General features: G+C 64.7%; 89 protein-coding genes and 1 tRNA gene. 35 read left to right on the top strand and 55 right to left on the bottom strand.

From position 1 onward, the window contains the following. The first annotated feature begins 21 nt into the window (after positions 1 to 21). From ACNPP0_RS19015 to ACNPP0_RS19030, 4 genes are read left to right on the top strand one after another with little or no spacing between them, the layout of a single operon-like run. A complete protein-coding gene (locus ACNPP0_RS19015; RefSeq protein WP_332610977.1) occupies positions 22 to 942 on the top strand; it encodes a branched-chain amino acid ABC transporter permease in 921 nt (306 codons plus the stop codon). Positions 943 to 952: 10 nt separating this feature from the next. Further along, a complete protein-coding gene (locus ACNPP0_RS19020; RefSeq protein WP_448706712.1) occupies positions 953 to 1939 on the top strand; it encodes a branched-chain amino acid ABC transporter permease in 987 nt (328 codons plus the stop codon). Beyond that, positions 1936 to 2712, top strand: a complete 777-nt coding sequence (locus ACNPP0_RS19025; RefSeq protein WP_448706713.1) for an ABC transporter ATP-binding protein — start codon at positions 1936 to 1938, stop codon at positions 2710 to 2712. Before ACNPP0_RS19020 ends, ACNPP0_RS19025 begins: the two co-directional genes overlap by 4 nt. Then, entirely contained in the window at positions 2709 to 3419 is a 711-nt protein-coding gene (locus ACNPP0_RS19030) for an ABC transporter ATP-binding protein (RefSeq protein ID WP_448706714.1), read from the top strand. The genes ACNPP0_RS19025 and ACNPP0_RS19030 overlap by 4 nt, the downstream gene beginning before the upstream one ends. A gap of 10 nt (positions 3420 to 3429) precedes the next feature. Here the strand turns inward: ACNPP0_RS19030 and ACNPP0_RS19035 are convergent, their stop codons facing one another. From ACNPP0_RS19035 to ACNPP0_RS19075, 9 genes are all read right to left on the bottom strand, one after another. Then, a complete protein-coding gene (locus ACNPP0_RS19035) occupies positions 3430 to 4482 on the bottom strand; it encodes an Ldh family oxidoreductase (protein ID WP_448706715.1) in 1053 nt (350 codons plus the stop codon). Positions 4483 to 4494: 12 nt separating this feature from the next. Next, complete coding sequence (locus ACNPP0_RS19040; RefSeq protein ID WP_448706716.1) at positions 4495 to 6015, bottom strand: mannitol dehydrogenase family protein; 1521 nt, start codon at positions 6013 to 6015, stop codon at positions 4495 to 4497. A 164-nt stretch (positions 6016 to 6179) separates the two neighbouring features. Continuing rightward, positions 6180 to 7715, bottom strand: a complete 1536-nt coding sequence (locus tag ACNPP0_RS19045; protein WP_448706717.1) for a D-arabinonate dehydratase — start codon at positions 7713 to 7715, stop codon at positions 6180 to 6182. A gap of 40 nt (positions 7716 to 7755) precedes the next feature. Beyond that, entirely contained in the window at positions 7756 to 8622 is an 867-nt protein-coding gene (locus ACNPP0_RS19050; RefSeq protein WP_448706718.1) for a fumarylacetoacetate hydrolase family protein, read from the bottom strand. Positions 8623 to 8709: 87 nt separating this feature from the next. Continuing rightward, the gene (locus ACNPP0_RS19055) at positions 8710 to 9456 is read right to left on the bottom strand and encodes an SDR family oxidoreductase (RefSeq protein WP_332610967.1); all 747 of its coding nucleotides are present in this window, start codon (positions 9454 to 9456) and stop codon (positions 8710 to 8712) included. Positions 9457 to 9470: 14 nt separating this feature from the next. After that, positions 9471 to 10880 (bottom strand): TRAP transporter large permease, encoded by a 1410-nt coding sequence (locus tag ACNPP0_RS19060; protein WP_332610965.1) that lies wholly within the window; start codon positions 10878 to 10880, stop codon positions 9471 to 9473. Between the two features lie 57 nt (positions 10881 to 10937). After that, positions 10938 to 11582: a TRAP transporter small permease gene (locus ACNPP0_RS19065; protein WP_332610964.1), complete on the bottom strand. Its 645-nt coding sequence runs from the start codon at positions 11580 to 11582 to the stop codon at positions 10938 to 10940. A gap of 74 nt (positions 11583 to 11656) precedes the next feature. Beyond that, on the bottom strand, positions 11657 to 12631 hold the full coding sequence (locus ACNPP0_RS19070) for a sialic acid TRAP transporter substrate-binding protein SiaP (RefSeq protein ID WP_332610963.1): 975 nt from the start codon (positions 12629 to 12631) through the stop codon (positions 11657 to 11659). A gap of 134 nt (positions 12632 to 12765) precedes the next feature. Next, the gene (locus tag ACNPP0_RS19075; protein WP_332610962.1) at positions 12766 to 13500 is read right to left on the bottom strand and encodes a FadR/GntR family transcriptional regulator; all 735 of its coding nucleotides are present in this window, start codon (positions 13498 to 13500) and stop codon (positions 12766 to 12768) included. A gap of 167 nt (positions 13501 to 13667) precedes the next feature. On the opposite strand from ACNPP0_RS19075, the gene ACNPP0_RS19080 reads away from it, so the two are divergent. From ACNPP0_RS19080 to pyrF, 3 genes are read left to right on the top strand one after another with little or no spacing between them, the layout of a single operon-like run. Next, the gene (locus ACNPP0_RS19080) at positions 13668 to 14066 is read left to right on the top strand and encodes a diacylglycerol kinase (protein WP_006221640.1); all 399 of its coding nucleotides are present in this window, start codon (positions 13668 to 13670) and stop codon (positions 14064 to 14066) included. Positions 14067 to 14114: 48 nt separating this feature from the next. After that, complete coding sequence (locus ACNPP0_RS19085; protein ID WP_332610961.1) at positions 14115 to 15434, top strand: NAD(P)/FAD-dependent oxidoreductase; 1320 nt, start codon at positions 14115 to 14117, stop codon at positions 15432 to 15434. A gap of 7 nt (positions 15435 to 15441) precedes the next feature. Then, entirely contained in the window at positions 15442 to 16260 is an 819-nt protein-coding gene (gene pyrF, locus ACNPP0_RS19090; RefSeq protein ID WP_332610960.1) for an orotidine-5'-phosphate decarboxylase, read from the top strand. On the opposite strand, the gene ACNPP0_RS19095 is transcribed toward pyrF, so the two are convergent. From ACNPP0_RS19095 to ribBA, 6 genes are all read right to left on the bottom strand, one after another. Then, positions 16244 to 16819: a CinA family protein gene (locus ACNPP0_RS19095; RefSeq protein ID WP_332610959.1), complete on the bottom strand. Its 576-nt coding sequence runs from the start codon at positions 16817 to 16819 to the stop codon at positions 16244 to 16246. The genes pyrF and ACNPP0_RS19095 overlap by 17 nt on opposite strands. After that, positions 16816 to 17352 carry a phosphatidylglycerophosphatase A family protein gene (locus ACNPP0_RS19100; RefSeq protein ID WP_332610958.1) on the bottom strand — a complete coding sequence of 179 codons (537 nt, stop codon included), beginning with the start codon at positions 17350 to 17352 and terminating at the stop codon, positions 16816 to 16818. Before ACNPP0_RS19100 ends, ACNPP0_RS19095 begins: the two co-directional genes overlap by 4 nt. A 243-nt stretch (positions 17353 to 17595) precedes the next feature. Next, positions 17596 to 18561: a thiamine-phosphate kinase gene (gene thiL, locus ACNPP0_RS19105; RefSeq protein ID WP_448706719.1), complete on the bottom strand. Its 966-nt coding sequence runs from the start codon at positions 18559 to 18561 to the stop codon at positions 17596 to 17598. Between the two features lie 134 nt (positions 18562 to 18695). Continuing rightward, positions 18696 to 19205, bottom strand: a complete 510-nt coding sequence (gene nusB, locus ACNPP0_RS19110; RefSeq protein ID WP_006227614.1) for a transcription antitermination factor NusB — start codon at positions 19203 to 19205, stop codon at positions 18696 to 18698. Beyond that, positions 19174 to 19704 (bottom strand): 6,7-dimethyl-8-ribityllumazine synthase, encoded by a 531-nt coding sequence (gene ribH, locus ACNPP0_RS19115; RefSeq protein ID WP_046803770.1) that lies wholly within the window; start codon positions 19702 to 19704, stop codon positions 19174 to 19176. The genes nusB and ribH overlap by 32 nt, the downstream gene beginning before the upstream one ends. A 10-nt stretch (positions 19705 to 19714) precedes the next feature. Further along, positions 19715 to 20893, bottom strand: coding sequence for a bifunctional 3,4-dihydroxy-2-butanone-4-phosphate synthase/GTP cyclohydrolase II (gene ribBA, locus ACNPP0_RS19120; RefSeq protein ID WP_332610955.1), 1179 nt, complete (start codon positions 20891 to 20893; stop codon positions 19715 to 19717). A gap of 148 nt (positions 20894 to 21041) precedes the next feature. Between ribBA and ACNPP0_RS19125 the strand changes: the two genes are divergently transcribed. The 9 genes from ACNPP0_RS19125 to ACNPP0_RS19165 all read left to right on the top strand — a co-directional run bounded on the left by ACNPP0_RS19125 (position 21042) and on the right by ACNPP0_RS19165 (position 31011). Next, positions 21042 to 21878, top strand: a complete 837-nt coding sequence (locus ACNPP0_RS19125; RefSeq protein ID WP_332610954.1) for an HAD-IIB family hydrolase — start codon at positions 21042 to 21044, stop codon at positions 21876 to 21878. 13 nt (positions 21879 to 21891) lie between these two features. After that, positions 21892 to 22707 carry an IclR family transcriptional regulator gene (locus ACNPP0_RS19130; RefSeq protein WP_448706720.1) on the top strand — a complete coding sequence of 272 codons (816 nt, stop codon included), beginning with the start codon at positions 21892 to 21894 and terminating at the stop codon, positions 22705 to 22707. A gap of 154 nt (positions 22708 to 22861) precedes the next feature. Further along, positions 22862 to 23860, top strand: coding sequence for a phosphate/phosphite/phosphonate ABC transporter substrate-binding protein (gene phnD / locus ACNPP0_RS19135; protein WP_332610952.1), 999 nt, complete (start codon positions 22862 to 22864; stop codon positions 23858 to 23860). A gap of 6 nt (positions 23861 to 23866) precedes the next feature. Beyond that, on the top strand, positions 23867 to 24637 hold the full coding sequence (phnC, locus tag ACNPP0_RS19140; protein WP_332610951.1) for a phosphonate ABC transporter ATP-binding protein: 771 nt from the start codon (positions 23867 to 23869) through the stop codon (positions 24635 to 24637). Beyond that, positions 24634 to 25518, top strand: a complete 885-nt coding sequence (gene phnE, locus ACNPP0_RS19145) for a phosphonate ABC transporter, permease protein PhnE (RefSeq protein WP_448706721.1) — start codon at positions 24634 to 24636, stop codon at positions 25516 to 25518. Before phnC ends, phnE (ACNPP0_RS19145) begins: the two co-directional genes overlap by 4 nt. After that, positions 25515 to 26339 (top strand): phosphonate ABC transporter, permease protein PhnE, encoded by an 825-nt coding sequence (gene phnE / locus ACNPP0_RS19150; protein ID WP_448706722.1) that lies wholly within the window; start codon positions 25515 to 25517, stop codon positions 26337 to 26339. The genes phnE (ACNPP0_RS19145) and phnE (ACNPP0_RS19150) overlap by 4 nt, the downstream gene beginning before the upstream one ends. Positions 26340 to 26555: 216 nt before the next feature. Then, the gene (locus ACNPP0_RS19155) at positions 26556 to 28214 is read left to right on the top strand and encodes a CYTH and CHAD domain-containing protein (protein ID WP_448706723.1); all 1659 of its coding nucleotides are present in this window, start codon (positions 26556 to 26558) and stop codon (positions 28212 to 28214) included. Between the two features lie 367 nt (positions 28215 to 28581). Continuing rightward, positions 28582 to 28776, top strand: a complete 195-nt coding sequence (locus ACNPP0_RS19160) for a hypothetical protein (protein ID WP_104141982.1) — start codon at positions 28582 to 28584, stop codon at positions 28774 to 28776. 36 nt (positions 28777 to 28812) lie between these two features. Beyond that, positions 28813 to 31011, top strand: coding sequence for a phosphocholine-specific phospholipase C (locus ACNPP0_RS19165; RefSeq protein WP_448706724.1), 2199 nt, complete (start codon positions 28813 to 28815; stop codon positions 31009 to 31011). An 83-nt stretch (positions 31012 to 31094) separates the two neighbouring features. Here ACNPP0_RS19165 and ftsY read toward each other — a convergent pair whose 3' ends face one another. Then, positions 31095 to 32270: a signal recognition particle-docking protein FtsY gene (gene ftsY / locus ACNPP0_RS19170; RefSeq protein WP_448706772.1), complete on the bottom strand. Its 1176-nt coding sequence runs from the start codon at positions 32268 to 32270 to the stop codon at positions 31095 to 31097. A gap of 373 nt (positions 32271 to 32643) precedes the next feature. Between ftsY and rsmD the strand changes: the two genes are divergently transcribed. The 4 genes from rsmD to ACNPP0_RS19190 all read left to right on the top strand — a co-directional run bounded on the left by rsmD (position 32644) and on the right by ACNPP0_RS19190 (position 35341). Further along, positions 32644 to 33210, top strand: a complete 567-nt coding sequence (gene rsmD / locus ACNPP0_RS19175) for a 16S rRNA (guanine(966)-N(2))-methyltransferase RsmD (protein ID WP_046807919.1) — start codon at positions 32644 to 32646, stop codon at positions 33208 to 33210. 58 nt (positions 33211 to 33268) lie between these two features. Then, a complete protein-coding gene (gene coaD / locus ACNPP0_RS19180; RefSeq protein WP_046807920.1) occupies positions 33269 to 33772 on the top strand; it encodes a pantetheine-phosphate adenylyltransferase in 504 nt (167 codons plus the stop codon). Positions 33773 to 33878: 106 nt separating this feature from the next. Beyond that, a complete protein-coding gene (locus ACNPP0_RS19185; RefSeq protein ID WP_006221659.1) occupies positions 33879 to 34130 on the top strand; it encodes a YfhL family 4Fe-4S dicluster ferredoxin in 252 nt (83 codons plus the stop codon). Beyond that, on the top strand, positions 34127 to 35341 hold the full coding sequence (locus ACNPP0_RS19190) for a benzoate/H(+) symporter BenE family transporter (RefSeq protein ID WP_332610944.1): 1215 nt from the start codon (positions 34127 to 34129) through the stop codon (positions 35339 to 35341). The genes ACNPP0_RS19185 and ACNPP0_RS19190 overlap by 4 nt, the downstream gene beginning before the upstream one ends. Before the next feature lie 13 nt (positions 35342 to 35354). Here ACNPP0_RS19190 and ACNPP0_RS19195 read toward each other — a convergent pair whose 3' ends face one another. Beyond that, positions 35355 to 35741, bottom strand: coding sequence for an MOSC N-terminal beta barrel domain-containing protein (locus ACNPP0_RS19195; protein ID WP_046807922.1), 387 nt, complete (start codon positions 35739 to 35741; stop codon positions 35355 to 35357). Continuing rightward, on the bottom strand, positions 35738 to 38242 hold the full coding sequence (locus tag ACNPP0_RS19200) for an AsmA family protein (protein ID WP_332610941.1): 2505 nt from the start codon (positions 38240 to 38242) through the stop codon (positions 35738 to 35740). The genes ACNPP0_RS19195 and ACNPP0_RS19200 overlap by 4 nt, the downstream gene beginning before the upstream one ends. A 418-nt stretch (positions 38243 to 38660) precedes the next feature. On the opposite strand from ACNPP0_RS19200, the gene ACNPP0_RS19205 reads away from it, so the two are divergent. Both ACNPP0_RS19205 and ACNPP0_RS19210 read left to right on the top strand, forming a co-directional pair. Next, positions 38661 to 40259, top strand: coding sequence for an MDR family MFS transporter (locus ACNPP0_RS19205; protein WP_332610940.1), 1599 nt, complete (start codon positions 38661 to 38663; stop codon positions 40257 to 40259). Between the two features lie 3 nt (positions 40260 to 40262). Beyond that, entirely contained in the window at positions 40263 to 40703 is a 441-nt protein-coding gene (locus ACNPP0_RS19210; RefSeq protein ID WP_314355582.1) for a MarR family winged helix-turn-helix transcriptional regulator, read from the top strand. Between the two features lie 33 nt (positions 40704 to 40736). On the opposite strand, the gene ACNPP0_RS19215 is transcribed toward ACNPP0_RS19210, so the two are convergent. Both ACNPP0_RS19215 and ACNPP0_RS19220 read right to left on the bottom strand, forming a co-directional pair. Further along, positions 40737 to 44249 (bottom strand): hybrid sensor histidine kinase/response regulator, encoded by a 3513-nt coding sequence (locus ACNPP0_RS19215; protein WP_448706725.1) that lies wholly within the window; start codon positions 44247 to 44249, stop codon positions 40737 to 40739. A 77-nt stretch (positions 44250 to 44326) separates the two neighbouring features. Continuing rightward, the gene (locus tag ACNPP0_RS19220; RefSeq protein ID WP_448706726.1) at positions 44327 to 47047 is read right to left on the bottom strand and encodes a hybrid sensor histidine kinase/response regulator; all 2721 of its coding nucleotides are present in this window, start codon (positions 47045 to 47047) and stop codon (positions 44327 to 44329) included. A 197-nt stretch (positions 47048 to 47244) separates the two neighbouring features. Between ACNPP0_RS19220 and ACNPP0_RS19225 the strand changes: the two genes are divergently transcribed. Continuing rightward, entirely contained in the window at positions 47245 to 47919 is a 675-nt protein-coding gene (locus ACNPP0_RS19225; protein WP_448706727.1) for a response regulator, read from the top strand. Here the strand turns inward: ACNPP0_RS19225 and ACNPP0_RS19230 are convergent. The 26 genes from ACNPP0_RS19230 to betI all read right to left on the bottom strand — a co-directional run bounded on the left by ACNPP0_RS19230 (position 47916) and on the right by betI (position 75036). After that, on the bottom strand, positions 47916 to 49175 hold the full coding sequence (locus ACNPP0_RS19230; RefSeq protein WP_448706728.1) for an EAL domain-containing protein: 1260 nt from the start codon (positions 49173 to 49175) through the stop codon (positions 47916 to 47918). The two genes, ACNPP0_RS19225 and ACNPP0_RS19230, sit on opposite strands and share 4 nt — an antisense overlap. Positions 49176 to 49241: 66 nt before the next feature. Beyond that, positions 49242 to 49940 carry a response regulator gene (locus ACNPP0_RS19235; protein WP_448706729.1) on the bottom strand — a complete coding sequence of 233 codons (699 nt, stop codon included), beginning with the start codon at positions 49938 to 49940 and terminating at the stop codon, positions 49242 to 49244. Between the two features lie 137 nt (positions 49941 to 50077). After that, positions 50078 to 51559, bottom strand: a complete 1482-nt coding sequence (locus ACNPP0_RS19240) for a metal-dependent hydrolase family protein (protein ID WP_448706730.1) — start codon at positions 51557 to 51559, stop codon at positions 50078 to 50080. A 79-nt stretch (positions 51560 to 51638) separates the two neighbouring features. Further along, positions 51639 to 53246 carry a Na+/H+ antiporter gene (locus ACNPP0_RS19245; protein ID WP_448706731.1) on the bottom strand — a complete coding sequence of 536 codons (1608 nt, stop codon included), beginning with the start codon at positions 53244 to 53246 and terminating at the stop codon, positions 51639 to 51641. Between the two features lie 147 nt (positions 53247 to 53393). Further along, positions 53394 to 54620 (bottom strand): beta-ketoacyl-[acyl-carrier-protein] synthase family protein, encoded by a 1227-nt coding sequence (locus ACNPP0_RS19250; RefSeq protein ID WP_448706732.1) that lies wholly within the window; start codon positions 54618 to 54620, stop codon positions 53394 to 53396. Beyond that, positions 54610 to 55023, bottom strand: a complete 414-nt coding sequence (locus ACNPP0_RS19255) for an acyl carrier protein (protein ID WP_448706733.1) — start codon at positions 55021 to 55023, stop codon at positions 54610 to 54612. The genes ACNPP0_RS19250 and ACNPP0_RS19255 overlap by 11 nt, the downstream gene beginning before the upstream one ends. Before the next feature lie 166 nt (positions 55024 to 55189). Continuing rightward, positions 55190 to 56380, bottom strand: a complete 1191-nt coding sequence (locus ACNPP0_RS19260) for a fimbrial protein (protein WP_448706734.1) — start codon at positions 56378 to 56380, stop codon at positions 55190 to 55192. After that, complete coding sequence (locus ACNPP0_RS19265; RefSeq protein WP_448706735.1) at positions 56371 to 58884, bottom strand: fimbria/pilus outer membrane usher protein; 2514 nt, start codon at positions 58882 to 58884, stop codon at positions 56371 to 56373. Before ACNPP0_RS19265 ends, ACNPP0_RS19260 begins: the two co-directional genes overlap by 10 nt. Beyond that, complete coding sequence (locus ACNPP0_RS19270; RefSeq protein ID WP_448706736.1) at positions 58881 to 59633, bottom strand: fimbrial biogenesis chaperone; 753 nt, start codon at positions 59631 to 59633, stop codon at positions 58881 to 58883. Before ACNPP0_RS19270 ends, ACNPP0_RS19265 begins: the two co-directional genes overlap by 4 nt. A 90-nt stretch (positions 59634 to 59723) precedes the next feature. Then, on the bottom strand, positions 59724 to 60260 hold the full coding sequence (locus ACNPP0_RS19275; protein WP_448706737.1) for a fimbrial protein: 537 nt from the start codon (positions 60258 to 60260) through the stop codon (positions 59724 to 59726). 234 nt (positions 60261 to 60494) lie between these two features. Next, on the bottom strand, positions 60495 to 61028 hold the full coding sequence (locus ACNPP0_RS19280; RefSeq protein ID WP_448706738.1) for a fimbrial protein: 534 nt from the start codon (positions 61026 to 61028) through the stop codon (positions 60495 to 60497). Positions 61029 to 61082: 54 nt separating this feature from the next. Further along, positions 61083 to 61490 (bottom strand): hypothetical protein, encoded by a 408-nt coding sequence (locus ACNPP0_RS19285; protein WP_448706739.1) that lies wholly within the window; start codon positions 61488 to 61490, stop codon positions 61083 to 61085. 187 nt (positions 61491 to 61677) lie between these two features. Beyond that, entirely contained in the window at positions 61678 to 63066 is a 1389-nt protein-coding gene (locus tag ACNPP0_RS19290) for an amino acid permease (RefSeq protein ID WP_448706740.1), read from the bottom strand. Positions 63067 to 63224: 158 nt separating this feature from the next. Continuing rightward, positions 63225 to 63767, bottom strand: coding sequence for a fimbrial protein (locus ACNPP0_RS19295; protein WP_448706741.1), 543 nt, complete (start codon positions 63765 to 63767; stop codon positions 63225 to 63227). A gap of 260 nt (positions 63768 to 64027) precedes the next feature. After that, complete coding sequence (locus tag ACNPP0_RS19300) at positions 64028 to 64366, bottom strand: hypothetical protein (protein WP_448706742.1); 339 nt, start codon at positions 64364 to 64366, stop codon at positions 64028 to 64030. 162 nt (positions 64367 to 64528) lie between these two features. Next, positions 64529 to 65176 (bottom strand): response regulator, encoded by a 648-nt coding sequence (locus tag ACNPP0_RS19305; RefSeq protein WP_448706743.1) that lies wholly within the window; start codon positions 65174 to 65176, stop codon positions 64529 to 64531. 478 nt (positions 65177 to 65654) lie between these two features. Further along, positions 65655 to 66746: a redox-regulated ATPase YchF gene (gene ychF, locus ACNPP0_RS19310; protein ID WP_332610938.1), complete on the bottom strand. Its 1092-nt coding sequence runs from the start codon at positions 66744 to 66746 to the stop codon at positions 65655 to 65657. Positions 66747 to 66841: 95 nt separating this feature from the next. Beyond that, positions 66842 to 67621 carry a CPBP family glutamic-type intramembrane protease gene (locus ACNPP0_RS19315; protein WP_448706744.1) on the bottom strand — a complete coding sequence of 260 codons (780 nt, stop codon included), beginning with the start codon at positions 67619 to 67621 and terminating at the stop codon, positions 66842 to 66844. Beyond that, complete coding sequence (gene pth, locus ACNPP0_RS19320; RefSeq protein WP_332610934.1) at positions 67618 to 68217, bottom strand: aminoacyl-tRNA hydrolase; 600 nt, start codon at positions 68215 to 68217, stop codon at positions 67618 to 67620. Before pth ends, ACNPP0_RS19315 begins: the two co-directional genes overlap by 4 nt. A 97-nt stretch (positions 68218 to 68314) precedes the next feature. Further along, complete coding sequence (locus ACNPP0_RS19325) at positions 68315 to 68926, bottom strand: 50S ribosomal protein L25/general stress protein Ctc (RefSeq protein WP_046805051.1); 612 nt, start codon at positions 68924 to 68926, stop codon at positions 68315 to 68317. A gap of 148 nt (positions 68927 to 69074) precedes the next feature. Then, positions 69075 to 70025: a ribose-phosphate pyrophosphokinase gene (locus ACNPP0_RS19330; protein WP_006227587.1), complete on the bottom strand. Its 951-nt coding sequence runs from the start codon at positions 70023 to 70025 to the stop codon at positions 69075 to 69077. A gap of 141 nt (positions 70026 to 70166) precedes the next feature. Further along, positions 70167 to 70243, bottom strand: a tRNA-Gln gene (locus tag ACNPP0_RS19335). 1 nt (position 70244) lies between these two features. Then, positions 70245 to 71144 (bottom strand): 4-(cytidine 5'-diphospho)-2-C-methyl-D-erythritol kinase, encoded by a 900-nt coding sequence (gene ispE, locus ACNPP0_RS19340; protein ID WP_332610932.1) that lies wholly within the window; start codon positions 71142 to 71144, stop codon positions 70245 to 70247. Between the two features lie 32 nt (positions 71145 to 71176). Further along, on the bottom strand, positions 71177 to 72850 hold the full coding sequence (gene betA / locus ACNPP0_RS19345) for a choline dehydrogenase (protein ID WP_448706745.1): 1674 nt from the start codon (positions 72848 to 72850) through the stop codon (positions 71177 to 71179). A gap of 78 nt (positions 72851 to 72928) precedes the next feature. Then, the gene (betB, locus tag ACNPP0_RS19350) at positions 72929 to 74395 is read right to left on the bottom strand and encodes a betaine-aldehyde dehydrogenase (protein WP_448706746.1); all 1467 of its coding nucleotides are present in this window, start codon (positions 74393 to 74395) and stop codon (positions 72929 to 72931) included. Positions 74396 to 74412: 17 nt separating this feature from the next. Next, on the bottom strand, positions 74413 to 75036 hold the full coding sequence (betI, locus tag ACNPP0_RS19355; protein ID WP_332610928.1) for a transcriptional regulator BetI: 624 nt from the start codon (positions 75034 to 75036) through the stop codon (positions 74413 to 74415). A 231-nt stretch (positions 75037 to 75267) separates the two neighbouring features. On the opposite strand from betI, the gene ACNPP0_RS19360 reads away from it, so the two are divergent. Continuing rightward, on the top strand, positions 75268 to 76854 hold the full coding sequence (locus ACNPP0_RS19360) for a BCCT family transporter (RefSeq protein WP_448706747.1): 1587 nt from the start codon (positions 75268 to 75270) through the stop codon (positions 76852 to 76854). A 50-nt stretch (positions 76855 to 76904) separates the two neighbouring features. Here the strand turns inward: ACNPP0_RS19360 and lolB are convergent, their stop codons facing one another. Both lolB and ACNPP0_RS19370 read right to left on the bottom strand, forming a co-directional pair. Continuing rightward, on the bottom strand, positions 76905 to 77507 hold the full coding sequence (gene lolB, locus ACNPP0_RS19365; RefSeq protein WP_448706748.1) for a lipoprotein insertase outer membrane protein LolB: 603 nt from the start codon (positions 77505 to 77507) through the stop codon (positions 76905 to 76907). Then, positions 77507 to 79393 carry a tetratricopeptide repeat protein gene (locus tag ACNPP0_RS19370; RefSeq protein ID WP_448706749.1) on the bottom strand — a complete coding sequence of 629 codons (1887 nt, stop codon included), beginning with the start codon at positions 79391 to 79393 and terminating at the stop codon, positions 77507 to 77509. Before ACNPP0_RS19370 ends, lolB begins: the two co-directional genes overlap by 1 nt. Between ACNPP0_RS19370 and mutM the strand changes: the two genes are divergently transcribed. The 4 genes from mutM (at position 79392) to ACNPP0_RS19390 (ending at position 83327) form a co-directional block, all read left to right on the top strand. Next, on the top strand, positions 79392 to 80219 hold the full coding sequence (gene mutM / locus ACNPP0_RS19375; RefSeq protein WP_448706750.1) for a bifunctional DNA-formamidopyrimidine glycosylase/DNA-(apurinic or apyrimidinic site) lyase: 828 nt from the start codon (positions 79392 to 79394) through the stop codon (positions 80217 to 80219). The two genes, ACNPP0_RS19370 and mutM, sit on opposite strands and share 2 nt — an antisense overlap. Before the next feature lie 136 nt (positions 80220 to 80355). Continuing rightward, entirely contained in the window at positions 80356 to 81309 is a 954-nt protein-coding gene (locus ACNPP0_RS19380) for an MBL fold metallo-hydrolase (RefSeq protein WP_046805058.1), read from the top strand. Between the two features lie 118 nt (positions 81310 to 81427). Then, positions 81428 to 83107, top strand: a complete 1680-nt coding sequence (locus tag ACNPP0_RS19385; RefSeq protein ID WP_332610921.1) for an FAD-dependent oxidoreductase — start codon at positions 81428 to 81430, stop codon at positions 83105 to 83107. A gap of 19 nt (positions 83108 to 83126) precedes the next feature. Beyond that, positions 83127 to 83327 (top strand): DUF2783 domain-containing protein, encoded by a 201-nt coding sequence (locus ACNPP0_RS19390; protein ID WP_442880329.1) that lies wholly within the window; start codon positions 83127 to 83129, stop codon positions 83325 to 83327. A gap of 18 nt (positions 83328 to 83345) precedes the next feature. On the opposite strand, the gene ACNPP0_RS19395 is transcribed toward ACNPP0_RS19390, so the two are convergent. After that, entirely contained in the window at positions 83346 to 84260 is a 915-nt protein-coding gene (locus tag ACNPP0_RS19395) for a LysR family transcriptional regulator (RefSeq protein ID WP_448706751.1), read from the bottom strand. A gap of 162 nt (positions 84261 to 84422) precedes the next feature. Here ACNPP0_RS19395 and hmgA point away from each other — a divergent pair, with 162 nt between their 5' ends. Together hmgA and fahA are read left to right on the top strand one after the other, a co-directional pair. After that, positions 84423 to 85721, top strand: coding sequence for a homogentisate 1,2-dioxygenase (gene hmgA, locus ACNPP0_RS19400; protein WP_448706752.1), 1299 nt, complete (start codon positions 84423 to 84425; stop codon positions 85719 to 85721). A gap of 196 nt (positions 85722 to 85917) precedes the next feature. After that, positions 85918 to 87237: a fumarylacetoacetase gene (gene fahA, locus ACNPP0_RS19405; RefSeq protein ID WP_448706753.1), complete on the top strand. Its 1320-nt coding sequence runs from the start codon at positions 85918 to 85920 to the stop codon at positions 87235 to 87237. Between the two features lie 159 nt (positions 87238 to 87396). Here fahA and ACNPP0_RS19410 read toward each other — a convergent pair whose 3' ends face one another. Next, a complete protein-coding gene (locus ACNPP0_RS19410; protein ID WP_448706754.1) occupies positions 87397 to 89292 on the bottom strand; it encodes an LTA synthase family protein in 1896 nt (631 codons plus the stop codon). A gap of 265 nt (positions 89293 to 89557) precedes the next feature. Further along, the gene (locus ACNPP0_RS19415) at positions 89558 to 90286 is read right to left on the bottom strand and encodes a FadR/GntR family transcriptional regulator (RefSeq protein WP_046805065.1); all 729 of its coding nucleotides are present in this window, start codon (positions 90284 to 90286) and stop codon (positions 89558 to 89560) included. Positions 90287 to 90413: 127 nt separating this feature from the next. On the opposite strand from ACNPP0_RS19415, the gene ACNPP0_RS19420 reads away from it, so the two are divergent. The 5 genes from ACNPP0_RS19420 (at position 90414) to ACNPP0_RS19440 (ending at position 95089) form a co-directional block, all read left to right on the top strand. After that, positions 90414 to 91262 (top strand): NAD-dependent epimerase/dehydratase family protein, encoded by an 849-nt coding sequence (locus ACNPP0_RS19420; protein ID WP_448706755.1) that lies wholly within the window; start codon positions 90414 to 90416, stop codon positions 91260 to 91262. Between the two features lie 8 nt (positions 91263 to 91270). Further along, positions 91271 to 92155: an SMP-30/gluconolactonase/LRE family protein gene (locus tag ACNPP0_RS19425; RefSeq protein ID WP_332610916.1), complete on the top strand. Its 885-nt coding sequence runs from the start codon at positions 91271 to 91273 to the stop codon at positions 92153 to 92155. A gap of 111 nt (positions 92156 to 92266) precedes the next feature. Beyond that, complete coding sequence (locus ACNPP0_RS19430; RefSeq protein WP_448706756.1) at positions 92267 to 93244, top strand: TRAP transporter substrate-binding protein; 978 nt, start codon at positions 92267 to 92269, stop codon at positions 93242 to 93244. 7 nt (positions 93245 to 93251) lie between these two features. Then, positions 93252 to 93815, top strand: a complete 564-nt coding sequence (locus tag ACNPP0_RS19435) for a TRAP transporter small permease (RefSeq protein ID WP_332610914.1) — start codon at positions 93252 to 93254, stop codon at positions 93813 to 93815. Next, positions 93806 to 95089, top strand: coding sequence for a TRAP transporter large permease (locus ACNPP0_RS19440; protein WP_448706757.1), 1284 nt, complete (start codon positions 93806 to 93808; stop codon positions 95087 to 95089). Before ACNPP0_RS19435 ends, ACNPP0_RS19440 begins: the two co-directional genes overlap by 10 nt. On the opposite strand, the gene ACNPP0_RS19445 is transcribed toward ACNPP0_RS19440, so the two are convergent. The 4 genes from ACNPP0_RS19445 to ACNPP0_RS19460 all read right to left on the bottom strand — a co-directional run bounded on the left by ACNPP0_RS19445 (position 95041) and on the right by ACNPP0_RS19460 (position 99453). Continuing rightward, positions 95041 to 95862, bottom strand: a complete 822-nt coding sequence (locus ACNPP0_RS19445; RefSeq protein ID WP_448706758.1) for a phosphatase PAP2 family protein — start codon at positions 95860 to 95862, stop codon at positions 95041 to 95043. The two genes, ACNPP0_RS19440 and ACNPP0_RS19445, sit on opposite strands and share 49 nt — an antisense overlap. Positions 95863 to 95928: 66 nt before the next feature. Then, positions 95929 to 97278, bottom strand: coding sequence for a sensor histidine kinase (locus ACNPP0_RS19450; RefSeq protein ID WP_332610909.1), 1350 nt, complete (start codon positions 97276 to 97278; stop codon positions 95929 to 95931). Next, the gene (locus tag ACNPP0_RS19455) at positions 97275 to 97988 is read right to left on the bottom strand and encodes a response regulator transcription factor (RefSeq protein ID WP_448706759.1); all 714 of its coding nucleotides are present in this window, start codon (positions 97986 to 97988) and stop codon (positions 97275 to 97277) included. The genes ACNPP0_RS19450 and ACNPP0_RS19455 overlap by 4 nt, the downstream gene beginning before the upstream one ends. 49 nt (positions 97989 to 98037) lie before the next feature. Beyond that, a complete protein-coding gene (locus tag ACNPP0_RS19460) occupies positions 98038 to 99453 on the bottom strand; it encodes an FAD-binding oxidoreductase (protein ID WP_332610905.1) in 1416 nt (471 codons plus the stop codon). Positions 99454 to 99487 lie beyond the last annotated feature (34 nt).

A 99487-nucleotide genomic window follows, 5' to 3' on the forward strand; every position in this document is an offset into this window, starting at 1 on the left:
CCCCCGCCAAAGGTGACGACCATGTCCGCGACGCTGCTGCTTGTGCAGGCCTTGAACGGCTTGCAGCTTGGCATTCTGTTGTTTTTGCTGGCCGCCGGCCTGACGCTGGTGTTCGGCATTATGAACTTCATCAACCTGGCGCACGGATCGCTGTACATGATGGGCGCGTTCATCGCGGCCACCGTGTTCCGCCACACCGGATCGTTTCTGTTGGCCGGCGCCGCCGTCATCGTGGGCATGGCGGCGCTGGGCCTGCTGCTGGACCGCATTGCGCTGGCACGGCTGTATCCGCGCGACCACCTTGACCAGGTGCTGGCCACCTTCGGCTTCATCCTGTTCTTCAATGAGCTGACCCGCATCATCTGGGGCCCGGCGCCCATCAGCATGGGGCTGCCGTCGTGGCTGTCGGGCACCATCGACATCCTGGGGGTGACGTATCCGCTGTACCGCTTCCTGATCATCGTGGTGGGCCTGCTGGTGGCCGGTGGCTGCTATGTGCTGATCCACCGCACGCGGCTGGGCATGCTGATCCGCGCCGGTTCCACCGACCGCATGATGGTGGGTGCGCTGGGCGTGAACATTGCGCGGCTGAACACCTTGCTGTTTGTGCTGGGCGCGGTGCTGGCCGGCTTGGCGGGGCTGATGGCCGGCCCGATCCTGTCGGCGCAGACGGGCATGGGCGAACCCATCCTGATCCTGACGCTGGTGGTGATCGTGATCGGCGGCATCGGTTCGGTGCGCGGCGCGTTTCTGGCGGCGTTGATGGTGGGGCTGATCGACACGCTGGGCCGCGCGCTGCTGCCCACCTTGTTGCGCGCCACGCTGCCGCCCGCGGCGGCCAATGCCGCCGGGCCGGCCATTGCATCCATGCTGATCTACGTGGTGATGGCGCTGGTGCTGGCCATGCGGCCGCAGGGCCTGTTTCCCGTCAAGCATGGATAAGGGGAATCGCATGTACCTGCCCTCCGCGCGCTTTCTCGTCGCCACCGTGTTGCTGGTGCTGCTGGCCTTGGTGCCCGTGTATGCCCACTGGCAGGGCGAACCTTTCCTGTTGGCCCTGTTCGGCCGCGTGCTGGTGTACGGCGTGGCAGCGCTGGCCTTGAACCTGTTGCTGGGCTTTGGTGGCATGGTCAGCTTTGGGCATGCGTTGTATCTGGGCTTGGGCGCGTATTCGGTGGGCGTGATGTCGCACTACGGTATCGAAAGCGGCTGGATGCATCTGGCGGGCGCGTTGGGCGCCTGCGCCGTGGTGGGCTTGATCAGCGGCTACGTGGTGATGCGCACATCAGGCATCGCCTTCATCATGATTACGCTGGCGTTCGCGCAAATGTTCTATTTTCTGGCCACGGGTCTGGACGGCTTTGGCGGCGACGACGGCATGTCCTTGTTTGCCGGCAGTGACTTTGGCGCGTTCCGGCTGGATACGCCGCTGGCGTTGTATTACGCGGCCTTCGGCATGTTGCTGGCGGTGCTGGCGTTGATGCATCGGCTGATTCACGCGCCGTTCGGCATGGCGTTGCGCGGCTGCCAGGCCAACGAACGGCGCATGCGCGCGCTGGGCTTTCCCACGTTGCGCTACCGGCTTGCCGCCTATGTGATATCGGCCATGATCTGCGGCGTGGCGGGCGTGCTGCTGGCCAACCTGACGATGTACGTATCGCCGTCGTATCTGGCCTGGACCACATCCGGCGAACTGATTGTGATGGTGGTGCTGGGCGGCATCGGCACGCTGTTTGGCCCCGTGGTCGGCGCGCTGGCATTCCTGCTGTTGGAAGAAGGGCTGAAGCTGTTGACCGGGCATTGGATGCTGGTCATGGGCCTGTTGATCGTGGGCGTGGTGCTGGTGTCGCGGCGGGGCGTGTATGGCAGTTTGCCCGACACGCCCTGGCGGCGTCGCGCGGCCACGCCGCTGGGCCAACCTTCCGGAGAGCCGCAATGAGCGCATTGCGTGTTGAAAACCTGGTCAAGCGTTATGGCGGATTGACGGTCACGGACAATTTGTCGCTGGACGTGCAGGCCGGCGAACTGCACGCGGTGATCGGCCCGAACGGTGCGGGCAAGACCACGCTGATCGGCCAACTTAGCGGAGAGCTCCGGCCCGACGCCGGCCGCGTGCTGCTGGATAACCGCGACATCACCCGCATGCCGGTGCACACGCGGGTGCGTCACGGCCTGGCACGCTCATATCAGATCACGTCGGTGTTCAAGCCGTTCACCGCCCTGGAGAACGTGGCGATGGCGGTGCAGGCGCGGCGCGGACATAGCTTTCGGTTCTTCAAACCCGTGCTATCCACGCCGGCGCTGACGGAGCCGGCCCGCGATGCGCTGGCGCTGGCTGGCTTATCGGCCCGCGCCAATACGCCGGCAAACGAGCTTGCGCATGGCGAACTGCGGCAACTGGAGTTGGCGATGGTGCTGGCTTGCCGGCCGTCGCTGCTGTTGCTGGACGAGCCCATGGCGGGCATGAGCCAACACGAATCCGAGGCCATGACGCGCCTGCTGTTGCAGCTGCGCGGCCGCTACACGATCTTGCTGGTGGAACACGACATGCAAGCCGTCTTCGCGCTGTCAGACCGCATTACGGTACTGGTCTACGGCAGCGCGCTGGCATGCGGCACGGCGGACCAGATCCGCAACAACCCGCAGGTGCGCGAATGCTATCTGGGCAGCGAACGCGCCAGCGCCCGCCGCAAGCAGGAGGCCGCCGCATGAGCCCCCTGCTATCGCTGCGTGGCGTGACGGCGCACTATGGCGCCAGTCAGGCACTGTTCGGCATCGACCTGGACATCGGCCCGGGCGAATTCGTGACGCTGCTGGGCCGCAACGGCATGGGCAAGTCCACCACGGTGAAAACCGTGATGGGGCTGACGCGCGCCACCACGGGCAGCATTGTTTTTGATGGGCGGGACATCAGCCGGCTGCCGTCTTACAAGGTGGCGCAATGCGGCATCGGGCTGGTGCCCGAAGGGCGGCATATTTTCCCGAACCTGTCCGTGCGCGAAAACCTGGTCGCCACCGCGCACAACCGCCAGGGCCTGGCGCAGCCGTGGTCGCTGGACCGCGTGTACGCGCTGTTTCCGCGCTTGGCCGAACGCGCGCGGCATCTGGGCAGCCATCTATCTGGCGGCGAACAGCAGATGCTGGCAATCGGGCGTGCACTGTTGACCAACCCACGCTTGCTGATTCTGGATGAAGCCACCGAAGGGCTGGCGCCCGTGGTGCGGGAAGAAATCTGGCAGGCGCTGGACAGTCTGAAGCAGACCGGGCTGGCCGTGCTGTGCATCGACAAGAACCTGGAACCGCTGCTGGCCACGGCCGACCATCACGCCATCGTCGAAAAGGGACGCGTGGCCTGGACGGGTTCATCGCAAGCGTTTCTGGATGATGAGCCCCGGCTGTTGCAGTACCTGGGGGTATAGGTCCGGTTGCTCAGACACGTTGCGCGGGCAGCGGCACGCCCAGGCGCAGGCTCCAATCCTGCATCTCCGCCCACAAGGCGGGCGGCACGGGAATGCCGTCTTGCCGGCGCGCGGCTTCGGCCGCCGCTTCGGGGTCGCCCGGCATGCGCGGCGCACCGGGTTGCCCCGATAGTTCCATCGCCATCGCAGCCACCACACCCGCCAGCGCCGCGCCGCCCGCGAAGCGAGCCGGGTCGATCACGATAAAGAACGCGCCCAGCTCGCGCGGGCGCTGCAATTGTTCATACATGGGCGAGATATGCGGGCCGTAGGGGTTGCCGTTCAACGGTCCGCACAGCAGCTCGATCATCATGGCCAGCCCGTAGCCTTTGTAGCCGTATTCTTCACCGCCCAACGGGCGCAGCGCGCGCACGGCGTCAGCGTCCGTGCAATCCCGCCCCCGCGCATCAAGCGCCACGCCCGGCGGCAACGCCACGCCATCGCGACGCGCGTTCATGACGCGGTTCCACGGAATGGCGGTGGTAGCCATGTCCAGGCACAAGGGCTGCGCGCCCGCGCGCGGAAACGCCAGCGATATCGGGTTGGTGCCAAAGAACGGCTGATGGCCGCCATGCGGCGCGGCAATCGAATCCGAATGGGTGAACGCAATGCCGATCAAGCCTTGCCGTGCCGCCGCCCGGCTATACAAGCCGACCGCGCCGCAATGCGAGGAATCGCTGACGCCCACGGCGGCGATGCCCGCTTCGCGCGCCAGCTCAATGGCCAGCGCGTTGGCCTGGTGCGCCACGATGATGCCCTGCCCTTGCCCGCCGTGCAGCTGGGCCGTGCCGGGCCCCGTCCGTTCGATGCGAATGGCGGGGCGCGGCGCGATCGAGCCATGCGCGACGCGGTTCAGGTAGTGCGGCAACCGCGCGATGCCGTGCGAATCAATGCCCCATAAACTGGTCTGCGCAAGGCTGGCCGCCAGGCAGCGCGCGTCTTCATCGCTGAAGCCTTGTGCGCGCAGGCAGGCCCCGGCCCAGCGTTCCCATTCATCGGCATCCACTCGGCTTTGCCCGGACATGCGGCGCTCTCCTCAAGTAGCGGCTTGCACGGCGTACAGCACGCCATGCCGGCGCAGGTTTTCCAGATGCGTGGCCAGCGCGGCAACGAAGTCGGGCATGCGGCCCAAGCTGCCGAACACCGGCTTGTATCCCGCCAACACCATCGCGCGGCGATGCGCCGATTGCGCCGGCGCGGACGCGCGGGCCGCCACCTCGGCGCGTGACAGCAGCTTGGCCAGGCGCGAGGCCAACGGGTCGTCGATGGCGTAGCGCCCGCCTTGCTCGTCCTCGCCACGCAGATAATGCAGCCACGCGGCCACTGCCAGGGATAGACGCTGGATGTCGTCGCCCGTGCGCAGGCGGTCGCGGATGGTCTCCAGCAGCCGTTGCGGGATTTTCTGCGAGCCGTCCATCGCCACTTGCGGTATCGGATGCGGCAGCGCGGGGTTGGCGACCCGTTCCAGGAAGCGGCGGCGGTATTCCTCCAGCCCGCTGTCGGGGATGCCCTTTAACGTAGGCGCGATTTCCAGCCGCATCATGGCGTCAACGAACGCATGCAGCGCGGGCGTATGCACCGACTGGCTGATCGTCCGGTGCCCCAGCAGCGCGCCCAGATAGGCGAAGGTGGAGTGCGGGCCGTTCACCATGCGCAGCTTCAAGCGTTCGTAGGGCGCGGCGTTGCGCACGAAGGTGGCGCCGCCCTGCGTTTCCCAAGCCGGGCGGCCGGCGGCGAACTTGTCTTCGATCACCCAGTTCAGATAGGGCTCGCCCACCACGGGCCAGGCGTCTTGCACGCCCAGCTTGTCGGCGATGCGCCGGCGGTCATCGTCGTCCGTGCCCGGCACGATGCGGTCCACCATGGAGTTGGGAAAGGTGCAGTGTTTGTCGATCCATCCCGTCAGGGCGACGTCCACGCGCAGCGCAAAGGCCAGCACCAGGTTGCGCAGCAGGTCGCCGTTGCCGCGCAGGTTGTCGCACGACATCAGCGTGACGGGCGGCAATCCGCGCTCGCGGCGCAGCGCCAGGCCGTGGACCAGAATGCCGATGGTGCTGCGCGGACGATGCGGGTTTTCAAGGTCGTGCAGGATGTCCGGATCATCCCAGCGCAGGTGGCCCGTGGCCGGCTCGTGGCTATAGCCCTTTTCGGTCACGGTCAGGCTGACGATGCGGGTCTGCGGATACGCGATCCGCTCCAGCACGGCGTTGGGGTCTTCTTCCGCCACCATCACACGCAGCACCGAACCCACCACGCGCAGTTGCTCGCGCGCCTGGCCATCGGGTCCGCCGTCGCGCAGCGCCAGCGTGTACAGGCCGTCTTGCGGCGTCAGCGCATCGCGCGTGTTGGGCCGGCGCAGCGACACGCCCAGGATGCCCCAGCTGAGATCGCCGCTGGCTTCCATGGCCAGGTCCGTCATCACCGCCTGGTGCGCGCGATGAAAGGCGCCCAAGCCCAGATGCACGATGCCGGGCGTTAGCCGGCTGCGGTCATAGATGGGTTTTTCCACGTCCGCGGGCAGACGCGGCAACGACTCCGTATTCAAACGTTCAAGCATGGTTGACCACTGGCGGAAGGCGCCATGCACCTGTCGGATGACCGGCCAGTCGGCGCGCGGGTGAGGATATCCGCAGACGCAGATTTGTTCGATGCCGGGACAGTGACAAAATGCAACAATGTCGTCGTCGTGTTCATCGCGCTCATGATTTGCGCGCCGTTCGCCTACATCACCGCGCCCAATTGCCACGGCACGAATTCGTTCTGACCATAGCCGTGTTCTTCGCTGCGGGTGCGCCGTCCCGACGCGGTTTGCAGCATCAGCTGGAAGATGCGTTCGCCCATCTGCGCCACGCTTTGCGCACCGTCCACCACTTCGCCGCAATTGATGTCGATGTCGTCGGACTGGCGTTGCCACAACGCGGTATTGGTCGACAGCTTCAACGATGGCGCGGGCGCGCAGCCATACGCTGAGCCGCGCCCGGTGGTGAAGCAGATCAAATTGGCGCCGCCCGCGACCTGGCCGGTGGCGGATACCGGGTCATAGCCCGGCGTGTCCATGAACACCAACCCGCGCGAGCGCACGGGCTCGGCGTATTCGAACACGTCGGTCAGGTTGGTGGTGCCGCTCTTGGCAATGGCACCCAACGACTTTTCCAGAATGGTCGTCAGCCCGCCCGCCTTGTTGCCGGCCGACGGGTTGTTGTCCATCTCGGCGTCATTGCGGGCGCAGTAGTCTTCCCACCAGCGCACGCGCGCCAGCAGTTTGTCGGCCACGGCCGGGGTCTGCGCGCGACGCGTCAGCAAGTGTTCGCCCCCGTAGATCTCGGGCGTTTCCGACAGAATGGCCGTGCCGCCGTGGCGCACCAGCAGGTCCACCGCGGCGCCCAGCGCGGGGTTGGCGCTGATGCCCGAATAGCCATCGGAACCGCCGCATTGCAGGCCCACCGTCAGGTGGCCGGCCGACACCGGCTGGCGCTGCACCTGATTGGCCTGCTCCAGCATGCGTTCCACCAGCTCGATGCCGCGCGCCACCGTCTTGCGCGTGCCGCCGGTGTCCTGAATATTGAAGGTGTGCAGCAGGCCGCTTTCACGCAAGCCCTCTTGTTCCATCAGGCCGCCGATCTGATTGGTTTCGCAGCCCAGCCCCACCACCATCAGCCCACCGAAGTTGGCATGGCGCGCATAGCCGCCCAAGGTGCGGCGCAACACCTTCAAGGGTTCGCCCTCGCTGCCGGTGGCGCAGCCCGCGCCGTGCGTCAACGCCACCACGCCGTCCACGTTCGGACAGGCGGCCAGCGCATCGGGATGGATGTCGCGGCGGAAGTGGTCGGCGATGGCGCGCGCCACCGTGGCCGAACAGTTCACGCTGGTCAGGATGCCGATGTAGTTGCGTGTGGCGACGCGGCCGTCGGCGCGCACAATGCCGTCGAAGGTGGCGGGTTCGGCCACGTAGTCGGTGGGATGCGCGCCCTGCCCCACGGCGTAGTCGCGTTCAAAATCCGAGAATTCCAGGTTCTGCGTGTGCACGTGCTGCCCGGCCGCAATGGGCTGGCGCGCCACGCCGATGATCTGGTTGTAGCGGCGCACCGGCTCGCCCGCCGCGATGGCGCGCACGGCCACCTTGTGGCCGGGCGGCACCAGCCCTTGCACCGTCACCCCTTCGCTTTCCAGCCGCGTGCCGCTGACCAGCTGGCGCCGGGCGATCACCACGTTATCCGCCGGGTGGATGCGTATGACGGCCGTATCGTTGTGGGACATGAAGACTCCGGAAAGTAAGGGGTGCGGGGCGGGCGAGCGATCAGCCGTCGATCAAGGCCGGGTCCCAGGCATGCACGCGCTGGCGCTGTTCGCCCAGGCCCGCGATGCCCAGCTTGATTTCGTCGCCCGCCTTCAGGTACACGGGCGCCGGCTTTTGCCCCATGCCCACGCCCGGCGGCGTACCGGTGCTGATCAGGTCGCCCGGATACAGCGTCATGAAGCGGCTGACATACGCCACCAGCTGGGCCACACCGAACACCATGGTGCGCGTGCTGCCGTTCTGATAGCGCTTGCCGTTCACTTCCAGCCACATCTCCAGGTCTTGCGGGTTGGGAATCTCGTCGGCGGTGGCCAGCCAGGGGCCGATGGGGCCGAAGGTGTCGCAGCCCTTGCCCTTGTCCCAGGTGCCGCCACGTTCGATCTGGTATTCGCGTTCCGACACGTCGTTGACCACGCAGTAGCCGGCCACGTGCTTCATGGCGTCGGCTTCGCTGACGTAGCGCGCCTTTTCGCCGATGACCACGCCCAGCTCGACTTCCCAATCGGTCTTGATGGAATCCTGCGGCAGCACGACGGGGTCGTTGGGGCCGACGACGGCGGACGTGGGCTTCATGAAGATGACGGGCTCGGCCGGCACGGGCAGGCCCGATTCGGCGGCGTGGTCGGCGTAGTTCAGGCCGATGCAGATGAACTTGCCCATGCCGCTCCAGGGCGGCGCGATGCGGCCCGGGTTGTCCACCAGCGGCAGCGTGGACGCGTCCAGCGCGCGCAGTTCGGCCAGGCGCGCGGGCGTCAGCGTTTGCGCGGTGATGTCGGGCAATACGGAAGACAGGTCGCGCACCTTGCCCTGGTTGTCGATCAGGCCTGGCTTTTCAGAGCCTTTGGCGCCATGGCGCATCAGTTTCATATCGGTTCCTTGTTGCGGAAATAGAAGTAGGAAATAGGAAATAGGAAATAGGAAAGAGGAAAGAGGAAAGAGGAAAGAGGGAGAGCCTCAGTTCGTCCAGCCGCCGTCGATCACCTGGGTGGTGCCCGTGGTGAAGGCGGATTCGTCGCTGGCAAGATACACCGCCAACGCGGCGATTTCATCCGCGCGGCCAATGCGGCCCATGGGTTGGCGGGCGGTGAACGCGGCCTGCACGGCGGCAATCGTCTGCCCGCTTGCCGCCGCCTGCGCTTCAATGCGCTGGTGCAACGATGGCGATTCGACGGTGCCCGGGCAGATGGCATTGCAGCGAATGCCTTGCGCCACGAAGTCCGCCGCCACCGCCTTGGTCAGCCCGATGACGGCGGCCTTGGTCGCGCCGTAAGCACAGCGGTTGGGCGCGCCCTTGATGCTGCCGGCCACCGACGCCATGTTCACGATGGAGCCGCCGCCGCGCGCCAGCATGCCCGGCAGGCACGCGCGGATCAGCCGGTACATGGACCGCACATTCAAATCGAAGGAAAAGTCCCACGCGTCTTCGTCGCAGTCCAGGATGGTGCCGGCGTGCACGAAGCCCGCGCCGTTGAACAACACGTTGACCGGCCCCGCGTCTTGCGCCAGCGCCGTGATGGCGCGTCCGTCCGTCACGTCCACCACTTGCGTGCGGCAGCCCGACAGCGCCTGTAGCGCGGCTGCGTTGATGTCCACGGCCAGCACGTTGGCGCCTTCACGCACAAACGCCTCGGCCACGGCGCGGCCGATGCCCTGGCCGGCGGCGGTGACGATGGCGGTCTTGCCTTGCAGTCTTTCCGACATGAGTGCGTCCTTTTTTATTTGCCGGCCATGCCCATCGCGGTGGGCAGCCACAGGGTGATCTGGGGGATGTAGGTGATGGCGATCAGCGCCACGAACAGCGGCACCAGCCACGGCAGAATGGCCATGGTGGTGCGTTCAACGGACAGCCGCGCCACGCGCGCCAGCACGAACAGCACCATGCCCATGGGTGGATGCAGCAAGCCGATCATCAGGTTCAGCGTCATGATCAAACCGAAGTGGATCGGGTCGATGCCCAGCTTGAGCACGATGGGCAGCAGGATGGGCACCAGAATCGTGATGGCGGCGATGGTGTCGATGAAGCATCCCACGATCAGGATCAACACATTGGCCATCAGCAGGAACACCCACTTGTTCTGCGTCACGCTGAGGATGGCGTCGGTCAGCGCCTGCGCGGCCTGCGTCGTCGTCAGCAACCACGCAAAGACCGATGCCGCCGTCACAATGAACAGCACGGACGCCGTGGTTTCGATGGTGTCGAACGACGCCTTGGCCAACGTGCGCAGCGTCATCGAGCGGTAGCGCACCAGGCCCAGGAACAGCGCCCAGATCACCGCCGCCACGGCCGCCTCGGTGGGCGTGAACCAACCCAGCGTCATGCCTCCGATCAGGATCACGGGCGCCATCAAGGCCATGACGGCCGAAAAGTTGAAGCGCCAGTCCAGCACCAGCAATGCCACGAACGAAATCCCCGTGGCCATGTTGGGCGACACGCCGGCCAGCGTCATCAGCCAGATCGACAGCGGAAACGCCAACACGATCAGCACTTCCAGGCCGGCGCCGGCCAGACGCTTCCAGTTGAAGGCGACGTCGCCGCCCCAATTGTTGCGGCGCGCGTAGTACGCCACCGTCAGCATCATCAATAGCGTCAGCACGGCGCCTGGGATCAGGCCCGCCAGGAACAGCGACCCGATCGACACGTTGGCCATCATGCCGTAGATGACGAAGGGCAAGGACGGCGGAATGATGGGCCCCAGCGTGGCCGACGCGGCGGTGACGCCCACGGCGAATTCGGTTTCGTAGCCGTGGTCTTTCATGGCCTTGATTTCGATGGTGCCCAGGCCGGCCGCGTCGGCGATGGCGGTGCCCGACATGCCGGCGAAGACCACCGAGCCAATGATGTTGACCTGCCCCAGCCCACCACGCATCCACCCCACCAGCGCGACGGCGAAGTTGTAGATGCGGCCGGTGATGCCGGCGATGTTCATCAGATTGCCGGCCAGGATGAAGAACGGCACGGCCAGCAGCGGAAACGACTCCACCCCCGCGATCATGCGCTGCGCGACCACCACGTCGGGCACGCTGCCCGAGATCAGCACGAACAACAGCGACGCGCCCGCCATGGACACCGCCACCGGCAGGCCCAGAATCATCAACAGCAGAAAGGTTCCAATCAATGTGCCCATGGCATGCTCCTGGAAAGGCACTGCAACGTCATAGGGGCCAAGCCCCGGCGTGTCGGATCAATCCTGCGACTCGTAGGCCGCGGGATTTTCCAGGATGGAATAGCCTTGTCGCCAGTTCTGCACGGACACCTGCAACGACCGCACGAACATCATGGCAAAGCCCGCCAGGGCCAGCCAGTACACATAGGACTTGTTCCAGAACAGCGTGGTCATGGGCTCGTCGCCCACCAGCACGATGTAGCGATACGTGAGCCACACGGCGTAGCCGAAGAACACCGTGCGCAGGATGTCGATGACGGTGGCCAGCACGCGCCCCACCGGCTTGGGCAGGTAGCGGTACAGGAAGTCCACCTGGATGTGGCGGCAGGCGCGCACGCACATGGCGGCGCCCAGAAACACCACGCCGATCAGGCAGTACACCGCCAGTTCCTCGGTCCACGCGAACGAATCGTTCAGCACGTAGCGGGAAAAGAATTGCAGGAAGACCAGGCCGGACATTACCCAGAAAATGCCCAGGCAGATCCAGTCCTCGGGCTGATAGCCGGCCAGACTCACTTCGTGCTGGTCGGCCTCTTCGAAGCTATGAACGATGTCGTCGACGCTGGTCTGATGCGGGCCGGAAGACGACGTTGCGTGGTTTTGCAGCGGCGTCGGGCCGTGGCTGACGGCCGCCATCGGCGCCGCTTTCGCGTTGGAGTGCATGACGTTCCCCTGATCGGAATGGGTAAGGTGGGGCGGGCCGGCAAGGCCCGCCCACGCGGGCGCTCACCAGGGGGCTACTTCACCGCCTGGATCTTTTCCCAATCCGATTTCTGATAGCCGTATTGCTCGAACGGCACCTTCTCCAGCACGGTCTTGCGGAAGTCGTCGATGTTGACTTCGGCCACGTTCAGGCCGCGCTTCTTGAACACTTCAACCATCTTCTTTTCGCTGTCGGCCACTTCGGCCGAGGCCTTCTCGGCGGCCTGCCGCGAAACCTCGGCGAAGATCTTCTTGTCTTCGTCGGACAGGCTCTTCCACAGCTTGCCCGAGATCACCGTGTTCAAGTGATCGACGATATGACCGGTCAGCACGATGTTCTTCTGCACCTCGTAGAACTTCTTGGCTTCGATGGTGGTCAGCGGGTTCTCTTGGGCCTCCACGGTGCCGTTCTGCAAGGCCAGGTAAACCTCGGCAAACGCGATGGGCGCGGTGTTGGCGCCACAGGCACGCGGCATGGCCAGGTAGGCGGCCACGTCGGGCACGCGGATCTTCATGCCCTTCATTTCAGAGCACTTGGTGAAGGCGCGGTTGGACGTGGTCTGGCGTGTGCCGTAGTAGGTGGTGGCGACGATGTGGTTGCCGCTTTTCTGGTCGTAGCCGCCCGTCAGCTCTTTGTAGATGTCGCTTTTGGTGTAGGCGATCAGGTGCTCGGGGTTGCGGAAGGTGTAGGGGTAGTAGGTGACGCCGATGCGCGGGAAGCTCTTGGCGGCGAAGCTTGAGCCGGAAATGATCATGTCCACCGTGCCCAGGGTGAGGCCCTGGTTGATGTCGTTTTCCTTGCCCAGCTGAGAGGCGGGATAGACGTCGATGTGATAGCGGCCGTTGGTGCGTTTCTCGATTTCCTGAGCCGCCCACACCGACGAGGTATGGAAGGGTTCGGACGTCTCGTACACATGCGCCCACTTCAACTTGGTTTGCGCCAGCGCGCTGCCACTGACGGCCAGCGCGACGGCGGCAAACAGCACTTTGATAGCGTTGCCTTTGTTCATGTTGTCTCCTCTCTTTGAGGTAGCGGGCGCGGCGCAGGGTGTTGTGGGCCGACCCGCCTTATGTTTCACATCGGAATATCACATACGTGGTGCACCTTGGTACTGCGACTGCGACTTTAGGACCCCCGGTGGCGTCAGGACGCCGCCGGTTCTTTGCTATCGATGCGCATCGTCTCGGCCGCGCCCGGCCAGCTGGCGGTCAGGCGGTCGAACGAGCAGGAAAGATGGTGATGCATGGCGGCGCGCGCGGCCGGCTCATCGCCCGCCGCGATGGCGGTGATGACGCGGCGGTGTTCGGTGATGGCGACGGCCCAGCTGTCCGGGTTTTCAAAGTAGTCGCCCAGCTTCACGGACAAGGGGTTGTGGCGTTCGTCGAACAGTTCGCCCACCACGCGCACCAGCACGGCGTTGTTGGCCATTTCGGCCACGCGCAGGTGAAACAGGCGGTCGCCGCGTATGGGCACGTAGCCGGCACGGGCTTCGTCTTCCATGGTGCCCACGGCTTCCAGCAGGCCGTCGACCAGCGCGGGCGTGGGGCTGCGGGCGGCCTGGGCGGCAAGTTCGCCTTCGATGGTCCAGCGGGCGCGGATGGTCTCCAGGGGGCTTTCGGCGGTCAGGCTGGCGCGCGGCGCCCCGGACAGGCTTTGCACGTAGACGCCCGATCCCATGCGCACTTCCACCCAGCCTTCGACTTCCAGCGCAATCAACGCCTCGCGCACGGACGGGCGCGACACGCCCAGCTTCAGCGCCAGGTCGCGTTCCGGCGGCAGCCGCGCGCCGACCGGAAATTCGCCCGCTTCGATCAGCAAACGCAGCTGGTCGGCGATCTGGCGGTACAAGCGGCGCGGCTCGATGGTCTGGATCGGCATGGTGGGTGGGGTGAAATCGGACGGGTAAAGTGGCCTTACCAATTGACCAGAATCCTGCGCCTGCCGGCCATGCGTCACAATTAGGGTTTGCCCATAGGTTTGCGCCGCGTCACGCGGGCAACCCATATCTGTTAAAAAGCCGCCACACCCGGCCTTCCTACGCGCACATGACCCACGACCCGCAACACTCGCCCTTCAAAAGCTCCGGCGGCTTGCGCCGCATCCTGAATGCGCTGCGCTACTCGTGGCAGGGCTTGCAGGCGGCCGTCAAATACGAAGCGGCGTTCCGTCAGGAGCTGGCCCTGGCCGTGCTGATGATTCCGGCCGCGTTCTTCCTGGGCCGCACCACGGTCGAAGTGTTCTTCCTGGTGGGCACGGTGGTGATGGTGCTGGCGGCGGAACTGCTTAATTCCGCCATCGAGGCGCTGGCCGATGCCTTGTCGGTGGAACGCCACCCGCTGCTGGGCCGCGCCAAGGACCTGGGCAGCGCGGCGGTCATGTTGCTGCTGATCTTTGCTGGCGCCGTCTGGATCGGCGTGGCGATCAGCCGTTTCGTCATGCATTGAAACGGTCAGCATCCCGTGGGGGATGCGGCCGTCTTTATACTGGGAGCCATGATGCCTAATTCGACGTCAACACGCTCTGAACGCATCGTCATCGTCGGCGGCGGTGCGGGTGGCCTTGAACTGGCCGCCAAACTTGGCCGGATCCACGGCCGCCAGCACATTACGCTGGTTGACAGCCGGCCCTTCCACATCTGGAAGCCGTCGCTGCACGAGGCGGCCGCCGGCACCCTGGATATACACCAGGAAGGCCTGTCCTACCTGATGCTGGCCCACATGAACGGCTTTTCGTTCGCGCAGGGCCGCCTGATCAGCGTGGACCGCGAGCGCCGCCAGATCGTGGTGGACGCCGTCAACGATACGCAGGGCCTGGAAGTTTTGCCGCGCCGCGAACTTGCCTACGACACGCTGGTGCTGGCCCTGGGCAGCACGTCCAACTTCTTCAACACGCCCGGCGCGGCCGAACACGCCGTCACGCTGGACACCACCGAAAACGCCGAACAGTTCCGCCTGACCATGCTCAAGGCCATGGCGCTGGTGGACCAGGCCAAGGTGCACAACCCGTCCGCCCGGCTGGACCTGGTGATTGTCGGCGGCGGCGCCACCGGCGTGGAATTGGCCGTGGAGCTGACGGAAGCCAGCCACGTGGTCAGCGCCTACGGCCTGCCTAACTTCCGTGCCGAACGCGATCTGGCCATTACTTTGGTGGAAGGCGCGCCGCGCATTCTGTCGGCGTTGCCGGAAAAGATCTCAGAGGCCGCCACCCACCGGCTGACCGAACTGGGCATCGGCGTTGAAACCGCCTGCCGCGTGTCCGAAGTGACCGGCCACAGCGTCAAGACGGCCGATGGCCGGGAATTTCCGGCGCAGCTGTGCATGTGGGCCGCCGGCATCAAGGGGCCGACCTTGCTGGCCGACCTGGGCTTGCCGCTGAACAAGCTGGGCCAGGTGGAAGTGAACGAACGGCTGGAAACGCCGGACCCGAACATCCTGGCCCTGGGCGATTGCTGCTCGGCGCCCTGGCGCGACGGCCGCAGCGTGCCGGCCCGAGCGCAAGCCGCGCATCAGGAAGCCGATTACCTGGCCAGGAAGCTGACCGCGCGCCTGCGCCACAAAGCCGAGCCCACCGAGCCCTACGTCTACCAGGATCACGGCTCGCTGGTGTCGCTAGGCCAGGACGCGGGGGTGGGCAGCCTGATGGGCAAGCTTGCCGGACGGGGACTGTTCGTAAGCGGTACACTGGCGCGCTTGATGTACATGAGCCTGCACCTGATGCACCACAAAGCGGTGTTGGGCATTTCGCGCACGGCCTCCCTTGCCCTGGCTCGCCTGCTGATGCGGCGCACGCGCCCCCGGGTCAAACTGCACTGAACTCCCCATGAATTTCCTGCAAAAACTCGAACACGCCTGGACCACCAGCAACTCGCTTCTGCAAGTGGGCCTGGACCCCGACCCCCAACGCTTTCCGCGCGAATTGCAGGACAAGCCGGACGCCATCTTCCAATTCTGCCGCGACATCGTCGACGCCACCGCGCCGTACGCTTGCAGCTTCAAGCCGCAGATTGCGTACTTTGCCGCGCACCGCGCCGAAGACCAACTGGAAGCGCTGTGCCAGCACATCCGCGACACGCACCCCGACCTGCCGATCGTGCTGGACGCCAAGCGTGGCGACATCGGTTCCACCGCCGAGAACTACGCGCGTGAAGCGTACGAGCGCTACCAGGCGCACGCGCTGACGGTCAGCCCGTACATGGGGCTGGATTCCGTCGAGCCCTACCTGGCGTGGCGCGACCGTGGCGTGATCGTGTTGTGCCGCACGTCCAACCCCGGCGGTTCCGACCTGCAATTTTTGAAGATGGATAACGGCGAACCGCTGTACTTGCACGTTGCCGGGCTGGTTGCCGACAAGTGGAACGCCAACGGCCAGTGCGGCCTGGTGGTGGGCGCCACGTTCCCGAACGAACTGGCGGCGGTGCGCCAGCGTATCGGCGACGCCCTGCCCCTGCTGGTGCCGGGCATCGGCGCGCAAGGCGGCGACATTACCGCCACCGTGAACGCTGGCGCCAACGCGGCGCGCAGCGGCATGATGATCAACTCATCGCGCGCCATCATCTACGCCAGCGGCGGCGACGATTGGCGCGAAGCCGCCGGCCAGGCCGCCAAGGGCCTGCGGGACGCGATCAACGCAGTGCGTTGATTTCCTGGTCAGCCCCCACGAATTCCAGCAATCCGCGCAGTGCGAATTCCACGGCGGCGTGACGCACCTGCGTGCGGTCGCCGGGGAACACGTGGGTGGCGGCGCGGCTGGTGATGCCGTCGCCCACCCGCATCGCAAACCCGAACGACACCATGCCCACCGGCTTGCCCGGCGTGGCGCCGCCGGGTCCGGCAATGCCTGTCGTGGACACGGCCACGTGCGCGGCGGGCGCTACCAGCAACACACCGTTGGCCATCTCAAGCGCCACGGGTTCGCTGACCGCGCCAAAGTGATGCAGCGCGTCGGGTGAGACGTCCAGCTCGGTCACTTTGGCATCGTTGCTGTAGGTGACGAAGCCGCGTTCAAACCAGTCGCTGGAACCCGCCACCGACGTCATCGCGCCGGCCAACAGCCCACCGGTGCACGATTCCGCCGTGCCCAGCATCCAGCCATGACGCCGCATCGCGTCGCCCAGCCGTTCGGCCAAACCGGCCAGCGTGGCTTCCGACAGCTGTGCCGCCGACAGATTCGAACGGGTACTTGCTTGCAGTTCGCTCATCCCAAGACTCCTGTGCGCGCGACCAGCACCATGACCAACAGGGCATAACCGGCCGCGACGATATCGTCCCACATGACGCCAAAGCCACCCTTGATATGGGCGTCGAAGAATTTGATGGGCGGCGGCTTGACGATGTCGAACGTGCGAAACAGCGCAAACGCCAACAGCTGCGACATCCAACCGGCCGGCGTCAGCCAAAGCACCAGCCAAAACGCCACCATCTCATCCCAGACCATTCCGACATGATCGGACTGCCCAAGTTCAAGACCGACGCGATGGCAGGCCCAGCAGCCATACAGAAAAGCCAACGCCAGGAACACGCCAATCGCCAGGTCGGATGCCGCGGGTGCGACGGCAACCCAGATGCCCCAAGCAAGTAGCGTGCCCCACGTGCCCGAGGCCGGCCGGATCAGGCCGCTGCCCAGGCCAAAGGCGATCAGGCGGCCGGGGTCACGGCACACCCACCCAAGCGTGGGATACGCGGCCCGCGAGCGTTCGCGTATGGATTGGGACGACTTATCGGATGAAGACATGGTTCGTGGGCCGCTTGGCAAAGGGATCGGAAGAAAGCTGGACGGAAGGCGAAATGGGGCAGCGCGAACGGCAATAAGGACAGCAAAGAGAACGGCACGGAGAACAGCAAAACAAACAACACGGAACCGGCAATGGGCAACGGGCAACTGGCAACGGGCAACAGGCAACGGGCAACTGGCAACGGGCAACGGGCAACAGGCAACAGGCAGCAACGTAAGGCCACGGCCAGGGTGCCCGCTTTTTCAAGCCCCGGGAAAATGATCGAAGCCGGCCGGCAGATCGGCCAGCGGCTGGCCGTTGGCATCCAGCACGCGCAACCCAGGTTGCGCCAGCGTCTGGCCAACGCGCGTGACGCGGGCCTGCGCATGGTCCGCAGCCTGTTGCACGGCATCGCGCCGCGCGGCGGGCGCGGTAAAGCACAGTTGATAGACGTCGCCCCCACCCAATACGGCACGGCGACGCGGCGCATCTTCCAGGGTCGCCACGGCGTCGGCGACCGGCATGCGGGCGTATTCCAGGGTGGCGCCCAGGCGGCTGGCGGCAAGGATGTGTCCCAGGTCCTGCAACAGGCCGTCCGACAAATCGATGGCGGCGCGGGCAATACCTCGCAGCGCCAGGCCCAGCGGCACCTGCGGTTGCGGCCATTCCAGCGCGGGGCGGGTCGCGGCCAGCAAGGCGGCGTTGGCGGGATACTGGCCGTCCAGCAAGCGGTAGGCCACATCGGCGGCGCCCAGTTCGCCCGACACCCAGATATCGTCGCCCGCCTGCGCGCCATCACGCCGCAACGCCTGCCCGGCAGGCACCGCGCCGAACACCGTCACGCTGATCGCCAGATCGTGCGCACTGCGGGTGGTGTCGCCACCGATCAGCGGGCAGCCGTGGGCGTCGGCCAAGGCATGGAAGCCGTCCGCGAAGGCGGCCAGCCAGGGTTCGTCCAGGCGCGGCAGGGCCAGGCCCAGCACGCAGCCGATCGGGCGCGCGCCCATGGCGGCCAGGTCGGACAGATTCACGGCCAGCGCCTTGTGGCCCAAGGCGCGCGGGTCCACGTCGGGAAAGAAATGCCGGCCTTCCAGCAGCAGGTCGGTGCTGGTGGCGACCTGCTCGCCGGGCGGCACGGGAAACAACGCGCAGTCATCGCCCACGCCCAGCAACCCCGTGGGCGCGGTGCGGGTGAAATAGCGCGCGATCAAGTCAAATTCGGACGCCACGGCAACTCCGAGATGCCGGCATTGGGGCCGGTTGGAAACACAAACGCGAAGGGGTCAGGAGCAGACCACGCCTGGCGCACCGGTTAACGATGCGCACAGGGCGGCATGCGCCTGACCCCTTCGTCGGGCCCGGATCAGCGTCGCTGCTGCGCCGCCGCCTGGACCTCGTTGGCACGCACGTCAGCGGCCAGCTTGTCCAGCACGCCGTTGACGAACTTGAAGCCGTCGGTACCGCCGAACGACTTGGCCAGTTCAACGGCTTCGTTGATGGCAACCTTGTACGGCACTTCGACATGGTGAATCAGTTCGAAACTGCCGATCAACAGGATGCCATGCTCAACGGGCGACAACTCGGCCAGCGGGCGGTCGACATAGGGCGTGAAGCGCTCGCGCAGCGCCGGGGCTTCGCGCAGGACACCATGCAGCAAGGTCTTGAACCATTGCGCGTCGGCCTCGGAAAAATCCTCGGTGTCGCGCAGATGGGCGTCGATCTCGCCGGCGTCCTGCGTGCCTTCGCCGCCGCGCAGCAGCCACGCGTAAACGCCTTGCAGCGCGAATTCGCGTGCACGGCGGCGTGCGCTGCGCGCGTTGGCGCGGGCTTGCGCCGCGCTATCAGCGCTGGTCGTCGTCTTCTTCGTCGTCAAAATCTTCGTCCTCGTCGTCTTCGTCTTCGTCTTCTTCCTCGGGTTCCAGCGCCGCCACCAGGTTGGCCATTTCAACGGCCACCTGGGCGCAATCGCGGCCCTTGCCGGCGGCGCGGGCTTGCGCCTGCTCGTCGGTGTCGACGGTCAAGACGCCGTTTGCGACGGGGATGCCGGTTTCCAGGGAGATACGGGTGATTGCAGTGGCCGTTTCATTGCTGACCACTTCAAAGTGATAGGTCTCGCCACGGATGACGGCGCCGAGCGCGATCAAGGCGTCGAATTCAAACGTTTCGGCCATGTGGGACAGGGCCACGCCCAGTTCCAGGGCGCCCGGGACGGTGGTGACCATCACGTCGCGTTCGTCCACGCCCAATTCGGCCAGTTCCTTCAGGCACGCTTCGAGTTCGGCCTGACCGATTTCTTCGTTGAAGCGGGCGCGTACGATGCCGATGTGCAGCCCTTCGCCGTTCAGGTCGGGGGTAAGGATGTAAGGGTTCATGTGTCGGCCTTCAGTGTGTTGCGGGAGTATTCTGCGGGTCGCAATCGTAACCCGTAATGGTCAGGGAAAAGCCCGCCATGCTGGGCATCTTGCGCGGTCGGGCCAACAGCCTCATCTGGCCCACGTTCAGGTCGCGCAGGATCTGGGCGCCGATGCCATACGTGCGCAAGCCGAAGCGGTCGGTGCTGGCGGCGGCGTCGGCCTGGGCCTTCGGGTCGCTCCAGCCGGCAATCTGGCCAAACAGGTGTTCCGTGGACGACTGGCAGTTCATCAGCACCAGCACGCCGGCCGGCGCGGCGGCGATGGCTTGCAGCGCCTGCGCCACGCCCCAGCTGTGCGGGCTGGCGCCGGTGTCCAGCACGTCCAGCACCGAGGCCGGTTCATGCACGCGAACCAGCGTTTCGACGTCGGGGGAAACGTTACCATGCACCAGCGCCAGATGGGCCGAGCCCGTGGCGCCGTCTTCGTAGGCCACGGCCTCGAACGTGCCCCAGGCCGTCTTCATGGGGCGCTTGCCCACGCGCTTGACGATGGATTCGTGTTCGCTGCGGTACTGGATCAGGTCGGCGATGGTGCCGATCTTCAGCTTGTGCTGGCGGGCAAATTCCACCAGGTCCGGCAGGCGCGCCATGGTGCCGTCGGGCTTCAGGATTTCGCAGATGACGGCGGCGGGCGTCAGGCCGGCCATGGCGGTCAGGTCGCAGCCCGCTTCGGTGTGGCCGGCGCGCACCAGCACGCCGCCGGGCACCGCGCGCACCGGGAAGATGTGGCCGGGCTGGACCAGGTCAGACGGCTTGGCGTCGCGCGCCACGGCCACCTGGATGGTGCGGGCGCGGTCGGCGGCCGAAATACCGGTTTCAACACCTTCGGCGGCTTCGATCGACTGCGTGAAGTTGGTGCCGTAGCGCGTGCCGTTGCGGGCCGCCATCATGGGCAGTTCCAGCTGGCGGCAGCGTTCTTCGGTCAGGGTCAGGCAGACCAGCCCGCGGCCGTGGGTCACCATGAAGTTGATGGCTTCGGGCGTGACGAATTCGGCGGCCATGACAAGGTCGCCCTCGTTTTCACGGTCTTCTTCGTCAACCAGAATGACGATACGGCCGGCGCGAAGCTCGGCGATGATCTCGGCAACAGAGGCGATACCGAAGGATTCCGGCTCGGAGCCGGGCAAAGAGGACAACTGGACGGACATGGCGGGCACGCAAACCAGGCGGGAAAGCCCGGATTTTACCGCCCCTGGGCCCAGAACCCCTATTGGTCTGCAAGAAGCCCGTCCGGCGGGGGCCATACGGTTAAACTTTCGCCCGGAGATCCCCCTTAAAACTCGAAGGAAAAACCTCATGCAAGCCCTTGCGGCCATGCCTTTGACCGTGGCGGCGGCGGTTCGCGTCGTCCTGACCGACATTGACGACACGCTGACCACCGAAGGCCGCCTGCCGGCCGACGCCTACGCCGCGCTGGAACGCCTGGAACAGGCGGGAATCCAGGTGGTGCCCATCACCGGCCGCCCGGCCGGCTGGTGTGACCATATCGCCCGCATGTGGCCGGTGCGCGCCGTGGTGGGGGAAAACGGCGCGTTCTATTACGCGTATGACCGCCAAGCCCGCCGCATGACGACCCACTACTGGACGGACGCCGCCTCGCGCCAGGCCAGCCGCAAGCGGCTGGACGCCATCCGCGACCGCGTGCTGGCCGAGGTGCCGGGCTGCGCGGTGGCCAGCGACCAAGACTATCGCGTGGCCGACCTGGCCATCGATTTCTGCGAAGACGTGCCCGCGCTGCCGGATTCGGCCGTCAGCAAGATTGTCCAGATCTTCCACGACGCCGGGGCGCAGGCCAAGGTCAGCTCGATCCACGTGAACGGCTGGTTTGGCGACTACGACAAGCTGACCATGACGCGCACGATGTTCCAGCAAGAATTCGGCCAGGACGTGGCCGACGCGTTGGACAGCACGCTATTCATCGGCGATTCGCCCAACGACGAGCCGATGTTTGCGTACTTTCCGATTTCGGTCGGCGTGGCGAACATCCAGGCGCAATTGCACCGCTTGAAAGACCGCCCCGCATTCGTGGCCGCCTATCACGGCGGCGCCGGCTTCGTCGAAATGGCCGACCGGCTGCTGGCGGCGCGCCCGCAGCCACAGGCCGCGCAATCATCCCCAGCCCGATCGGCGTAAGGGCAGACACACCGTGGCCACCCCCAAGACCCCCGCCGCGCCCGCCAATGACGGCCGCCGCAGCATCCAATCCATTGAAGTGGGCGTGCCGTTGCTGTCCGCCCTGGTCGACGCCGGCAAGCCTTTGACCTTGCGCGACCTGGCGGCGGGCGCCGGCATGACGTCCGCCAAGGCGCACCCCTATCTGGTCAGCTTCATCCGCGTGGGGCTGGTGCAACAGGACGCGGTTACCGGCCAGTACGAGCTTGGCCCCTTCGCCTTGCAGATGGGCCTGGTCAGCCTGCAACGGCTGGACCCGGTGCGCATTGCCATGCCCGAAATCGCCAAGCTGCAATCGGACATCGGTCACACGCTAGGCATCGCCGTGCTGGGTTCGCACGGCCCCACGATGATCCACATGACCGAAGCCAGCTACCCGGTGCACGTGAACATGCGCAAGGGCACGGTGATGTCCATGCTGCACACCGCCACCGGGCTGGTGTTCGCCGCGTGGCTGCCGCCTAAGGTCAGCGAGCACTACATTGCCCGCGAAGAAGGCGACACCGCGGTCATCGCCAGCGTGCCGCCGCCGCGCAAGGCGTCTCGCGCCAATATCGAGGCCCAGCTGGCCGACATCCGCGTGCACGGCATGGCGCGCGCACTGGGCAACCCGCTGCCGGGCGTGGATGCGCTGTCGGTGCCGGTGTTCGACAACACCGGCAACATCGTGCTGGCGCTGACCAGCCTGGGGCCGACGGGGCTGTTCGATGTGTCATGGGACGGCACGATCGCCAAGCCGCTTCAGGCCTGCGCGCACGAGATCTCACGCAAGCTGGGCTATCGGGTCTGACTTGCCCTGCCGACGTTCGCAAACAAACGAACATAAAGCGAACAATTCGAACAAATCCCGAAAAGAAAGGCAGGGACTTTCCCAGGTGTGCCTGTCCCCTCTTGTGTGTTTGAATTCAGGAAATATTCAAATTCATCCGAGAGGAGACAAAACCATGCACGCGATGCGTCTTATGCAAGCGGCCGCCCTGGCCGCATTCGCCGTTGGCGGTTCCGCCGCCAACGCCGCCGACACCTGCTCGAACCGCGGCGATCTGGACCAGATGTACTGCGACGCCAACAAGGATCTGGTGGCGGATACGCCCGCCGACGCCTCCAAGCAGAAAACGCCGTCGACCCTGGTGTTCACCTACACCCCCGTGGAAGACCCCGCCGTATACGAAGACATCTTCAAGCCCTTCACCAAGCACCTGTCCGAATGCACGGGCAAGCGCGTCGTTTTCTATCAGGTGCAAAGCAACGCGGCTGAAATCGAAGCCATGCGCTCGGGCCGCCTGCACGTGGGCGGTTTTTCGACAGGCCCCACCGCCTTCGCGGTGAACATTGCCGGCGCGGTGCCGTTCGCGGTCAAGGGTTACGCCGACGGTTTCCAGGGCTACAACCTGATCGTCATCGTCAAGAAAGACAGCCCGTACCAGAAGCTGACGGACCTGAAGGGCAAGAAGCTGGCGCACACCGCGCCGTCGTCGAACTCGGGGCACATGGCGCCCGTGGCCCTGTTCCCCAAGGAAGGCCTGACGCCGGACAAGGACTACAAGGTGGTGTTTTCGGGCAAGCACGACCAGTCCGTCATGGGCGTGAATTCGGGCGACTACGACGCTGCCGCCGTGGCGTCGGACGTGTTCAAGCGCATGGTCGAACGCGGCCAGGTCAAGGAAGCCGATTTCCGCGTCATCTACCGCAGCGAAAAATTCCCGACCTCGTCGTTCGCCTATGCGCATGACCTGGAGCCCAAGTTCCGCGACCAGATGCTCAAGTGCTTCTACGACTACCGCTTCCCCGCGGAAATGTCCAAGGCCTTCGATGGCGCCGACCGCTTCTATCCGGTGACCTACCAGAAGGACTGGGCCATCGTCCGCCAGGTGGCTGAATCGGGTGGCGAGAGCTTCAACCGCGCCGCCTATGACCGCGAATCCGCAAAGAGCAAGAAGTAATCCAGCATGACGACGTCGCTACGCATTTCCGGCCTGGTCAAGGAATACCGGGCCGGCCGGCCGGTTCTCAATGGCATCAACCTTGAAATCGCCGGTCAAGGCCTGACCGCCATCATCGGCCCTTCCGGCACGGGCAAAAGCACGCTTCTGCGCTGCATCAACCGGCTGATCGAACCCACCCAGGGCGAGATCGTGTTGCAGTCCAAGGATGGCGCCGTGGACCTGGCCCGTGTGCGTGGCGCGTCGCTGCGCCGCGCCCGCCGGCGCATCGGCATGGTGTTCCAGGAATACAACCTGGTCGAACGCCTGACCGTCATGGAAAACCTGCTGACGGGCCGGCTGGGCTATACCTCGGCGCTGAAGGCCTGGATGCGCCGCTTTGAACCCGAAGATATCGAGCATGCCTACAAGCTGCTGGACACCGTCGGGCTGGCGGGTTTTGCCGACCAGCGCGCCGATGCGCTGTCGGGCGGCCAGCGCCAGCGCGTGGGCATCGCCCGCGCGCTGATGCAGCGCCCCCAGCTGCTGCTGGCCGACGAGCCGACCTCGTCGCTGGACCCGAAGACCTCCGTTGAAATCATGGAGTTGCTGTCCGACCAGGGCAGCGCCACCGGCATCCCCGTCATCGTCAACATCCACGACGTGGAACTGGCGCGCCGCTACGCGACCCGCATCGTCGGCATGTCCGGCGGGCATGTGGTCTACGACGGCGACGGCCAGGGGCTGGACGCCGCCATGCTCAAGACCATCTACGGAGGCGAGTCTTGGCTGGAATGACGCACCCCCGGGGCGGTCGCCCCTTTGCCATGTCCGGGCGCGCCAAGGCGGGCCTGGTGTTGCTGGTGATCTACACCATCTATGCGGGCGCGCAGCTGGATTTCAGCTGGGCGCGCTTCGAAACCGGCATGGGACACGCGTCGACGTTTCTTTCGCGCATGTTTCCGCCCAATTTCGAAAAGCCCGCCACCTTGTGGAAGGGCATTGCCGAAAGCCTGGAAATTGCCGTGCTGGCCTCGGTGCTGGGCATTCTGTTCGCCTTGCCCGTGGGCCTGCTTGGCGCGCGCAACATGATGCCCGCCTGGGTGTCGTGGCCCGCGCGTTCGCTGGTGGCCTTGTGCCGCGCGCTGCACCCGGTCATCGTCGCCATCCTGTTCGTGAAAGCCGTGGGCTTTGGCGCGCTGGCGGGCATCCTGGCGTTGACGGTGGCGTCCATCGGTTTCATCGGCAAGCTGTTCACCGAGGCCATCGAAGAGATATCGCTAAAGCAGGTGGAAGCGGTGCGCGCCAGCGGTGCGTCGTTTGCCAACGTGATCATCTTCGGCGTGCTGCCGCAGGTGTTCGCGCGCTTTATCGGCTTTGCCACCTACCAGTTCGACTCGAACCTGCGCAACTCCACCATGGTGGGCATCGTGGGCGCGGGCGGGGTGGGCGGCACGCTGTTCTCGGCGTTCCAGCGCTTTGACTACGACTTCATCAGCGCCATCCTGCTGACCTTGATTGCCATCATCATGCTGGGCGAAATCATCGCGGGCTTCGTGCGCGCCGTGTTCCTGGACAACCTGGGTTTTGACCGCATCCTGCAAGGCCGCTTCGCCGGCGCGCGCGGTATCGGTTCCGGCAAGCCGCCGGTGGCCCGCAAGGCCGAGGTGGAAGAATGAACGCCCACGCCTCAAGCCTGAATCCGCCCGGCTCGCCGCGTGTGTGGCTGCGCTACAGCATGGGCCAGCGGCTGCTGCGCTTTGCGCTGTATCTGCTGGTGGTGGCGGCCATCGCGCAAGCCATACGCGGCGTGGAAGTCATACCGGAATTCCTGTATGACGCGCCCGAGCAGATGGCCGACCTGTTTCGCCGCATGTGGCCGGTCGATTGGGCCTACTACCCGGACGGCGTGCACAGCGCGCTGATCGAAACGCTGCACATCGCCACCCTGGGCACCATCCTGTCCGTCTTCATGGCGGTACCGGTGGGCCTGCTGGCGGCCAACAACCTGACGCCCAGCAAAACCATCAACATGCTGGCACGATTGATTCTGGTGTCCAGCCGGTCGGTCAATTCGCTGGTGTGGGCGCTGCTGTTCATCGCCATCTTCGGGCCGGGCGCGCTGGCCGGCACGCTGGCCATTGCGTTCCGCTCCATCGGGTTCGTGGGCAAGCTGGTGGGCGAAGCCATCGAAGAAGCGCAGCGCGGGCCGATCGAAGCGGTTACCGCCACGGGGGCCAGCAAGGCATCAGTACTTTGGTATGCCTACTGGCCGCAGATCCGCCCGGCGTTCTGGTCCATCGTGCTGCTGCGCTGGGACATCAACGTGCGTGAATCCGCCGTGCTGGGGCTGGTGGGCGCGGGCGGTATCGGCATGGCGCTGGATACGGCGCTGAACCTGTTCCAGTGGGATCGCGTGGCGCTGGTGCTGGCCGCCATCTTCGTTGTGGTCGTGCTGGCCGAAATCATCATCACGCAGGCGCGCAAGCGCATCCTGTAAGCGCTGGTTCCTGATTACGCTTGTCGGTTTCCCCTGACCAGCGCTCCTTGGCGCCGCCCTTGAGAAAGGGCGGCGTTTTTCTTTGGCCGGGCAGCAGCGGCTTGTTGTGCACCGCGAATGGCGACTATGCTCGATGTGACCAAAATATGACCCGTCATCAAATCCGCCCCCTTGCTTGATTAAGATCTCGGCTTTTGCCGTCGGACACCCCCCGCCATGTCGGAACAGGAATTGAAACTGCACGTGCCCGCCGCGACGCGCCAGGCCGTAAAGAACGAAGTCAAGCAACGCGACGCCACGCGCATCCGTCTGCATGCCATGTACTTCGACACGCCCGAACGCGAGCTGGCGCGGGCGCGCATTGCCATCCGGCTGCGCCAGGAAGGCCCGGATTGGGTGCAGACCCTGAAGATGCCCGGCATCAACGCCATCACGCGCATCGAACTGAACCACCCCCGGCCCGGCCCCGTGCTGGACCTGTCCGTCTATGCCGGCACCGAAGTCGAAGAGGCGCTGGGCGCGGTCAAGGGCGAACTGGGCCTGCGCTATGAAACGGACGTGCTGCGGCTGCTGCGCAAAGTCCGCACGCGTTACGGCACGGTCGAGCTGGCCTTCGACACCGGCATCCTGCGTGCCGGCGCGCTGGAGCTGCCGATTTCCGAACTGGAATTTGAATTGATGTCGGGCCGCCCCGCCGCCATCTTCGCCGTGGCGCGTGGCTGGCAACAGCGCCACAGCCTGGTGCTGGACCCGCGCAGCAAGTCCGAACGCGGCGACGCGCTGGCGCAACTGGCCCACAAGCTTGCCGTTGAGGACGCCAACCCCGGCGACGACCTGGAAGCGCGCCGCGCCCAGGCCATTGCCCAATTCTGGGCACCGCGCGGTGCTGCCCCGGTCAAGCTGCGCGAGGACATGACGGCGCCGCAAGCCATGGGCCGCATCGCCGCCGAATGCCTGGACCAGATCGCGCGCAACGCCGCCGTGTTGGCCGAAGTCGATACCGAAGGCGTCTACCGCGCCGGCAATTCCGAACACGTGCACCAGTTGCGTGTGGGCGTACGCCGCCTGCGCTCGGCCTGGAAGTTGTTCGACGGCTGGGTGGCGCCGGTGCCGGACACACTGCTGCAAGGCGTGCGCACGCACTTTGCCGCCTTTGGGGCCAACCGCGACCAGGACGTGCTGAATGAAACGGTGGCGCCCGCACTGATCCGCGCCGGCATGCCCGTGATTCCGATGGAAGCCGCGCCGCCTGAACAGGACGCGCAGACGATTGCCGCCGGCAAGGCGTTCCAGGCCTGGCTGCTGGAGCTGCTGGAATGGAGCCTGGAGGTGCCGCCCCCCTTGCCTTCGGGCGGCGCGCAAACCGTGGCCAACGGCACGCCCAGCGACGCCGCGCCCGAACCGGCCATCCGACTGGAAGGCGCACTGGCCGCCACCAGCGTCAAGCCGACCATCATCCCCATGCTGGCGCCCGAACCCGATCCGCACCATCTGCGCAAACAACTGGCGCGGCGCCTGCACCGCTGGCACAGCAAGGTGGCGGAACAGGGCACGCAGTTCTCCAAGCTGGATATCCCCACGCGCCATGAATTGCGCAAGCGCGGCAAGCGGCTGCGCTACAGCCTGGCGTTTGCCGAATCGCTGCTGCCCGCCGCCAAGCTGCGCGGCTACCGCAAGCTGTTGTCCCGCGTGCAGGACGTGCTGGGCGAAATCAACGATCTGGCCGTCGCCAAGGACTACTACGAGTCGTGCACCGCCACGCATCCGCAAGCTTGGTTCGCGCTGGGCTGGATCAGCGCACGGCTGGAGGAACTGGCCGTGGATGCACAAAAGGCCTTCGACGCCCTGGCGAAAAGCAAGCCGTTCTGGCGCTAGGCCAGGCCGCGCGCGGCTGCGCCACGCGTCTCGGCGTTGTGGCCTCTGCGAGCGCACATCGTTTGCGGGGCAGTGTCTGGCGGGCGCGTCGGCGCGTCGGCCCATCTACCCCATCTTCGCGACAATTGGCCGCGCGTTTTGCACCTGGACACGCTTCTAGCAAGGCGTTTCAAAAAAAGGGCCAGAGTCAGCAACCGGTCAGCTTGCTGTCAATTTGTCGACATTAACGGCGTCAATACTGGATAGCTGTCGCCCGGCCGCCCCGCGCCGGGTGCATTCGTGGCCCGCAGCATCCCGCCCGACATTCGTCCTGTGTGACGGCACGACGGCCCTTGCGGGCCGTCAGCCCATCCACAACGACCGAACCATGGAAACCCAATCCCCCTTGCTCGCCCATGCAAGACGAGGCCTTGCGGCCTTATGCGCCTTGTCGCTGGTGTTCGCGCTGTCCGCTTGCGGCGGTGACGACAACGACTCTGACGAACCGGCTCCCGCCCCGCCCACCACGACGCCCACCCCGCCCGCGCCCCCGGCCGCGTGCGCGGTGCACTGCGCGCCTTGAGCCCGTTTCCCATCGATCACCAGGACAGACAAGCCAATGACGTTCGACGCATCCAAACGAAAGTTCTTCAAGACCACCGTGGGCGCCACCGCCGCGGTCAGCGCACTGTCGATGTTCCCGCCCAGCATCCGCCGGGCGCTCGCCATTGAAGCCAGCAACGCCACCGGCACGATTCAGGACGTGAAGCACGTTGTGATGCTGATGCTGGAAAACCGTTCCTTCGACGGCTACTTCGGCACCTTCCCCGGCGTGCGCGGTTTTGGCGACCGCTTTCCCATTCCGCTGGCCAACGGCAAATCGGTATTCCACCAGACGCGCAGCGACGGCACCGAAGAATTGCCCTACCACCTGGACGCGGCGCAGGGCAACGCGCAACGCGCCGGCAGCACGCCGCACTCGTGGCCCAACTGCCAGGCGGCGTGGGACCACGGCCGCATGAACCAGTGGCCCAGCGCCAAGCAGCCGCTATCCATGGGTTACTACGAAACCGCCGAAGTGCCGTTCCACCGCGCGCTGGCCGACGCCTTCACGCTGTGCGACAACTACCACTGTTCGATGCACGCCGGCACCATCCCGAACCGCCTGTTTTTCTGGACCGGCACCAACGGCCCGTCGGGCGACAACGTGTCGGTGGTGATGAACGAATGGAACGACGGCGCCGACGTGGGCCCGTCCACCGAAGGCTGGACGTGGACCACCTATGCCGACCGCCTGCAAGCGGCCGGCGTCAGCTGGAAGGTCTACCAGAACATCCCCGACAACTTCGGCTGCAACGAGATGATGAGCTTTCGGCACTGGCGCGCCGAGATCGAAAAAATGCCGGCGGACCGCCGCGTCAGCAACCAGGGCGGCCCCGCGTACAACCCGGCCATCGACGACCAGTACAGCCCGCTGGCCAAGGGCTTTGGCAACACGATGGCCGACGGCGGCTTCCTGCAAAGCCTGCGCGACGACGTCGCGAACGGCACGCTGCCCGAAGTGTCTTGGATCATCCCACCGGCCGCCTACAGCGAGCACCCCGGCCCCTCCAGCCCCGCCAAGGGCGCGTGGTACATCCAGGCCGCGCTGGACGCGCTGACGCAGTCGCCCGAGGTCTGGAGCAAGACGGTGTTCCTGGTGACCTACGACGAGAACGACGGCTTCTTCGACCATATGCCCACACCGTCGGCGCCGTCGCGCAACGACGATGGCACGCTGGCCGGCAAGTCCACGCTGACCGACGCGCAGATGGCGTTTGAATACTTCACCTATCCGCCCGCCACGCCCAAGCAGCTGACCGCCGACGGCAAGCCGTTCGGCCCGGGCATGCGCGTGCCGATGTGGGTGATTTCACCGTGGAGCCGGGGCGGCTGGGTCAATTCGCAGGTGTTCGACCACACCTCCGCGCTGCGCTTTCTGGAACAGCGCTTTGGCGTCGTGGAACCCAACATCAGCGCGTTCCGCCGTGCCGTGTGCGGCGACCTGACCACCACGCTGGACTTCGTGTCGCCCAACAGCGCCCGCCTGCCGACCCTGTCGGGCCGCACGACCAAGACGGACGCCGACGGGCTGACGACCTGGCAGGAAGCGCAGCCGGCCATCGCCATCCCCACGCAGCAAACGCTGGCCCCCCAGGCCTCGGGCACGCGCCCGTCGCGCGCGCTGCCGTACGAGCTGCACACCAGCGCGCGCGAGCAAGCCCGCGAGAACCGCGTGCAGTTGCTGTTCGCCAACGCAAGCGGTGCGCAAACGGCAGCCGTCTTTCATGTGTACGACAAGCTGCACCTGGACCGCATTCCGCGCCGCTACGTGGTCGAAGCGGGCAAATCGCTGGATGACGTCTGGGACGTGTCGGGCGACAGCGGCCAGTACGACTTGTGGGTGCTGGGTCCCAACGGCTACCACCGTTCATTCGCGGGCGACTTGATGCGCGCGGCCGGCGCACAGCCCGAAATCCAGGTCTGCTACGTGCCGTGCGACGACGCCCAGGTGCAGGTCAAACTGCACAACAACGGCACGCAGGACTGCGTCTTCACGGTGCAAGCCATGGCCTACCGCAACGATGGCCCGTGGACGGCATCGGTGGCGGCGGGACAGGTCGGCGAACTGAGCTGGCCGGTCACCAGCAGCGGCCAGTGGTACGACTTCACGGTGGGCTGCGACACCTACCCGGCATTCAAGCGGCGCTTTGCGGGCCGCATGGAAACGGGCAAGCACGGCATCAGCGACCCGGCGATGGGGCAGCTGGACAGCTGATAACCAAAACGGGACGGCGCCTGGGGCGTCGTCCCGTTTTGCGGCCCGGTGGGCCAGCGATCGGCTGCCGGGTCAGTGCCGGATCAATCCGCCAGCAAGGCGCCCGCGAATTCGTCCGCGACGAAGGGTTGCAGGTCTTCCAGGCTTTCGCCCACGCCGATCCAGTACACCGGAATCGGACGCACGCCCTGGCTGCCCGCCGCCACGGCGGCCAGCGTGCCGCCCTTGGCAGTGCCGTCCAGCTTGGTCACGACCAGGCCGGTCAGGTTGATGGCGGCATCAAAGGCGCGAATCTGCGCCAAGGCGTTCTGGCCCGTGTTGCCGTCCACCACCAGCAGCACTTCGTGCGGCGCCGATGCATCCGCCTTGCCGATGACGCGACGGATCTTTTTCAGTTCTTCCATCAGGTGCAGCTGCGTGGGCAGGCGACCCGCCGTGTCCACCATGACCACGCCCATGCCGCGCGCGCGGCCGGCGTTGACGGCGTCAAAGGCCACGGCAGCCGGGTCGCCCCCCTCTTGCGAAATGACGCTGACGTTGTTGCGGCTGCCCCATTCCACCAATTGTTCGCGCGCGGCCGCGCGGAAGGTATCGCCCGCCGCCAGCAACACGCTGGCGCCCTGGCGCTGGAACGTGTGCGCCAGCTTGCCGATAGACGTGGTTTTGCCGGCGCCGTTCACGCCGGCAATCATCACCACCAGCGGCTTGGCGCTGGTCAGATTGAAGCCGCGCTCCAGCGGGCGCAGGTGGTCGGCCAGCAACTGTCGCAGCGCGGCCTTGACCTTGGCGGGGTCTTCGATGCGTTCTTTCTTGACCCGCGCACGCAGCGCGGTCAACAGCTTCTCGGTGGCCTCCAGGCCCGCATCGGCCATAATGAGCGCCGATTCGAGTTCCTCGAACAGGTTTTCATCGACCTTCACACCGACGAAAATGCCACCAATGCTCTGACCCGTACGCGACAAGCCCTGCTTCAAGCGCGACAGCCAGGAAGATTTCCTGGGCGCTTCGGGGGTGGGAGTGGGTGCGGGTGCGGGTGCGGGCGTCGGCGTCGACTCGGGCGCCGGTGCAGGCGTTACGATCGGCGCGGGCGGCACAACCGACGCTGGCGCGGCGGCTGGTGCCGGGGCTGGTGCCGGGGCTGGTGCTGGTGCCGGCGCTGGTTCGGCGGAAGGCGCCGTTGCGGGCGCAGGCGCGAATGCCGAAGGGGTCTGAGGCGCGGCAGCCGGTGCAGGCGCGGACGATACCGTCGACGCCGACATCGGCAACGGTGCACGCACGGATTCGGCGGCAGGCGCGGGCGGTGTAGCTGGTGTAGCCGGTGTAGCCGGTGTAGCCGGTGTAGACGACACAGCCGGCGCGCTCGGGACGGCCGGCGTTGCCACCGTAGGCGCCGCGGGCGATACCGGGGGCGTAATCTGCGGCGACGGCGCGGCAGGCGCAGGCGCGGTACCCGGCGCGGGCGCCGTGCTGACGGGCGCCGGGCTGAGGGGCGCCGGGCTCACTGGCGTCGGGCTGACTGGCGCGGCAACGGGCTCCGTGGGCGCTACGGGGGCGTCCACGACCTCCGGCGGCGGCGCGGGCTGGGCCGGCGCGGCGGGCGGAGGGGTTTTTTTCTTGAAGAAGCGGCTAAACATGGGTCACAAGTATATTCGTATCGTCGGGGGCCAATACAGGCGCACCCCCATCGCCGTGCCTGACGTGGAGACGCTGCGCCCCACGCCCGACCGGGTTCGCGAAACGCTGTTCAACTGGTTGAATCATCTCTGGGCCGGCGAATTTGCCGACAAACAGGTACTGGACTTGTTCGCCGGCAGCGGCGCCCTGGGCTTCGAGGCGGCGTCTCGCGGCGTGGCGCATGTGCAGATGGTCGAGCGGGACAAGACCGCCGCGTCCGCGCTGCGGACACTGCGCGACAAGCTCAAAGCCGACATGATACGCATCCACGTGGGCGACGCCATGCAGGTCGCCGAACGGATGGATGCGTCCCGCTTTGACCTCATCCTGTTGGATCCACCCTTCGGACAGGGTTGGCTGCCGCGCCTGTGGCCGATCTTGCCCGGTATTCTCAGCCCGCACGGGCTCGTCTACGTCGAGGCGGAAACGGCCATCGAAGCCCCCGAAGGTTTCCAGATCTTGCGGCAGGACAAGGCAGGGGCGGTCCACTACCATCTGCTGGAATTTGCTGCATTGCGGAAATAGATCAATAATCCGAGCTTCGGAGGATGGTGTACACCACTAATAACGGTACGGAGCTCGCATGATCATCGCTGTATATCCCGGCACTTTCGACCCGCTGACCCGCGGCCACGAAGACCTGGTCCGCCGTGCGGCCACGCTTTTCGACAAGGTCGTGGTGGGCATCGCCCACAGCCGCAACAAGAAGCCTTTCTTCAGCATCGACGAACGCGTTGAAATCGCGCGCGAAGTGCTGGGCCACTATCCCAACGTGGAAGTGCAAAGCTTTGGCGGCCTGCTGAAGGACTTTGTGCGCGACCAGAACGGGCGCGTCATCGTGCGCGGCCTGCGCGCCGTGTCCGACTTCGAATACGAATTCCAGATGGCCGGCATGAACCGCCACCTGCTGCCCGACGTCGAAACCCTGTTCATGACGCCGTCGGACCAATATCAATTCATCTCGGGCACCATCGTGCGTGAAATCGCCCAGCTGGGCGGTGACGTCAGCAAGTTTGTGTTCCCGTCCGTGGAACGCTGGTTGCAGGAAAAGGCCAAGGAACGCCGCGAGCAATCCTGGCCGGGCTGATCCACCGGCACGGCACCATCCCGAAGGGCGCGATTCGCGCCCTTCTTGCGCTGGGCGGGCCGGCAGTACAATGGCAGCCGCCCCCGGCTTTACACCGTTGCCCACCATGGCCTTGCTCATCACCGAAGAATGCATTAATTGCGACGTTTGCGAGCCCCAGTGCCCGAACGACGCGATCTCCATGGGTGATGACTATTACGTCATCGACCCCGACAAATGCACCGAGTGCGTCGGCCATCACGACGAACCGCAGTGCAAGGTGGTGTGCCCGGTAGAGTGCATTGAATTGCACCCTCAGTGGAACGAAGGCCAAGAGCAGCTTATGGCCAAGTACCGCCGTCTGACCGGTGCCGCATGAGCGACGCCACGCAGCACGGCATTCCCCTTCCGCCTGGTTCCCACCACGCCCGCCGCGATATCTCGGCATCGGCAATTGCCGCCGGCGTGGTCGCGGTGCTGGTCAGCTTCGGCGGCACCGCCGTGCTGATGGTGCAGGCCGGCCACGCGGCTGGCCTGGACGCGGCGCGCATCGGGTCGTGGATCGGTTCACTCAGCCTGGCATTCGGATTTGGCGGCGCGTTCTACAGCCTGCGCACCGGCCTGCCCATCGTGATGGCGTGGTCCACACCCGGCGCGGCGCTGCTGGTGACCGCGCTGGTGGGCGTGCCGTTCAACGAAGCCATCGGCGCCTACATCCTTGCGGCCGGCCTGACGCTGGCCTGTGGCCTGTTCGGCTGGATCGACCCCATTCTGCGCCGCATTCCCGGTGAAATCGCCGCCGCCATGCTGGCCGGCGTGTTGCTTAACTTCGGCATGGGCATCTTCAGCAACGTCGCGCACCAGCCCGGCCTGGTGCTGGCCATGTGCGCCACGTACCTGTTGTGCCGACGCTGGGCGCCGCGCTATGCGGTGCTGCTGGTGATGATCGTCGCCATTGCGCTAGCCTTCGCGCTGGACATGATCCGGCTGGACCTGCTGGACTGGAGCCTGACGCAATTCGTATGGACCACGCCGGAGTTCAGCGCGCAAGCCGCCGTCAGCCTGGGCATTCCGCTGTTCGTCGTCGCCATGGCGTCGCAGAACCTGCCCGGCCTGGCCATTTTGCAGGCGGCGGGCTATCGCCCCCCGGCTTCGCGGATTGTGGCCGCCACGGGCTTTCTGGGCCTGCTGGCCGCACCGTTTGGCGCGCACAGCGTCACGATGGGCGCGATCAGCGCCGCCATCTGCACCGGCCCCGAAGCGCATCACGACCCTTCCAAGCGCTACATCGCCGCCGCCACCTACGGCTTGGGCTATGTGGGCCTGAGCGTCGTGGCGGGCGCGGTGGCCGTGTTCTTCCAGGCCCTGCCCGCCGCCCTGCTGGCTGCGTTGGCGGGCTTGGCGCTGTTGGGCACGATCATGGGCGGCATGTCGGCCGCCATGGTCAACCCGCAACGACGCGAAGCCGCGCTCATCACCTTGCTGGCAACGGCGTCGGGCTTCAGTTTCTGGGGTATTGGGTCGGCCTTCTGGGGCTTGGTGGCGGGCCTGCTGGCCCACGCGGCGTTCGAGTTCAAGCGGCGTCCGTAAACGCGGCGGCCCTTCAGTCCGGCCAGGAGGCCACGGGCGTGTCGGGGTGCACCTTCATGATCCGGCACGGCACCTGCACGAAGTTCGAGATCCAGGCCGCGGCCAGTTCCCCTTCGTCGATCACATCGATGGTCTGGTCGCCCACCTTCATGCTGTAGCGCACGCTGTCGTCGTCTTCGATAACGTCCAGCGGGATGTCCATGCGCAGCATGCCCGGCGCTTTCAACACCAGGTAACCCAGGCGCAATTCCACCGCAACGTCGGCCAGCCGGGGGCACAGTTCGCGGTTCAGCCACTGGCCGGAATCATTGGCGATGAGCCATTGGCGGTGATACGCCGCGGCGGCCGGCTGCGCCGTAACGCCGCATTGCGCGATGGGCTGGAAGCTATCGGTGCTCATTTGCCTAGCAGTCCTTTCAGGGCCTTGTCCACGGCTGCGCCGTTGCCGTTGCCGTTCTTGCCCGAGACGGCGTCACGCAGCTTGTTTTCCAGGCTGCGCTTGAGGATGGCGCCGATAGCGTCTTTCCACAGCAGCGTGTACGTGGGCTTGTCGAACGGGCCCTTCACATGTACGGGAATCGTCACGTCCTTCAGGTCGATCAGTTCCTGGCCTTCGGGGTTGGCCGCCGGATTGACGACGCGCGCACGCGCCACCAGGTCCAGCTCGCTCTTGACGAAGTCGATGTTGGCCGGCTCGCCCTGCGTCACGCGCAGCAGCGGCGACACGATGTTCAGGCGCTTGACGGCCGCCACGCCCTTGGTGAAGGCAAGGTCCGCGTCCATTTCTGAAAACTCGGTCTGCTTGCTGGTGTCGGCGGGCACGGTTTCGTCTTGCGATTCCGGCTTGAAGGCCGCCTTCAGTTCGCGCAGCGTCTGGGTCAGGTTGATGCCCTTGACCGCGCCGTCGCGCAGGCGCACCTGCAACGTGCCGCCCAGCGCGCTTTTCATCGCGTAGGCATTGGCGCCGGCCGTCTTCAAGTCCAGCGCCAGGCTGCCCGTGCCGCTGAGCACGTTGCGGTTGGCCAGGTCCATCAACAGCGGTTCGATCGCGATACCCGCCAGCGACATCTTGCTGGCCAGCTGGTTGCCTTGCGCCGCGTCCACCGACAACGCGCCCGCCAACTTGCCGCCGTACAAACCGGCGGTCAGGCTGGAGATTTCCAGCTTGCCCTTGTCAAGCTTGACCACGGCGGCCACTTCATCCGCCTTCAGGCCACGCACCACCAGCTTGCCGACCTTCAACGTGCCGTTGACGCTGGGACCAACCAGCGCGGACAGGTCGATGGTGTCGTCCACCGGCGCAGCGGGCGCGGGCGGCGCGGCGGGCTTGGAATCATCCTTCTTGCCATCGGCGGGGGGCTTGGGCGGCGCGGCCACCACGGGCGGCACCAGCTTGTCCAGGTCCAGCGTGTCCACCACCAGCGCAAACTTCACCGCAGGCGTTTGCGACAGCTTGGTGATGTCGGCGCTAAGGTCGAACTTGCCGCCTTCCAGCACGGCGTTGATCTTGCTGCTTGCCTGGTCTTTCAGCAGGTCGGCGTTCAGGCTGCCGATCACCGGAATCTGCAAGCTGCCCTTGGGCAAGCCCGGGTCGGTGATATTGACGTCGCCGCGCAGCGCCGACAAACCGCCGCTACGCTGCAACAGGTTCAAAGTCAGCGGCGATGCAAAATTCAGCTTCACGACGCGGTCGCCATTCTTGGACGTGCTGTCCAGCTTGGCTTCCTTGATGTCGAGTTCGGCGGCGTTGCCGCTGATGCCGTTCAGGCCAAAGCTGGCATCCAGGCCGCTGATGCGCACGCGGCCGGTCAGCGCTTCACCGGTGGCCGAGGTAGGCGAAATGTTCAGCGCGGGCGCGTCCACGGCGAATTCAAACGGGCCGTCAGCCGAGCCGCCCTTGGCTCGCACCGCCAGCTTTTCAATTTGCAGCTGGCTCTTGTGCGGGTCGATCGCCAGCTTGGGCATGGCCACGCTGGCTTCCACATTGGTGGCGCGCGCCGCCGGGTCCGTGATGTCGCCCTGGAAAACCACTTCCAGACCGGCCACGTCCAGCGCGGATTTCTGGCCGTTGAAGGCCAGGTTGCCACGCACGGCAAGGCTCTTGGCCTCGGCGCCGGGCAGCTTGCCGTCCATGCGCAGGTCCAGTTTTTGTGCCGCGTAGCGCTTGGCGGACGGGTCCAGCGTCAACAGGGCCTGCCCCGTCAGGTTGGCGTCCACGCGCGGGTTGCCGCCTTCCACGCGCGCCGTCAGGCGCACATCAAAGGGTTGGTTGAACGTGACGCGGCCAGTATTGGCGTTGATCTTCGTAACCGCCACCGCCATGCCGGAGATTTCGTCCTGCAACTGCACTTCGCCGTCCTTCAAGTCCAGGCCGGCGATATCGATCTGCATGTTGTTGCGGGAGGGCGGCATGGTGCCGCTGGTGATGGCTTGCGCGGCGGTCTGTGCCGCGCCCACCAGGGCCTCGGCCGGATTGGACGGCGCGGTGGTGACGGTGGATGCGCCGCCGACCAGATTGCTGAAATTGAATTGGCCGTCCTTGCCGCGCACCACCCGGGCCTTCAAGCCGCTGATGGCCACGTGGTCGACCACGAAGCTGTTGGACAGCAAGGGCCAGACGGCAACCGCCAGGCGCGTGCTTTCAATGGAAGCGAAGGTGTCCGAGCTGTTGGGCTCGGACAGCGACACGCCCTGCACCGACAAGCCGATGCGCGGAAAGAGCGATAACTCGATCTCGCCGTCGATCGTCAATGTGCGGTGATAGCGTTCCTGCACAAGCTCTTCCAGCTTGTACTTGTACGCGTTGGGGTCGAATGTCAGCAAGAAGATGGCCAGGCCAACGACGGCCACGACAACCAACACAACCAGGCCTATCAAAATGCGCTTGAACCACGTTTTCATTGCTGCCCCGTCGGTACCTCGACTGGAAATTCTTGGATGCCGCCCACCGCGCAACGCGCGGGGATGGTGCTGTAGCGGCGGAAAACCCACGCGCCAATTGGAGCTGTCTGCCTTTCAGGGCGAGTCCTCGCTCCTGCCGGAAGCTTGTGGCCGCGGCGTTTGAAAAGAGGATCTACCAAGGAAGGCGTGCTGAAGACGTTGGAATCACCAACGTGCAGATTTCGCTATCGTAACAAATCGGGCCGGCTTAAAGCGGCCTTGTCAGACCATGACACCAAAAACGCGATAAGTCACGGGCGTATTTAATGGCGGCGTGGGGTCACGGCACCGGTCCGCCCGGCCCTGAAGCTGACAATTTTCTGTCCGGCGGATTGTAGGACTAGAATGATTGATCAATCAATCATTGATACATCCAACAATGTCCGCCCCCACTCCCAGCACCCCGCATTCGCCCGGCCAGGTGCTTCCCTTCCGGCAAACCCTGCTGGCCATGCTGGGCATGTGCTTCGTCATGATGATGGTCGCCATTGACCAGACCGTGGTGGGCACCGCGCTGCCCACCATCGTGGCCGAGCTCAAGGGCTTTGAACTGTACGCGTGGGTCGCCACGTCGTACCTGCTGACCTCGGTGATCACCGTGCCGATCTTCGGCCGCCTGGGCGATTATTACGGCCGCAAGCCCTTTGTGGTGGCGGCCATCATTCTGTTCACGCTGGCGTCAGCGCTCTGCGGCGCGGCCGACAGCATGCTCACGCTGGTGCTGGCGCGCGCCTTGCAGGGCATCGGCGGCGGCATGCTGGTGGGCACCGCGTTCGCCTCTATCCCCGACCTGTTCCCCGACCCGCACGTGCGCCTGCGCTGGCAGGTCATGCTCAGTTCCGCCTTCGGCATCGCCAACGCGGTCGGCCCCACGCTGGGCGGCGCGCTGACCGAACACTATGGCTGGCGATCGGTGTTCTACGTCAACCTGCCCATCGGCATCCTGGGCCTGTGGTTTGTATCGCGCTACCTGCCGCACCTGCGCAATCACACGTCCGGCAAAGTGCGGCTGGACTGGCAAGGCGCGCTGCTGATCGCGCTGGCGCTGGGCAGCCTGCAACTGCTGGTCGAGCTGCTGCCCAAGGAAGGGTTCAGCGGCCCCATCGTGCTGCTGGGCGCGGGCAGCATTGCCGCGTTCGGCCTGCTGATCTGGTGGGAAAAGCGTTGCCCGCATCCGCTATTGCCGCTGGACATGTTCCGCAATCGCGGCCTGGCCACGCTGTTCACGCTGGCGCTGCTGGTGGGCGTAACGATGTATTCGCTGCTGTTCTACGCGCCCTTGCTGCTGCAAGGCGGCTTCGGCCTGTCGCCGCAGGACGCCGGGCTGTTGATCACGCCGATGGTCGTTTTCATCACGGTGGGCAGCATCATCAACGGCCGCATCATCACGCGCATCCGCAACCCCAACCGCATGCTGTATGCGGGCTTTTTGCTGATGGCGCTGTCCTGTATGGGCATCGTCACCACGCACAACTACACGTCGCATGTGCTGATTGGCGCGTACATGCTGATGGCCGGCCTGGGCATGGGGTTCATCATGCCCAACCTGACCGTGTTCGCGCAGCAGACGGCGGGCCGCACGCACCTGGGCATCGCCACGGCGCTGTTGCAGTCGCTGCGCATGATCGGCGGCATGCTGGGCACGGCGGTCGTGGGCACCATGGTCAGCCACAGCTATTTCAGCGGCGTCGAGTCCACGCTGCGCGGCGCGTCGGCGCAATGGCTGCCTGAATTGAACGACCCGCAGATGCTGGTGAACCCCGCGGCGCAGACACAGTTCCTGGCACAATTGGCGCATCAAGGCCAGGACGGCACGTCGCTGATCGAGATCGCGCGAGTCGCGCTGGTGGGCGCCATCCATGAAGGCCAGCTCATCGCGCTGGCCGTCGCCATCTTCGCGCTCTGGTGCGTGCGACGCGTGCCGCTGGTGCAACTGGCCCGCCCCACCAAGGCGGAGCCCGCCGGCGTCGGAGAATAGCTTTTGCCCAGACAACAACAAGGCCTGCAAGTCATCCAGCACATGGGGCAGACGTACCGCGTCATGCAAAGCGCGTTCAGCAGCAAGGTAGGCCACGCCCTGCCCCGCTGGCGCATCCTGCTGGCCCTGCATGAAAACGGCCAGTGTTCGCAGAAGCACCTGGCCGAACGCTGCCGGCTGGACCCGGCATCATTGACCCGGCAGTTGCAGGCGATGCAGAAGCTGGGCTGGATTTCGCGCGCCGTGGATGCCCAGGACAACCGGCTGACCAATGCCACGCTGACCGCCACAGGGCAGGCGGTGGTGAACGAAGCGCTGCCTAAACGGGCAGCGTTTTTCGAAGAGGCGTTGAAGGGGTTGTCAGCGGCGGATGTGGACACGCTGAACCGGGTGCTGAGCGTGCTGGAGTCGAATTTTCTAAGGGCGGCGGGCGATAGGGGATAAGGGATAAGGCGGGGGCTGAAGCCGTGCACGGCTTCAGGTTCGCTTGATGTTCATTGCCCCCGATGCGTCTTGCCTGCCGAGCGGCTGCGCGTCCAAACCCGCCCGCAGCGTTCTTGCCAGCCGCGCCAGGCGCGCGGCGTCCGTTTTTTCCTGGCCGGCGTCCAGCAGCGCAATGATTTGATCAGCCAGGTCGATCAGCGTCGACGGCGCTTGCCGCGCAACGCCCAGCAGCGCGTCCGCCAACTCGCGGATATCGTCCGTGCAGGCGCGCGCTCCCTTTGCGGATAGCGACCGACCCAGTGTCGTGCAGCGCTGCGCGATGTCGCTCAGCCCAAACACGGCGCACGCGCCGCCCAACGAATGCAGTTCCGCCAACAATCCGGGCACATCTTCGTTGCGCAGACCTTGGTGCAGCGTCTGCACGCCGTCCAGACAGGATTGGACAAACGCTTGCCGGGTCTCATCGGCCATGGGTCGGCCACCCAGCAAACTACCGTCAGAGACCGCCTCGCGCCGCAGGGGGGGCAGCCCCGCGATCTCGGACAACGCTTGAGCCAGATCGGCCAGCGACAACGGCTTGCCCAGCACGCGCGCCATGCCCGCGCGTTCGCCCTCTTCACGTTGTTGCGGCGTCACGTTGGCAGTCGCGGCCATCACCGGCATGGCGGGCCATCGCTGCCGCACTTGCCGCGCCAGCGCGAAGCCGTCCTCGCCCGGCATGGAAAGGTCCGTCACTAACACGTCAAACGTGTCCCGCTCCAGGCAGGACAACGCCTCTTGTGCATCCGTGACCGCCGTGGGGACGCAGCCCAGCAGCGCCAGCTGCTCTTCGAACAATTTGCGGTTCACGGCGTTATCTTCCGCCACCAGCACTTTCAAGCGCTTGCCCAGCACCATGCCTTGCGCTCTAAGCTCGGACAGCGGGCGCCCTTGCAGGGCATATCGCAAGCCGTTCGCCAGTCCCTGCAACCCGAAGACGGACGCATTGACGATGCGTCCGCGCGCCGCGGGCTGAGCCGGCCCATCCTGGGCGCAGTCCACCACCCACGACGCCTCCTGCACCAGCCTGTCTTCGTCATCGGCATGCCAGGTCTGGCGGTCTGCCCAAAAGATCAGCGCCTGGGCATCCCCCGCGTCATCCGGAGTGATCAGCGCCGGATGCGGATAGCCATGCACCCGCAGTCCCCATGCCATCAGCGCGCGGCTCAACCGAGACCGCCATTCCGGCGACGCCACCACCAGCAGCACGGTCTGCCCGTCGAAATGCGGTGTCTCACCCACCGGCGTATCGGCGCGCACCGGCAGCCGCAAGGTAAAGCGGCTGCCGACGCCGGATTGGCTATGCACATCCAACCGGCCGCCCATCGCCTGCGCCAGACGACGCGACAACGCCAGCCCCAGACCGGTTCCGCCGAACCGCCGGTTGATCGTCGAATCCGCCTGACTGAAATCCTGGAACAAGCGCGACACCTGCTCGGCGTTCATCCCGATCCCTGTGTCTTCGACCTCGATCAGCATGCGCGATGTCTCGTCGTCGCGCGACAGGCGCAACGTGACTTGGCCTCGGTCGGTAAATTTGATGGCGTTGGACAACAGGTTGTTGATCACCTGTCGCAGCCGCGCGGGGTCGCCATGCAGGGGAACGGAGACGGCTTCACCCAGCTCGCCCGCCAGCGCCAGGCCTTTGGCCGCCGCCACCGGGGCAAAGACGATCAGGCTGTGCGAGGCTAACGCCAGGGCGTCGAACTCCTGATCTTCCAACTGAAGCTCACCCGCTTCGATCTTGGAGAAGTCCAGCACATCGCTCACCACAGTCAGCAAACCATCCGAGGCGTTGCGAATGATGTTCAGACGGTCGCGTTGCCAATCGTCCAGGGGGGAATACGCCAACAGCTCCAGGTTTCCCAACACCGCATTCAGCGGCGTACGTATCTCGTGGCTCATGGCCGCCAGAAACGCCGACTTCGCCGCATTGGCGGAGTCGGCGGCCTGCCGCGCCACGCGCAGCCCCTGTTCCAGCTGCTTGCCGGCAGTGACATCCGTGAACGCGGTCACCAGCACTTCCTCGTCCTGGTACCGGGCGCGCACCATGCTGACCGACAGATCCAGGCGCTGGCCGTCGCGCGTGTGAAAGGTCAAGTCGTCCTTGATGAGCGATCCCTGGCTTGGCGAGTGCGATCCGGGCGGCGCGGCGCCTGCGGCAAGACGCTCGTGCTGCAAGTAATACCGGGACAGCACATAGGAAAGACTGGGGCCGTCGACCACGACGCGATCGGCCGTTTCGATCATGGCAGGGCTGCGCAGCAATGGCTGGCCACTGTGCACCGTGATCAGCCCCAGCCCGACCGGCGCCGTCTCGACCAGCGTCCCACTCAATTGCTCGCTGTCGAAAACCCGTTGCGACTGACGCACCGCCGGTACGAACACACGCCATTTGACCAGCAACAGCAATACCCAGGTCAGCGCGATGATGGCGGCTGATGTCAGCGCGGCAAGAATCACCTGCGGGCGCACCCCCGCCGCTATTTCCCGCCAGGACTGCGCATGCACCAGCGTGCGCCCCGATGGCGCCAACGGCCATGCGGAAAGGACGTATCCGTTCTTGAACACCGTCTGCGCGCTCTTGCCCAGGCCGGCGGCCACCGACTCGCCGGCAAGCCGCTGTAGCTCGGCAGCCGGCGCGCCCGGGCGGGCGACAACCAGTGAACCGTCAGCCGCAAGCACCATGCTGGTGCCTGCAAAGCTGGTTTCTGGAAGGCTCGCCGCCAACGTGCCCAGGGGCATTTCATACACCAAGGTTCCGATTGGTTCGCCGTTCGCGGCCCACAACTGCGTAGCGATGCGCTCGGCTTGGCGGCCGGTCAGCGGACTTTGATACGGGGGCAACCACTGAAGCCGCGGCCCTCGGCTTGCCGCATTTCGCCAGCCGCCTTCGGGCGCTGCAATAGGCGCGCCGTCCGACGAGGTCAGCGCCGCGAACAGGGCGCCCCGGTCGGCCGTCACCTTGTCCTGCCACGCAACGCCGCCCCAGGGCAGCACCGACATGACCAGAGTCTGGCGGTCCGGACTATAGAGGTACACGGCTAGCTCGCCCGCATTGCGCGCGGCAATGACGGCGGTTGTCGCGGCCATTTTTTTCGCCAGCCCGACGTAGCCCCATGCCTTGTCGGCGCCATCCGGCGCGTTGTTGCGCAACACCAGCAACGGCGGACCATCCGGGTCGGGCTGCACCCGCAACGCCCCTGTCTGCCCGAATGACGGCTCGCCGCCCTGCCCGTCCGCGGCCGCATCTTGCCAAGCCAGTTCTATGTTCTGTGCGCTGTTGCGTAGTGTTGCCACCGTCCGGGTGGTCAAGTCCAACGATCCGCGCACGTCGATCGAGACTTCTTCTTTCATGCGTGCAAGATACGCATTGATGGACGCCGCGACATCGATCACACCCGCCGCCAATACCACCACGGTGATGGCGGTGGCGCCCCCCATGACCAGCACCTGCTGATAACGGCGCAGGCGGGCCAGTAAACTGCCTTGTTCGGATGTGGTCATGTCGCTTGTTCCAGGACGGCGCCGGCCTATGTCTCCGGACAGGCCTGTGCGCGGTCGATTATGACGTGAGGCTTGCCTTATGGGGAAGAGGCGCGGGCCAAGCCTTCCTGTAAGGCATCCAGCCATTGCCCCGCCGCGTCCAGCCCGCCGCCGGCCTTCAGACAGGCTTCGGCATCCGCGGCAAATCGGCTCAGGCCATGGGCTCCGAACGCATCCAGCATCCCGCGAAGCTTGTGCAGGTGCGCCAGCAGTTGCGCCGTGTCCTCCGCTTGCCGGCCCATGCCGATCTCGGCCAAGGACGTTACGCAGGCTTCGCGGAACGTGCGCTTGAGCTCTTCGCTCATGGGGCGCCCTGCCAGGAAGGCCCTCGCGCCGTCCACCTGCAACGTCCGGCAGTGCACGCCGGTGACTGCCGACAGCGCCTGCGCAAGCCGGTCCAGCGGCAAGGGCTTGCTCAACGCCAGCGCCATGCCCGCCTGCCGACAGCGGCGCTGGTCTTGGGGCGTTATGTTGGCGCTGGCCGCCACGATCGGCATGCCTGGCCAACGCGCTTGAACAAGCTGCGCAAGCGCGTAGCCGTCCATCCCGGGCATGGCAAGGTCCGTCAGCAGGACATCGAAGGGCCCCTGTTCCAGGCATTGCACCGCTTGCGCGCCGCCCTCCACCGAAGTCGGGGCGCAATCCAGCAGCCTGATCTGTTCGGCGAACAGCTGGCGGTTCACGGCGTCGTCTTCCACCACCAACACGCGCAAGCGGCGGGCCAACACCGGGCGGCGCAGGTCAGGCGCCCTTAGCGGACAAGCCTCCAGGGCATGCTTCAACCCACTCTCCAACCCCTTGAGGCCGAACGTAGAGACACTCAGCACCCTGCCCATCGCCACGGGGTCCACGGGTCCGTCCGCGTCACAATCAATGACCCAGCGCGCCTGCTCCACCAAGCGGTTCTCGTCCTCGGGAGGCCAGGCATGCCGTTCGCCCCACAACACCACCGCCGCCATGTCGTCCAGCGATTCCGCCGGCAATAGGCCCGGATGCGCATAGCAACGGACGTCCAGGCCCCACGCGCGCAGGATGCGCCCCAGCTCGCTGCGCACCGACGGTGCCTCGGCAAGCAACGCCACCTGCTGCCCCTTGAAACGCGGCGTCTGGTGATATTCACGGCAGTCCCCAAGCGGCAAGCGCAACGTAAAGCAGCTACCTTGCCCGGCTTCGCTTTGCGCGGACAGCACGCCGCCCATCGCCTGGGCCAGGCGTAAACAAAGCGCCAAACCCAGCCCCGTTCCGCCAAACCGCCGATTGATCGTCGGGTCGGCCTGGCTGAACGCACGGAACAAATCCGCCATCTGTTCCGGCGACATGCCGATGCCCGTGTCTTGAACTTGCACCATCAAAACGCCCTGCCCTGCATCGAAGGACAGGCGTAGCGTGATCGTCCCCCGCTCAGTGAACTTGACGGCGTTGGACAGCAAATTGTTGATGATCTGCGCCAGCCGGGTGGGATCACCGCGCATGGGAAACGTCACGGCGTGGCCCAGTTGGCCGACCAGCGTCAAGCCCTTATTGCGCGCCACCGGCGCAAACATCCTCAGCGCGTGCGACGCGACTTCCAGTACGTCGAAGTCGATGGCCTCAAGCTGCAACTCTCCCGCCTCGACTTTCGAGAAATCCAATACATCGCTGACAATCGCAAGCAGCCCGTCGGAAGACGTTCGGATCGTGCGCAAGCGGTCGCGCTGCGCCGCATCCAGCGTCGAATACGACAACAGTTCCAGGTTGCCCAGCATGGCGTTCAGCGGGGTGCGAATCTCATGGCTCATTGCAGCAAGAAATGCGGACTTCGCGGCATTGGCTTTGTCCGCGGCCTGCTGTGCCTTGCGCAGCTGTTGTTCCAGGCTGTTTTTCGCCGTCACATCCGTAAACGCGGTCACCAGCACGTTCCTGCCCTGATAGCGCGCCCGCACCATGCTGACCGACAAGTCCACGCCAATCCGGTCCCGCGTTTCAAACCGGAGGTCCTCGTTGAATGTGCCGTGTCGCCAGCTGATATCTCCACGCGCCACATGTGCCTTGTGCAACTGCACGCAGGCCTCGGGCAGCGTGCGGTCGCCGGGCGCGATGCGCGCGGCGATCTCCGCCATCGCGGGGCTGCGCAGCAGCACTTCGCCGGTGTCCAGCGATATCAGTCCCAGTCCGACCGGTGCGGTGTCTATCAGTGTCCGGTTCAGCTTTTCGCCTTCGTAAACACGCCGGGACCAGTCCAGCAATGGACGGAACACGCGCAGCTTCAGGGAAATCAGCAGCAACCACATCATGAACAACGTGGGCAAGGTCAGCATAAGATCCACGACCACATCCTCGCGGACGGCCTGCACAATGCTGCTGAAGGCATACGCATACACCAGCACCGAACTATCGTTCAGCGGCTGAGAGATCAGGAACAGCCCCGGCTCATGCCAGTCCTTGGGCCCGTCGTTACCTTCGCGCGCCACGCGCCGAAGCGTATCCGTCGAAGGCGCCCGTTCGTCGGCGCAACAGTCGCCCACCGCGGCAATCGCTATGCCGTCGGTGCCGACGATCATCGCCATGCCCCGCATGCCCGTAAACCGCGCCGGTTCGGCAAGCGCCGCGCTTCCAAACTTCGCCACCATCGCGTGACCCAGCGCGAAAGCCCGCCGCTGGGCCTCCATCTGGGCGTCGACGCCTACGTGCACCCCCACGCCAAGAATCATCAAGGCGATAAGCGTGCTTAACAGGCCGCCGCCAAACAACAGGCGCCGCTGGTAGTGGCGAAGGTTCATCAGGGTTATAAGATTGCTGTCGGACGCCAATTGCACTGCCCCGGGAGCCCTTGCAGGCGCCCCTTCCATGTCATGTCATGTCAAAAAAATGATGCCGCCAGGCGCCACCCGCCAGACGGCGGCGCGGCAACAGCGGATTACGCTATATTCGATTTCTTCTTTTCTGACTCGCGGCCCATGCGGGCCGGCCCGTATCCATGAAGATTCGTGTCCTGCTCGCCGATGACCATCCCGCCCTGTTATCGGGCATCCAGCATGAACTGGGTCAGATCCCTTCGATTGCCATTCAAGGCACCGCTCGCGATTCCGGCCAACTCATCCAGCTGCTGAACAACATGCCGTGCGATGTCCTGGTCACCGACTACGCCATGCCCGGCGGCGCCCATGGCGACGGCATCGCCTTTGTGTCGTACCTGCGACGCCACTTCCCCGACCTTAAAATCGTGGTCTTCACGATGCTGGATAACACCGCCATCGTGCAGGAGCTCTCCAAGCTGGGCGTGCATTCGGTGTTGGGCAAGGCGCGAGAAACCAGCCATCTGATTTCTGCCATTCATGCGGTCTACGCCGGCGCCCGGTACTTTCCTTCCGAATCGGCGAGCCGACCTTCAACCCTGTCAAGCAACGTCGGCCCCAGCGGCCCCGATCTGACCAAGCGCGAACTGGAAGTTGTCCGGCTCTATGTGTCGGGCATGTCCATCAACGAAATTGCCGCGCAGCTCAGTCGGTCCAAGCAAACCATCAGCTCTCAGAAAAGCAGCGCCATGCGCAAACTTGGCATCGATCGGGACGCGGATTTGTTTCGCTTCGCCTTTGAAACCGGTATTGCCGTGACGTCGGATTCCGGTGACAACCAAACAGAGCCCGGCTAACGCCGCGCAGAGGCGTCCGAGGATGCCGATAGCATTTCATCCACGAACGCGCCCATCTCCATGGGGCGCGCCAAGCCGAACCCCTGGCCGATCAAGCAGCCCAACGATCGCAGCAGGCTAGCTTGTTCCGGCGTTTCAACGCCCTCGGCAACCACCGCCAGGCCCATTGCGCGCCCCAGCCCCAATGCGGCCGATACGACGGCATGAGAGGCCGGCTGGGATTGAATCCGCTGCACGAAGGTCTGATCGATCTTAATCTCGTTGAACGGCAGGCGGCTTAAGCGATCGAGGTTGGACGCGCCCGTTCCGAAGTCGTCCATGCTGACGCCAAACCCGCAAGCGCGCAGCCGTTGCAGCCCGGCCTCCAGCGCCGTCTTGTCCTGGGCGGTTTCTGTCTCGGTGATCTCAATAGTGATCTGATCCGGGGCAATTCCCCGCCGTAGCGTGCGTTGTTCCAGACTGAGCGCCACGCCGGGCAGAGATAACGTGGACACGGCCGCATTGACCGAGATTCGCACGGACACACCGCGCTCGGCCAACCGCATCTGCACGTCCAGCACACGCTCCGTGATGACGTGAAAGAGTATCGAGTCCAGGGAAAGGCGGCTGATGGCTTGCACGACCTCTGACGCCGGGATTTCTCCCGCCCGAGGATGGCGCCATCGCGTCAACGCTTCGGCGCCCAGGATCTTTCCCGTGTTCAAGTCCACCTGCGGCTGGAACACCACGCGAACCCCGTCTTCGGCGTCCAGGGCCAATATCAGGTCTGCATCGTCGAATCGGGGCGCCACCGCGTCTTCCCCGTCATCCCCGCCTGCCAGACGGCAAAGCGAGGCAGCGACGCCGGTGGCGGTGGTTGCGGGGGTCGCAATGTCCAGCGCCCCGCCCGCGGTGCGAAAGGAATCAGCGCACGCATCCAGAATGCTCAACGGCAGATCGCTGATCCACAACACCGCGGGCAGGCGTGGCAGCGTGCCCGCTTCGAATTCACGTTGAAGACGGGCAGGCAATTGCAAGCCCTCGCAGGGAACGCCACGCACCTCGCACAGAACCACATCGGCATCCTGTTGGCCCAGCGCTTCCATCAGCGTTTCAAGCCCGTTGGCGGATCGCGCTTCGCGCAGCACGCCGCTGCCCAGCAGCGCGTCCAACGCGTCGGAAGACAAGGGCGCCGGACCGAGCGTAATCAGCGCCAGCCCCGGCGCATGCCCCCACGAAGAAGCGGGTAGCGGAAGAATCGTATTGAAGTCTCGCATAGTGAACCCAGTATGATCCGACGCCCATGGCCGAACAATCGGACCAGTACCAAAACTGCTTGCACGCTATTGCGGTTGAATTCGCACATTGGCCTCGGTATGGTCTTCGTTCTGCGTGCCCCCCTCGGTCAGCAACCCGATTTCGTACGCGAAGCGAAAAAGCTCCACGTCGCGTTCAATACCCAGCTTGCGCATTGCGCTGGTTTTCTGCGAACTGATCGTCTGCTTGCTGCGGTTGAACTGGCTTGCAATCTGGTTGATCGACACACCCGATACATACAGGCGCACCACCTCCGTCTCGCGCCGGGTCAACCTTTGCGCAGAAGCCGTCTGCGCTGCCTGGCCCACCGAGGCCGACGACGACCGGAACTTGGGAGAAAAATAGGTTGCTCCGGCATACACCGCGTGGATCGCGGAAATCAGGTGCCCGATCACGTCGACTTTGCTCAGTACCGCGTGAGCGCCGATCTTGACCATCTCGGCCACCATCGCCCGGTTGTCGATCGTCGTGAACACAATGATCTTCAAGTCGGGATAGCGGCGGCGCAGGAACGACAGCATGGTCATCCCGTCACCGAACTCTCCACCGGGCATGACGTAATCGGTCACCAGCACATCACAGGGCGACTTCGCCAGCAGCTCGAATATCTCCGTGGAATTGCTGGCGGTTCCCGCAATAGCGATGGTGTGGAACTCCGCCAGTTCATGCTTGACGCCGGTGATCAAGGCGGGATGATCATCGGCGATGATGAGGGATATTTTCATGGTGCATCTGCGCTCTCGGGATGGAGAGGCCCAAATGCAGCCAATGTAGTATTCGTCTTGCCCGGTTTCCTTCGTACTTGTCCGTCAATGCGCAGGGACGATACAGACCAGTACGAAATCCGCAAACAGGGCGCGCGTCACCCCTGGGCTTGTTTACAGATTCGGCCGTCCTTCATGATCAGTACCAGGCTCTGGTCTGGACGGGCCAGCAATTGAAGGTCTTCCAGCGGATTGCCATCCACCAGCAACAGATCCGCCATGGCGCCCGCCTGCACCACGCCCAGCTTGCCCGGGTAAGGGTTACGTGGCCCGGACAACGCGCACAGCGCGCCGTTGACGCTGGTGGCCATCCGCAAGACATCGGCCGCGCCGTACCACCGGCTCATCTTGGCCAACTGCGCCCCTTGGCGCGTCGCCAGCCGGGCATCGAACAGCGTGTCCGTGCCCCACGCCGTTTTGATGCCCAGCCGCTGCGCCAGCTCAAATGCCCGATCGGTGCCGCGCACCATCGTCAATTGCTTTTGCCGCGACGCCGGCGATTGCGTTGGCACCGCGTCCTCGTCGTCCAGAAATGGCTGCAAGCACCACCACACACCCAGGTCCGCCATCCGCCGCGCGGTTTCTTCGTCAATCAGATGGCCGTGTTCGATGCAGCGAACCCCCGCGTCCAGCGCCATGCCGACCGCGCGCGATGTGTACGCATGCACGGTCACGTATGTGCCCCAATTCTCGGCCGCGGTGACGGCCGCCTTCAGCTCTTGCAGCGACCCCTCGGTGACATCCAGCGCGTCATAGGACGACATCACGCCGCCGCCCGCCATGTACTTCAATTGGGACGCGCCCCGCATCAGCTGCTCGCGGGCGCGCAGCAGAACCTGGTCCGAGCCGTCGCAGATGGCGGTGACGCCCACTTTCTCGGCGTAGGTCAGGCCCGCCTCCGGCGACCGGGGCAGATCGGACAGCAGGCGAAAGTCGCCGTGGCCCGACGTCTGGCTCAGGAAGGCGCCCGACGGATAGATGCGCGGCCCCGGAATCAGCGCCTCGTCGATAGCCCGCTTCAGGCCGAAGGCGGGACCGCCCATGTCCCGCACCGTGGTGAAGCCGCGCATCAGCGTGGCCCCCGCCTCGACCACGGCCAAGGTGTGTACGTAGTTGAAGTCCGACGTCATGGCCATGAGTATGCTGGGCCGCGCCAGGATCGAATGCCAATGGGCATCGATCAGGCCGGGCATCAGCACGGCGCCCTTGCCGTCAATCAAGCGGCAACCTTCCGGCAACGGCAGTGACTGTGGTTCCACGGCCGTGATCCGCGACCCTTGCACCACCACGCGCATGCCGGTCAGCAATTGATCCGACACGCCATCGAAGACGCGTACATTGACGAAGGCAGATGGCGCGCTTGCTGCATCAGCCGGCGCTGCGGCGGCGTGCGACGCGATACCACCAGCGACGCCGGGGCTTGCGGCATGCGAGGCCACACCGGCGGTTGCGGTTGTGGTCGCCCCCGACACGGCTTCGTGGACGGCGTACAAGGCATTGATCCGAGCAGCGGCGGGATGATGACAGCCGCAGTGGACGGCGCTCAGCCGGCTGATGGACGCTGAATCCACATCGAACATAAGGACGACTCCAGAGTTTCAATCATTGTGAAATGCACAGGCGACGATAGATGCGATGCCGATCTGATGCGTCGGAGCGCTAGCGCAGTTGCGCCTCATGCAGATCCAGCAACCGGACCTGTTCGCGTGCCAACGCATCTGAAATCCGGTGCGTGCGAGCCAAATGGAAAACGGCTTCTCGCGATGCAGCAATCGCTTCCAGGCGCAATTGCCGTTCGATTTCAGCCTGCTTGGCGACGTCTTCGGCCGATGCCCCGTCAGGCGTCTCGCCCGCCTGGCGGCGCAAGGTGGCGATCAAACTATCGGCAACCTCCATATAAAGAGACGCCTGGTCCGGGTGCTCGGCAACCCGCTGCTTGGCGCCCTGCGCCACACTGTCCAATGCCGCCTGAAGCATCGCTTCCTGCGCCAGCGAAGCCTCGCGCTGCACCCGGCTGTTGGCGGGGAAGTGCAAGCCGCGCATCAAACCGGGCAAGGTCACGCTGGCAAGCAACAACGAAAACACAATGACCATGGCCGCCAACGACACCGCCAGGTCCCGCGCGGGAAACGGGGCCCCGCTGTCCAGGGCAAAGGGCAACGTCATGACGCCGGCCAGCGTCACCGCGCCGCGCACCCCGGCCACCGACACGGCCAGAATCACGCGCAAGCCCACCTCGGGCGGCGGCAGGCCGCGGCGCCGGGCAGCCATGGCACTGAGCTTGAGCGACACCGTCACCCACAGCAACCTGCAAAACACCAAACCCAGGCACACCGCCAGGCCATAGACCGGCAGCCAATACAGTGACTGGCCACCGGCCTGCCCCGCTGCGCGCGACAAGCCGGCCAGGATGGTGGGGAACTGCTCGCCCAGCAGCACGAAGATCATGCCGTTAAGCGTGAACTGCACCATGTCCCAGACCGCCCGGCGTTCCATGCGCGTGGCGGCAAGCGCCCGGCCAGACAGCTCGGAATAGCTCATCATGATGCCGGCCGCAACCGCGGCGAGAATGCCGGAGGCGTTCGCGTGCTCGGCAACGAAGTAGACGAAAAACGGTGTCAACAGGCTTAGCAGCACTTCGGCGCCCGGCTCTTCGCCCAGCCGGCGCGTGATGAACGTTCTTAGCTGCATGACCAGCCACGTCAACCCGGCGCCAATCGACAAACCGGCAATCGACACCCAGAAAAAAGACAGCGTCGCCTGCGACAGCGAAAACGTACCGGTCGCGGCCGCTGCCACGGCAAAACGAAAGGCAACCAGGCCGCTCGCGTCGTTGAACAACGCCTCGCCTTCCAGAATGGCCATCATGCGCCGGGGAATGTGGACGCGGCGCGAGATCGCCTCGACCGCAACAGGATCCGTCGGCGAAACGATGGCTGCAATGGCGAAGGCCACGGGCAGGGGCACCTGCGGAATCATCCAATGGATCAGGTATCCCACACCGATCACGGTGAGGAGCACCAGGCCGAACGCCAGCTGCAAAATGGATGACGATTCGCGCAAAACCGCCAGCTTGGACACCCGCCAGCCGTCCAGGAACAACAAGGGCGGAAGGAAGAATAAAAAGAAAATGTCGGGTTCGATCAACACGCCCCGCTGAAACACGGCGGCGATCAGGAACCCCAGTGCGATCTGCACAAAAGGCAGGGGGACGGCAAGGGGAATCAAGCGGACCAGGACGCCGCTGAGCAAAACGGCGACCAACATCGCCATGACAACCGTAAAAGTCCCCAACGCTTATCCCCGAAAGCGGGCGCCCTGTCGGCGCTGACGATGCGACATTAACCTTGCCTGGACCGGCACGCAATTGCGTTCGTTGTAATGCCGCATCGCGGGCGCGGATGACCCGATGCGTCAGCTCAGGTTTGCCTTTCTGAACGCCAGCACGGCGTTATTGCCGCCCATGCCGAACGAGTTGCTGATCGCCGCATCCAGCGCCGGCAACGGCCGTGCGGCGTCAGGCACATAGTCCAGATCACATTGTTCGTCGCCGGCTTCAAAGAACAGTGTGGGCGGTACTATCGCGCGCGCCACCGACATCGCCGTGATGGCCGCTTCAATGGCGCCGGCTGCGCCGATCGTATGGCCGAGCGCGCCCTTGATGCTGCTGACCGGCACGGCGCCCGCCTGATCGCCGAACACGCGCTTGATGGCCGACGTCTCGATCCGGTCGCCCACATAGGTGCCGGTGCCGTGCGCGTTGATGTAACCGACGTCCCCGGGGGCCAGCCCGGCATCGGCCAGGCATCGCGACATTGCCAGCGCCTGCCCGACGTCGTCGGGACGCAACGGATGCGTGCCGTCATTGCTGACGCCGTAGCCGACCAACTCGGCAATCACGACGGCGTTGCGCGCGCGCGCATGCGCTTCGGATTCCAGCACCAGCATGGCTGCCCCTTCCGCCAACGCAAATCCCGAGCGCCGAGCACTGAACGGGCGGCAGCCGCCCGCGCTGGCGTCCTCGGTCATGTCCGCACAAAGCACGTGCAGCTGCCTCCATGCCTTGACGATGATCTCCGTCAACATGGATTCCGTCCCGCCCGCGATGGCCACATCCAGATAGCCGTCACGGATGCGGCGAAACGCTTCACCGATGGCCACGGCCCCGGCCGAACAGGCGGTGGCGTAAGTCTGCGCCTCTGCGGTGGACTTCAACGTTTGGGCGATTTGCGCCGTGGCGGCGTTGGGCATGACCGATGGCACCACCAGGTAGGTGCGCCGGGGCGACAAGCCATGATGGATTTCGACGGCTTCGGTCAGCGAAGACACGCCGCCGATCCCCGTTCCGACAAACACGCCGCATTCGCTTTGCTGCTCACGGGTCAGCGCGGCCTGGGCTAAAGCCTGGTCGGCAGCGTACTGTGCCAGCAAGGCAACACGATCCATGGATCGCAGTTGGCTGGGCGAGGCGTCCACCACGACAGGCTCGCGGACGAAGCCGACCTGCTTGTCGACAGCCGTGTCGGGATGCTTGCCGACGCCGCATCGGCCCGCGACCAGCGCATCGAACGTTTTCTCCGCTGTGTCGCCCAGTGGCGAGGCCATGCCGATAGCGGTGATGAAGACTCTGTTACGCGGCATCGCTGGCCCCCCCGCCTGGCGCTTTCGGCGTCTCAGCGGCGGCAGGCACGGCGTTTGCAGCCGCGGCCGCCTCTTGTCTGGCGGCATCGATGCGCGCAACGACCGCGCGCATGTAGGCCATCAGGCTGTTGAGGTCTTCGGGAAAGGAGTTCGTGATTTCCTGCGGCTGGTACGCGCCATCGGTCGGCAACATGTCGTCGGTCGTGATCTGGAATTCAGTTTCGACCTCCAGCAATATTTCCAAAATAAGAATGGAGTCGAAATCGCTCATCACCTGCACGAAGGGCTTGCCTTCAAGCAGCGCATCGCGATCGCAGCGGCCGATCGACGATATGATCGTCGCCAGCGTTTCCCGAAGCTGGGGGTCCTCTGGCAAGGGCGGAATATCAGGCAAGGTTCGCATTCAAGCACCATTAGTTTGCATTGTCGTTAACTGTCATCCGGGTGTCGTGTCACCGCGGATAGTCCCAGGCTCGGCGGACGAACCCATGGTGCTGACTGCTTGGCAACCCTACAGAAGGCGGTCCGCACCGATACCGCCCTCTGCCTTGCATCCCCCTGCGATGCCGTCAACTATACGTAAAGGTTACGGTGGCCGTCGACTTGACCGTGCCGGCGCTGATGGCGCCGCCCACGCGCAGATACGAAGCACCAAGCTTGTAGGACCACGCCGATGTGGGCTTGGCGCCAATGGCGGTGCCTCGATTGGCGTCGGTGGTATTGAACGTCGCCATGCGATGTTGACCGATGGCCGGGTCATACAGCCACAACCGGACGCCCACTCCCTTTGCGCCATTCGCATCCTGGTTCAACAGCGTGCCCGGATAGGATGCGCCGGCGACATAGCTGGAAGACAGCCTGACCGTGGGAGACGCCTGACTGGCAGCCGAGCATTCCACCTGCAACTCGGTTTCATACAGTGCGTTCTCGCCTGCGCCGCTGTTCATGGCGGCCATGCTGACGTCATTCAGGTTGATTACCAGGTTGCCCGGATTCTTGACCGTGCAGGTCGGCGTACTGATGGTGATGTTGCGATCCAGCCCCACCCGGAACAGGCCCGGCAACCCATTAACCGCCGCCGACACCGTCGCCGTGCCGTAAACGTTGCTGGAATTGATTGTTCCCGGCTTGATCTCGGCGCCGGTCGCGACAAAATCGATCCGCGTCCGGTAGTACCCCCGCGTGCTCGACGACATGGGAAAAACCAGCGCACCCTGCGAATAGGAGTTGCTGAACTGCTGAGGCGCAGCCAGTTCCTCGCCTTCACCGATGTAGTAATAGACACGGTATCCAATGCCTTGGAGGCCGGTCGCATAGCTTCTTGAGGCGGCGTCATACGTGCCGTTGCCGGTGAAATACTCCACCGTTCCCATGGGACAGTTGTAAAGCGGGGCCGCCAAGCCCTGCGATTCCCCTTCAAGCGTGGGATAGGAGCGCTCGGCCGTCGAGAAAAGCACGTCGCCGCGCGCTCCGGACGTGGGCAGGGGTTGTGCCACCCGAAGGGGCGACACCGTGTAGCGGTTGCTCGTGGCCGAGTACGCCAGATACTTGTTCCCCTTGCCGGTGGTGCCGCCGTTGTTTACGGTACATGCCACGGCCCGCGTGTCCAACGGGCCGGCGCTCGCGTCCTGCGCAATGCCGCCCAGGCAGGCCGCCAACGTCACGGCGGCCAGCAAGGAATGCCCGGTTACGGGCCGGACGGGACCGCCAAAGCAAATTTGTGGGCGCCCGTTGGGGCGCATTATTCCGATCAGGCGCATGTCAATTCCTTTTTCACCTCTTCGGTCTTCAGCTCTTCGACCGACACGTCAATTTCAAAGGCGCAGTGCCGTTCCTGCTGCGTGCCCCACTTCACGACGAAGTGATTCGCGCCTTGCAGACCGGTCAACCACGCGCGCCCAACAGGTCCCACGACGCCGCGCTGCTCTCCCTTGGCGTCGTAGATTGCCGCGCCAAAGGGAAGATCCTGTCCGTCCGACCCGCGCAACGTCGCGATAAGCGTGCGTCCGATTGCCGTGTCAAAGCGCGCCACCGCAATAGCGCCCCGCGTCGGCACGACGGTCTGCACGTTCTGCTCGATCGTGGCCGCCTGATCGTCAAGGTTCGGCGTCAGTGAGATCCGGTTCTCCCGGTATGGGCTGGCATACGGAATCAAGGCTCGGCCGGAACCATCGGTACGCACACCGGGATAGGAATCCACCTGCACGCCGGCAGCCCCGGGGGCCTCGACCACTACGGCGGTTTCGCCCAGCGATTGCCCCAGCAACACGCCCTTGCTGTCCACGACCATGGCGCCGCTGAAGTCGACGTTGGTATTCGAGTTACGGCGAGAATAGGCGTGGCTAAGGTTGCCCTGGCCTATTGGCGAGGCATAGCCGACTGACCCGTAAGCGTGGGCGCCGTTATCGCCGCCGCCGGAACTCACGCCCGTCTGCAGGGCATAGGTAGCCGAATAGTCGTCATTCAAGGCGCCATTCAAGTTGACGTCATGGCTCGTGCCCTGGCCGGAGCTGTTGTTCATCGAATAGCTTGCCGTGTGCGAGCCACCCAGCGGAATGCTCAACGTGAACATGACCGTGGACTGCCGGTCCTGCCATGGGCTTTTGTTCACGCCCAGGTTCACGGAATAGCCGACCCGGCCAATGGCACTGGAAAAGCCCAGCTGCATGTATTCCGATTTGCGCGACGCATTCCGGTAGCCGATACCAAAATAGTTGAACGACAGCGAGCCGACGCTTCCCATCCGTTGCGACAACGACAGCTGATACTCGTGTTGGCGCTGGTAGCCCTGGAAGAAGCCGCTATCGGTACGATCGCGGATGGCGTCTTCCAAGCTACGAAAGCCGGTTGAGTTATAGCGGTAGCCGGCCAGCGTGAAGTCCGTGCCGCTGCCCGGAAAGGACTTGGCGTACTGGACGCGCGCGGCGGTGCCGACCAGCGTCTTTCCGTCGGCCTGTCGCGAGCGCGAGCTGGTGGTATCCACCGACACCGCACCCAGCGATTCCATGTTCAGCGCCAGGCCCAACGCGCCCGCGTGATAGCCGCGCTCGGCCGTTGTCCAGCCGCCGTAGGCGGTCAATCCGTAAGGCAGGCCATAGGCCAGCGTGAACTGCCCCAGCATGGGCTTGTCCTCGCCATAGTTGGGCCGGTGCTGGCCCACCGCGAAGTTGTAGTTCCAGATACCCTCGCGCATCATGGCGGGCAAGGCGGAAAACGGCTGGAAAAACCGCGTCGTGCGGCCGCCCAGCTCCTCGATTTCGACCTCCAGGTCGCCCGCGCCCGGCGTTGAGTACAGATCGTCGATCACGAACGGTCCGGCCGCCACGAACGTGGAATAAATGACATGCCCGTTCTGGCGAATGGTCACCTTGGCATTGCTCGGCGCAACGCCGCGCACGACAGGCGCGTATCCGCGCATGCTGTCCGGCAGCATGCCTTCATCAGATCGCAACTGCACGCCGCGAAATCGGGTCGATGTAAACACGTTGCCCGACGTCGAACTATCGCCCAGGCGAAGCCATCCGCGCCAAGCGGCCACGTCGCGCTCTGCGTAAAAATCGCTCCAATCCCATTTGGACCCGTTGTCGCTCTGAAAATACGTGCCATTGGCCCGCAGGCGCCAGGCATCCGCGTTGAATCCGTTGCGCAAGCTGAGAAAGCTGCTTCGGTTATTGGAATTGCCCGAGCCACCCGAGCTGCGCATATCGTTGTATGAAAAGCGGTAGGACGACCAGAACGCCGTCTCGCCCACGTCCCAAAGCTCCTGCGACACCACTCCGCGCGCCTGGCGCACCAGTGCGGCCTGCGGGATGGACAGGGTCAACAGGTTCTTGTCGGCATCGAAAGCGGCCGAGGACGACGGAATGAGCGCCAGGGTTTGCGTGCATTCGATGTCCTTTGCCTGCGCCAGATACGGGAACGCGAGCATGTTGACGCCGATTGCCTCCAACAACGACACAGGCAGGCATGGCTGGGCATCTTCCTTGCCCGGAACCGTCACGAACTCGATCTCCTTGGCGCCTACAAACTGACCGTTCAGGCGCAACGACACCGACTTCATCCCCGGCAGCACCCGGTTGGAAAAGGCAAATACCGACAAGTCCACATCGGGCTGATTCTTGCCTCGATACAGAAAGCTATTGTCGAATGCCGTGGCGGCCTGCGTCGGCTCGGCCGCCCGGACGGACTGCTCTCCCGCCAAACCCAGAATCACCACCGTGCCCACAGCCATACAGCGGCCCGGCAGCTTGCGCCCAAGTTTCACTTCGCTTCTCCAGCCGCTGCCTCGATGGTTTTCGCTTCGCGTTCGCCGGCGGAGACGGTGGGCCACGCGTCAATGACACCGTAGTCGTTGACGACTTGCGGCGTTACCGACAGCGCGCCCGCCGGGCACTTGCCCAGAGGGATGTAGGTCGTTTCCAGTGGCTTCGCGATGACGGCCTTGCCCAGTTCTTCCGGCTCTCCGGGAACATCGATGCGGGCAAAGTTGATGGTGTAAGCCGAGGCGTTGTCCACGGCGAGGCGGCAGCTCTTGCCGTCTCGCACGACAGACCACTTCGACTGCTCGGCGCCGCGCGGCAGCTTCTGAATGGCTTCCGGGCGATAGAACAGCTTGATGCGGGTGCGCGTAGCCAATGTCAGGCTATTGTCCGCAGAGTCGCCTTTCTGCGGAATCTCCAGCACGTTTACCCAGTAGTACGACTCGCGGTCCTTGGGGAAATCATCGCCCACGCGCGTGATGTTCAAACTGCGCTCGCTGGCCGGATCAAAGCGGCTCAATGGAGGCGTAATGAAGAACGGCGTCTCCATCTCCTCGGCGTCGCCATCGATCCAGGCCTGCACCACGTAAGGTGACGTCGTCAGATTCTTGGCAAAGAGCGCCACGTTGCGATCTTTCTCGTTCATGATCGCTCGGGTGCTGGACAGCTGAATGGCGGCGTGGGCGGCGCTGCCGGCGATCAGGCAGGAGGCGGCTACGCACGCCGGAAGGATACGTCTGAAGAATAGGGTCATGGCTCGATCCAGCGAATTCGCCCGCGCCAGCGCGCATGGGCTAGGGAAGAAAAGTGGCGCACCCCGAGGTTGTCAGGATGCGAAACGTGATCAGGCGTAGGTGAGCGTCACCGTTGCCGTGGCGTTGGCAACACCGGGGCGTTGCGTCGATCCGACTTTCACGTAAAACGCCTGAAAGGCGAATGTCTTCTTGTTTGACGTCACGTTGAAACTGAACGGATTGGTTCCGTTGAAATAGACCGTTTGGCTGGTCGCGGCATGGGTCGAATCGCTGCTCTTCATCATGACGCCGAAGCCCTGCGCAGCCCCTGTTCCGCTTGTCAATGCAAGCGTCATGGAGTCGCTTGCGAGCGTGCCGTTGAACCTGATGGACGCCGTGCTCAAGGTGTTCAGCTCGCACCCGCCCAGCGTGATGTTGAAGGTCTTCCAGAACTTTTGCGGCAACACGATGCCGCTCGTGAAATCGCTGATCGAAACGTCGCCGAGATTGACGGCGTCTGCCTCGATCGTGCAGGGCGTGTTGGTAATTCTGCCCGTGACATTCAGCGTTGCCGACTGTGCCTGCACGGCGCCTGCGGCCAGGCACAGCGCCACCATGGCAAGAGGCTGTTTAAGGTTGAATTTCATAGATGTGGGCCATAACGGACGCGCACGCCGGATGCTCAGCAACTGCCGATGCGCGCATGCGATTGAATTTGGGAATTCGTGCCTGCCTCGCGCCGGACACTTGGGCTTGGCGACATCTGGCACGTTGTTTTTCGGACCGCGTCAATGCGGTCGACAACGATCCACCTGGACGGGAGGCGGAACCCGGGCTCACCCGGATTCCGCCCAAAGGGGCGCGAGGCCCCTTCCGGGTGCTTACGAGTACTGAACTTCGAACAGGGCCTGGGCGTTGGCCTTACCGGCGGTCACGGCCGCATCGGTGGCTTCGTAGAACGCCTTGAAGTTGAAGTTGTTGGTGCCCTTGACCAGGTTGTACGAAGCGCCGGGGCCACCCACTGCGATGGTGGTGCCGTCTTCGGCCACCAGGCCAACTGCCACGCCCTTGGCGCCGCTGCCGTTTTCCAGGCTCAGCAAACGGTTGCTGATGACGCTACCGGCGCCGGGACGGAAGGCGATCGAAGCGGACGTGGACACGGTCGTGTCGCAGCCCAACAGCGCGATCGTGAAGTTGGTTTCCGGGCCCTTGGAGCCGACGCCGGAGAACATGTTCGTCGAGATGCTGCCCATCTTCACAACCATGTCGGCGCCTTGCTGACCGCCACCGATCGAGCAAGCCGACTGGGTGATGTCACCCTGGAAGGAGATGTTGCCGGAATCAGCGGCGGCAGCGGTGCCGGCGGCGACCATAAAAGAGGCGGCCAACAGAGTGCTGAGAAGAGTCTTAGTCATGATTTTTATGAAACCTGGTTTGAGTTACGTCGTTAAGAGGAATATTTTCGCCAATCAACCGCCAACGCCGAATTGCGGGGAATGGTGTACTTGCGAAAGCCTGCCGACTTGCGCGATGACCGCCAAACTGCCGACTAACAAGTTGGCGGGCCAGAAAACGCCCCGCCGAATAATCAAACCCATTAAATGCGGTTTATTATTTACGCCTCGTTGATATTTAATATCAGCCACCATCCCCCGGACAGCATGGGCAAGAACACGAGACAGCAGCGGATGCTTACGCATCAACCGCAGACACGGCACTGCCCAAAGGCGGTATCCCTGGTAAGACGTCGCAGAAAACCTCTGTGCGCAATCGCTTGCGTCGTAAGCCCAATCCGAAACGGAAATAAGCGCTTGGCGACGCAGTTCGGTGCAGACAATCTTCTGTTGATAGTCGACCCAGATACCTAACTTGCTCATTCGATTTACTCGACGTGTTGATTTAACGAAAAGGCTTTTGCCTTGCATCGCTCCACAATCTGAGCGTGATGAAATATTAGATTGCGTGCGAGTTTATTAATATCAGTCCAGAACGAAATAACGGCAGTACCACGATCAAAACTAGTACCCGTCCTATTTTCTGAGAAATCCTTTCAGACCTTTGCGTTTATGACGGGATTTCCCGGCTTGACATCGGAAGGGCCGGCGCTACGGTTGGCATGGATGCGCAGACGCCGGAAGCCCTGGGCGCGCATAACGCCAGCATCGACAAAAACGGAATGCCATATAACAGCGCGGGCGCAAACGCTTGGATCCATAGCGTGGATAGCGTCACCGCCCCGATCACAAGTGCACCCAGCGCGCCATGCCAGCCGCTCCAGCGCCGCGCGGCATTCTGCGGCAGGCGCCGGAATTGGACATAGGCCAGAAATATAGAGATCCATATCCCCAGCATGGCGGTGATGGCGATGGAAGACACGGCGACGTACACCACGCCGGGAAAAGCGTGATGCGCGGCGTAAACCGCCACCGCCAGCAACGTCACGGCAGTAACCGGCGCTCTAAGCTTGGTGCCTTGCGCCAGCACTGCGGGCGCCTGACCCGCGCGAGCCATGCTGAACAGCATGCGCGAACCGCCATAGATCTGGCAGTTCAAGATCGACACGACGGTCACCACCATCAACACGTTGAATGCCAGCCTGGCCCCCGGCACCTGCGCAAGCTCAAGCAGGAACACAAAAGGCGCCATCGCGGGCGGCGCAACTTCATACCATTGGAACCACGCGGATGCCGCCACACCGGCCACGACAAGCAGGGCGACCACGCGCGTCGCGGTGCGCATGCCGTGGCCGACGGACGCGCTGCGCGCATGAGTCTCCGAGGCGGCGACAGACACGATTTCCAGACCAATGAAGCCCATCGTCGCAATGGCGAAGGCCTGCCATAGCGCTGGCACATGCAGGTCCTGCATGAAGTCAGCGGAGGCGATGCGCACAGCCTCGGGTGAAACGTCCGCTGCGCCCATCGCGTAATGGCATGCCAGCGCGATAAGCGCCACCAGTGCCAGCCCTTTGATCGCAACAAGGGCCGATTCGACCCAAACGAACACGCGCGCGCCTGCCAGGTGCATAACGTTCAGCCCTATCAGCAGGCCGACCGCGACTACCACCGGCGGCAGTGGCGCGAACCAAGCCGCGAAGGTGGACTCCAGCATGGCAATTTCGGTGCCGACGATTGCCACGACGGACACGACATAAGCGGCACGAACGACAAAGCCGGTTCGGCGCCCCAAAAAGGCTTCAGCATAGGAGCCGAAGGCGCCCGGTGTCGGGTGCGCAGCCGTCAATTCCGACAGGCAGCGCATCAACAGCATGGCGACCAGCGCGGCCGCGCCATAGCTCAATACAGCGGCGGGGCCCGCCACCGTGAGCGCAAACCCGCTGCCTGAAATAACGCCGTAGCTGAGGACGGCGCCCAGGGCGATAACCGTAAGCTGGCCTCGCGAAAACACAGCGGGCAGGCCGGCATCCCGGCGAATGATCTGATTGATTTTCATGATGAGATAAATGTGGGTTCATCACGAGTTTGCAGGACGCGAACTGCACGTTCAATCAGACGGGTACGAAGCACAATGCGGCAGTGCCGGCCGGGGGCAAGACGGGCGCCCTAAATCAGAAGGTGATGCCAAGAAGGTGATGCGGACCGCGGGGGGGGTTATGAATAGCTGAGCGTTACCGTCGCGGTCGCGTTGGCGATGCCCGCGCTGCGCACCGGTGAAGAAGGCACAACAATATATCGGGCCAGAAAGCCAAAGGTGCTTTTTTTGGAGCCGATATTGAAGCTGTAGGTTTCGCTGCCATCGAATCTGATAATGCGGCCGTTGTCGCCATGGCTATAGTCGTTTGTAACGACTTGCACGCCTATGCCCTTCGCCGCGCCCGTACCCGCCGTCAAGGCCAGTACGCCGTTGTTCCCTGCGGTGGTGCCATTGAATCTTAGCGATGCCGTCGTCAAGGTGTTGATATCGCACTCTTGAAGGCGGACGTCGAAACCCTTGGAATACCGCGCCGCTGGAACCGAGGCGACGGCGAATTCAGTAATCGGAACATCACCCAGCGATACCGCATCCACCGTAATCGAGCACGGCTGAATGGTGACCCGACCATTAACGGTCATGGTATAGGATTGCGCCTGAACGCCGGCAACGGTCAGGCTTAGCGCCAGCAAAATAAACGGGCGCTGAAGATAGATTTTCATTTTTTATAATCCGGGCAGTCGTCAACGTGCCGGCAATTGCGGCGCGACGCGTGCGTCGCCGTAAGTCAACGCACATTACTTTTTAGTTTACCCAGGGGCCCCAAGGCTTTAAATCGTATGGGACTCAAAAAAACGCCATAAAGCCGGATTTATCGTACCCGTCCTATCTTTTCGGCATTTTTTTGGGGCCAACGGTCGGGATAGACCGCTGGCCCCGCGCGTACCGCGCTTACCTCGGCCGCAAGACGGGCCGGTATGGTCTACAGATAGGACAACGTCACAAGTTGACCGTAGCGCCCGGGTTGAACGTCGGAGCCGGTATTGGCTTTGGTGCTGGTGTTGCCCAGCGCCACTTGTTCGACGCGCTTGTCCACGCTTCGCGACTGCAATTCAGATTGGCTGATAGCAGCGACCCCTGATCGGGTTTGGCAATGCAACTGCGCCACTGCCTCCTTACCCACCCGCACGGCGGCCACCTGGCAATTGGTGGCATCTACGATGGCGCCCTGAAAGTAAATCCTTCCCCCTTCGGCAGCAGCCAACGAGGGACTCAGGGCGACAACGAGGAGGAATGTTCGGACGGATCCATAACGGGCCATGACATCTCCTTTTCGCAAACAGGCAGAGAAGGCGAGATGCCCTCTCTTACCCATTTACGGCGCCTTTGCCCCAAAGCTTTAACGGTGCGCGGCGCGGCCCGTCGATTGGCGTGTGCACGGCTTGCCAAAGCGCACGGACGGGTATGTCCGGTGGCGCCAGCGTTACGCCGCCAGCCCCGATCTGATGCCGTAGCGAACCAGGTCAATATCGTTGTCGACGTCCAGCTTGCGCATAGCCGCGCGCTTGTGCGCACCGACCGTCTGCTTGCTGCGGCTGAACTTCATCGCGATCTCACTTAGTGAAAGGCCAGCCAGAAAATGGCGCAACACTTCCATCTCACACCACGTCAAGGATGCGAGTCGATCGACACGCGGCTCCCGCACTTCGCGTTCCAGTGCCGACTGGATCTTTGGCGATCGATAGGATTGCCCGTTGTGCGCGGCGCGCAATGCAAGATGCAACTGCTCGGGCTGATCGGCCTTGCTGACGATCGCCTTGACTCCCAGGCGCTCCAGGGCAAGCAGCACGTTGCAATGGATGATTGAAGTCAACACGACTAACTGCACGCGGGGATAGCGACGCCGTATTCTCGCGAAAAGGCTAAGGCCATCTCCAAAATCGGCGCCCTGCATGACGTAATCGCTAACCAGCACATCGCACTCATGCTGCTTCAGAACGTCGAACAGTTCGGTCGAGTTGAAGGCGCATCCCACCACCTTGGCGGCGTCTGCCGTCGCAATCTCGACTTGCACACCCTTGACGCAGATCGGATGCCCGTCTGCGAGAACCACCCGGATGACGTCTTGCATGGCATCCCTCATGCGGTCCGGACGTCAATGCGGCGCCACGGTTCGCGCCCGACAGCGTTAGGTTTGTCAGGCTGCCGAGCGGCGGAGATACCACGATGATGAATTGGCCTGACAGACAGAGCGTGCGATAGATTGCTCATGCAAATTCCTGATGGTCCGCTGAAGAAAGTACGTCGAGCCTATCCACAATAGGCAAGCGCGACAATCGGACTCGAACGAAGGGTTCGACAGGGCGCATGGGACTGGCCAACATTGGCCGGGCGCCGCGCGCAAGCATGCACTCCGATCAGCGAAACGCCGCATCAGAAATCGATAGACATTCAGGGGGGATGTTTGATCCAGGATCCGCGCGTTGACTGCGGCCATGGAATCGAGAAGGATGAAGATGTGAGCCTAAGCTCACATCTTCGACGGGTGCTTTCCCGCGGGTGGCTGCCTAGCAAGCAGCGGCACCCGCACGGGCGGCGGGCCGCCGGAATCAGACGTTGAACAAGAAATTCATCACATCGCCATCCTGCACGATGTATTCCTTGCCTTCGGCGCGCATCTTGCCGGCTTCCTTGGCGCCTTGCTCGCCCTTGTACGTGATGAAGTCTTCGTACGCGATCGTCTGCGCGCGGATGAAGCCGCGTTCAAAGTCGGTGTGGATGACGCCGGCGGCTTGCGGGGCGGTTGCGCCGATGGGCACCGTCCAGGCGCGCACTTCCTTCACGCCTGCCGTGAAGTAGGTTTGCAGGCCCAGCAGCTTGAAGGCGGCGCGGATCAGGCGGTTCAGGCCCGGCTCTTCCATGCCCATGTCGGCCAGGAAGGCCTGGCGGTCGGCGTCGTCCAGGTCGACGATTTCGGATTCGATGGCGGCGCAGATGGCGACGACCGGTGCGTTGCGCGCGGCGGCAAATTCGGTCAGGCGGTCAAGCAGCGGGTTGTTGGTGAAGCCGTCGTCGGCCACGTTGCCCACGTACATCGCGCGCTTGGCAGTGATGAAGCATAGTTGGGCGATGTCGGCCTGTTCTTCGGGGCTGAGATCCAGCGCGCGGATCGGCTTGGCTTCGTTCAGCTGGGCCACGCACTTTTCCAGCACGGCCACGATGCGCTGCGATTCCTTGTCGCCGGAACGGGCGGTCTTCTGGTGACGCAGCAGCGCTTTTTCAGCGGTTTGCATGTCGGCCAGTGCCAGTTCGGTTTCAATGACTTCGATGTCGGCGATGGGGTCGATCTTGCCGGCCACGTGGATCACGTTGGGGTCTTCGAAGCAGCGCACGACGTTGACGATGGCGTCGGTTTCGCGGATGTGCGACAGGAACTGGTTGCCCAGGCCTTCGCCCTTGCTGGCGCCGGCAACCAGGCCGGCAATGTCCACGAATTCGACGGTGGCCGACAGGATGCGCTCGGGCTTGACGATTTCAGCCAGCTTTTGCAGACGCGGATCCGGCACTTCGACCACACCGACGTTGGGCTCGATGGTGCAGAACGGATAGTTCTCGGCGGCGATGCCGGCGCGGGTCAGAGCATTGAAGAGAGTCGATTTGCCAACGTTGGGCAGGCCGACGATGCCGCATTGCAGAGCCATGGGAATCCTGTGTAAGTACGGTATTGATCGTTAACGTTCTAGTTTACCCCGGGTGCGCCCCGTGGCAGTTTCGCCTGCGCGGCGATGCGGCCCCGCTATTGGGCAATGGATGGCGCCCAGCGCATCACGGCCCAGATCATCAAAATGGGGCCGGCGTTGAACGTGGCGTGCAGCAGAATGGCCGCGCCGATGCCGCGGCGCACGCGCATCCAGCCCAGCACCAGCCCGGTCAGCCACTGCGGCAGCACCAGCAGCGGCATCAGCCAGTACGGCGTCTTGCTGTAGACAAAATTAGTCAGGTGCACCGCCGCGAACGTCAGCGCGACCAGGTGGAACACCAGGCCAAAGTGCTTCAGGTAATAGCGCCGCCACGTCGTGTCCCAGCCCGTCAGCAGCGTCGCGCGTTGACGCACGCCCCAGCACGCCAGGATCACGAAGGCGACCAGCAGCAGCCCCGTCCACAGCTTCGGGCCATACAGCACGACCGGCATCAGCGCGGGCACCAGCCACAGCACCTGCAACGGTCGGCGCAGACCATAGCGGAACAACATTTCTTCGACCAGCGGCGCCCAGATCACCGCCGTGAGCCACGGCAGGTTGGTCGGATCGATGCGGTGGGTGGCGCCGCCCAGGCCGGCGGCCATCACGGCAACGGGACCCAGCGCAAAAAGATTCAGCGCCCACAGCAGCCCGGCCCAGGCCAACAGGCGCCCGGGGCGTATGCCCGGCCACCAGTCGGCTAGCAATCCACTGCCCGCCGCGCGGCCCGGCACGCGCGATAGCGGTCGCGGGTGCCGGATGTAGCGCCAGAAATCCGCGACTTCAGTTCGGAAGCGGGTTTTGGCCACGGGCTGGGATGGCGTGGGGTGGTTCATCCGGCGACGTTGCCGCTATGCAATTGGCGCGTAGCCAACGGAAAATCGCCCGCCAGCATCGCGGGCACGACGGCCCGGCAGCGGTCGATGACGGCTTCGATTTCCTTTTGCTCGTCGCGGCGCGGCGGGTGCAACACAAAGTCGGCAACCTGCTGCGCCAGGCCCAGCGTACGCGGATGGCCGATGCCGATGCGCAGGCGCCAGAAGTTCGGGCTGCCCAGCACGGCCTGGATGTCCTTCAGGCCGTTGTGGCCCGCATGGCCACCGCCCTGCTTGAGCTTGACCTGCCCGGGCAGCAGATCCAGTTCGTCATGCAACACCAGCACCTGTTCCGGCGCCAGCTTGTAGAAGCGCGCCAGGGCGCCCACAGCTTGGCCCGACTTGTTCATATAAGTGTTGGGCTTGAGCAGCAGCACGTTGTCCGCCCCCAGGCGCGACTTGGCGACCATGCCGAAAAAAGATTTCTCTAGCGCAAAAGAAGTGCGCAGATCGTCCGCCAGATGGTCGGCCAGCCAAAAGCCGGCGTTGTGCCGGGTCGTTTCGTAGTCGGGACCGGGGTTACCCAATCCCACAATGAGGCGTATGGGAATAGACATGATGGAGGGTGTTTAAACCAAAAAACCCTGCGCATGCAAATGCACACGCAGGGTTTCGGGCACAAGCCGCGGAAAGCCCGAAGGCTTTCCAGCAGACTTAGGCAGCCGGAGCGGCTTCTTCGGCTTCGTCGGCAGCGGCAGCGCCGCCCTTGACGATGGCGGCAGCCAGCAGCGGGTTGTCTTCACCGCCGTGGGGCACGTACGTCACGCCCATGGGCAGCTTGATGTCGGCCAGGTGGATCGAAGCGCCGGCCAGGATGTTGGTCAGGTCGACTTCGATGAACTGGGGCAGAGCCTTCGGCAGGCAGGTGATTTCCAGTTCGGTCGTCACGTGGCTGATGATGGCGCCGGCCAGCTTCACAGCGGGCGAGATTTCGGCGTTGACAAAGTGCAGCGGCACCTTGGTACGCAGAGCTTGGTTGGCGTCCACGCGCTGGAAGTCCACGTGCAGGACTTGCGGCTTGTAGGCGTGCCATTGAACCGAACGCAACAACACTTGCTCATCCTTCGAGCCTTCGAGCTGCATTTGCAGGATCGATGCGTGGAATTCTTCCTTACGCAGGGCGTGATAGATCTCGTTGTGGTCGAGTTCGATGTTCAGGGGGGCAGCCGTACCACCATAGACAATGGCGGGAACGCGGCCCGCGCGGCGCAGGCGGCGGCTCGCACTCGAACCCTGGACGCTACGCGCAGTGGCGATGAATTTCATGGAAAACTCCAAAAACAAAATAAGGTGAAGAGGCTTCACCAGTTAACGGCACGGCGCGCAACATGCGCGCCGTGTTGATTGCGCCTTGCCGCGACCAGCAAGGTGCAAAAACTAAGGGTAGGCTGCGGCCTGACCGACGCGAATCGCGTCAGTCGACGAACAGCGAGCTGACCGATTCCGCGTTCGAGATACGCAGGATGGTCTCGCCCAGCAGCGCGGCGCACGACAGCTGGCGGATCTTGCCGCTGGCCTGGCCTTGCTCGGAGAGCGGGATGGTGTCGGTGACGACCAGTTCGTCCAGTTCCGACGCTTCAATGCGGTCAATGGCGCCGCCCGACAGCACGGGGTGCGTGCAATAGGCGTAAACGGCGCCGGCGCCGCGGTCTTTCAGGGCCTGGGCCGCCTTGCACAGCGTGCCGGCGGTGTCGACCATGTCGTCCATGATGATGCAGGTGCGGCCGTCGACTTCACCGATGATGTTCATCACTTCCGACACGTTGGCGCGCGGACGACGCTTGTCGATGATGGCCAGGTCTGCTTCCAGCTGCTTGGCCAGCGCGCGGGCGCGAACCACGCCGCCGATGTCCGGGGACACCACGACCAGGTTCGAGAAATTGCGGCGCCAGATGTCGCCCAGCAAGATCGGACCGGCGTAGATGTTGTCCACGGGGATGTCGAAGAAACCCTGGATCTGGTCAGCGTGCAGGTCCATCGTCAGGACGCGGTCAACGCCAGCCACTTGCAGCATGTTGGCCACCACCTTGGCCGAGATCGCGACGCGCGCCGAACGCGGGCGGCGGTCTTGGCGGGCATAGCCAAAGTACGGAATCGCGGCGGTGATGCGGCCGGCCGACGCGCGGCGCAGGGCATCAACCATCACCATGATTTCCATCAGGTTGTCATTGGTGGGCGCACAGGTGGGTTGCAGGACGAAGACGTCCTTGCCACGCACGTTCTCGTTGATTTCGACCATCACCTCGCCGTCGGAAAAGCGACCGACGGTCATCTTGCCCAGGGACATATCGAGGTGGTTGACTACGTCCACGGCCAGCCGAGTGTTGGCCGTGCCCGTGAAGATCATGAAGCTATCGTTTGCCATGATGGATGATGCGATGGTCGTTGTAAGACACTAACGAGGTGATGCGGGGTGGAAACACCAGCGAATCCGGAAAATAAAAAAGCTGCTGAACCCGGGCCAGTGTCTTACAGGCGTGTTCAACAGCTTTTTTATGTATTCGGTTGGCTGGGGAGGAAGGATTCGAACCTTCGCATGCCGGAATCAAAATCCGGTGCCTTAACCAGCTTGGCGACTCCCCAACTATCTTGCAATCCAATTCCGCAACGGATGTTCAGTTAAACCAGTACAAGCCTGCACTAACCGAAACCGTGGATGCGTTGTGCTGTTTGTTTTAACAGCGCCGCGCATTATAGCGGATATTTCTGTTTTCGCCAAAACGGCTTCGGAAAGTTCTGAGAATTCGGCGAATAAACATGCGCCTGATCCCGACATGCGTACAGGATAACCCTGTTCTGCAAGCCACCGCGATGCCCTGAATACTTCAGGATAAAGACGGTGAACCACCGGCTCCAAGTCATTTTTCCCGAAGGAAAAAGTTGGCGAAGCAAGAAAGTCCGCTATTGTGATGTAAGAAGAATCCCTTGTCAAATCGGGTGCCGAAAATATTCCTACAGTCGGCACGCTGGTGTCAGGTTGCGCTACGAGATACGCGCGTTCGGGCAGCGTCACGGCGGTCAGTGCTTCGCCCACGCCTTCCGCAAATGCGGATTGCCCGAACACGAATACCGGCACGTCGGCGCCCAACGGCAAGGCCAGGTCCATCAGCTGGCGCCGCGTGAGGCCCGTGTTCCACAGCTTGTTCAAGGCGATCAACACCGTGGCCGCATCGCTGGAACCGCCGCCCAGCCCGCCCCCCTGTGGAATCCGTTTTTCAAGGCCGATCCGCACGCCCTGGCGCGTGCCGGTGGCGCGCTGCAAAGCATGCGCGGCCCGCAGGGTCAGGTCGTCGGCTTCCGACACGCCGGCAAGCTCGGTGGCGCGGCTGATGATGCCGTCGGCGCGCACGTCGAAATGCAGCGTGTCGCAAAGGTCGATGAAGCGGAAAACCGTTTGCAGCAGGTGGTAGCCGTCAGCGCGGCGGCCCACCACGTGCAAAAACAAATTCAGCTTGGCGGGAGCGGGTACGTCGTACAGAGTCACATCAGGCAACCGGTGCGGGACAAGCCCACATTCTAGCCACGCGCCGGGCCCTGCGCCGTGTAGTACGGCACGTTGGCGCGCGCCAGGGGCTCGCGGCCACGCAGATGGTCGGCCAGCTTTTCGGCCATCATGATGACCGGCGCGTTCAGGTTGCCCGTGACGATGTCCGGCATGATGGACGCATCGATCACGCGCAGATTTTGCAGCCCGTGCACGCGCCCATAGCCATCCACCACCGCCATCGGGTCCGAGGCCGCCCCCATCTTGTTCGAGCACGACGGGTGATACGCGGTCTCGGCTTGCGCGCGCACAAAGGCATCCAGGTCCGCATCGCTTTGCAGGGCATTGCCCGGCGAAATCTCGCGGCCGGCATATTGCGCCAGCGCGGGCTGCGCGAAGAGTTCACGCGTGATGCGCAGCGCCGCGCGAAATTCGCGCCAGTCCCGCGGGTGCGACATGTAGTTGAACAAGATACTGGGATGGTCGTGCGGCGAGCGCGACCGTACGTGCACGCGCCCCCGGCTGGGCGAGCGCATTGACCCCACATGCATCTGGAAACTGTGTGCCTTGATCGGGTTGGACCCGTTGTAATTGATGGCCACCGGCAAGAAGTGATATTGCAGGTTCGGCCACGGGAAGTCGTCGTGGCTGCGTATGAAACCGCCGGCTTCGAATTGGTTGCTGGCGCCGATGCCCGTCCCCATCAACAACCACTCAGCACCGATCGCCGGCTGATTGCGCAACCTGAGCGCGGGGGCCAGCGACACGGGCTGCTTGCATTCAACCTGCACGTAAAGCTCCAGGTGGTCTTGCAGGTTTTCGCCCACGCCGGGCAATTCATGGCGCACGGCGATGCCCAGGCGGCGCAGCAGCTGGCCCGCGCCCACGCCTGACCGTTGCAGAATCTGCGGCGACGCGATGGCGCCCGCGCACAGCAGCACCTCGCGGCGGGCAAAGCTGCGGTGCTGCTGGCCATGCTGTTCCCAGGCCACGCCTTCGGCGCGCTGGCCCGAAAACAGGATCACGTCGGTCAACGCCCGCGTCACGATGGTGAGGTTGGCGCGCCCGCGCGCCTGATCCAGATAGCCGCGTGCCGTGCTGGCGCGACGCCCGCGCGGGGTCACGGTGCGGTCCATGGGGCCAAAGCCTTCCTGCCGATAACCGTTCATGTCAGGCGTATGCGGATAGCCCGCCTGCGTGCCCGCCGTGATCATGGCGTCGAACAACGGGTTGTTGTCCAGCTTGGGCGTGGTGACGCTGACGGGCCCGGCGCCACCGTGATATTCGCAGGCGCCAACGTCGCGGCTTTCGGCCTTCTTGAAGTACGGCAGGCACGACAGGTAATCCCAATGCGCCAGGCCTTCGATGCGCGCCCAATGGTCGTAGTCCAGCGCATTGCCACGGATGTAGCACATGCCGTTGATCAGCGACGACCCGCCCAGGCCCTTGCCGCGGCCGCAGTCCAGGCGGCGCCCGTTCAGGTGCGGCTCGGGGTCCGTCTGGTAGCCCCAGTTGTAGCGCCTGCCTTGCAACGGCATGGCCAGCGCGGCCGGCATCTGTGTGCGGAAATCGAAACGGTGATCCTGCCCGCCCGCTTCCAGCAGCAGCACGGTGGTGCCCGGGTCTTCGGTCAGCCGCGTGGCCAGCGTGTTACCGGCTGATCCCGCGCCCACGATGATGTAGTCGTACTCCCGCTTGATCGACATGCCCTTCCCCCCTACGCGTACAGAAAGCGGGCGGCCCGGCGTCACGCCCGGCGCCCGGTGCGATGTGCGACGGCGCCGTCAGAACACCGAGGCGAACTCCCCAAGTTCGACCTGGACGGACTTCGTTTGCGTGTATTGCGCCAGCGCGTCCAAGCCGTTTTCGCGGCCCAGACCCGACTGCTTGTATCCGCCCACCGGCATTTGCGCGGGAGATTCGCCCCACGTGTTGATCCAGCAAATGCCCGCCTGCAAGCGATGCGCGATGCGGTGCGCGGCGGCAAGGTCGCTGCTGACCACGCCCGCCGCCAAGCCGTAGCGGCTGTCGTTGGCGCGCTGCACGACTTCGTCCTGGCTATCGAAAGACAGGATGGTCATGACGGGACCAAAGATCTCTTCCTGCACGATTTCCATGCTGTCGTCGCAGTCGGTGAACACGGTGGGGGCCACGTACGCGCCCTTGGCCAGCACGCCGTCCGTCAAGCGCACACCGCCGGCCAGCAAGGTTGCGCCTTCGCGCTTGCCGATTTCGATCCAGCTCAGCACGCCGTCCATGTGCGCGGCGCTGACCAGCGGGCCGAAGTTGGTGCGGGGGTCGAAGGGGTCGCCCACCCGAATGCGTGCCACGCGTTCCAGCACGGCGGCTTCGAATGCCGCCTTTTGCGACCGGTGCACGAAGACGCGCGTGCCGTTGGTGCACACCTGCCCCGAGCTGAAGAAATTGGCCATCATGGCGATGTCCGCGGCGCGTTCGACGGAAGCGTCGGGCAACACGATCAAGGCGGACTTGCCGCCCAGTTCCAGCGTCACGCTCTTGAGTGATGCCGCCGCCACCCCCATGACCCGCTTGCCCGTATCCACGCCGCCCGTAAAGGATACTTTCGCCACGGCCGGGTGCCCGGTCAGCCAGTCGCCGATGTCACGGCCGCTGCCCAACACCACATTGAAAACGCCGTTGGGCACGCCGGCTTCGGTATAGATTTCGGCAAGCCGCAGCGCCGTCAGGGGCGTGATTTCGGCGGGTTTGAAGACCATTGCGTTACCCGTGGCCAGCGCCGCGGCCGACTTCCACATGGCGATCTGAACCGGATAATTCCATGCGCCGATGCCCGCGATCACCCCCAACGGTTCACGCCGCGTGTAGAAGAAGCTGGACTCGCGCAGCGGCACCTGGATGCCTTGCACGGCAGCCGCCAAGCCCGCGTAGTACTCGATGACGTCCACGCCGGTGGCGATGTCCACCGTGCGGGTTTCCGACAGCGGCTTGCCGGTATCCAGCGTTTCCAGTTCGGCCAGTTCGTCATTGCGTTCGCGCAGCAGCTGCGCGGCCCGCAGCAGCACCTGGCCGCGCTGGGCGGCGGACCGCGCCGCCCATGCCCTTTGCCCTTCTTGCGCGCTGGCCACCGCGCGGTCGATATCCTGTCGGGCGGCCACCTGCACTTCCGCCAACACCGCGCCATTGGCGGGGTTCACCGTGGTGATGGTCTTGCTGCTGATGGCGTTGGTGCGCCGACCGTGGATGTAGAGTTGCTGGATGGGCAAAGGCATGGAGGTCCGTCCTATTGTCAAAGTGAGGGCGGGCCCAGGGCCGGCTCCCCCACGAATTGGCTGCGAGCTAGCAGCAGGTCTACATAGTCGTAAGCGACGGCGCGCGCTTGTTCGCCCGCGAAATCCGCGCCCATCAAACCACCGCGCAACCACAACCCGTCGACCATGGCGGCCAGGCCGCGCGCGGCTTCCCGCGCTTGGGCAAGCGGCAACACGCGCTGGAATTGGCAGCACAGGTTGGAATGCAGCCGGCGATCATTGGCGCGTTGCAAACGGCCCAGGCGCGGCTGGTGCATGCTGGCCGCCCAGAACGTCAGCCACGCGCGCATCGCGCTGCGCGAAACCTGCGTGGGCACGAAGTTGCCTTCGATGATGGCGCGCAGTTGGGCACGGGCGTCGGGCGCGGCAGCGGCGCGCGCGCGCGAAATGGAATCACGCAGGTTGCGCAGCAATTCCCGCATGGACGCTTCCAGCAAGCCGTCCTTGTCGCCGAAGTAATGGCTGATGATGCCGGTGGACAGTTTGGCGGCGCGGGCGATGTGCGCGACGGAGCTTTCCGCCAGGCCGACCTGATCGATGGATTCAAGCGTGGCCTGAATAAGCTGATTGCAACGAATGGGCTGCATTCCGACTTTTGGCATGTTGCGCGGGGATTCCTGATGACGTGACGATGGCGACGGCAAGGACGGCAACGAGCTGTCCGCCGGGTGCGGTCGAGTCTAATTTATATTGATTGATCGTTCAATATAAAAACGGTAAGGTGCCGCAGACACATTGCCGGCAGACACATTGCCCGCAACACATCGACGGCAGCAACGCGAACAGCATCACACCGGTAGCACCACGCAGCATCACCACACGGGGAGACAGCGGTGCGGCATGAACGGACCACTTCGACGCAGCCAACGGCAAGCGCACCGCCTTGGCGCGCATGGCTGGCGCATACCAATCCCATCGTTTTTCTTAGCGCGGCCGTCTCCGTCCTGGCGTTCGGCGCCCTGCTCATCTGGCAGCCCGATGCCGCGCAGGCATGGCTGCAAGCGGCGCAGTTGCTGGTGGCAGCGCACTTTGGCTGGTACTACATGCTGGCCATGACCATCAGCGTGGGCTTTGCCCTATGGCTGGCCCTGTCGCGCCACGGCGCGCTGCGCCTGGGCGATGACGACGAGGCCCCGGAATTCAGTTATCTGTCTTGGGTGTCGATGCTGTTTTCATCCGGCATCGGCATCGCGCTGGTCTATTACGGCGTCTACGAACCCCTGGACCACTTCCTGTTGCCGCCCACCGGCGCGGGCGGCACGCAAGAGGCGGCGCGCAACGCGCTGACGCTGACCTTTCTGCACTGGGGCATCCACGGCTGGACGCTCTATGCCCTGACCGCCACCGCGCTTGCCTATTTTGCGTACCGCCACAAGCAGCCGCTGGCGCTGCGTTCGCCCTTGCAGGGGCTGTCGGACAAACCCTTGCCCAAGGGGGTCGGCCATGCGGTGGACGGCTTCGGCGTGCTGGCCACGATAGTCTCCATGGTCACCAACCTGGGCCTGGGCGCCTTGCTGCTGCACGCGGGCCTGACCTATCTGCTTAACGTTCCCGACACGGCCGCCGCCCAGGTGCCCATCGTCATCATCATGATGGTGGTGGCCACCGGCGCGGCCGCCCTGGGCATCAAGCGCGGCATTGCCGTGCTGTCCAACGTGAACACCGCATTGATGTGCCTGTTGTTGCTGTTCGTCTTCCTGGCCGGACCCACCCGCCTGCTGCTGGACGGCATGGTGCAGAACCTGGGCGACTACCTCAATGCGTTTCCGGGCAAGACGTTCGACCTGTACCTGTACGACATGAAGGCCGTGCGCTGGACCAGTTCCTGGACCATCTTCTATTGGGCCTGGTGGATCGGTTGGGCGCCCTTCGTCGGCATGTTCATCGCCCGTATTTCACGCGGACGGCGGATACGGGAATTGATCTTCGGAGTGATGCTGGTGCCCCTGGGCTTCACGCTGGCCTGGCTATCCATCTTCGGCAACACCGCCATCAATCTGGTGATGAACGAGGGCGCGGCGGGGCTGGGCGAAATGGCCTTGGCCAATCCGCCCATGGCGTTCTACACGCTGATGGAATACCTGCCGCTGACGCAGTGGGTGGCCGCCGTGGGCGTGGTGATGTCGTTCATGCTGTTCCTGACGCCGGTCGATTCAGGCACGCTGATGATCGCCAACCTGTCCGCGCGCAACGCGGACGCCGGGCACGATGCGCCCATCTGGCTGCGGGTATTCTGGGCGTCGCTGACCACGATGCTGGGCGTGGGGTTGCTGCTGGCGGGCAACTTCAATGCGATGCAGACGGCGGTGGTGCTGTGCGGCCTGCCCTTTTCGGTGATCTTGCTGGGCTACATGGCCAGCCTGTACCGGGCGCTGGCCCGAGACAACCCCGCGCCCGGCCGCCAGGCCCTCCCGCGCTGAAGCGAGCCAAACATGCGGGCTAAAAATGCGGGCTAAAAAGCGGGGGACGTTTACGGCTGGTTGACCACCAGCCGAACCATGATGCGGCGACCCGGCTCCTGGCGTTGCAGCACCAGCATCCGCGGGCCCAGGTTGTCGTAGCGCGACAGGTTGGCGCGCCAGCCGCCTTGCTCGAAGGCGGTGGGACGGCCCTGATCGTCACGCGCGATGTCCGACGCTTCCGGGTCGGCGGGCAACTTGCCGCGCAGCCAGTCACGCAAGCCCGACACGGGCATGCTGCTGCCCAGCGCTTCTTCGGCCAGGGCATCGGGGTTATCGGCTTCCAGGCGGGTGCCGTCAGCCTTGGTCAGGGTGGCCGCGCCGGGCCGCCCTTGCACGCGCGCTTCGGTTGAACCCAACGGGTTGGTCAGGTCCAGCACATAGCGCTGGCCGTCGTCCGACCACGAAAACCCGCCCTGTACGGCGTTTTGCTTGCCGCCTTCTTCGTTGACGGTGATCGCAAAGCGGCCAATGCGCGAGAACGCATCGGCGCCGGCGCCTTCAATGGGTTTGGGCGTGGTGGTGCAGGCGGCAAGCGCCGCCGCCAGCAACGTCAGGAGCGCCAGGCGCAGCCAGGCAACCATGCCCGGCAGGCGTCGCAATGCCAAAGCCATCACAGGTTGACTCCCAGCCGCCGAACGACGTCCTGGACGGTCTTGTTCTTGGGATCTTTCATCAGCGCCACGCGCAGCAGCTCGATGGCCTGATCGCGCTTGCCTTGGCTCCAGAGCACTTCGGCCAGGTGGGCGGCGATGTCGGCTTCGGGGCGCACGCTGTAGGCGCGGCGCAGGTACTGCGCGGCGGATTCGGATTCGCCCATGCGGTACTTGACCCAGCCCATGCTGTCCAGAATGAACGGGTCGTTGGGCGACAGTTCAAGCGCCTGGGTGATCAGGTCCAGCGCTTCGGGCAGGCGCTGGTTGTGGTCGGCCAGCGTGTAGCCCAACGCGTTGTAGGCGTGGGCGTGGTCCGGGTCCAGCGCGATGACCTGGCGCAGCATGCGTTCAAGATCGGCCAGGCGGTTCTGGCGTTCGTACAGCATCGCCAGTTCGTATTTGATTTCGACGGTGTCCGGCAGCGCCTGGTCGGCGGCTTCCAGGGTGCTGACCGCTTGCGGCACGCGGTCCGCGTCGCGCAGGATCTGCGCCTTGGTCAAGACGCCCAGCGTGCGCTCTTCTTCGTCTTGCGGGCCGGCGGCGTCGATCATGGCCAGCGCGTCGTCCACGCGGCCGCTCTTGGCGCGCAACGCGGCTTGACGCATCTGCACGGAATAACGCAGCGTCGGGTCGTCGATGCGGCCCAGTTCGCGGATGGCTTCGTCGTAGTTGCCCTGGTCTTCGGCAATGCGCGACAGCAGCACGTGCGCGTCGGCCGCGGCGGCGCCGGCATCGGTTGCGCCCGGCACCGTGGCGCGCTGACGCTGCTGCTGCACGTCCAGATACTGTTGCAGCAAGGTCTTGGCTTGCGGCAGTTGCCCCGCCTTGTAAGCCAGCTGCGCCTGCATGAAAAGCAGGTCAAAGTCTTCCGGCGACCGGCGCGACATGGCTTGCAGTTCGGACAGCGCGCCGTTGTAGTCGCCGCTATCGGCCAACTGGCCCGCCAGCATCAGGCGCACCTTGCGGGCGTTGGGATTGCGGTTGATATAGGCGCGGGCCTCGGTCTGGGCGCGTTGCGGGTCCACCTTGGAGCCGTATTCCAGCAGACGCTGGGCGGCAGCTTCGGATTTCGGGGCGCCGGCCAGGGCCGCCCGGGATTCCTGCGTGGCGCGTTCGTAATCACCCGCGGCCGAGGCCACGTCGGCCAAGGCCAGATGGGCGGCAGGCAGCTTGCGCACGCTGTCGCTCAGGGATTCGTCCAGGATGCGCAGCGCCAGGCGGCGGTCGTTCAGGCGGCTGAGCACGGCCAGCGCCTGGCCGATGGCGGCCGGCTTGTCGCGCGAGGCGTCGATGCGGTTGCGCAGCGCCTGGGCCAGGCCCTTGGTCTGGCCATTGGCGGCCGCCAGGGCCAGCTCGGTGGAACTGGCTTCGACGTCGTTGGGAGACAGGCGCGCCCACACGCGGGCGGCGTCCAGCGCACCGGCAAGATTGCCGCCGGCCAACTGGAACTCCAGGCCGCGTCGCGCCAGGCGGGGGTCGCCCGTGTCGCGGGCAAGGCCGACCATGGTGGTGGCCGCCGTGCCGTACATGCCGCGCTGGGCGGCGATTTCTGACGCGAGGACGCGGTAGAAGATGTCGGCGGTCAGCGAGACATAGGGCAACTGACCCGGCCGCAGGCGGATCACCTCGGTTTCCGGCTGGCGGTTCTGCGGGGCCATGCGAGGCCCGGTCGCATCACGCGTCCGGCTGTCGGCCGCCTGGGCCGGCAGCGAAAAACCTGTTGCCAGCGCAAGCGCCAACACGGCGATCCCGATATTCATTTGTTTGAAAGACGACTTCACGCGGCCCGTCCGGTTGATGGCACAATCTTCGTACACGCAATTGATGATCTTACACTGGCTCATGCCGGAACTGCCTGAAGTCGAAACCACGCGTCGAGGAATCGACGCCGTCATCACCGGCCGGACGCTCTTGCGACTGGTCATCCACGAAGCCCGCATGCGCTGGCCCATCCCCGCCGACCTGCCGACGCTGATCGGCGGGCGCGAGGTGCTGGAATGCGCCCGCCGCGGCAAGTATCTGCTGCTGCGGTTCGAGCACGGCACCCAGATCGTGCATCTGGGCATGTCGGGATCGCTGCGCAGCGTGGCCCCTGGTGAGTTTCTGCGCAAGCACGACCATGTCGAATGGATCTTCCAGGATGCGGTGCTGCGCCTGCACGACCCCCGCCGCTTTGGCGCGGTGTTGTGGCACGACCATGCCGATGGCCCCATCGACGCGCATCCGCTGCTGGCCAAGCTGGGCATCGAGCCCTTCGACCCCCGCTTTGACGGCGCCTGGCTGCACCGGCATTTCAAGAACCATGGCGCCGCCATCAAGCAGGTGCTGCTGGCCGGCATGGCGGTGGTGGGCGTGGGCAATATCTACGCATCCGAAAGCCTGTTCCGCGCGCGCATCAACCCCAAGACGCCTGCCAACAAACTGTCATTGGCCCGTTGCGAACGGCTGGCCGACATGGTGCGCGCCACGCTGGCCGACGCCCTGACCTCTGGCGGCAGCACGCTGCGGGACTACGTGGGCGCCACCGGCGAACCCGGCGCGTACTTCGAGATCCACGCCGCTGTCTATGAACGCGAAGGCCGGCCCTGCCGCGTGTGCGAAACCCCGATACGGCGGTTCGTCCAGGGCCAGCGGGCGACTTACTACTGCCCAAAATGCCAACGGAACTAGGCCTAAGGCCCTGAAATTCCGGGGAAAATCCCTGCAAACCCTCGACCATTTGTTTATAGCGAACGTATTGCACAAACACTAACGCCACGCTATATTCCTTCCACACACTATTCCTATAACAGTGGAAGGAGCCTCCATGAGCAAGCAATTCGCCTCGCACGCCGACATGGACGACAAGGTCGTCTCGTTTGAAAAACTGTCCGACAACGCCTATGCCTACACGGCCGAAGGCGACCCCAACACGGGCGTGATCATCGGCGACGAGGCCGTCATGGTGATCGACACCCAGGCCACCCCGGTCATGGCGCAAGACGTCATCCGCCGCATCCGCGAAGTGACCGACAAGCCGATCAAGTACATCCTGCTGTCGCACTATCACGCCGTGCGCGTGTTCGGCGCGTCCGCCTACAACGCCCAGGAAATCCTGGCCAGCCGCGACACCTATGACCTGATCGTCGAACGCGGCGAACAGGACAAGGCCAGCGAAATCGGCCGCTTCCCGCGCCTGTTCCGCAACGCCGAATCGATTCCGCCGGGCCTGGTCTGGCCGACGATGACGTTCAAGGGCGAAATGACCGTCAACCTGGGCAACCTGGAAGTCAAGTTGCTGCAAGTGGGACGTGGCCACACCAAGGGCGACACCATCGCCTGGCTGCCCGAGCAGAAGATCCTGTTTGCCGGTGACCTGGTGGAATACCAATCCACCCCGTACTGCGGCGACGCCTACTTCCGCGACTGGCCCACCACGCTGGACGCGCTGTCGGGCTTTGAAGCCGAAAAGATGGTGCCCGGACGCGGCCCGGCGCTCAAGAACGCCACCGAAGTGCGCCAGGGTCTGGCAGGCACCCGCGCGTTCCTGACCGACCTGTACGGCGCCGTGAATCGCGGCGTGGCTGAAGGCAAGGACCTGAAGACGATCTACCGCGAGGTCTACGACTTCATGAAGCCGCGCTACAGCGACTGGGTCATCTTTGATCACTGCATGCCGTTCGACGTGTCGCGCGCCTATGACGAAGCTTCGGGCCACACGCACCCGCGCATCTGGACCGACAAGCGCGACCTGGAAATGTGGGCGCAGCTGGAAGGCTGACCCCGGCGGGCCGGCAGCCCCGGCCCGATTGATTGCAGCAAGAACCGAAGGCGCGCGTCGCAAGGCGGCGCGTGGCTTCGCGCATAAAAAAACAAAATGACCCACACAGGAGACAACCGTGGGAGACATCGACTTTCAGGCGATGGAGTTCGCCTATGAAAAGCACGCCGACCAAAGCGCCGGCACGGCCCCTCGCCACCAGGTGGTAGTGGTGGGCGCCGGCCCGGTCGGCCTGACCACCGCGCTGGACCTGGCTCGCCAGGGCGTGCGCGTGGTGGTGCTGGACGACGATTACCGCTTGTCCACCGGGTCGCGCGCCATCTGCTTTTCCAAGCGCACGCTGGAAATCTGGGACCGCCTGGGCGTCGGCCAGCGCATGATCGACAAGGGCGTGTCGTGGAACGTGGGCAAGGTGTTCTTCCGTGAACAGGAAGTGTGGCGCTTTGACCTCTTGCCCGAACCCGGCCATCGGCGCCCCGCCTTCATCAACCTTCAGCAGTACTACGCCGAAGGCTATCTGTACGAACAAGCCCGCCAGGAACCGAACATCGACCTGCGCTGGAAAAACAAGGTCGCCGGCGTCACACAGACCGACGACGGCGTAACCCTGACCATCGACACGCCCGAAGGCGCCTACACGCTGCACGCCGACTGGCTGGTGGCCTGCGACGGCGCACGCTCGCCCGTGCGCAAGCTGATCGGTCAGGAAAGCCACGGCCGCATCTTCCGCGACCGCTTCCTGATCGCCGACGTGAAGATGAAAGCCGACTTCCCGACCGAGCGCTGGTTCTGGTTCGATCCGCCCTTTCATCCGAACCAATCCGTACTGCTGCACCGTCAGCCGGACAACGTCTGGCGCATCGATTTCCAGCTGGGCTGGAATGCCGACCCCGTCGAAGCCGTCAAGCCGGAAAACGTGCTGCCGCGCATCCGCGCGCTGCTCGGGCCCGACGCGCAATTCGATCTGGAATGGGTCAGCGTCTACACCTTTGCGTGTGAACGCATGGACAAGTTCCGCCATGGCCGCGTCGTGTTCGCGGGCGACTCCGCGCACCGCGTCTCGCCCTTCGGCGCGCGCGGCGCCAACAGCGGCGTGCAGGATGCCGAAAACCTGGCCTGGAAATTGAAGCTGGTGCTGGCGGGCCTGGCCCCCGATGCGCTGATCGACAGCTACAGTGTTGAACGCGAATACGCCGCCGACGAGAACATCCTGAATTCGTCGCGCGCCACGGATTTCATCACGCCCAAGAGCGACATCAGCCGCAGCTTCCGCAACGCCGTGTTGAACCTGGCCAAGACGCATCCGTTCGCCCGTTCACTGGTGAATAGCGGCCGCCTGTCGCTACCCGCAACGTATGCCGCGTCGCCGCTGAATACGCCCGATACGGACGCGTTCGCGGGCCGCATGGTGCCCGGCGCCGTCGCGCTGGATGCGCCGGTGACGCAGAACGGCGACAAGGACTGGTGGCTGGCGCAGCTGGACAGTGGCTTCGTGCTGGCCCTGTTCTGCGGCAACGCACTGCCCGATCGCGACACGCAGTTGGCGTTGCAAGCGATGCGCATGGGCGCGGTGCCCGTCAAGACGGTGCTGGTGTTGGATGCGCAATGCGACGCTTCTAACCTGGCTGCCGACCTGCCCGTGGTGACGGACGTGGAAGGTTGCCTGGCCAAGCGTTACGACGCGCAAGCGGGCACGGCCTACCTGATCCGCCCCGATCAGCACATCGCCGCGCGCTGGCGCGCCTTCAACGCCGACGCGGTCGCCGCCGCCGTCAAGCGGGCCACGGGCCACGCATGAATACAAAGGTCATCCCATCATGCTGATTACCGAAACCAACCTGAGCGCGCCCGACGACTTCTACGAAGCGTTGATCGAAACGCACCGCGATTTAAGCAACGAGCAAAGCCAGGAACTGAACGCCGCGCTGATCCTGCTGCTGGCCAACCACCTGGGCGACGTGGCGCTGCTGCGCGAGGCATTGCAGCAGGCCCGCGCGTCGGTGGTGGAACGCGCGTAGCGGCGCGCCACCACCCGCCTAGCGCCCCCCGCCCACGCCGAACGTATCCAGGATCAGCGCACGCAGCCACTGATTGCCGCTGTCCCGGTCAACGCGGCGTTGCCAATATAGATTCGTCTGCAGGGCGGGCACCTTCACCGGTGGCGTCATGAAGCGCAGGCCGAAAGGCGGCGCCGCGCTGGCGGCCAGCTTTTCTGGCACGGTCGCCAGCAGATCCGTGGCGCTGACGATGTAGGGCACGGCGGAAAAATGCGGCACGCTGAAGTGCTCGGCCAGCACGATGCCCGCGCGCTCCATCGACTGGTTCACCTGCCCGTAAGGCGCGGCGCGCGACACAATCAAGTGGCGTTCGGCGCGAAATGCCTTGATGCCCATGCCCGCATGCGCCGTCGGGTGCGCTTGCCGGAACAAGGTAGCGTAGCCCTGACGAAACAGCATGCGCTGCAACGTGCCCGCCCCCATTTCATCAAACGCCCCGATCGCCAGATCGACCCGGCCCGATTCCATCTCGCGCGGCAGGTCCGGCCCCTGGACCCGCCCCGAATCGATGCGCACCTGCGGCGCCACCTGCACGCAGACCTCCATCAGGCGAGGCATGAAATGAATTTCGCCCACGTCCGTCATCGCCACGCGAAAGCGACGGCTGCTGGTTGCGGCATCGAACACGTCCTGGTCTTGCAACGCCTGCGTCAGCATGGTCAGCGCCTCGCTGACGGGCCCCGCCAGGCGCTGCGCGCGCGGTGTGGGCAGCATGCCCTGGCCGGTACGCACAAACAGTTCATCGCCAAAGGCGTCGCGCAGGCGGCGCAGCGCGTTGCTGACGGCGGGCTGCGTCAGGTCCATGCGGCGCGCCACCGCCGACAGGCTGCGGTCTTCCAGCAAGTGCCGGAACAAGATCAGCAGATTCAAATCGACGTTGCGCAGTTCGGCCATGCCGCCCCCTTTCTACTATTCACGAAATTTATAGTCTGTATTTTTGCATTCCCGTAGCCGTATCGGGGGTTTTTTCCGACAATGACGGATCGCCGCCGGTTAGAACCGCGGCACCCCATACCGAACGCGCGGCCATGCACCGCGCCGCCACAGGAGGATTCCATGGAACTGCAATACCTGACCGGTTTCGGCAACGACTGCGCCACCGAGGCTTTGCCCGGCGCGCTACCCGTGGGCCGCAATTCGCCCCAGCAGTGCCCGTATGGCCTGTATGCCGAACAACTGTCCGGCACGGCCTTCACCGCCCCCCGCAATGAAAACCGCCGTTCGTGGCTGTACCGCATTCGCCCGGGCGCGCAGCACAAACCGTTTGAACCGTTTGCCGGCGCTGCCCGCTGGGAAAGCACGTTCGGCCATGGCCCGGTCACGCCCAACCAGCTGCGCTGGAGCCCGCTGCCGATTCCCGACGCGCCCACCGACTTTCTGGAAGGCGTGCAGACCTGGGGCGGCAACGGCGGCCCCGACGAGCAGGGCGGCGTCGCCATCCACCTGTACGCGGCTAACAAGTCCATGCAGGGGCGCTACTTCTACAACGCCGATGGCGAACTGCTGCTGGTGCCGCAACAAGGCCGTCTGCGCCTGGCCACCGAGCTGGGGCTGATCGACCTGGAACCGCTGGAAATTGCCGTGATCCCGCGCGGCGTGCGCTTTCGCGTCGAGTTGCTGGACGCCGAGGCGCGCGGCTACATGCTTGAGAACTTCGGCGCGGCGCTGCGCCTGCCCGAGCTTGGCCCGATTGGCTCTAACTGCCTGGCCAACGCCCGCGACTTCAAGACGCCGGTGGCCTGGTACGAAGACATCGAAGGCGACTTCGAACTGATCGCCAAATTCACCGGCGGCTTCTGGCGCGCCCCGATCGACCATTCGCCGCTGGACGTGGTGGCCTGGCACGGCACGCACGCGCCGTACAAGTACGACCTGCGCCACTTCAACGCGATCGGGTCGATCAGCTTCGACCATCCGGACCCGTCGATCTTCACGGTGCTGACCGCGCCGTCCGACACCCCGGGCACGGCCAACATGGACTTCGCGATTTTCCCGCCGCGCATCCTGGCCATGGAAGACACCTTCCGCCCGCCCTGGTTCCACCGCAACGTCGCCAGCGAATTCATGGGTCTGATCCAAGGTGTGTACGACGCCAAGGCCGAAGGCTTTGCACCCGGCGGCGCCAGCCTGCACAACTGCATGAGCGGCCACGGCCCCGACGCCGAAACGTTTGAAAAAGCGTCGCACGCCGATACGCACAGCGCGCACTACATCCGCGATACGATGGCGTTCATGTTTGAAACGCGCCGGGTGATCCGTCCGACCGCGCAGGCGCTGGCCTCGGGGCAATTGCAGAACGACTACTACCGCTGCTGGCAGGGCATCGTGAAGCACTTCAACCCCAACAAGGCGTGACGGCGAACTTTCGCTGATCCACGCTCACGGCGATGCGCGCAGGCGCATCGCCGTTTGGCATTGGCATTTGGCATTGGCATTTGGCATTGGCATTTGGCATTGGCACTTCGCACTGCCCTCTGCTTTTGGCGCACGCCCACCCGTCTTCATCCGGTTTACGGCCATCCACACACACACATCAACGAGACACGCAGCCATGACCACCACCATCAACGAAACCCACGACCCGTCCTTGAAAAGCTGGGTTGCCAGCGCCAACACCGACACGTCCGATTTCCCGGTGCAGAACCTGCCCTATGGCACCTTCCGCCGCAAGGGCACGAACGAATCGTTCCGGCCCGGCGTGGCCATTGGCGACCAGATCCTGGACCTGGCAGCGCTGGCCGCACTGAAGCCGTTTGAAGGCCCGGCTGCCGACGCCCTGGCCGCCTGCAACAGCGACAGCCTGAATGCGTTGATGGCGCTGGGCCATGCCCACTGGAGCGCCCTGCGATTGGCGCTGTCGCGCGCCTTGCGCGAAGGCGCCGCGCTGCGCGCCACTGTCGAACCGCTGCTGGTGCCGCAAGCCGACGCCGAGCACACCACGCCCGCGCGCATCGGCGACTACACCGACTTCTACATCTCGGTGCACCACGCCACCGCCATCGGCAAGCAATTCCGCCCTGACAACCCGCTGCTGCCCAACTACAAGTGGGTGCCCATCGGCTACCACGGCCGCGCTTCCAGCATCGGCGTCGACCAGAAATTTCCGCGCCCCGTGGGCCAGACCCGCCCGGCCAACGAAGGCGACACGCCGCAGTTCGGCCCGTGCGCCCGCCTGGACTATGAGCTTGAACTGGGCATCTTCGTGGGCACCGGCAACACCCAGGGCGACCGCATCGACCTGGCCGATGCCGACCAGCACGTCTTTGGCTTGTGCATCCTGAACGACTGGTCCGCGCGCGACATCCAGGCTTGGGAATACCAGCCGCTGGGCCCCTTCCTGTCGAAAAACTTCGCATCGACGATTTCGCCGTGGATCGTCACGATGGAGGCGCTGGAGCCCTTCCGCACGCAGTACAACCGTGGCCCGGCCGAACCGCAGCCGATGCCGTATCTGGCCTCGGACGCGAACCGCGCCAAGGGCGCCTACGACGTGCAGCTGGAAGTGCTGATGACCACCGCGCAGTCGCGCGAGGCCAAGGCGCCGCCGGTCACGCTGTCGCGCAGCAACTTCCGTGACGCCTACTGGAACGTGGCGCAGTTGATCACGCACCACACGGTGAACGGCTGCAACCTGCAACCGGGCGACATGCTGGGCACGGGCACGCTGTCCGGCCCGCAGCCGTCGGAAGCCGGCTCGCTGCTGGAACTGAGCCAAGGCGGCAAGACGCCGATCGACCTGCCCTGGGGCGAGAAACGCACGTTCCTGCAAGACGGCGACCAGATCATCATGCGCGCCGCTTGCCAGAAGGCGGGCTATCCGAAGATCGGCTTCGGTGAAGCCTCCGGCGTGGTGTTGCCGGCCAAGCTGTAACGCAAGCTCCTAGGCAGACCCCGCGCGGCACAAGCGATCACGCACCTGCTGCGCCGCGCGTGGCTCATCGTCAAAAACAAGAAAGGCCGCTCGGTTTACCGGGCGGCCTTTCGTTATTTCATGCCGCCGTTGCCAAGGCATCAGGGCATCAAAGCGCCATCAAGGCAGCCGGTATTTTTCTTCGCGGTAAACCCAGCTTGCCCACAACGCATGCGCCAGCGCTTCTTCGGTCAACGCCGGGTCCGCGGGCTCGACCGGCGCATAGACTTCATCCTTGCCCACCGGCGCCGCTTCGTATCGGAATTCGCGCGGCGCTTTCTGCGGCTCCAGCACCAGCAGCTTGTCGCCCTGCAAATAACCGAAGTTGTCCGCGTACTGCATCATTGCGCGGTTCGGATCGCGTTGGGTCAGGTCGGCGCCCAGCATCGGGTTGACGTTGTCCAGGCCGATCAGCGACAGCAGCGTGGGCGCCATGTCGATCTGGCTGACCAGGCGCTCATCCTGGCGCGGCGCAATGCCCGCGCCCAGGAACAGCGCGGGAATCTGGAAGTGGCGTACCGGCACCGGTATCGACCCATACACGCGGGAATCGTGATCGGCAATCACCAGAAACACGGTGTTGTCCCAGTACGGCGCCTGCTTCGCCTTTTCAAAGAACTGCCCCAACGCCCAGTCGGCGTATCGCACCGTGTTATCCACCGTGGCCGGGTCGCCCACCGGCTTGATGCGACCTTCGGGGTATTCCCAAGGCGAATGGTTCGACACCGAAAACGCCAGCGTGAAGACCGGCTTGTCGCCGTCCGCGCGCAGCAGGCGGTCTACCTGGTTGAACATGTCTTCGTCGGACGCGCCCCATGACCCTTCGAAAACCGGGTTCACGAACTTGGGTCGGTCCACGACTTCATCAAAGCCGTTGCCCAGGAAGAACGCGCGCATATTGTCAAAGTGCGACTCGCCGCCATACACGAAGCGCGAGTGGTAGCCATGCTTGCCCAGCACCTGCGCCAGCGTGAAAAAGCCGGTTTGCGAACGCGGCAGCTTGACCACCGCGTCGGCCACGCTGGGCAGGAAGCCCGCCGTCACCGCTTCGATGCCGCGCACCGAGCGCGTGCCGGTGGCGTAGGCGCGATGAAACATCCAGCCTTCCTTGGACAGGCGGTCGATATTGGGCGTCAGGTCACGCCCGCCCAGGCTGCCCACGTACTGCGCGCCCAGGCTTTCCTGCAAGATGATCACCACGTTCAGCGGCTTGTCGCGCCGCACGGTGGCTTTTTGCTCGTGCAGGCTGGGATAGCGCGCATCCAGCGGCGCGCCGGTCAGGCCGGCTTTCTCGCGCACGATGGCGTTCATCTGGTCCACGGGCATCCGTGGATACATCGCGGCCGACGACCGTTCGTCGCGCATGCGATAGGCCGCGTCGAACACGCTGTACAGCGAATTCAGCGCCAACGCGTTCACCATGGAATCTGAACTGAACGCCACCTTGGCGGGGTTGATGGGGCGATGCTCCAACGTACCGCGCGCGCCCAGCACCACCAGCGCCAGGATGACAAAGGATGCAATCGGCCGCTTCCACCACGCCATGAACCCATCGCGCGATCGCGTCGGAAACAGCTTGAACGCCAGCCATGCGGCCACCACCAGCACCACAAACGCCGCCAGCAGCACGCCCTTGTAGCCCTGCCACAGCATCGACCCCACTTCCTTGGGATTGAGCAGGTAAATGAAGTACAGCCGGTTCGGCCGCGTGTCGTATTCCGCGATGAACTGCGGCGTGGACACTTCCAGCAGCACATACAGCATCCACCAGATGCGGAACCACCACGCGGTAATAGTCGCGGCCAGCGGGCGATGCCCAAACCACGGCGACAGCACCGCGGGCAACGCAATCACCATGGACAACAGGCAAACGTCGATGCGCAGCCCGCCCAGCAGCACCGGCCACAAACCGCCGGCTGCCTGTACGCGGTCCCACATCCAGAATGACAGCCCCAGCCGCGACAACGTCAGCAGCACCAGGACGGCCAGGATGAATCGAAGTGTCAGGCGACGCATGCGGCGGCCCTCCGCAAGGGGCGAAGCGCGTTCGCCACCGGTGATGAAAGAATGCCGCTGTTGATGCCGAGCAAAACCATGCCGTCTCGTGTCCGAAGTGAAAACGGGCAAAGATTAACGCGGTTTTGCGTACGCGGCCGCGAGATTCGCAACGGTTCGCGACGGCTCTCAACGGCCCGCAGTGGCTTAAACGTTGTACGACATCGTATTTCGCGCTACGCCGCGCGGCCGGCGTCCCGTACGGGCTTGTGCGCGACCTGTCTGTTTACTGCGCGCGCCGCAGGCGCTCGCGGCTGTTGCTTAGATGCGTGCGCATGGCCGCGCGCGCGGCTTCCGCATCCTGGCGCATGATCGCGCTGTAGATGTCTTCGTGTTCCAGGTTCACGCGGGCCAGGTAGGCCGCGCGGTCTTCGTGCGCGAATTTGGCGGAATTGATGCGGGTGCGTGGAATGATGGCGGACCCCAGGTGCGACATCAGGTCCGCGAAATACCGGTTGTCGGTGGACTGCGCCACAAGCAGATGGAATTGGAAGTCGGGCGTGATCGTATCGCCGCCGACGTCCAGCGCGGCTTTGAACAAGTCCAGCGCGCGTCGCATTTCCTGCAACTGCACGTCGCTGCGCCGGATGGCGGCAAGGCCCGCGGCCTCGCTTTCCAGGCAGATACGCAGCTCCAGCAGCACCAGCACGTCGCGCACTGTGGCGATGTCGGCCGGGTCGACGCGAAAGTCGACGCTGCCGCTGGGCTCCAGCGCATACGTGCCGACGCCGTGATGCGTTTCAACCAGGCCCGAGGCCTGCAAGCGCGACAGCGCCTCGCGCACAACGGTTCGGCTGACGCCAAACTGACGCATGATCTCTGATTCGGTGGGCAGCTTGTCGCCAGGGCGGATTTCGCCACTGCGTATGCGTTCGGAGATGCTCTCGACCAAGCCTTGAGCCAGATTCCGGGGACGACGCTGCGGCAAGACAGGAGTATCGACAGGAGCGTTCATCAGGGTTAATCCGAAAATGAGTACAAAGGCTTGACGCTGAAATTTGCGGCTAATTATACTTTGCGCAAGTTGTACGACAACGTACCAGATACGTTCCCACTCCGCACCTTCTACCGAGCGTTGCGACATGAGCAGAACCGTCAACCCGCCGCCAGCGACCACCCGCTGCCAGCGTCTATTACTCACCGGCGCCGCCGGTGGCCTGGGACAAGTACTCCGTCCCCGACTCAGAGCCCACACCGACCTGCTGCGCATTTCCGACGTGGCGCCCATGGCCGCCGCGGGCGACGGCGAAGAAGCCGTCCCCTGCGATCTGGCCGACGCCGCCGCCGTGTCGTCGCTGGTGCAGGGCGTGGATGCCATCGTGCACCTGGGCGGTGTATCGGTCGAACGCCCGTTCGAACAGATTCTTCCGGCCAACATCCAGGGCGTCTACAACCTGTACGAAGCCGCCCGGGTGCACGGCGTGCGCCGCGTGGTGTTCGCCAGTTCCAACCACGTCATCGGCTTTTACGAACAGGGCCAGCAACTGGACGCCAACGTGCCGTTGCGCCCCGACGGCTATTACGGCCTGTCCAAAGCCTATGGCGAACATTTGTCGCGCTTTTACTTCGACCGCTACGGCATCGAAACCGTGTGCCTGCGCATCGGTTCGTCGTTTCCCGAACCCAAAGACCGCCGCATGCTGGTCACCTGGCTCAGCTACGACGACCTGACCGACCTGGTCACGCGCGCGCTGTTCATGCCCGACGTCGGGCACCTGATCGTCTATGGCGCGTCCGCCAACCGAGACAGCTGGTGGCGCGACGATGCCGCGAAGGTACTGGGCTTTGTGCCCAAGGATTCCTCAGAGGTTTTCCGCGCGCGGGTCGAGGCGCAGCCGCCGCTGGCTGCCGACGATCCGGTTGCGCGCTACCAGGGCGGCGCGTTCGTCACGGCCGGCCCATTCCCCTTCCCCCCGGTTTCCACCAAGTAGGCGCGCCCATGCCCGCAATCGCCGAACGCGTTGGAGACATGCTGTGCGGCGTCGGAGAAAGTCCGGTCTGGCGCGCAAGCGACCAGGCCTACACCTGGACCGACATCCCCAACAAAACCCTGTGGCGCTGGTCCCCCGCCAGCGGCGAATTCGCGCAATGGGCGCTGCCGCGGATGGCCGGCTGCATCGCGCCGCGCGGCGCGGGCTGGCTGTTGGCGATGGAAGATGGCGTGTACGAATGCGACGCGCTGCTGCCTGAAGCGCCGTGCCGCCCGCGCCTGCTTGCGCAGGTGGCACACCCCGCGCCCGGCATGCGTTTTAACGATGGCCGCAATGATCGGCAAGGCCGCTTCGTGGCGGGCACGATGGTGATGGACATGGGCCGCGCGCTAGCGGCCGGCCGCCTGTATCGCCATGACCCCGACGCGCGCGGTCTGACCGTGCTGGTGGACGATTTGATCGTGCCCAATGGCCTGGCATTCAGCCCGGACGGCAAGACGATGTACCTGTCCGATTCCCACCCGTCGCGCGCCATGGTCTGGGCATTTGATTACGACGTGGGCAGCGGCACGCCCCACAACCGCCGCCCGTTCATCGCCGCCTTGCCCGCCGGCCGCCCCGATGGCGCCGCGGTCGATGCCGACGGTGGCTACTGGATCTGCGGCAACGACGCCGGCCGCGTTTACCGCTACACGCCCGACGGCCGGCTGGACCAGACCTACTCCGTTCCCGCCCGCAAGGTCGCCATGTGCGCCTTTGGCGGCGCGGGCATGGACACCCTTTTCATCACGTCGATACGCCCCCCCGACGCCGCACCCGGCGCCCTGGACGGCGCCGTGTTTGCCCTGCGCCCCGGCGCGCGGGGCCTGGAGGAAACCGCAAGCGCCGGTTAGCACCCGACCGGGGCGGCCTTGACGCGCCCCATGCAACGTAGGTCTGTACACGAAGAGCTTTCAGGCCGTTCTGGCCCATAACGAAACGCCGTACTCCAACCGGAGGTAGACATGCTGCGCCCCACCCTGACCCGCGCCATCCTGGCGGCGGCTGCCTTGCTGACCCTTGTTCCCCTTGCTGACGCGGCCGAGCTGCGATCCGCCGACATCCACCCTGACGACTATCCCACCGTGCAGGCCGTGCGCAAGTTCGGAGAGCTGGTCAAGCAACGCACCAACGGCCGCATCACCGTCAAGGTCTATGCGGGCGGTGCGCTGGGCAATGAAGACGATTCGATCGAACAGGTCAAGCTTGGCGCGCTGGCCATGGCGCGAGTATCCAGCGCCGCCATGCACAACATCTGCCAGACCACGCGCGTGCCGTCGCTGCCGTTCCTGTTCCGTTCAAAAGAACATCTGCACAAAGTGCTGGACAGCGACATCGGCGATCAGATTCTGCGTTCTTGCGAGGCCGCCGGCTTTGTCGGGCTGGCCTGGTACGACAGCGGCTCGCGTTCCATGTACACGCGCAACAAGCCCGTCAAGACGCTGGCCGACGCCAAGGGCATGAAGATCCGCGTGCAGCAGTCGGACCTGTCCGTCGCCATGGGCGAGGCCATGGGCGGCAACGCCACGCCGATGCCGATGGGCGAGGTTTATACGTCTTTGAAGACGGGGCTGGTGGACGCCGCCGAAAACAACTTTCCCAGCTATGAAAGCGCGCATCACTACGAGGTCGCCAAGTACTACGCGCTGACCGAACACACCATGACGCCGGAGATCCTGATCTTTTCCAAGCGCCAATGGGACAAGCTGGCGCCCGAGGACCAGAAGATCCTGCGCCAGGCCGCGCGCGAATCCGTGCCGTTCATGCGCAAGCTGTGGGACGAGCGCGAACAGAAGTCGCGAGCCGTGGTCGAGAAGGCCGGTTCACAGATCGTGGACGTGGACAAGGCGTCTTTCCAGGGTGCGATGAAGCCGGTGTACGACCGCTTTGTCACCACGCCCGAAATGAAAGACCTGGTCGCGAAGATCCAGGCTGTCCAGTGAGGGCGACATGTTGGCCACACCCACGAATGAAACCGGTGTAGCGGCGGTGGGCCGGGCGCAAGCCCTGGCCGGCCCGCTGGACGCCTACACGCGCGGCTGCGCCCTGCTGGCGCGGGCCTGCATGTGGACCAGCGTGTTCGGGCTGGTCTGCCTGATCATCGCGGTCAGCTTGCAGATCTTTGGCCGCCACGTGCTCAACAGCACGCCCACCTGGGCCGAAAGCCTGGCCCTGCTGCTGGTGCTGTACGTCACCATGCTGGGCGCGGCGGTTGGCGTGCGCGATGCGGGCCATATCGGCTTCGAGTCGCTGCTGGAAGCGCTGCCCGCCGGCGGGCAACGGCGCTTGCGCATTTTCATCCACCTGCTGGTGCTGCTGTTCGGCGTGTTGATGGCCTGGAACTGCGGCGTGCTGGCGGAATCCGTATCGGCCTACAAGATCCCGAACCTGGGTATCTCTAACGCCTGGAAGTACATTCCCGCAACCCTGTCGGGCACCTTGATCGCGCTCTTTTCGCTGGAGCACATCATCGCGATCCTGCGCAACCATAAGGTGGTACCGGCATGGCGCTGACACTGCTTTCGTTTACGTTCATGGGTTTTTTGGTGATCGGGGTGCCGGTGGCCTTCGCCATCGGCCTGTCGTCCATCACCGCGATCATGGTCGAGGACCTGCCGCTGGCCGTGGCGTTCCAGCAGATGACCTCGGGCATGAACGCGTTCTCGTTCCTGGCCATTCCGTTCTTCATCTTCACGGGCGAATTGATGCTGTATGGCGGCATCGCCGACCGCATCGTCAACTTCGCCAAGTCGCTGGTGGGACACGTGCGCGGCGGGCTGGGCATGTCGAACGTGGTGGCTTGCACGCTGTTTGGCGGCGTGTCGGGCTCGCCGGTGGCAGACGTGTCGGCCATGGGCTCGGTGATGATCCCGATGATGAAGCGCGAGGGCTATCACGCCGACTACGCCGTCAACGTCACCACGCACGCGGCGCTGGTGGGTGCGCTGATGCCGACCAGCCACAACATCATCATCTACACCCTGGCGGCAGGCGGCAAAGTGTCCATTGCCGCGCTGATCGCGGCGGGCGTCGTGCCCGCGTTGATCCTGACGCTGTGCAACCTGGCCGCCGCGTATTTCGTGGCGCGCAGCCGGGGCTATCCGGCGGGCACCTTCCCTGGCTGGCACATCGTGCTGCGTTCGCTGGTGGCGGCCGCGCCGGGGCTGTTCGTGGTGGTGCTGATCATCACCGGGATTCTCAGCGGCGTGTTCACCGCGACGGAATCGGCGGCGGTGGCGGTGCTGTATGCGCTGGCGCTCACGATATTCGTGTATCGCTCGCTGACCTGGGACCAGTTCGTGCGGGCGGCCAGCAAGGCGGTGAAGACGACGGGCGTGGTGTTGCTGCTGATCGGCATCTCGGCCACCTTCGGCTATCTGATCAGCTTTTACGGCGTGGCCGAAAAAACGGGCGAGCTGATGGCCTCGATATCGACCAGCCCGTGGGCCATCTTCCTGATGGTCAACATCATCCTGTTCGTGCTGGGCACCTTCCTGGACATGGCCGCCACCATTCTGATCTGCACGCCCATCTTCCTGCCGATCTGCATGCAGTACGGCATGGGGCCGGTTCAATTCGGCATCGTCATGTTGCTGAACTGCGCGCTAGGCTTGAACACGCCACCGGTGGGCACCACGCAGTTTGTGGGCTGCGCCATCGGCGGGGTATCGGTGGGAACGGTCATGCGAACGATCTGGCCGTTCTACGGCGCCTTGCTGGCAGCGCTGGCGCTGGTCACCTACGTGCCCGCGTTCTCGCTGTGGCTGCCGGGCGTGCTGCTCAACTGATCGCGCGACAGGCGGGACGGGCCGGATGGACCGGGCCGTTCCGCATCGGCCCGCCCGCCCGCATGCCGCTTCGCGATCAGCGGCATGAAGAACAGCGCGGCAAGAAACCACAGCAGGGCCGCCGACCACAACGTCTGGCTTAGGAAATGCGCGCCTTGCAGAATGCGCACCACTGAAAACAGCACGCCGGCCGACACGCCCAGCGCCAGCCCCCACCAGCGCCATGCAGGCCGGCCCAGCGACCAGCCCAGAAAGTACAGGGTCAACATTGAATACCCCGCGCCCGCGTGGCCGCTGGGCAAGGCGCCGCCGGCCCTTGCGCGCACCCACGTCCACCAGTGCAGCGGATACGGCGTGTAGCCGCCCAGCGTCTCCAGGTCATAAGGGCGTGGCAGGGTCGTGTAGTGCTTGAGCTGATTGACCAGCAGCTGCCCGGCTAGGCAAGTGGCCGCCAGCGCCAATGCGGCCCCGCGCCACCGGCGCCAGGCGGGCACCCGAAAGCTGGCGGCGACCACGCCGACGGCGGCAAGCGCCACGCCGATGGGCAGCACCAGCACCAGGCGATGGCCCAGCATTTCCAGCAAGCGGTTGGTGTGCAGCGGGAAGTCGTCCAGCGCCGGGTTGAACAGCGCATGCGCAATGCGCAGGTCCAGCCCCGACACGTTGGTCCACCAGGCGGCGGCGGCCAATGCCAACGTCACACCGATCAGTTGGCTGCACAAATACCAGGCAAGCGTGGGCGCACGCGCCGGGGACAGCGGTGGGGACGGCATGGTGGCAAGGACCAGGGGACGGTTCGGGGAATCGCAGAGCTTAGCGCCCCGAAGGTCGAATAATCGTCAAATTCGCGTCTGTGTCCGCGGCGCAACGGCGGTGGAATGCGCGTCGAACCGCAGCAGGAAGCGGGTGCCGCGCGATGCCGGCTCGCGCGACGATTCCACGGTAAGCAGCCAGCCCTGCATGTCGCAGACGCGTTTGGCGATGGCCAGCCCCAGGCCGCGCGCCGCCTCGTGCTGACCGGCGGCGGCCGTATCGCGCATGCGCCCGCTGTAATAGCGGCGGAACAGAAAAGGCAGGTCGTCCGCCGCGATGCCCTTGCCGTCGTCGCTCAGCTCCAGCACGTCCGGCGCGCGAAAGGTGGCGGTCAGCGTGGCCGGCGCGGCATGCTCGACGGCGTTGCGCACCAGGTTGCGCAGCACGGTCAACAAGGCGTAGCGATCCAGCGTCAACACATGGCCCGACGCGATCTTATTGTCGAAACGCAGTTCGGCCAGCGCGCCCTGCGCCTCGTAGCCGCGCCAAGCGTCCTGCATGCATTCGGCGATATCGACGGGTGCGGGGGGAAGCAACTGGTCGCGCGCCATGGCGCGGGCGCTTTCCAGACACACGATCACGTCGTCCACGTTGTCTACCACGCGCGTCAGGCGCTGGCGTTGGTCGGCCGTCAAGGCCTGGGTCAGCAGCATCAGTTCGCTGTCCGAGCGGATGGCGGCCAGCGGCGTGCGCACTTCGTGGCTGAGGTTGCCGGCGAATTCGCGCTCGCGCGCGATTGACCGATCGACCTGGTTCTGCACGCGGTTAAACGCTTCGATCAGGCGGCCGGCCTCGTCATCGCGGGTCACGGCCATGTCGGGCGCGCCAGGCGCCCAGGTGGCCAGGCGGTCGGTCAGGTCCAGCAGCGGGCCCACCGCCACTGCCGCCACGCGGCGCGACAAGGCATAGGCACCCAAGACGCAGATGGCGCCCACGCCCAGCACGATCAGGCCGAAATCATGGACCCGCTCTTCGTTGTCGGTGGCGTCGTACAGCAGGTACACCTTGCCCCGGCCCGTGTCGGCCACCATTACGTGCCAGGTATAGGCTTCGGGTTCGATCAGGTGCAGCCCGTTGTCCAGCTCCGCCACTTCGTCGGGGATGCCGGCGGGACGCTGCCCGTCCACGCTCATCCAGGCCCGCATCGACCCGCCCAGTTCGCGCACGCCGCCGCGCGGCAGGAATTCATCGCTGCTGCGCGCATGCTGCACCAGGCGGTCCATTTCGGTGTTCAGGATGTCGTTGACCAGGTCATCTTCCATCTGGTCAAACGTCAGGTAGGCCAGCAGCGCCAGCGCCGTCACGAATAGCGCCACGGTGCCGGTCAGCGCCCACACCACCCGTTGGGTCAATGTGCCGCCTGAAGCGCGCGTCATGGACAGATTCCGTTCAGCGTCAGGCGCCAGCCCGTGCCGTGCAAGGTTTCGATGCCGTCAAAACCGGCGTCCGCCAACGCACGGCGCAACAGGTGGACCTGGCTGCGCAACGCGTCCGACGACGGCGGTTCATTGCCCCACAGCAGCGATTCCAGTTCTTCACGCGCGACCACCCGGCCCGGGTCACGCATCAGCGCGTCCATGATCAGGCTGGCCTTGCGCGTCAGATGCACGGGCTGACCGTTGACCAGCACGCCACGGCTGCGCGTGTCGTACTTGAGCGGCCCGAATTCGCGCACCGCATCCACCGTTGCCCCCTTGGCGCGCTGGATCAGCGCCAGCAGCCGGGCTTCGACTTCAAGCAGCGCGAAAGGCTTGGTCAGGTAGTCGTCGGCGCCGTGTGAAAACCCCGCCAGCTTGTCTTCCAGGCTGTCGCGCGCGGTCAGCATCAGGACGGGCACGTCGGCGCGCATGTCGTTGCGCAGCGTGTGCAGCACCGCGTTGCCGTCCATGCCCGGCAGGCCGATATCCAGGATCAGTGCGTCAAAGCGCTGCGCCTTCATGCGTTCCAGGGCGGCGTGGCCGGTGTAGGCAACATCGGGCAGGAAGCCGCGCGCCTCCAGAAATGAATACAGGTTGCCGGCGATGATGTGATCGTCTTCAACGATCAGCACCCGGTGATTTGCACCGGCCGCGGGGCTGACTGCCATGTTGGGGGCTCCCTGTTCAGTAGATCGCAAGTCGCGGCGCAAGGGCGCGCTAGGCTTGCAGGACCTTACCCGGATTCATCAGCCCTTGCGGGTCCAGCGCGCGCTTGATGCGGCGCATCAGCGCAAGCTCTACCGGGCTTTTGTAGCGCGGCAGTTCGTCGCGCTTGAGCTGCCCCACGCCGTGCTCGGCGCTGATCGACCCCTGATGCGCATGCACGCTGTCATGCACCACGCCATAGATCTCGCTTTGCAGCGCCAGCAGTTCGGCTTCGGTCTGGCCCGGCGCATTGGCCACGTTGTAATGCAGGTTGCCGTCGCCCAGATGGCCGAAGATGACGTGCCGCACACCCGGAAAGCGCGCTTGCAGCAGCGCGTTGGTCTTGTGCACGAAGCCGGCGATGGACGAGATGGGAATGGACACGTCGTGCTTGACGGACTTGCCCAGTTCGGCTTCGGCCAGCGGAATGCTTTCCCGCAGGTGCCACAGCGCCTTGCTTTGCGCGACGTTGGCGGCGATGGCGGCGTCGTGGATCAAGCCGGCGTCGATGGCATCGCCCAGGACGGCCTCGAAGCGTTCGCGCGCGTGGGCCTCGCTTTCGCTATCGGACAGTTCAAGCAGTGCAAACCACGGCGATTCGGCGGAGTCGCCGTCAAAGGGCAGGCGCTGTTGCGGGAACAGGCGCACCACGCCTTGCAGGCAGGCGTTGCTCATCAGTTCGAAACCCGTCAGCGCGGCGCCGAAGCCGGCCCGCGCGCGGGACAGCACGTCAACCGCCTGGTCGATCGTGTCCAGGGTCAGCAGCGCGGTGCAGCTGGCAACAGGCCGGGGAAACAGTTTCAACGTAGCGGCGGTGATGATGCCCAGCGTGCCTTCGCTGCCGATGTACAGGTCGCGCAAGTCGTAGCCCGTGTTGTCTTTGCGCAGGCCACGCAGGCCATCCCAGATTTCGCCTTCGGCCGTCACCACTTCCAGGCCCAGCGTCAGGTCGCGCGTATTGCCGTAGCGCAGCACCTGCGTGCCGCCGGCATTGGTGGCCAGGTTGCCGCCGATGGTGCAACTGCCTTCGGCGGCCAGGCTCAGCGGAAACAGCCGGTTCGCGCCCGCCGCTGCTTCTTGCACGGCTTGCAGGATGCAGCCCGCTTCTACGGTAATGGTGTCGTTGTCGGTATCCACATTGCGCACCGCCGTCAGGCGGGCCGTGGACAGCACGACGGCGCGGCCGGTGTCATCCGGCGTGGCGCCGCCGCACAAGCCGGTGTTGCCGCCTTGGGGCACCACCGGCACGCCATGGCTCAGGCATAGCTTCACGGCGTCGGCTACTTCCTGGGTAGAGCCGGGCCGGATCACCGCCAGGGCCGACCCGCGATAACGGCGGCGCCAGTCCAGCACATAGGACGCGGCGTCCTCGCCGGTCAGCACATTCGTGAAACCCAGCAGGGACTGAAGATCGCTCAGCAATGTCATAGGCGCCGCACAAGAGAGGGGCCGGGGCGCGCCC

It is taken from the genome of Achromobacter semiaridum (genome assembly GCF_053543755.1).

Bases quoted from the DNA above. Each gene is read 5' to 3' on its own strand.
- ACNPP0_RS19015 (WP_332610977.1), top strand. From the start codon at position 22: ATGTCCGCGACGCTGCTGCTTGTGCAGGCCTTGAACGGCTTGCAGCTT.
- ACNPP0_RS19020 (WP_448706712.1), top strand. From the start codon at position 953: ATGTACCTGCCCTCCGCGCGCTTTCTCGTCGCCACCGTGTTGCTGGTG.
- ACNPP0_RS19025 (WP_448706713.1), top strand. From the start codon at position 1,936: ATGAGCGCATTGCGTGTTGAAAACCTGGTCAAGCGTTATGGCGGATTG.
- ACNPP0_RS19030 (WP_448706714.1), top strand. From the start codon at position 2,709: ATGAGCCCCCTGCTATCGCTGCGTGGCGTGACGGCGCACTATGGCGCC.
- ACNPP0_RS19035 (WP_448706715.1), bottom strand. From the start codon at position 4,482: ATGTCCGGGCAAAGCCGAGTGGATGCCGATGAATGGGAACGCTGGGCC.
- ACNPP0_RS19040 (WP_448706716.1), bottom strand. From the start codon at position 6,015: ATGCTTGAACGTTTGAATACGGAGTCGTTGCCGCGTCTGCCCGCGGAC.
- ACNPP0_RS19045 (WP_448706717.1), bottom strand. From the start codon at position 7,715: ATGTCCCACAACGATACGGCCGTCATACGCATCCACCCGGCGGATAAC.
- ACNPP0_RS19050 (WP_448706718.1), bottom strand. From the start codon at position 8,622: ATGAAACTGATGCGCCATGGCGCCAAAGGCTCTGAAAAGCCAGGCCTG.
- ACNPP0_RS19055 (WP_332610967.1), bottom strand. From the start codon at position 9,456: ATGTCGGAAAGACTGCAAGGCAAGACCGCCATCGTCACCGCCGCCGGC.
- ACNPP0_RS19060 (WP_332610965.1), bottom strand. From the start codon at position 10,880: ATGGGCACATTGATTGGAACCTTTCTGCTGTTGATGATTCTGGGCCTG.
- ACNPP0_RS19065 (WP_332610964.1), bottom strand. From the start codon at position 11,582: ATGCACTCCAACGCGAAAGCGGCGCCGATGGCGGCCGTCAGCCACGGC.
- ACNPP0_RS19070 (WP_332610963.1), bottom strand. From the start codon at position 12,631: ATGAACAAAGGCAACGCTATCAAAGTGCTGTTTGCCGCCGTCGCGCTG.
- ACNPP0_RS19075 (WP_332610962.1), bottom strand. From the start codon at position 13,500: ATGCCGATCCAGACCATCGAGCCGCGCCGCTTGTACCGCCAGATCGCC.
- ACNPP0_RS19080 (WP_006221640.1), top strand. From the start codon at position 13,668: ATGACCCACGACCCGCAACACTCGCCCTTCAAAAGCTCCGGCGGCTTG.
- ACNPP0_RS19085 (WP_332610961.1), top strand. From the start codon at position 14,115: ATGATGCCTAATTCGACGTCAACACGCTCTGAACGCATCGTCATCGTC.
- pyrF (WP_332610960.1), top strand. From the start codon at position 15,442: ATGAATTTCCTGCAAAAACTCGAACACGCCTGGACCACCAGCAACTCG.
- ACNPP0_RS19095 (WP_332610959.1), bottom strand. From the start codon at position 16,819: ATGAGCGAACTGCAAGCAAGTACCCGTTCGAATCTGTCGGCGGCACAG.
- ACNPP0_RS19100 (WP_332610958.1), bottom strand. From the start codon at position 17,352: ATGTCTTCATCCGATAAGTCGTCCCAATCCATACGCGAACGCTCGCGG.
- ribH (WP_046803770.1), bottom strand. From the start codon at position 19,704: ATGAACCCTTACATCCTTACCCCCGACCTGAACGGCGAAGGGCTGCAC.
- ribBA (WP_332610955.1), bottom strand. From the start codon at position 20,893: ATGTCCGTCCAGTTGTCCTCTTTGCCCGGCTCCGAGCCGGAATCCTTC.
- ACNPP0_RS19125 (WP_332610954.1), top strand. From the start codon at position 21,042: ATGCAAGCCCTTGCGGCCATGCCTTTGACCGTGGCGGCGGCGGTTCGC.
- phnD (WP_332610952.1), top strand. From the start codon at position 22,862: ATGCACGCGATGCGTCTTATGCAAGCGGCCGCCCTGGCCGCATTCGCC.
- phnC (WP_332610951.1), top strand. From the start codon at position 23,867: ATGACGACGTCGCTACGCATTTCCGGCCTGGTCAAGGAATACCGGGCC.
- phnE (WP_448706721.1), top strand. From the start codon at position 24,634: ATGACGCACCCCCGGGGCGGTCGCCCCTTTGCCATGTCCGGGCGCGCC.
- phnE (WP_448706722.1), top strand. From the start codon at position 25,515: ATGAACGCCCACGCCTCAAGCCTGAATCCGCCCGGCTCGCCGCGTGTG.
- ACNPP0_RS19155 (WP_448706723.1), top strand. From the start codon at position 26,556: ATGTCGGAACAGGAATTGAAACTGCACGTGCCCGCCGCGACGCGCCAG.
- ACNPP0_RS19160 (WP_104141982.1), top strand. From the start codon at position 28,582: ATGGAAACCCAATCCCCCTTGCTCGCCCATGCAAGACGAGGCCTTGCG.
- ACNPP0_RS19165 (WP_448706724.1), top strand. From the start codon at position 28,813: ATGACGTTCGACGCATCCAAACGAAAGTTCTTCAAGACCACCGTGGGC.
- ftsY (WP_448706772.1), bottom strand. From the start codon at position 32,270: ATGTCGGCGTCGACGGTATCGTCCGCGCCTGCACCGGCTGCCGCGCCT.
- rsmD (WP_046807919.1), top strand. From the start codon at position 32,644: ATGGGTCACAAGTATATTCGTATCGTCGGGGGCCAATACAGGCGCACC.
- coaD (WP_046807920.1), top strand. From the start codon at position 33,269: ATGATCATCGCTGTATATCCCGGCACTTTCGACCCGCTGACCCGCGGC.
- ACNPP0_RS19185 (WP_006221659.1), top strand. From the start codon at position 33,879: ATGGCCTTGCTCATCACCGAAGAATGCATTAATTGCGACGTTTGCGAG.
- ACNPP0_RS19190 (WP_332610944.1), top strand. From the start codon at position 34,127: ATGAGCGACGCCACGCAGCACGGCATTCCCCTTCCGCCTGGTTCCCAC.
- ACNPP0_RS19195 (WP_046807922.1), bottom strand. From the start codon at position 35,741: ATGAGCACCGATAGCTTCCAGCCCATCGCGCAATGCGGCGTTACGGCG.
- ACNPP0_RS19200 (WP_332610941.1), bottom strand. From the start codon at position 38,242: ATGAAAACGTGGTTCAAGCGCATTTTGATAGGCCTGGTTGTGTTGGTT.
- ACNPP0_RS19205 (WP_332610940.1), top strand. From the start codon at position 38,661: ATGTCCGCCCCCACTCCCAGCACCCCGCATTCGCCCGGCCAGGTGCTT.
- ACNPP0_RS19215 (WP_448706725.1), bottom strand. From the start codon at position 44,249: ATGACCACATCCGAACAAGGCAGTTTACTGGCCCGCCTGCGCCGTTAT.
- ACNPP0_RS19220 (WP_448706726.1), bottom strand. From the start codon at position 47,047: ATGAACCTTCGCCACTACCAGCGGCGCCTGTTGTTTGGCGGCGGCCTG.
- ACNPP0_RS19225 (WP_448706727.1), top strand. From the start codon at position 47,245: ATGAAGATTCGTGTCCTGCTCGCCGATGACCATCCCGCCCTGTTATCG.
- ACNPP0_RS19230 (WP_448706728.1), bottom strand. From the start codon at position 49,175: ATGCGAGACTTCAATACGATTCTTCCGCTACCCGCTTCTTCGTGGGGG.
- ACNPP0_RS19235 (WP_448706729.1), bottom strand. From the start codon at position 49,940: ATGAAAATATCCCTCATCATCGCCGATGATCATCCCGCCTTGATCACC.
- ACNPP0_RS19240 (WP_448706730.1), bottom strand. From the start codon at position 51,559: ATGTTCGATGTGGATTCAGCGTCCATCAGCCGGCTGAGCGCCGTCCAC.
- ACNPP0_RS19245 (WP_448706731.1), bottom strand. From the start codon at position 53,246: ATGTTGGTCGCCGTTTTGCTCAGCGGCGTCCTGGTCCGCTTGATTCCC.
- ACNPP0_RS19250 (WP_448706732.1), bottom strand. From the start codon at position 54,620: ATGCCGCGTAACAGAGTCTTCATCACCGCTATCGGCATGGCCTCGCCA.
- ACNPP0_RS19255 (WP_448706733.1), bottom strand. From the start codon at position 55,023: ATGCGAACCTTGCCTGATATTCCGCCCTTGCCAGAGGACCCCCAGCTT.
- ACNPP0_RS19260 (WP_448706734.1), bottom strand. From the start codon at position 56,380: ATGCGCCTGATCGGAATAATGCGCCCCAACGGGCGCCCACAAATTTGC.
- ACNPP0_RS19270 (WP_448706736.1), bottom strand. From the start codon at position 59,633: ATGACCCTATTCTTCAGACGTATCCTTCCGGCGTGCGTAGCCGCCTCC.
- ACNPP0_RS19275 (WP_448706737.1), bottom strand. From the start codon at position 60,260: ATGAAATTCAACCTTAAACAGCCTCTTGCCATGGTGGCGCTGTGCCTG.
- ACNPP0_RS19280 (WP_448706738.1), bottom strand. From the start codon at position 61,028: ATGACTAAGACTCTTCTCAGCACTCTGTTGGCCGCCTCTTTTATGGTC.
- ACNPP0_RS19285 (WP_448706739.1), bottom strand. From the start codon at position 61,490: ATGAGCAAGTTAGGTATCTGGGTCGACTATCAACAGAAGATTGTCTGC.
- ACNPP0_RS19290 (WP_448706740.1), bottom strand. From the start codon at position 63,066: ATGAAAATCAATCAGATCATTCGCCGGGATGCCGGCCTGCCCGCTGTG.
- ACNPP0_RS19295 (WP_448706741.1), bottom strand. From the start codon at position 63,767: ATGAAAATCTATCTTCAGCGCCCGTTTATTTTGCTGGCGCTAAGCCTG.
- ACNPP0_RS19300 (WP_448706742.1), bottom strand. From the start codon at position 64,366: ATGGCCCGTTATGGATCCGTCCGAACATTCCTCCTCGTTGTCGCCCTG.
- ACNPP0_RS19305 (WP_448706743.1), bottom strand. From the start codon at position 65,176: ATGCAAGACGTCATCCGGGTGGTTCTCGCAGACGGGCATCCGATCTGC.
- ychF (WP_332610938.1), bottom strand. From the start codon at position 66,746: ATGGCTCTGCAATGCGGCATCGTCGGCCTGCCCAACGTTGGCAAATCG.
- ACNPP0_RS19315 (WP_448706744.1), bottom strand. From the start codon at position 67,621: ATGAACCACCCCACGCCATCCCAGCCCGTGGCCAAAACCCGCTTCCGA.
- pth (WP_332610934.1), bottom strand. From the start codon at position 68,217: ATGTCTATTCCCATACGCCTCATTGTGGGATTGGGTAACCCCGGTCCC.
- ACNPP0_RS19325 (WP_046805051.1), bottom strand. From the start codon at position 68,926: ATGAAATTCATCGCCACTGCGCGTAGCGTCCAGGGTTCGAGTGCGAGC.
- ACNPP0_RS19330 (WP_006227587.1), bottom strand. From the start codon at position 70,025: ATGGCAAACGATAGCTTCATGATCTTCACGGGCACGGCCAACACTCGG.
- betA (WP_448706745.1), bottom strand. From the start codon at position 72,850: ATGTCGATCAAGCGGGAGTACGACTACATCATCGTGGGCGCGGGATCA.
- betB (WP_448706746.1), bottom strand. From the start codon at position 74,395: ATGCCTTTGCCCATCCAGCAACTCTACATCCACGGTCGGCGCACCAAC.
- betI (WP_332610928.1), bottom strand. From the start codon at position 75,036: ATGCCAAAAGTCGGAATGCAGCCCATTCGTTGCAATCAGCTTATTCAG.
- lolB (WP_448706748.1), bottom strand. From the start codon at position 77,507: ATGGCTTTGGCATTGCGACGCCTGCCGGGCATGGTTGCCTGGCTGCGC.
- mutM (WP_448706750.1), top strand. From the start codon at position 79,392: ATGCCGGAACTGCCTGAAGTCGAAACCACGCGTCGAGGAATCGACGCC.
- ACNPP0_RS19370 (WP_448706749.1), bottom strand. From the start codon at position 79,393: ATGAGCCAGTGTAAGATCATCAATTGCGTGTACGAAGATTGTGCCATC.
- ACNPP0_RS19380 (WP_046805058.1), top strand. From the start codon at position 80,356: ATGAGCAAGCAATTCGCCTCGCACGCCGACATGGACGACAAGGTCGTC.
- ACNPP0_RS19390 (WP_442880329.1), top strand. From the start codon at position 83,127: ATGCTGATTACCGAAACCAACCTGAGCGCGCCCGACGACTTCTACGAA.
- ACNPP0_RS19395 (WP_448706751.1), bottom strand. From the start codon at position 84,260: ATGGCCGAACTGCGCAACGTCGATTTGAATCTGCTGATCTTGTTCCGG.
- hmgA (WP_448706752.1), top strand. From the start codon at position 84,423: ATGGAACTGCAATACCTGACCGGTTTCGGCAACGACTGCGCCACCGAG.
- fahA (WP_448706753.1), top strand. From the start codon at position 85,918: ATGACCACCACCATCAACGAAACCCACGACCCGTCCTTGAAAAGCTGG.
- ACNPP0_RS19410 (WP_448706754.1), bottom strand. From the start codon at position 89,292: ATGCGTCGCCTGACACTTCGATTCATCCTGGCCGTCCTGGTGCTGCTG.
- ACNPP0_RS19415 (WP_046805065.1), bottom strand. From the start codon at position 90,286: ATGAACGCTCCTGTCGATACTCCTGTCTTGCCGCAGCGTCGTCCCCGG.
- ACNPP0_RS19420 (WP_448706755.1), top strand. From the start codon at position 90,414: ATGAGCAGAACCGTCAACCCGCCGCCAGCGACCACCCGCTGCCAGCGT.
- ACNPP0_RS19425 (WP_332610916.1), top strand. From the start codon at position 91,271: ATGCCCGCAATCGCCGAACGCGTTGGAGACATGCTGTGCGGCGTCGGA.
- ACNPP0_RS19430 (WP_448706756.1), top strand. From the start codon at position 92,267: ATGCTGCGCCCCACCCTGACCCGCGCCATCCTGGCGGCGGCTGCCTTG.
- ACNPP0_RS19435 (WP_332610914.1), top strand. From the start codon at position 93,252: ATGTTGGCCACACCCACGAATGAAACCGGTGTAGCGGCGGTGGGCCGG.
- ACNPP0_RS19440 (WP_448706757.1), top strand. From the start codon at position 93,806: ATGGCGCTGACACTGCTTTCGTTTACGTTCATGGGTTTTTTGGTGATC.
- ACNPP0_RS19445 (WP_448706758.1), bottom strand. From the start codon at position 95,862: ATGCCGTCCCCACCGCTGTCCCCGGCGCGTGCGCCCACGCTTGCCTGG.
- ACNPP0_RS19450 (WP_332610909.1), bottom strand. From the start codon at position 97,278: ATGACGCGCGCTTCAGGCGGCACATTGACCCAACGGGTGGTGTGGGCG.
- ACNPP0_RS19455 (WP_448706759.1), bottom strand. From the start codon at position 97,988: ATGGCAGTCAGCCCCGCGGCCGGTGCAAATCACCGGGTGCTGATCGTT.
- ACNPP0_RS19460 (WP_332610905.1), bottom strand. From the start codon at position 99,453: ATGACATTGCTGAGCGATCTTCAGTCCCTGCTGGGTTTCACGAATGTG.